Annotated in this window: 102 protein-coding genes and 1 tRNA gene (1 of these 103 running past the window's edge); 47 read left to right on the top strand and 56 right to left on the bottom strand. The window is 67.1% G+C overall.

From position 1 onward, the window contains the following. Positions 1–16 precede the first annotated feature (16 nt). The 3 genes from pyk to AC1RLU_RS25340 all read right to left on the bottom strand — a co-directional run bounded on the left by pyk (position 17) and on the right by AC1RLU_RS25340 (position 3,348). Positions 17–1,456 (bottom strand): pyruvate kinase, encoded by a 1,440-nt coding sequence (pyk, locus tag AC1RLU_RS25330; RefSeq protein ID WP_061971293.1) that lies wholly within the window; start codon positions 1,454–1,456, stop codon positions 17–19. Between the two features lie 174 nt (positions 1,457–1,630). Next, positions 1,631–2,071: a DUF1036 domain-containing protein gene (locus AC1RLU_RS25335; RefSeq protein ID WP_492798846.1), complete on the bottom strand. Its 441-nt coding sequence runs from the start codon at positions 2,069–2,071 to the stop codon at positions 1,631–1,633. Between the two features lie 2 nt (positions 2,072–2,073). Next, positions 2,074–3,348, bottom strand: a complete 1,275-nt coding sequence (locus AC1RLU_RS25340) for a glycerate kinase type-2 family protein (protein WP_492798943.1) — start codon at positions 3,346–3,348, stop codon at positions 2,074–2,076. Between the two features lie 291 nt (positions 3,349–3,639). Here AC1RLU_RS25340 and AC1RLU_RS25345 point away from each other — a divergent pair, with 291 nt between their 5' ends. Beyond that, entirely contained in the window at positions 3,640–3,882 is a 243-nt protein-coding gene (locus AC1RLU_RS25345) for a DUF2312 domain-containing protein (protein ID WP_061971296.1), read from the top strand. 124 nt (positions 3,883–4,006) lie between these two features. Here AC1RLU_RS25345 and AC1RLU_RS25350 read toward each other — a convergent pair whose 3' ends face one another. Continuing rightward, positions 4,007–4,594 (bottom strand): nitroreductase family protein, encoded by a 588-nt coding sequence (locus AC1RLU_RS25350; protein ID WP_091860367.1) that lies wholly within the window; start codon positions 4,592–4,594, stop codon positions 4,007–4,009. Between the two features lie 185 nt (positions 4,595–4,779). On the opposite strand from AC1RLU_RS25350, the gene AC1RLU_RS25355 reads away from it, so the two are divergent. Both AC1RLU_RS25355 and AC1RLU_RS25360 read left to right on the top strand, forming a co-directional pair. Beyond that, complete coding sequence (locus AC1RLU_RS25355; RefSeq protein ID WP_492798847.1) at positions 4,780–5,772, top strand: LysR family transcriptional regulator; 993 nt, start codon at positions 4,780–4,782, stop codon at positions 5,770–5,772. 78 nt (positions 5,773–5,850) lie between these two features. Further along, positions 5,851–6,459 carry a glutathione S-transferase family protein gene (locus AC1RLU_RS25360; RefSeq protein ID WP_492798848.1) on the top strand — a complete coding sequence of 203 codons (609 nt, stop codon included), beginning with the start codon at positions 5,851–5,853 and terminating at the stop codon, positions 6,457–6,459. 3 nt (positions 6,460–6,462) lie between these two features. On the opposite strand, the gene AC1RLU_RS25365 is transcribed toward AC1RLU_RS25360, so the two are convergent. From AC1RLU_RS25365 to AC1RLU_RS25375, 3 genes are all read right to left on the bottom strand, one after another. After that, positions 6,463–8,250 carry a peptidoglycan L,D-endopeptidase MepK gene (locus AC1RLU_RS25365; RefSeq protein ID WP_492798849.1) on the bottom strand — a complete coding sequence of 596 codons (1,788 nt, stop codon included), beginning with the start codon at positions 8,248–8,250 and terminating at the stop codon, positions 6,463–6,465. Between the two features lie 177 nt (positions 8,251–8,427). Continuing rightward, entirely contained in the window at positions 8,428–10,335 is a 1,908-nt protein-coding gene (locus AC1RLU_RS25370; RefSeq protein WP_113584550.1) for a L,D-transpeptidase scaffold domain-containing protein, read from the bottom strand. Positions 10,336–10,440: 105 nt separating this feature from the next. After that, complete coding sequence (locus tag AC1RLU_RS25375; RefSeq protein WP_113584549.1) at positions 10,441–11,934, bottom strand: sigma-54-dependent transcriptional regulator; 1,494 nt, start codon at positions 11,932–11,934, stop codon at positions 10,441–10,443. A 205-nt stretch (positions 11,935–12,139) separates the two neighbouring features. On the opposite strand from AC1RLU_RS25375, the gene AC1RLU_RS25380 reads away from it, so the two are divergent. After that, complete coding sequence (locus AC1RLU_RS25380; RefSeq protein ID WP_492798850.1) at positions 12,140–13,981, top strand: M3 family oligoendopeptidase; 1,842 nt, start codon at positions 12,140–12,142, stop codon at positions 13,979–13,981. Positions 13,982–14,088: 107 nt separating this feature from the next. Here the strand turns inward: AC1RLU_RS25380 and AC1RLU_RS25385 are convergent, their stop codons facing one another. Further along, positions 14,089–15,624 (bottom strand): outer membrane beta-barrel protein, encoded by a 1,536-nt coding sequence (locus AC1RLU_RS25385; protein ID WP_492798851.1) that lies wholly within the window; start codon positions 15,622–15,624, stop codon positions 14,089–14,091. Positions 15,625–15,774: 150 nt separating this feature from the next. Between AC1RLU_RS25385 and AC1RLU_RS25390 the strand changes: the two genes are divergently transcribed. The 6 genes from AC1RLU_RS25390 to AC1RLU_RS25415 all read left to right on the top strand — a co-directional run bounded on the left by AC1RLU_RS25390 (position 15,775) and on the right by AC1RLU_RS25415 (position 22,876). Further along, positions 15,775–16,749, top strand: a complete 975-nt coding sequence (locus AC1RLU_RS25390; protein ID WP_492798852.1) for a KpsF/GutQ family sugar-phosphate isomerase — start codon at positions 15,775–15,777, stop codon at positions 16,747–16,749. Between the two features lie 96 nt (positions 16,750–16,845). Continuing rightward, a complete protein-coding gene (locus AC1RLU_RS25395) occupies positions 16,846–17,265 on the top strand; it encodes a MerR family transcriptional regulator (protein WP_492798944.1) in 420 nt (139 codons plus the stop codon). Between the two features lie 306 nt (positions 17,266–17,571). Beyond that, positions 17,572–20,910 carry a helicase-related protein gene (locus tag AC1RLU_RS25400; protein ID WP_492798853.1) on the top strand — a complete coding sequence of 1,113 codons (3,339 nt, stop codon included), beginning with the start codon at positions 17,572–17,574 and terminating at the stop codon, positions 20,908–20,910. 177 nt (positions 20,911–21,087) lie between these two features. Next, a complete protein-coding gene (locus AC1RLU_RS25405) occupies positions 21,088–21,396 on the top strand; it encodes an RNA-binding S4 domain-containing protein (RefSeq protein ID WP_492798854.1) in 309 nt (102 codons plus the stop codon). Positions 21,397–21,566: 170 nt separating this feature from the next. Next, positions 21,567–21,902, top strand: a complete 336-nt coding sequence (fdxA, locus tag AC1RLU_RS25410) for a ferredoxin FdxA (RefSeq protein ID WP_061971311.1) — start codon at positions 21,567–21,569, stop codon at positions 21,900–21,902. Positions 21,903–22,279: 377 nt separating this feature from the next. Beyond that, a complete protein-coding gene (locus tag AC1RLU_RS25415) occupies positions 22,280–22,876 on the top strand; it encodes a CarD family transcriptional regulator (protein WP_061971313.1) in 597 nt (198 codons plus the stop codon). A gap of 76 nt (positions 22,877–22,952) precedes the next feature. Here the strand turns inward: AC1RLU_RS25415 and AC1RLU_RS25420 are convergent, their stop codons facing one another. From AC1RLU_RS25420 to AC1RLU_RS25430, 3 genes are all read right to left on the bottom strand, one after another. Continuing rightward, a complete protein-coding gene (locus tag AC1RLU_RS25420) occupies positions 22,953–23,822 on the bottom strand; it encodes a dienelactone hydrolase family protein (RefSeq protein ID WP_492798855.1) in 870 nt (289 codons plus the stop codon). Between the two features lie 99 nt (positions 23,823–23,921). Further along, a complete protein-coding gene (locus AC1RLU_RS25425; protein WP_492798856.1) occupies positions 23,922–25,406 on the bottom strand; it encodes a M48 family metalloprotease in 1,485 nt (494 codons plus the stop codon). Between the two features lie 4 nt (positions 25,407–25,410). Beyond that, positions 25,411–26,178 (bottom strand): hypothetical protein, encoded by a 768-nt coding sequence (locus tag AC1RLU_RS25430; RefSeq protein ID WP_492798857.1) that lies wholly within the window; start codon positions 26,176–26,178, stop codon positions 25,411–25,413. A 34-nt stretch (positions 26,179–26,212) separates the two neighbouring features. Here AC1RLU_RS25430 and AC1RLU_RS25435 point away from each other — a divergent pair. The 3 genes from AC1RLU_RS25435 (at position 26,213) to AC1RLU_RS25445 (ending at position 28,230) form a co-directional block, all read left to right on the top strand. After that, a tRNA-Arg gene (locus tag AC1RLU_RS25435) sits at positions 26,213–26,289 on the top strand. Positions 26,290–26,378: 89 nt separating this feature from the next. Then, positions 26,379–27,803: a DUF6538 domain-containing protein gene (locus tag AC1RLU_RS25440; protein WP_492798858.1), complete on the top strand. Its 1,425-nt coding sequence runs from the start codon at positions 26,379–26,381 to the stop codon at positions 27,801–27,803. Then, positions 27,760–28,230 carry a site-specific integrase gene (locus AC1RLU_RS25445; RefSeq protein WP_492798859.1) on the top strand — a complete coding sequence of 157 codons (471 nt, stop codon included), beginning with the start codon at positions 27,760–27,762 and terminating at the stop codon, positions 28,228–28,230. The genes AC1RLU_RS25440 and AC1RLU_RS25445 overlap by 44 nt, the downstream gene beginning before the upstream one ends. A gap of 27 nt (positions 28,231–28,257) precedes the next feature. Here AC1RLU_RS25445 and AC1RLU_RS25450 read toward each other — a convergent pair whose 3' ends face one another. After that, on the bottom strand, positions 28,258–28,707 hold the full coding sequence (locus AC1RLU_RS25450; RefSeq protein WP_492798860.1) for a hypothetical protein: 450 nt from the start codon (positions 28,705–28,707) through the stop codon (positions 28,258–28,260). A gap of 586 nt (positions 28,708–29,293) precedes the next feature. Between AC1RLU_RS25450 and AC1RLU_RS25455 the strand changes: the two genes are divergently transcribed. Continuing rightward, positions 29,294–29,965, top strand: coding sequence for a recombinase family protein (locus AC1RLU_RS25455; RefSeq protein WP_492798861.1), 672 nt, complete (start codon positions 29,294–29,296; stop codon positions 29,963–29,965). A 12-nt stretch (positions 29,966–29,977) separates the two neighbouring features. On the opposite strand, the gene AC1RLU_RS25460 is transcribed toward AC1RLU_RS25455, so the two are convergent. The 9 genes from AC1RLU_RS25460 to AC1RLU_RS25500 form a co-directional block, all read right to left on the bottom strand. After that, positions 29,978–30,235 carry a hypothetical protein gene (locus tag AC1RLU_RS25460; RefSeq protein ID WP_492798862.1) on the bottom strand — a complete coding sequence of 86 codons (258 nt, stop codon included), beginning with the start codon at positions 30,233–30,235 and terminating at the stop codon, positions 29,978–29,980. Between the two features lie 194 nt (positions 30,236–30,429). Beyond that, entirely contained in the window at positions 30,430–31,239 is an 810-nt protein-coding gene (locus AC1RLU_RS25465) for a transposase (protein ID WP_492798863.1), read from the bottom strand. After that, on the bottom strand, positions 31,160–31,486 hold the full coding sequence (locus AC1RLU_RS25470; RefSeq protein ID WP_492798864.1) for a hypothetical protein: 327 nt from the start codon (positions 31,484–31,486) through the stop codon (positions 31,160–31,162). The genes AC1RLU_RS25465 and AC1RLU_RS25470 overlap by 80 nt, the downstream gene beginning before the upstream one ends. Positions 31,487–31,495: 9 nt before the next feature. Further along, positions 31,496–31,744 (bottom strand): tail assembly protein, encoded by a 249-nt coding sequence (locus AC1RLU_RS25475; protein WP_492798865.1) that lies wholly within the window; start codon positions 31,742–31,744, stop codon positions 31,496–31,498. A gap of 10 nt (positions 31,745–31,754) precedes the next feature. Next, positions 31,755–32,087 (bottom strand): tail assembly protein, encoded by a 333-nt coding sequence (locus AC1RLU_RS25480; protein WP_492798866.1) that lies wholly within the window; start codon positions 32,085–32,087, stop codon positions 31,755–31,757. 41 nt (positions 32,088–32,128) lie between these two features. Beyond that, positions 32,129–32,383 carry a hypothetical protein gene (locus tag AC1RLU_RS25485; RefSeq protein ID WP_492798867.1) on the bottom strand — a complete coding sequence of 85 codons (255 nt, stop codon included), beginning with the start codon at positions 32,381–32,383 and terminating at the stop codon, positions 32,129–32,131. Between the two features lie 133 nt (positions 32,384–32,516). After that, positions 32,517–33,014 (bottom strand): hypothetical protein, encoded by a 498-nt coding sequence (locus AC1RLU_RS25490; protein ID WP_492798868.1) that lies wholly within the window; start codon positions 33,012–33,014, stop codon positions 32,517–32,519. Then, complete coding sequence (locus tag AC1RLU_RS25495) at positions 33,011–33,187, bottom strand: hypothetical protein (RefSeq protein WP_492798869.1); 177 nt, start codon at positions 33,185–33,187, stop codon at positions 33,011–33,013. The genes AC1RLU_RS25490 and AC1RLU_RS25495 overlap by 4 nt, the downstream gene beginning before the upstream one ends. 1,029 nt (positions 33,188–34,216) lie before the next feature. Beyond that, entirely contained in the window at positions 34,217–34,927 is a 711-nt protein-coding gene (locus AC1RLU_RS25500; RefSeq protein WP_492798870.1) for a FadR/GntR family transcriptional regulator, read from the bottom strand. A gap of 248 nt (positions 34,928–35,175) precedes the next feature. Here AC1RLU_RS25500 and AC1RLU_RS25505 point away from each other — a divergent pair, with 248 nt between their 5' ends. The 6 genes from AC1RLU_RS25505 (at position 35,176) to AC1RLU_RS25530 (ending at position 41,459) form a co-directional block, all read left to right on the top strand. Continuing rightward, a complete protein-coding gene (locus tag AC1RLU_RS25505) occupies positions 35,176–36,489 on the top strand; it encodes an ABC transporter substrate-binding protein (protein ID WP_492798871.1) in 1,314 nt (437 codons plus the stop codon). A gap of 50 nt (positions 36,490–36,539) precedes the next feature. Further along, a complete protein-coding gene (locus AC1RLU_RS25510; RefSeq protein ID WP_492798872.1) occupies positions 36,540–37,397 on the top strand; it encodes a carbohydrate ABC transporter permease in 858 nt (285 codons plus the stop codon). Positions 37,398–37,402: 5 nt separating this feature from the next. After that, positions 37,403–38,233 (top strand): carbohydrate ABC transporter permease, encoded by an 831-nt coding sequence (locus AC1RLU_RS25515; RefSeq protein WP_492798873.1) that lies wholly within the window; start codon positions 37,403–37,405, stop codon positions 38,231–38,233. 83 nt (positions 38,234–38,316) lie between these two features. Further along, positions 38,317–39,171, top strand: a complete 855-nt coding sequence (locus AC1RLU_RS25520; RefSeq protein ID WP_492798874.1) for a sugar phosphate isomerase/epimerase family protein — start codon at positions 38,317–38,319, stop codon at positions 39,169–39,171. A gap of 61 nt (positions 39,172–39,232) precedes the next feature. Continuing rightward, entirely contained in the window at positions 39,233–40,297 is a 1,065-nt protein-coding gene (locus AC1RLU_RS25525; RefSeq protein WP_492798875.1) for an ABC transporter ATP-binding protein, read from the top strand. Positions 40,298–40,871: 574 nt separating this feature from the next. Further along, positions 40,872–41,459, top strand: coding sequence for a hypothetical protein (locus AC1RLU_RS25530; RefSeq protein WP_113584545.1), 588 nt, complete (start codon positions 40,872–40,874; stop codon positions 41,457–41,459). Between the two features lie 36 nt (positions 41,460–41,495). Here the strand turns inward: AC1RLU_RS25530 and AC1RLU_RS25535 are convergent, their stop codons facing one another. From AC1RLU_RS25535 to proB, 9 genes are all read right to left on the bottom strand, one after another. Beyond that, positions 41,496–42,020, bottom strand: a complete 525-nt coding sequence (locus AC1RLU_RS25535) for an RNA pyrophosphohydrolase (protein ID WP_492798876.1) — start codon at positions 42,018–42,020, stop codon at positions 41,496–41,498. Next, positions 42,017–43,147, bottom strand: a complete 1,131-nt coding sequence (locus tag AC1RLU_RS25540; protein ID WP_492798877.1) for a divergent polysaccharide deacetylase family protein — start codon at positions 43,145–43,147, stop codon at positions 42,017–42,019. The genes AC1RLU_RS25535 and AC1RLU_RS25540 overlap by 4 nt, the downstream gene beginning before the upstream one ends. A gap of 183 nt (positions 43,148–43,330) precedes the next feature. Further along, complete coding sequence (locus tag AC1RLU_RS25545; RefSeq protein ID WP_492798878.1) at positions 43,331–44,692, bottom strand: S41 family peptidase; 1,362 nt, start codon at positions 44,690–44,692, stop codon at positions 43,331–43,333. After that, positions 44,692–46,047 (bottom strand): murein hydrolase activator EnvC family protein, encoded by a 1,356-nt coding sequence (locus AC1RLU_RS25550; protein WP_492798879.1) that lies wholly within the window; start codon positions 46,045–46,047, stop codon positions 44,692–44,694. The genes AC1RLU_RS25545 and AC1RLU_RS25550 overlap by 1 nt, the downstream gene beginning before the upstream one ends. Beyond that, positions 46,044–46,538 carry a 23S rRNA (pseudouridine(1915)-N(3))-methyltransferase RlmH gene (gene rlmH / locus AC1RLU_RS25555; protein WP_492798880.1) on the bottom strand — a complete coding sequence of 165 codons (495 nt, stop codon included), beginning with the start codon at positions 46,536–46,538 and terminating at the stop codon, positions 46,044–46,046. Before rlmH ends, AC1RLU_RS25550 begins: the two co-directional genes overlap by 4 nt. 12 nt (positions 46,539–46,550) lie before the next feature. After that, positions 46,551–46,961, bottom strand: coding sequence for a ribosome silencing factor (rsfS, locus tag AC1RLU_RS25560; protein WP_413813553.1), 411 nt, complete (start codon positions 46,959–46,961; stop codon positions 46,551–46,553). 70 nt (positions 46,962–47,031) lie between these two features. Further along, positions 47,032–47,655, bottom strand: a complete 624-nt coding sequence (locus AC1RLU_RS25565; protein ID WP_061971326.1) for a nicotinate-nucleotide adenylyltransferase — start codon at positions 47,653–47,655, stop codon at positions 47,032–47,034. A 15-nt stretch (positions 47,656–47,670) separates the two neighbouring features. Further along, positions 47,671–48,912, bottom strand: a complete 1,242-nt coding sequence (locus AC1RLU_RS25570; RefSeq protein ID WP_492798945.1) for a glutamate-5-semialdehyde dehydrogenase — start codon at positions 48,910–48,912, stop codon at positions 47,671–47,673. 111 nt (positions 48,913–49,023) lie between these two features. Next, a complete protein-coding gene (gene proB, locus AC1RLU_RS25575) occupies positions 49,024–50,214 on the bottom strand; it encodes a glutamate 5-kinase (protein WP_492798881.1) in 1,191 nt (396 codons plus the stop codon). A gap of 280 nt (positions 50,215–50,494) precedes the next feature. Between proB and AC1RLU_RS25580 the strand changes: the two genes are divergently transcribed. From AC1RLU_RS25580 to AC1RLU_RS25605, 6 genes are all read left to right on the top strand, one after another. After that, positions 50,495–50,869 (top strand): DUF6481 family protein, encoded by a 375-nt coding sequence (locus AC1RLU_RS25580; RefSeq protein ID WP_061971329.1) that lies wholly within the window; start codon positions 50,495–50,497, stop codon positions 50,867–50,869. 262 nt (positions 50,870–51,131) lie between these two features. Continuing rightward, positions 51,132–51,713, top strand: a complete 582-nt coding sequence (locus AC1RLU_RS25585) for a sigma-70 family RNA polymerase sigma factor (RefSeq protein ID WP_425284620.1) — start codon at positions 51,132–51,134, stop codon at positions 51,711–51,713. Positions 51,714–51,824: 111 nt separating this feature from the next. Further along, positions 51,825–52,517: an anti-sigma factor gene (locus AC1RLU_RS25590; protein ID WP_061971332.1), complete on the top strand. Its 693-nt coding sequence runs from the start codon at positions 51,825–51,827 to the stop codon at positions 52,515–52,517. A 61-nt stretch (positions 52,518–52,578) separates the two neighbouring features. Next, entirely contained in the window at positions 52,579–54,066 is a 1,488-nt protein-coding gene (locus tag AC1RLU_RS25595; protein WP_492798882.1) for a S8 family serine peptidase, read from the top strand. 47 nt (positions 54,067–54,113) lie between these two features. After that, positions 54,114–55,268, top strand: coding sequence for a glycosyltransferase (locus AC1RLU_RS25600; protein WP_492798883.1), 1,155 nt, complete (start codon positions 54,114–54,116; stop codon positions 55,266–55,268). Beyond that, positions 55,265–55,924 (top strand): class I SAM-dependent methyltransferase, encoded by a 660-nt coding sequence (locus AC1RLU_RS25605; protein WP_492798884.1) that lies wholly within the window; start codon positions 55,265–55,267, stop codon positions 55,922–55,924. The genes AC1RLU_RS25600 and AC1RLU_RS25605 overlap by 4 nt, the downstream gene beginning before the upstream one ends. 21 nt (positions 55,925–55,945) lie before the next feature. On the opposite strand, the gene AC1RLU_RS25610 is transcribed toward AC1RLU_RS25605, so the two are convergent. Continuing rightward, positions 55,946–57,463: a methyl-accepting chemotaxis protein gene (locus AC1RLU_RS25610; protein WP_492798885.1), complete on the bottom strand. Its 1,518-nt coding sequence runs from the start codon at positions 57,461–57,463 to the stop codon at positions 55,946–55,948. A gap of 195 nt (positions 57,464–57,658) precedes the next feature. After that, a complete protein-coding gene (locus tag AC1RLU_RS25615) occupies positions 57,659–58,282 on the bottom strand; it encodes an LbetaH domain-containing protein (protein WP_492798886.1) in 624 nt (207 codons plus the stop codon). On the opposite strand from AC1RLU_RS25615, the gene phnN reads away from it, so the two are divergent. Beyond that, a complete protein-coding gene (phnN, locus tag AC1RLU_RS25620) occupies positions 58,281–58,880 on the top strand; it encodes a phosphonate metabolism protein/1,5-bisphosphokinase (PRPP-forming) PhnN (RefSeq protein WP_492798887.1) in 600 nt (199 codons plus the stop codon). The two genes, AC1RLU_RS25615 and phnN, sit on opposite strands and share 2 nt — an antisense overlap. On the opposite strand, the gene AC1RLU_RS25625 is transcribed toward phnN, so the two are convergent. The 8 genes from AC1RLU_RS25625 to phnG all read right to left on the bottom strand — a co-directional run bounded on the left by AC1RLU_RS25625 (position 58,877) and on the right by phnG (position 65,484). Next, complete coding sequence (locus AC1RLU_RS25625) at positions 58,877–59,572, bottom strand: DUF1045 domain-containing protein (protein ID WP_492798888.1); 696 nt, start codon at positions 59,570–59,572, stop codon at positions 58,877–58,879. The two genes, phnN and AC1RLU_RS25625, sit on opposite strands and share 4 nt — an antisense overlap. Next, on the bottom strand, positions 59,569–60,708 hold the full coding sequence (locus tag AC1RLU_RS25630; RefSeq protein WP_492798889.1) for an alpha-D-ribose 1-methylphosphonate 5-triphosphate diphosphatase: 1,140 nt from the start codon (positions 60,706–60,708) through the stop codon (positions 59,569–59,571). The genes AC1RLU_RS25625 and AC1RLU_RS25630 overlap by 4 nt, the downstream gene beginning before the upstream one ends. A gap of 2 nt (positions 60,709–60,710) precedes the next feature. Beyond that, on the bottom strand, positions 60,711–61,406 hold the full coding sequence (phnL, locus tag AC1RLU_RS25635) for a phosphonate C-P lyase system protein PhnL (RefSeq protein ID WP_113584530.1): 696 nt from the start codon (positions 61,404–61,406) through the stop codon (positions 60,711–60,713). Positions 61,407–61,600: 194 nt separating this feature from the next. After that, positions 61,601–62,407 carry a phosphonate C-P lyase system protein PhnK gene (phnK, locus tag AC1RLU_RS25640; RefSeq protein WP_492798890.1) on the bottom strand — a complete coding sequence of 269 codons (807 nt, stop codon included), beginning with the start codon at positions 62,405–62,407 and terminating at the stop codon, positions 61,601–61,603. Then, entirely contained in the window at positions 62,404–63,327 is a 924-nt protein-coding gene (locus AC1RLU_RS25645) for an alpha-D-ribose 1-methylphosphonate 5-phosphate C-P-lyase PhnJ (protein WP_492798891.1), read from the bottom strand. Before AC1RLU_RS25645 ends, phnK begins: the two co-directional genes overlap by 4 nt. After that, positions 63,324–64,451, bottom strand: coding sequence for a carbon-phosphorus lyase complex subunit (locus AC1RLU_RS25650; protein WP_492798892.1), 1,128 nt, complete (start codon positions 64,449–64,451; stop codon positions 63,324–63,326). The genes AC1RLU_RS25645 and AC1RLU_RS25650 overlap by 4 nt, the downstream gene beginning before the upstream one ends. Continuing rightward, positions 64,451–65,053, bottom strand: coding sequence for a phosphonate C-P lyase system protein PhnH (phnH, locus tag AC1RLU_RS25655; protein ID WP_492798893.1), 603 nt, complete (start codon positions 65,051–65,053; stop codon positions 64,451–64,453). The genes AC1RLU_RS25650 and phnH overlap by 1 nt, the downstream gene beginning before the upstream one ends. Next, entirely contained in the window at positions 65,053–65,484 is a 432-nt protein-coding gene (phnG, locus tag AC1RLU_RS25660; RefSeq protein ID WP_492798894.1) for a phosphonate C-P lyase system protein PhnG, read from the bottom strand. The genes phnH and phnG overlap by 1 nt, the downstream gene beginning before the upstream one ends. Before the next feature lie 88 nt (positions 65,485–65,572). Here phnG and phnF point away from each other — a divergent pair, with 88 nt between their 5' ends. Further along, positions 65,573–66,316 carry a phosphonate metabolism transcriptional regulator PhnF gene (gene phnF / locus AC1RLU_RS25665; protein WP_492798895.1) on the top strand — a complete coding sequence of 248 codons (744 nt, stop codon included), beginning with the start codon at positions 65,573–65,575 and terminating at the stop codon, positions 66,314–66,316. A gap of 118 nt (positions 66,317–66,434) precedes the next feature. On the opposite strand, the gene phnE (AC1RLU_RS25670) is transcribed toward phnF, so the two are convergent. The 4 genes from phnE (AC1RLU_RS25670) to phnC form a co-directional block, all read right to left on the bottom strand. Beyond that, positions 66,435–67,289, bottom strand: coding sequence for a phosphonate ABC transporter, permease protein PhnE (gene phnE, locus AC1RLU_RS25670; protein ID WP_492798896.1), 855 nt, complete (start codon positions 67,287–67,289; stop codon positions 66,435–66,437). Next, positions 67,286–68,167 carry a phosphonate ABC transporter, permease protein PhnE gene (gene phnE / locus AC1RLU_RS25675; RefSeq protein WP_061971358.1) on the bottom strand — a complete coding sequence of 294 codons (882 nt, stop codon included), beginning with the start codon at positions 68,165–68,167 and terminating at the stop codon, positions 67,286–67,288. The genes phnE (AC1RLU_RS25670) and phnE (AC1RLU_RS25675) overlap by 4 nt, the downstream gene beginning before the upstream one ends. Before the next feature lie 158 nt (positions 68,168–68,325). After that, positions 68,326–69,240, bottom strand: a complete 915-nt coding sequence (gene phnD, locus AC1RLU_RS25680) for a phosphonate ABC transporter substrate-binding protein (protein WP_091860077.1) — start codon at positions 69,238–69,240, stop codon at positions 68,326–68,328. A gap of 82 nt (positions 69,241–69,322) precedes the next feature. Continuing rightward, positions 69,323–70,141 (bottom strand): phosphonate ABC transporter ATP-binding protein, encoded by an 819-nt coding sequence (gene phnC / locus AC1RLU_RS25685; RefSeq protein ID WP_492798897.1) that lies wholly within the window; start codon positions 70,139–70,141, stop codon positions 69,323–69,325. 424 nt (positions 70,142–70,565) lie between these two features. Here phnC and AC1RLU_RS25690 point away from each other — a divergent pair, with 424 nt between their 5' ends. Beyond that, the gene (locus AC1RLU_RS25690; RefSeq protein ID WP_492798898.1) at positions 70,566–71,645 is read left to right on the top strand and encodes an efflux RND transporter periplasmic adaptor subunit; all 1,080 of its coding nucleotides are present in this window, start codon (positions 70,566–70,568) and stop codon (positions 71,643–71,645) included. Between the two features lie 125 nt (positions 71,646–71,770). Further along, the gene (locus tag AC1RLU_RS25695; protein WP_492798899.1) at positions 71,771–74,857 is read left to right on the top strand and encodes an efflux RND transporter permease subunit; all 3,087 of its coding nucleotides are present in this window, start codon (positions 71,771–71,773) and stop codon (positions 74,855–74,857) included. Between the two features lie 150 nt (positions 74,858–75,007). Here AC1RLU_RS25695 and pbpC read toward each other — a convergent pair whose 3' ends face one another. Next, complete coding sequence (gene pbpC / locus AC1RLU_RS25700) at positions 75,008–77,101, bottom strand: penicillin-binding protein 1C (RefSeq protein ID WP_492798900.1); 2,094 nt, start codon at positions 77,099–77,101, stop codon at positions 75,008–75,010. A 97-nt stretch (positions 77,102–77,198) separates the two neighbouring features. After that, on the bottom strand, positions 77,199–82,457 hold the full coding sequence (locus tag AC1RLU_RS25705; RefSeq protein ID WP_492798901.1) for an alpha-2-macroglobulin family protein: 5,259 nt from the start codon (positions 82,455–82,457) through the stop codon (positions 77,199–77,201). Positions 82,458–82,689: 232 nt separating this feature from the next. Here AC1RLU_RS25705 and AC1RLU_RS25710 point away from each other — a divergent pair, with 232 nt between their 5' ends. The 4 genes from AC1RLU_RS25710 (at position 82,690) to AC1RLU_RS25725 (ending at position 87,342) form a co-directional block, all read left to right on the top strand. Further along, positions 82,690–84,123: a trypsin-like peptidase domain-containing protein gene (locus AC1RLU_RS25710; RefSeq protein ID WP_492798902.1), complete on the top strand. Its 1,434-nt coding sequence runs from the start codon at positions 82,690–82,692 to the stop codon at positions 84,121–84,123. A gap of 129 nt (positions 84,124–84,252) precedes the next feature. Further along, a complete protein-coding gene (locus tag AC1RLU_RS25715; RefSeq protein ID WP_492798903.1) occupies positions 84,253–85,248 on the top strand; it encodes a tripartite tricarboxylate transporter substrate binding protein in 996 nt (331 codons plus the stop codon). Positions 85,249–85,331: 83 nt separating this feature from the next. Beyond that, positions 85,332–85,823, top strand: coding sequence for a tripartite tricarboxylate transporter TctB family protein (locus AC1RLU_RS25720; protein WP_492798904.1), 492 nt, complete (start codon positions 85,332–85,334; stop codon positions 85,821–85,823). Between the two features lie 13 nt (positions 85,824–85,836). After that, positions 85,837–87,342 (top strand): tripartite tricarboxylate transporter permease, encoded by a 1,506-nt coding sequence (locus tag AC1RLU_RS25725; protein WP_492798905.1) that lies wholly within the window; start codon positions 85,837–85,839, stop codon positions 87,340–87,342. A 13-nt stretch (positions 87,343–87,355) separates the two neighbouring features. Here AC1RLU_RS25725 and AC1RLU_RS25730 read toward each other — a convergent pair whose 3' ends face one another. Continuing rightward, positions 87,356–88,102: an enoyl-CoA hydratase-related protein gene (locus AC1RLU_RS25730; protein WP_492798906.1), complete on the bottom strand. Its 747-nt coding sequence runs from the start codon at positions 88,100–88,102 to the stop codon at positions 87,356–87,358. A gap of 186 nt (positions 88,103–88,288) precedes the next feature. On the opposite strand from AC1RLU_RS25730, the gene AC1RLU_RS25735 reads away from it, so the two are divergent. Beyond that, complete coding sequence (locus AC1RLU_RS25735) at positions 88,289–90,361, top strand: 3-hydroxyacyl-CoA dehydrogenase NAD-binding domain-containing protein (RefSeq protein ID WP_492798907.1); 2,073 nt, start codon at positions 88,289–88,291, stop codon at positions 90,359–90,361. Positions 90,362–90,437: 76 nt separating this feature from the next. After that, positions 90,438–91,493, top strand: coding sequence for a DUF808 domain-containing protein (locus AC1RLU_RS25740; protein WP_492798908.1), 1,056 nt, complete (start codon positions 90,438–90,440; stop codon positions 91,491–91,493). A gap of 6 nt (positions 91,494–91,499) precedes the next feature. Here AC1RLU_RS25740 and AC1RLU_RS25745 read toward each other — a convergent pair whose 3' ends face one another. Together AC1RLU_RS25745 and AC1RLU_RS25750 are read right to left on the bottom strand one after the other, a co-directional pair. Then, positions 91,500–92,180 carry a nitroreductase gene (locus tag AC1RLU_RS25745; protein WP_492798909.1) on the bottom strand — a complete coding sequence of 227 codons (681 nt, stop codon included), beginning with the start codon at positions 92,178–92,180 and terminating at the stop codon, positions 91,500–91,502. A gap of 6 nt (positions 92,181–92,186) precedes the next feature. Continuing rightward, positions 92,187–93,893 (bottom strand): lysine--tRNA ligase, encoded by a 1,707-nt coding sequence (locus AC1RLU_RS25750; RefSeq protein WP_492798910.1) that lies wholly within the window; start codon positions 93,891–93,893, stop codon positions 92,187–92,189. Between the two features lie 214 nt (positions 93,894–94,107). Between AC1RLU_RS25750 and AC1RLU_RS25755 the strand changes: the two genes are divergently transcribed. After that, entirely contained in the window at positions 94,108–95,259 is a 1,152-nt protein-coding gene (locus tag AC1RLU_RS25755) for an amidohydrolase (protein ID WP_492798911.1), read from the top strand. 155 nt (positions 95,260–95,414) lie between these two features. On the opposite strand, the gene AC1RLU_RS25760 is transcribed toward AC1RLU_RS25755, so the two are convergent. The 3 genes from AC1RLU_RS25760 to uxaC all read right to left on the bottom strand — a co-directional run bounded on the left by AC1RLU_RS25760 (position 95,415) and on the right by uxaC (position 99,274). Continuing rightward, positions 95,415–96,242: a transporter substrate-binding domain-containing protein gene (locus AC1RLU_RS25760; RefSeq protein ID WP_492798912.1), complete on the bottom strand. Its 828-nt coding sequence runs from the start codon at positions 96,240–96,242 to the stop codon at positions 95,415–95,417. Positions 96,243–96,404: 162 nt separating this feature from the next. Next, entirely contained in the window at positions 96,405–97,874 is a 1,470-nt protein-coding gene (locus AC1RLU_RS25765; protein WP_492798913.1) for a mannitol dehydrogenase family protein, read from the bottom strand. Beyond that, entirely contained in the window at positions 97,871–99,274 is a 1,404-nt protein-coding gene (gene uxaC / locus AC1RLU_RS25770) for a glucuronate isomerase (RefSeq protein ID WP_492798914.1), read from the bottom strand. The genes AC1RLU_RS25765 and uxaC overlap by 4 nt, the downstream gene beginning before the upstream one ends. Before the next feature lie 177 nt (positions 99,275–99,451). On the opposite strand from uxaC, the gene AC1RLU_RS25775 reads away from it, so the two are divergent. The 3 genes from AC1RLU_RS25775 to AC1RLU_RS25785 are packed head-to-tail and all read left to right on the top strand — an operon-like array spanning position 99,452 to position 102,769. Next, positions 99,452–100,942: an ABC transporter substrate-binding protein gene (locus tag AC1RLU_RS25775; protein ID WP_492798915.1), complete on the top strand. Its 1,491-nt coding sequence runs from the start codon at positions 99,452–99,454 to the stop codon at positions 100,940–100,942. 25 nt (positions 100,943–100,967) lie between these two features. Next, a complete protein-coding gene (locus AC1RLU_RS25780) occupies positions 100,968–101,912 on the top strand; it encodes an ABC transporter permease (protein WP_492798916.1) in 945 nt (314 codons plus the stop codon). Continuing rightward, a complete protein-coding gene (locus tag AC1RLU_RS25785; RefSeq protein WP_492798917.1) occupies positions 101,909–102,769 on the top strand; it encodes an ABC transporter permease in 861 nt (286 codons plus the stop codon). Before AC1RLU_RS25780 ends, AC1RLU_RS25785 begins: the two co-directional genes overlap by 4 nt. Before the next feature lie 5 nt (positions 102,770–102,774). Here the strand turns inward: AC1RLU_RS25785 and AC1RLU_RS25790 are convergent, their stop codons facing one another. Continuing rightward, positions 102,775–103,335 carry a DUF4337 domain-containing protein gene (locus AC1RLU_RS25790; protein WP_492798918.1) on the bottom strand — a complete coding sequence of 187 codons (561 nt, stop codon included), beginning with the start codon at positions 103,333–103,335 and terminating at the stop codon, positions 102,775–102,777. Positions 103,336–103,399: 64 nt separating this feature from the next. Next, entirely contained in the window at positions 103,400–104,326 is a 927-nt protein-coding gene (locus tag AC1RLU_RS25795; RefSeq protein WP_492798919.1) for a tyrosine recombinase XerC, read from the bottom strand. Between the two features lie 59 nt (positions 104,327–104,385). Here AC1RLU_RS25795 and AC1RLU_RS25800 point away from each other — a divergent pair, with 59 nt between their 5' ends. The 6 genes from AC1RLU_RS25800 (at position 104,386) to AC1RLU_RS25825 (ending at position 112,020) form a co-directional block, all read left to right on the top strand. Then, positions 104,386–106,569 carry a primosomal protein N' gene (locus AC1RLU_RS25800; protein ID WP_492798920.1) on the top strand — a complete coding sequence of 728 codons (2,184 nt, stop codon included), beginning with the start codon at positions 104,386–104,388 and terminating at the stop codon, positions 106,567–106,569. A gap of 208 nt (positions 106,570–106,777) precedes the next feature. Beyond that, positions 106,778–107,347: a F0F1 ATP synthase subunit delta gene (locus AC1RLU_RS25805; RefSeq protein ID WP_061971394.1), complete on the top strand. Its 570-nt coding sequence runs from the start codon at positions 106,778–106,780 to the stop codon at positions 107,345–107,347. After that, positions 107,347–108,879, top strand: coding sequence for a F0F1 ATP synthase subunit alpha (gene atpA / locus AC1RLU_RS25810; protein WP_091860014.1), 1,533 nt, complete (start codon positions 107,347–107,349; stop codon positions 108,877–108,879). The genes AC1RLU_RS25805 and atpA overlap by 1 nt, the downstream gene beginning before the upstream one ends. A 163-nt stretch (positions 108,880–109,042) precedes the next feature. Continuing rightward, positions 109,043–109,912 (top strand): F0F1 ATP synthase subunit gamma, encoded by an 870-nt coding sequence (locus AC1RLU_RS25815; RefSeq protein ID WP_113584506.1) that lies wholly within the window; start codon positions 109,043–109,045, stop codon positions 109,910–109,912. A 75-nt stretch (positions 109,913–109,987) separates the two neighbouring features. Further along, entirely contained in the window at positions 109,988–111,475 is a 1,488-nt protein-coding gene (gene atpD / locus AC1RLU_RS25820; protein ID WP_061971399.1) for a F0F1 ATP synthase subunit beta, read from the top strand. Between the two features lie 131 nt (positions 111,476–111,606). Then, positions 111,607–112,020 (top strand): F0F1 ATP synthase subunit epsilon, encoded by a 414-nt coding sequence (locus tag AC1RLU_RS25825; RefSeq protein WP_061971400.1) that lies wholly within the window; start codon positions 111,607–111,609, stop codon positions 112,018–112,020. A gap of 187 nt (positions 112,021–112,207) precedes the next feature. Here AC1RLU_RS25825 and AC1RLU_RS25830 read toward each other — a convergent pair whose 3' ends face one another. Further along, positions 112,208–112,708, bottom strand: a complete 501-nt coding sequence (locus AC1RLU_RS25830; RefSeq protein ID WP_492798921.1) for an RNA pyrophosphohydrolase — start codon at positions 112,706–112,708, stop codon at positions 112,208–112,210. A gap of 46 nt (positions 112,709–112,754) precedes the next feature. Further along, on the bottom strand, positions 112,755–113,060 hold the full coding sequence (locus tag AC1RLU_RS25835; protein WP_492798922.1) for an ArsR/SmtB family transcription factor: 306 nt from the start codon (positions 113,058–113,060) through the stop codon (positions 112,755–112,757). Positions 113,061–113,153: 93 nt separating this feature from the next. On the opposite strand from AC1RLU_RS25835, the gene AC1RLU_RS25840 reads away from it, so the two are divergent. Then, positions 113,154–113,756, top strand: the 5' portion of a protein-coding gene (locus AC1RLU_RS25840; RefSeq protein WP_492798923.1) for an NADH:flavin oxidoreductase/NADH oxidase. The gene runs 498 nt beyond the window's last position; 603 of the gene's 1,101 nt are visible here — the first part of the coding sequence; its start codon is at positions 113,154–113,156; its stop codon lies beyond the right edge, outside the window.

The raw sequence follows: 113,756 nt of genomic DNA on the forward strand, positions 1-113,756 counted from the left end.
CCCCTCGGTCCCGTCCTCAAGCCTTCTCGACATGCTCCTGCGCGACGAAGGCGATGCGGACCATGTTGGTCGCGCCGGGCGTTCCGAAGGGCACGCCCGCCACCACGATGATCCGGTCGCCGAGCTTGGCGTAATGCTCGCGCACCGCGAATTTGCAGGCGCGGAAGGCCATGTCGTCGGCGTCGCTGGCATCCTTGGTGACGATCGCGTGCACGCCCCAGACCAGCGTCAGGCGCCGCGCCGTGGCGCGGTTCGGGGTCAGCGCGATCACCGTCGAGTTCGGGCGCTCGCGGGCGATGCGGAAGGCGGTCGAGCCCGATGAGGTCCAGGCGCAGATCGCCTTGAGGTTCAGGGTCTCCGCAATCTCGTGGGAGGCCTTGGCGATGGCGTCGGCGCCGGTGGCCTCAGGCTCGTTGCGCTGCGATTCGAGGATCGAGCGGTAGATCGCATCGCCCTCGACCTCCTCGGCGATGCGGTTCATCATCGTCACCGCCTCGATCGGATACTGGCCGGCGGCGCTCTCGGCCGAGAGCATGACCGCATCCGCGCCCTCGAAAACGGCGGTGGCGACGTCGGAGACCTCGGCGCGGGTCGGCACCGGGCTCGTGATCATGCTTTCCAGCATCTGGGTGGCGACCACGACGGGCTTGCCCTTGAGGCGGGCCATGCGGGTCAGGCGCTTCTGCGTGCCCGGCACCTGCTCCAGCGGCATCTCGACGCCGAGATCGCCGCGCGCGACCATGATCGCATCGGAGGCATCGATGATCTCCTCCATGCGCGCGACGGCCTGTGGCTTCTCGATCTTGGCCAGCGCCAGCGCCCGGCCGCGCACGATCTTGCGCAGGTCCGCCATATCCTCGGGCCGCTGCACGAAGGAGAGCGCGATCCAGTCGACGCCGACCTCGGCCGCGACCTCGGCATCGGCGCGGTCCTTCTCGGTCATGGCGGAGACGGCAATGGTGGTGTCGGGCAGGCTGACGCCCTTGCGCGACGAGAGGCGCCCGCCGATCAACACCTTGGTCACGGCGGCCTTATCCGAGGCCTTTTCCACGACGAGGCGCAGCTTGCCGTCGTCGAGGATCAGGTGGTGGCCGGGCTCGAGCGCGCTCAGGATCTCGGGGTGGGGGAGGTGGACGCGCTTGGCATCGCCGGGGGCGGGGTCGGAATCGAGCGTAAATCGCGCGCCCTTCGCCAGCATGACGCCGCCGTCGCCGCCGAACTGGCCGACGCGCAGCTTCGGGCCCTGCAGGTCCGCGAGGATGCCGACCGGACGGCGGAACTTGCCCTCCAGACCGCGCAGCATCGCGACCTTCTCCTGAAGCGTCTCGCGCTGGGTGTGGCTCATGTTGATCCGGAACACGTCGACGCCGGCTTCGAACAGTTTTGCGCACATCTCCTCGGTCGCGGAGGCGGGGCCAAGCGTGGCGATGATCTTGATCCGGCGTTCGCGCTTCATTGCTCTTCCCCTGCGACCGGCAAGCCCATACGCCCCCCGGCCGCACCCTTTCATCCATCATGGAGCGCGGTCTGCCCGTTGCCGGGGCCTCGCTTCCGGTTCTTGTCCGCAGGCCTGGCCAGGCCTCGCGTCGATCGTCACCTTATGCCGAGACCATGGCCCCGCGTAAGCCGGTCAGGGCCGCGGCGCGCCGCTGCCGGTATCGGTGAGCTGGATGGTCCAGCTCTTCTGCTCGCCGGTATCGACCTCGAAGAAGCCGGCGCGGTCATAGCCGCGGGCCAGGCAATCCTCGATGCCCCGGATCGTGAATTCCTTGTTGCGCACGCACATGACCGATTTGCCGGTCCATTCCCCGCCCTTGTCGTAATCGAGGGCGTGGACATAGTAGAAGCGTGCCGCCAGCGTGCCGCGCAGCAGCGTCTCGCAGCCGCGCGGGCTGATGTTCCACCAGCCCTCGGTGATCCAGCCCTGCGCATCGCGATAGCCGATCGCGACGCCGACGCGACTCGACGTGGTGTTGCACATGCGCAGATCGGCTTTCGCCGGCGCCACGCTCCCGAGGAACGCGGCCGCGCAGAAGACGAGGGGAAGGACCGTTCGAGGAGAGCCCGGCATTCTTACGGTTCGATCAGGATCACGCGGCAATCGTTGATATTGGTCAGTGTCGGTCCCGGCTGCAGCAAATCGCCGAGCGCTTCGAAGAAGCCGGTCGAATCGTTGTCGGCGAGGGATCGGGCGGGATCAAGGCCGATCTCGGCGGCGCGGGCCAAAGTCTGGGGATCGACCAGAGCGCCGGCCGGGTCGGTGGCCTCGCCGCCGCCGCCATCGGTGCCGTCGGTGTCGCCGGCGAGCGCGACGATGCCGGGTTCGCCGGCCAATGCGATCGCGAGCGCCAGCGCATATTCCTGGTTCGGGCCGCCGCGGCCGGAGCCGCGCAGGGTCACGGTGAGCTCCCCCCCGGAGAGGATGGCGCTGCGCTTGCCCTCCCGCTTCAGGCGCCGGGCGAGTTCGGCATGGGCGGCGGCGACGTCACGCGCCTCGCCTTCGAGATCGGCGCCGAGATCGTGCACTGTATAGCCGGCGGCCTCTGCCGCCGCGCGCGCTGCCGCCATTCCATCGGCCGGGCGGGCGATGATGCGGAATTCGCTGTTGGCGAAAGCGGGGTGGCCGGGCTTCGGCGTCTCGTTTGCGGGCTCGTCGAGCAGGTTGCGGGCGGCCGGCGGCAGGTCGAGCCCGTAGCGGGCGACGATGGCGCGGGCCTCAGCGGTCGTGCTGGGGTCGGCGACGGTGGGGCCGGAGGCGATTGCGGCCGGCTCGTCGCCGGGCACGTCGGAAATGGCGAGGGTGAGGACGCGCGCCGGCGCGGCGGCGAGCGCGAGCCGGCCGCCCTTGATCCGCGACAGCCGCTTACGGACGATGTTCATCTCGCCGATCGGGGCGCCGGAGCGCAGCAAAGCCTTGTTGACCGCCTGCTTCTCGGCGAGCGTTAGCCCGCCGGCCGGGGCGACCCAGTTCGCCGAGCCGCCGCCCGAGAGCAGCACGAGCACGAGGTCGGCTTCCGTGGCGGCGGTGGCGAGCGCGAGCGCGCGTTCGGCGCTGTCGATGCTGCCCTGATCGGGAACAGGGTGGCCGGCTGCGACCATCGGGATATGCCGGGTCGGCGCGGTGTAGCCGTGCCGGGCGACGGCATGGCCGGACAGGCGCTCGCGCGGGAAGCCCTGGTCGAGATAATGCGCTTCGACCAGTGCCGTCATGCTGCCGGCCGCCTTGCCGGCGGCGAGCAGGATCAGGCGCCCGGTTGCGGGGGCTGAGGGCAGGTGCTGTGGCAGGCAGCCCGAGGGGTGGGCGCGGGCGACGGCAGCATCGAAGATCGCGCGTGCGGTCGCGCGCATCGTTTCGATCGTGGTGATGGACTGCGGCACGCCCCGCGACTCCCTGCGTTTGTGCCGCTTGGCGGCGAGCCTGTTCGCTTCCTTGTAGGTCGGGCACGTGGCGGCGTCATCAGCCGTCTGGCGATGTAATCATACTTTTTGAACGGACCTCGCTGCCAACCGAACGGTCGATTGCGGCGATGCGGCATCAGGACTGTTGAGAGCGCCGGGGCGAAGGCCAGTTCAGTCTTGACGGGCAGGCCCGATCCGGGCGAACGCTGCCGGCCAATTTCGTACCGAGAAGGTTATCAGATGGACGATCCGGTTGCTGGCGACCAGCTGAAGAGCATCGTCGAGCGCATCGAGCGGCTCGAGGAAGAGAAGAAGACGATCGCCGACGACATCAAGGAGGTCTATGCCGAGGCCAAGGGCACCGGCTACGACGTCAAGGTGCTGCGCAAGGTCGTGGCGCTGCGCAAGCGCGATCTCGACGAGCGCAAGGAAGAGGAAGCGATCCTCGACCTCTACCTGCAGGCCGTTGGCGAAACCGCCTAAACGGTTTTCCACCCAGGCATGAAAAAGCCCCGCATCGGTCTCCCGATGCGGGGCTTTTCGTTGGAATGAGCGTCGGGCGACGGCGTTGGCTCGGAAGCCCTGCGCCAAGCGTTTCCAGTCTCGGTCAGGCGTGGGTGCGGAAGCGCACTTCATCATCGATGAAGGTCTTTTCCGCGAAGCCGGCCTCATTGGAGCCGAAAGGCATCTGGGCGGTGAGCTTCCAGGATGCCGGGATGTTCCATGCCTTGGCGGCCTCCGCGTCGACGAGCGGATGGTAGTGCTGCAGGCTCGCGCCGATGCCGGCATCGGCAAGCGCGGTCCAGACCGCCAACTGCGCCATGCCGGTCGAATGTTCGGACCAGATCGGGAAGTTGTGCGCGTATAGCGGGAAATTGGTCTGGAGTGTCTGCACCGGCTCCTGATCCTCGTAGAACAGCACCGTCCCGGCACCGCTCGCGAAGCTGTCGATCTTCTTGCTCGTCCCCTCGAAATCGGCGGCTGGCACGATGGCGCGAAGCGCCTCCCTGGCGATGTTCCAGAACTTGTCGCTCTCCTTGCCGAAGAGGATGACGGCGCGGGAGCTCTGCGAATTGAAGCTGGAGGGCGACAGGCGGATCGCCTCTCTGACCAAGCCATCCACCTGAGCTTCGGAAACCGGCAGCTTCTTGCCGAGAGCGTATTGCGTGCGGCGCTTCTTGAGTTTGTCGAGCATGTCTTCCTCGTCCTTGAATGCGTGTCGCCGGCAAGCCAAGGAGGCGGGTCGGCTTTTCGAACCCGGCCCCGTGCGCCTTTCGGCGAAAGCAGGGCTCGATATCTGATGGTGGAGAGGTAGCGGTTCACTTCCCGCATCAGAACCCTCATAATGGGCACCAGACTGTTGCTGACGGAGGAACGCCGATGGCGGAGCTCGACGATATCCGAAGCTTCATCGCCGTGGTCGATGCCGGCGGTTTCGGCCGGGCGGCGCAGAGCCTGGGCGTGGCGAAATCGATCGTCAGCCGGCGCGTGAGCCGGCTGGAGGAGGAGCTCGGCACGAGATTGCTCAGCCGTACGACGCGCGGGGTTGCTCCGACCGAGGCCGGACTCGAATTCAAGGCGCGCAGCGAGCGCATCCTGGCCGAGCTCGACGAGGCGCGGGAGGCGGTGGCGCAGCGGGCCGGCGGCGTCGCCGGGCGGTTGCGGCTGGCCATGCCGATGACCTTCGGCAACAGGCATGTCGCGCCGCTGCTGGGCGAGATCGCGCAGCTCTATCCGCGGCTCGAAATCGATGTGCAGGCGAGCGACCGCTATGTCGACCTGATCGGCGAGCGCTTCGATGCCGCGATCCGGATCGGCTCGCTCAAGGATTCCAGCCTGATCGCCCGGAAGATCGCGCCGGTCCACGCGACGGTCGTCGGCAGCCCGACCTATTTCGCGCGGCGCGGCCGTCCGGCGATTCCCGCCGATCTCAATGATCATGACTGCCTGCTCTATAGCGGCATGAACGACCAGGACTGGGTGTTCCGTACCGGGAAACGCTGGATCACGGTGCGCCCCCCCGGGCGCATGCGTTCCGATAGCGGCGACACGCTGCTGTCATGGGCCGTGGCGGGGCTCGGGCTGACCGTGCTGCCGACCTTCATTGCCTCGGATGCGATCCGTTCCGGCGCCGTCGAGCCGATCCTGCTGGATTATCCGATGCCGACGCGGGCGCTCTATGTCGTGCGCCCGCCCGGCGCCTATGTCCCCGGCAAGGTCCGGGTGCTGATCGACCTGCTGGTCGAGCGTTTCGGCGGCACGCCCTATTGGGACCCCTGCCAGATGGAGGCGCATCAGCGGGGCCTGAGGCTGGACGAGCCGCTGAGCGAACAGCTCACGCCAGCCGCCGCCCGCGAGCATCAAGCGGCGTGATCCAGCGCATCACGCGAATTCGCGTGGCTTTGTAGCGGGGTTTCGGCACTCTCCAGCCGTACTGAAACGGAGGTCGCGATGCTGCTCGTCGGAATGCTCGATAGCCCCTATGTCCGCCGCGCGGCGATCACGGGGACGTTGCTGGAGGTGCCGTTCGAGCATCGCTCGGTCTCGGTGTTCCGGCACATGGCGGAATTCCGGGCGATCAATCCGCTGATCAAGGCGCCGACGCTGGTGACCGATGACGGCATCGCAATCAGTGAATCCCTGCTGATCATCCAGCATTTCGAGGATGTCGCCGGCCGCTCGCTGCGCCCGCTCGAAGGCGTGGCGCGGCGGCGCGATCTGGCGCTGACCGGCATCGGCATCGTCGCCGCCGACAAGGCGGTCTCGATCGAATACGAGCGCAAGCGCCCGGAGGCACAGCGCTATGCGCCGTGGCAGGAGCGCATCGTCACGCAATTGCACGTCGCGCTCGACCTGCTCGACGCGGCGGCCAGGGAGGGCGAGCTGACGGCCGGGCCGGAATTGCTGCCGAGCGATATCGCCGCGGCCATCGCCTGGGGCTTCTGCCGCTTCGTGATCCCGGAATTCGCCCCCGAGGAGCGTTGGCCGGCCCTGGCCGAGCAGGCGCGTGCCTGCGAGGCGCTGGACGTGTTCAAGACCTGGCCGATCGACCGGGAATAGAATTCAGTTCTGGACGAAATTCGTCGGCAGCGGGCGGACGGCCGGGCCGGTGAAGGTGCCGGGCTTGGCGTCGAGCGGGTCGGCATGGCTGAAGCCCAGCGCCGCCGCCGGGCTCGGGCCGGCGATCGGAGCGCCCGACGGTCCGGCTGCGCGGGCGCGGGCTGTCGCGACATTTACCGGCTTGCCGGGCGCCCTGCCGGTGCGGGAGACCGCAGCGAACAGGGAATTCAAGCCGCCACGGTCCATGTCGGCCGCGTCCTCGGGCTCTTCCGCTTCCGGGACCGGAACGGAGCGCTGGGTCGCGGTCGCGAAGCTGACGCCGCCCTCGCGCGGGCGCACCGGTGGCAGCGAGGCGGTGACGAGGCGCCCCTCGGAGGCCTGGGCGAGGGGTGATTCGGGAGCGCCGGTGCCGCGCAGCGAAGCGATGGCTGCATCGGCCAGGGCCGTCGGTCGCATCGGCGGCAGCGGGGCGTTGATGGGCTGGCCGGCCACGACGATCTCGCTCGGGCCGGCGACCTCGCCGGGGCGGCGCGGCGGCAGGGATGCGAGCACCAGTTTCTGGTCGGGCTGCGAGGCGAAGGCGAGCGCGCCGCCGGCCGAAGGAAGGGCGGCAATCTGGACGGGAGCACCGTCATCGGCGGGCACGGGCAGGCCGCGCGGCCGCGCCAGCGGCAGTGGCGCATCGATCAGTTGCGGCCGGTTCTCCTGCGTGCGCGGCGGTGCGGCAGTGGCCACGGCCGGTTGGGGCGCGGGTTCCGGAGCGGGGGGCTGTTGCGCGGGCGCCGTCGTGATCCGCGGTGCCAGGCGTTGCGAGCGCTCGCGCGTCACCGGGTCGGCAGCCGGTGCCATGGCGACGGCGAAGCGGCCGCCATCCGCCGAATTGCCGTCGTTGTAGCCCGTATTGGCATAGGCCATGACCGTCGGCTGCTGGCGCGGCGCACCGCGCCGGCCGCGCGCTGCCGGGCGGGCATCGGCCTCTTCGTCGTCGCCGCCGAACAGCGAGGCCCAGAGGCTCTTGCGGCCCGACGCGATGACGGCGCCTTCGTCGAGATCGGCGGTGGCATAACCGGCAACGGCACCGCCGCCGGAGAGAATCTCGGCCCTGGCGAGATCGTAGCCGGCCAGCGGCTGCCCGTCGGCCGGCAGGTGCACGGTCTTCTGGTCCGGGAAGAGACGCACGAGCTGGTCGCGGGTCATGCGCGGCCAGGACCTCACCGAGCCGACATCGAGATGGACGAAGGGCGTATGTGCGTTGGGATAGAAGCCGACGCCGCCGCGCTGGAGCCGCATGCCGACCTCGCGAATGCGGGCCGTCGGCGTATCCGGCAGGTAGAAATCCAGCGCCTTGCCGAGCATGTGCTGGCTGTGCTTGGCGACGGCGCGCGAGCGGCGACGCAGCATCGCGTTGGTGCCGGGCGCGCGATAGGAAGACACGACATGGAAGGGTTGTTCGGAGCCGAGCTGGCGCTGGACTTCCCAGATCACGTCGAAGAGCCGCGGATCCATGCGGGTCGGCTCGTCGGTGCGCCAGTCGCGCAAAGCCCAGTTCAGCTTCTCCAGCGCAGCCGAATCATAGCGACCGTCACGCTTGAAGGTGACGGTCGTCTCTTCCTTCGTGTGCATGTGTTGGATCGTGATGGTGCGGGTGTCGCCATTGGCGACCGCGTTCTGCGTGCCGCGGACGCCGATGAGCGATGCGGCCAGGGCCAGGCCGAGCGCCAGCGCATGTCGCGCGGCTGGCTTCGTGCCGGACGGCGCGCATCCTGCAAGCGTGGCGGTTGTCCTGCCCAATCTGTCTGACCCGTCTCGGTGCCCCGCCGAAGCGGCGTAGTAAACGTGAACGAACAGTTGCGGAGAAGCGTTAACGACTCGTTAGCGAGCCGGCAATCGCCGCGCCAAGAATTTCCCAGGCAAGGTGGCTAAAGAGGGATCATGGCGAAATGGAGCCCGCCGCGAGCGGGCTCCCGTTCAACCGCCCTGATGCTCCAGGGCCTGCCTGACCAGCCTGTGGAAACCGTAGACATCGTCGAAGCGGTGGATCTGCCCATGATCGCCGACGACGATGGTGTTGTAGACGAGGTGGATCGGTAGCGGCTGCGGCAGGTTGATCCGACGCTCGCCCTTGCCGATCAGGCGCTTCAGGCGCTCATGCGTCCATTCCGGGCCGAGCACCTGGTCGGCCAGCGCGAACGGGTTCTCGACGCGCACGCAACCGTGGCTGAGCGCCCGCCTTTCCCCAGCGAACAGGCGGCGGTTGGGCGTGTCGTGCAGATAGACCGCGTGCTCGTTCGGGAACATGAACTTGATCCAGCCGAGCGCGTTGCGCTCGCCCGGCGGCTGGCGCACCGAAATGCCGCCGCTCTTGGTGCGGGTGACGATATAGCCCCGCTTGGCGGCATAGTTCGGATCGGCTGCGAGACCGGGCAGGAATTCCTTCTTCAGGATCGAGGGCGGCACGTACCAGGACGGGTTGACGATGACGTGGTCCATCTTGTGCGAGAAGATGGGCGTCGCCGAATCCGGCTTGCCGATGATGGCGCGGGTCTCGTGCACGACCTTGCCGGAGCGGATGACGCGCACCCGCATCTCCGGCACGTTGGCGATGATGTGGTCGGTGCCGAGATCGGGCGGCAGCCAGCGCCAGCGCTCCATCTGGGCGATGATGTCCTCCTCGCCACGCGCGCTCGCGGGCTTGCCGAGCGCGGCCAGCGTGCGCTCGCTGAGGATGCCGTTGGCCGGCAGGCCGGCCTTCTTCTGGAAATCGGCCAAGGCCAGCGCGGTGGAGCGATCGAAGACCGGCTCCTCGCTGGGCCCAAGGCCGAGACGCGCGCGCACCAGCGCCACGCGCTCGTCGCGCATGCCGAGCTTGAGCGGCGGGCCGGCGGGAATCCGGACCAGCGGCGTGTCGTCGAGATGCTCGCGCATCTCCGCGAGCTTGGCCTTGAGGCGGCGGTACTGCTCGTGGGGCGGATTGTAGGCGGCGAGCACGGCGTCGGCGTCAGCGGCGCCCGCGAGCTCCGAGAGCACCTCGGTCGCGGAGGGCAGGTAGAGCGTCGGCGTGATCAGCTTGGAGAGCTGGCGCGGGTTGAGGCGGCCGCCGCGGGCGTCGCGCGCATAGAGCACGGCCAGCGCGGAGAGGCGGATATCGGCCTCGGCGAGCCTGGCCTTGTCGCTCGCCTCGAAGACGGGGAGGGGGTAGTCGTTCGGGCGCAGGCCGTCCTCGGCGGCGCGGCCGAGCTGCGTCGCGATAAGCTTGCCGGCCTCGTTCCAGCCCTTGCTCCCGACCCAGAAGGGACGGTTCTCATTGGCCTGATAGGCGGCGACGATCTCATTGCGTTCGCGCTCGCCGAGGCGGCGCAGCGTCAGCGCATCCGGCAGGGCGGCTGCGACGGCTGCCGCAAACTCGGAACCCGGCGGCACCTCGACGACAACCTTCGGCATCTCCGGCAGCGGCACCAGCGGCTCGACGGTGCGCAGCGGGCCAGGCTGCGGGGCGGTCTCGACCGGCTCGGGGGATTTGACGACGGGGGTCAGGGCCGGATCAGCCGCCGGCATCTCGACCGCCGGGATATCGAGCGTGAGCGGCTCCTCGCTATCGAGCGGGGAGGCGGCATCCTGTCTGGCCGGATCCAGCGGCCGGTTGCCGGTCGTGACCGTACCGGTGACGATCTCGGCGTCAGCGGAAGGCGCGGTCGCGGCCTGCGCCGGGGCGGTCGATGGCGCGACGTCGGACAGCCTGAGTTCCGGCTGCTCGGGCAGCGGGATGCCGAGCGTTGCATCGGTTGCGGCAGGGGTCTCGGCGCGGAGCGGGAGGCATCCCAGGATGATGGCCAAGGCGGATGCCGAGGTCAGTTTCGCCCAATGGCGAGGACGCATGGTCGCTATCCCGATTGCTGCCGAATGACGCCAGTTCTGCGTGACTCGGTTGGTTGAGACAAGATGCGGCGGTGCAACAGACCGCCCCATTCGGTTCGTTGCAGCTCAGGCCGCGTCGGTTTCGTCGCCGTTGGATTCGCTCTCGATCAGCCCGTAATCCTTGAGCTTGCGGTAGAGCGTCGAGCGGCCGATGCCGAGCTTGCGCGACACCTCGGACATATGGCCGCGGTAATGCGCGAGCGCGAAGGTGATGATCTCCCGTTCGAGATCGTCGAGCTTGCGCATGTCGGAGCCGGCGACCATGTCGAGGGCGTTGGGGTCGCGTACCGGCATCTGGATGATGCGCGGCGGTGGCTCGCCTTGGTCGATGCGGGCCAGCGGAGCGGGGGCCGGCGGAATCCGGACCTCGTAGCCGTCCATCTGCGCGGCGATCTGCGGGAATTCGGTGATGTCGAGTTCGGGACCATCGGCCAGGACGACGGCACGGAACACGGCATTCTCGAGCTGGCGGACATTGCCTGGCCAGTCATAGCCGGTGATCAGGGCGGCCGCCTCGGCCGTGAACCCTGTGAGCTTGCGGCCTTCCTCGGCGGCGAAGCGGGCGAGGAAGCCCCGCGCCAGATCGACGATGTCCTCGCGGCGCTGGCGCAGGGGCGGCAGCGTGATCGGGAAGACGTTGAGGCGGTAATACAGGTCCTCGCGGAACTCGCCGCGCTTCACCTGATCGAGCAGGCTCTTGTTGGTCGCCGAGATCAGGCGGATGTCGACGCGCACCGATTTCTTGCCGCCGACGGGGTCGACCTCACCCTCCTGGATGGCTCGCAGTAGCTTGACCTGCGCGTCGAGCGGCAATTCGCCGACCTCGTCGAGGAAGAGCGTGCCGCCATTGGCCTCGACGAACTTGCCGAGATGACGCTCGGTCGCGCCGGTGAAGGCGCCTTTCTCGTGGCCGAACAGGATGGATTCGACGAGATTATGCGGGATCGCGCCGCAATTCACGGTGACGAAAGGCTTGCCCTTGCGGTCGCTGGAACCCTGGATCGCGCGCGCCAGCACCTCCTTGCCGACGCCCGACTCGCCCTCGATCAGGATCGGGATGTTCGATTTCGCTGCGCGCTCCGCCAGCCTGACGACGCGGGCCATGTCCGGGCTCTTGGTGGCGAGGTCGCGGAAGCCCAGCGTGTTCGAGGCGCGGCGCTTGATATGGCGCAATTCGTGTTCGAGCGCGCCGAGCTTGAGGGCATTGCGCAGCGAGACCTGCAGGCGCTCGGCGCCGACGGGCTTGACCACGAAATCGACGGCGCCGGCCCGCATCGCGGTGACCACGGTCTCGATCGAGCCGTTGGCGGTCTGGACGATGACGGGGAGCTCGCTGCCGCGCTCACGCAACGCCGCCAGCACGCCCATGCCGTCGAGGCCGGGCATGTTGAGATCGAGGACGACGGCATTGAAGCGCTCGCCTTCGGGCGCGCCGAGCAGGGTAAGTGCCGCTTCGCCGTTCTCGGCAGTCGCGACGTCATAGCCGAAGCGCTTGAGCATGGCGTCGAGCAGGCGGCGCTGGACGGGATCGTCGTCGACGATGAGGACGGTGTCGGTCATGGCACCTCGAAGGCCCGGGCAATATGAAAGAAATCTTGGGCGTCGGCGGAATCGCCTGTTTCGTTCTGGGGCATGGTCGGCCAGAAGAGTTAAGCGGGGGTTTAAGCCGGGGCCGGTCGTCGGGGTGACGAACAGCCGCCGTTGATCCCCGGGCCCGTGCCGGCCTATGGATGGGCTTGTTTCAGTGCGCGGAGGTATCGAGCGAATGGGTTTTCATGAAACCGTCCGGCGTTCCGCCACAAAGGCGGGGGCGGCGAAATCGGTCCAGGCTACCGGCGACCTGCCGGAATGGGACCTGACCCATCTCTACCCCGGAATCGAATCACAGGAATTCAAGGGCGATCTGGAGCGCGGGCTTGCCGAGGCGCAGGCGCTGGCCGGCCGCTATCGCGGCAAGCTCGGGGACCTCGCCGCCGCGCCTGACGGCAGCGAGACGCTGGCCGCAGCAGTCAAGAGCTATGAGGGCCTGAGCGACCGGCTCGGCCGGATCGGCGCCTATGCCGGCCTGGTCTATTCCGGCGATACCACCGATCCGCAGCGCGCCAAGTTCTATGGCGACACGCAGGACAAGCTCAACGCCGCGATCACCGAACTCCTGTTCTTCGAGCTGGAGCTGAATCGGATCGAGCCGGACCTGCTGGCGAAGGTCGCAGACCAGGCGCCGCTTTCGCACTGGAAGCCCTGGCTCGAAGACCTCGCCAAGGACAAGCCACACCAGCTCGACGACCGGATCGAAGCGCTGTTCCACGAGAAATCGATGACGGGGGCGGCAGCCTGGAACCGGCTCTTCGATGAGACCATTGCCTCGCTGCGCTTCACCGTCGATGGCGAGGAGCTGACGCTCGAACTCACGCTCAACAAGCTGCAGGACAGCGATGGCGAGGTCAGGCGCAAGGCCGCGGAGGCGCTGAGCACGGTGTTCCGCAAGGAGCTTCGCACCTTCGCGCTGATCACCAATACGCTCGCCAAGGACAAGGAGATCTCCGATCGTTGGCGCAAGTTCGAGGATGTCGCGGATTCCCGCCATCTCGCGAACCGGGTCGAGCGCGAAGTGGTGGATGCTCTCGTCGCTGCCGTGCGCGAGGCCTATCCGCGCCTGTCGCATCGCTACTATCGCCTGAAGGCGAAGTGGTTCGGCCGCGAGGAGCTGGATTTCTGGGACCGCAATGCGCCGCTGCCGCAGGTCGAGCAACGCACGATTCCCTGGACCGAAGCGCGCGAGACAGTGCTCTCGGCCTATGGCGCCTTCTCGCCGGAGATGGCGGCGATCGCGAAGCGCTTCTTCGACGAGCGCTGGATCGATGCGCCGCCGCGTCCCGGCAAGGCCCCCGGGGCGTTTGCTCACCCGACCGTGCCATCCGCGCATCCCTATGTGCTGCTGAACTACCAGGGCAAGCCGCGCGACGTGATGACGCTGGCGCATGAGCTGGGGCACGGCGTGCATCAGGTGCTCGCGGCGCCGAACGGGGCCCTGATGGCGCCGACGCCGCTGACGCTCGCCGAGACGGCAAGCGTGTTCGGGGAGATGCTGACCTTCCGCAAGCTGCTCGATACGACCTCCGACCCGAAGCAGCGCAAGGCGATGCTGGCGGCGAAGGTCGAGGACATGATCAACACGGTCGTGCGCCAGATCGCCTTCTATACCTTCGAGCGCAAGGTCCATGAAGCCCGCCGCGAGGGCGAATTGACGCCGGAGGCGCTCTGCGAGCTCTGGATGAGCGTGCAGGCCGAGAGCCTCGGCCCGGCGATCCGGCTGTCGAGCGGATACGAGCCCTATTGGTGCTACATCCCGCACTTCATCCATTCACCCTTCTACGTCTATGCCTATGCCTTCGGGGACTGCCTGGTGAATTCGCTCTACGGCGTCTACCAGAATGCCGCCGAGGGCTTCCAGGAGCGCTATTTCGCGCTGCTCTCGGCCGGTGGCAGCAAGCCTTATGGCGAGCTGCTGGCGCCCTTTGGGCTCGATGCGAAGGACCCGGGCTTCTGGCAGATCGGGCTCCGGATGATCGAAGGCATGATCATCGAGCTGGAAGGGATGGAGTAGACGCTTACCGTCATGGTCGGGCTTGTCCCGACCATCCACGTCTTCGCTGTCGAAGGTAGTGATCAAGACATGGATGCTCGCCACAAGGGCGAGCATGACGGTGGCTGCTAGAACTGCACCCTGAGCCCCACCAGCGAGACATTCGCGGTGTAATCCGAGCCCTGCGCTGTCGAGTTCAGGCGCTCATGGGTGAAGCTCGCGCGCACGGCGAAGGTGCGCGTCAGCTTGTATTCGAGCCGCGCGCCGACATTGGCGTAGTCCTCGCGCAGGCCCTGGCCGTCATATTCGGTACGGCTGAAATTGGTGAAGCCGGTGACGGTGAGGTTGCGGCGCAGCGCATGCGCGACTTCCAGCGTGGCGCGCCGCACGGTCGTGCCCGAGGAACCGGCGATCGTGGTGTCGCCGAGTTCGGCACCGCCGCGCAGCGTCACCGTGGTCAGCGGGGTCGGCGACCACAGCACTGCGGCATCGCCGACGAAGCCGCGCAGGTTCTTCAGGCGCGTATCGTCGTATTTGCGATCCTGATAGCCGCCCGAGACCTCGCCGGTGAGCTGCCGGCTGATCTCAAAGGTCGAGCCGATGCGTCCGGTCACGCCGTTCGAGGAGCGCATATAGCCGCTCGAATCGCTCTTCTCGTCGAATTCGCGCTGGTCGATCTCGGCCTGGACGAAGGGCTTGAAGCCGGGCGTGACCTCGTAGGCGGCGCGCAGCCGGACGCCGTACTGGGTCATGTTCCGGTCCTTCTGCGACAGCATCGCACCGTTCGACAGGCGAGCGTCCTCGTAGTCGCTGCGGTCGACCGAGCCGCGCAGCGTCAATTGCAGCCGGTTGATGTCATGCGTGACGCCGGCAGAGGCGCCATACTGGTAGATCTGCGGGCGGCCGGTCACGTTGGCGGTCAGGTCCGGCGAGCCCGGCCGCTGCGTGTCGAGCTTGAGCCGCGATTCCAGGAGGATGCGGGTGTCGCGGGTCGCATCGAGACGCAGGTCGAGATTGCCCTCGGCATCGGGACGGGAGGCGTCCTTGGCGCGGAAGAATTCGAGGTAGCCGCCGCGCAGCTGGCCCTTGAGCTCATGGACGTTCCAGTCGGACTGGATCGCCAGCTCGCCCTCGTGACGGCTATAGGCCGAGCCCTTGGTGCCCGGCGCCGATGTGCGCTGCGGATTGGTGTCGTAGCCGATCGAATTGGTGACCGAGGGACGCAAGGTGACCGAGCCGATCCGGATGCCGAGAGCGGCATAGGGGTCTTCCTCGCTCGCCGGGCGGCGCCGGGGCGGCGGGGGAGCGGGAGGCGGCGGCGGTGGCAGCACCGTGACAGCGGGCGGTGGCGCGCGGAACTGGCGCTGGGTGACGCCGCGCAGCGTCGGCGCCTGGATCGGTTGGCTGGCGCGCGGCGGCTGCTGCCCCGAAACCGCCGACCCCTGCCGCTGGACCAGCCCGGCGGGGTCGCGGACGGCTTCCGGCTCGGCGGTGGCGGGCGTCAGATCGGGCTGGGGAGCTGCCGGCTGCTGCGCGACATAAGCCGGCGTGCCGGTCCTGAGGTTGCCGCGCGGCATCTGCTGCGCCTGCGCCGCCGTATGGGCGAGCGCAAGCCCGGCCAAAGCCGTGCCGGACAGAAGCAGGGTCGTCGCGCGGCCGGACACGGGCGTCGCAGGGCTCCAGAAGACGGGGCGCGCGGATTTCGCGCATGGTTAATGGAGTTAGAACGAACAGGGTTAAGGAGCCGTCAACGGCGGCCGGACGTGTCGGCAGACGGTGGAAATGGCCAAGGCCGCTGTGCTAAAGCGCCAGCCATGACAGCCGATATCCGCGACTCCGCCCTCCGCACCATCGCCACCGAGCGCGCCGGGCTCGACGCACTCCATGACGCGCTGGCGAATGGCTTGGGCGAGCCTTTCGCCGAGGCGATCGCGATGATCCGGGGCTCGAGCGGGCGCGTGATCGTCTCCGGCATGGGCAAGTCCGGCCATGTCGGGCGCAAGCTCACGGCGACGCTGGCCTCGACCGGCACGCCCGCGCATTTCGTCCACCCGGCCGAGGCGAGCCATGGCGATCTCGGCATGGTCCAGCCCGAGGATGTCGTAATCGCGCTGTCCTGGTCCGGCGAGGCGGTAGAACTCGCCGCGCTCGTCGGTTACACGCGCCGCTTCCGCGTCGGGCTGATCGCCATCACCGCCAATGCCGAGAGCACATTGGGCAAGGAAGCGGATATCGCGCTCGTCCTGCCCAAGGCGACGGAGGCCTGTCCGAACGGGCTCGCGCCGACGACCTCGACGACGATGCAGATGGCGCTCGGCGATGCACTCGCCGTGGCGCTGCTGGAGGCGCGCGGCTTCTCGCGGCAGGATTTCTTCGTCTACCACCCCGGCGGCAAGCTTGGTGCACAGCTCAAGACCGTCGAGAGCATCATGCATCGTGGTGCCGATTTGCCGCTGATCGGTTTGGACACGCTGCTGCCCGACGTCATCGCGATGATCTCGGACAAGGGCTTCGGCTGTGCCGTGGTGATGGACCTGGACGGCAAGCTCGCCGGTGTCGTCACCGACGGCGATCTGCGTCGCAAGGCGGCGATGGGCGGTGGGGTCTCGCTCAGGGCGCGCGATATCATGACGGTGAATCCGCGCCGCGTCGGCCTCGACACGCTCGCGGTCGAGGCGCTGGAACTCGTCAACCGCAGCCGGATCACGGCGCTGATCGTGGTCGATGCCGAAGATCGTCCGGCCGGGCTCGTCCATGTCCATGACCTGCTGGCGATGGGCGTGGCTTGATCGAGCTTGCAAACGGGCTGGGCAGGGTTATCTGAAGCTATAGGAACTATAGCTTCTTGAGGTGACGCGATGACTGCTGCCGGCAAGCTCGAGCGCGTGATGCCGATCGGCGCGCTGGCCGATCGCACCGGGGTCAAGGTCGAGACCATCCGCTATTACGAGCAGGTCGGTCTGCTGCCGCCGCCTGAGCGTTCCGAGGGCAATCAGCGCCGCTATGGCCGGCGCCATGCTGAGCGCCTCGCCTTCATCAAGCATGCGCGCGATCTCGGCTTCGCGGTCGAGAACATCCGCACGCTGCTGAAGCTGTCCGACACGCCTGGCATGGCCTGCGACGAGGCGCATGCGATTTCGGTCGCCCATCTCGATGAGGTCCGCGACAAGATCGCGAAATTGCGCTCGCTGGAGAAGGAACTGGAGCGGATCGCCACGACCTGCTCGGGCGGTGTCGCGGCCTGCGACTGCGCGATCATAGAGGCCTTGGCCGATCACGGGCAGTGCAAGCACGCTCATCATTGAGGCGCGCGGGCAGATCGGAAATCTGCCTTGCCTCTCGTCTCCGGGCTGAAAAGGCTTAAATAGGATTCCTGCCGGGCGGCTTTTGCGCTGCTCAGCCACGCCATTCCGGGAGGGCGCGATGACGACATGGCCCATGCCGCCAGGGCACGGATTCCGAAAAGGGAACAAAACCCGATTCTGCCGGAGTCAGCGATTCGGCCCCGCTTCGTTCCAGACTCGTTCTTGTAAGGCCTGCCCTTAAGACCTGCATCGACCCCGTCCACGCTCCCGCCCGTATGGGCGGGCGATTTGATCGGCTCCTTCGCCTTGCTTCCTTTTCGTTCGCTGCCGCCCGCCGCCCGCGCCAATAGCGTCACGGCCGTGCTGGGCCCGACCAATACCGGCAAGACCCATCTCGCCATCGAGCGCATGGTCGCCCATCCCACCGGCATGATCGGGCTGCCGCTCCGCTTGCTCGCGCGCGAGGTCTATCAGCGCGTCGTCGACAAGGTCGGCCCCGAGGCCGTCGCGCTCGTCACCGGCGAGGAGAAGATCAAGCCGGAGCGGCCGCGCTTCTGGGTCTGCACGGTCGAGGCGATGCCGCGTGACCTTGCCGTCGATTTCGTGGCGATCGACGAGATCCAGCTCGCTTCCGACCTCGACCGCGGCCATGTCTTCACCGACCGCCTGCTCAACCGGCGAGGCCGGGCCGAGACCATGCTGATCGGCGCTGCGACGATGCGCCCGCTGATCGAGCAGCTCATGCCCGGCGTGAACGTCGTCACGCGCCCGCGCCTGTCGAACCTGACCTTCGCCGGTGATCGCAAGATCACGCGCCTGCCGCCGCGCTCGGCCATCGTCGCCTTCTCGGTCGAGGAGGTCTATGCCATCGCAGAACTGATCCGCCGGCAGAAGGGCGGGGCGGCCGTGGTGCTGGGCGCGCTTTCGCCGCGTACCCGCAACGCCCAGGTCGAGATCTACCAGTCCGGCGATGTCGATTATCTCGTCGCGACCGATGCGATCGGCATGGGGCTCAATCTCGACGTCAACCACATCGCCTTCGCCGCCGACAAGAAGTTCGACGGGCATCATTACCGCAAGCTCAACCCGGCTGAGTTCGGCCAGATCGCCGGGCGCGCCGGGCGGCATCTGCGCGACGGCTCCTTCGGCACCAGCGGGCGCTGCCCGCCTTTCGACGCGGAACTGGTCGACGCGATCGAGAATCACCGCTTCGAGCCCATCCGCCAGATGCAGTGGCGCAATTCCGATCTCGACCTGCGCTCGATCGGCGGCCTGCTCGAGACGCTCAACCTCCAGCCCTCCGAACAGGGGCTGACGCGCGCACTGATCGCAGAGGACATGTCGACGCTGGAAATCCTGGCGAAGGACCCGGATATTGTACGCTTGGCGCAGGGCCGCGCCGGCGTCGAGCGGCTCTGGGAGGTCTGCGGGCTGCCGGATTACCGCAAGATTTCGCCGATGCAGCATGCCGATCTCGCCACGACGCTGTATCTCAGGCTGATGCGCCATGGCCGGCTCGATGCCGACTGGTATGCGGCGCAACTGGCTGCGCTCGACCGGACCGATGGCGAGATCGATACGCTCTCGGCGCGGATCGCGCAGGTCCGGACCTGGACCTTCGTCGCCAATCGTCCCGACTGGTTACCTGATCCAGAGCATTGGCAGGGCATGGCGCGTCTTGTAGAGGACAAGCTGTCGGATGCTCTGCACGAGCGTCTGGCCCACCGATTTGTCGATCGGCGCACCAGTGTCCTGATGCGCCGCTTGCGGGAGAATGCGATGTTGGAGGCTGAGGTCACCGCGACGGGCGACGTGCTCGTCGAGGGCCAGCATGTGGGGATGCTGCAGGGCTTCCGCTTTACGGCGGATCCGAAGGCCGGGGGGCCAGAGGTCAAGGCCCTGAACCTGGCGGCGATGAAGGCGCTCGGCTCCGAGATCGAGGCGCGGGCGGCGCGCGTCGTGCTGGCGGGCGACGATGCCTTCCTGCTCTCGCATGACGGGCTGGTGCGCTGGACCGGCGAGCCGGTCGCGCGCCTGACGGCCGGCGAGAAGGTGCTCGAGCCACGACTGCGCCTGCTGGTGGAAGAGCATCTCACCGGCCCCGCACGCGAGCAGGTCGAAGGCCGGCTCAATCTCTGGCTGAAGAATCACGTCACCCGCCTGCTCGGCGCGGTCCAGATTCTGGAAGCGGCCGAGAACGTCACCGGCATCGCGCGAGGCATCGCCTATCAGGCGGCCGAGGCGCTGGGCGTGCTCGAACGCGCCAAGGTCGGTGACGAGATGAAGGCGCTCGACCAGGAGGGCCGCGCGGCGCTACGCCAGCTCGGCATCCGTTTCGGTGCTTTCCACATCTATATGCCGGCGCTGCTGAAGCCTGCGCCGCGTGCGCTCGCCGCCCAGCTCTGGGCGCTGAAGCATGGCGGGCCGGAGACGGCCGGGCTCGACGACATCGCGCATCTGGCGGCGTCCGGCCGTACTTCCTTCCCGGTCGACAAGGCCGTGCCGAAGGGGCTCTACCGCGCTGCCGGCTACCGCGTCTGCGGCGAGCGGGCGGTGCGCGTCGATATCCTGGAGCGCCTCGCCGACCTCATCCGTCCGGCGATCGCCTATCGCCCCGGCGTCACGCAAGGGGTGCCGCCCACCGGCGCCGCCGATCAGGACGGCTTTGTCGCCACGGGCGCGATGACTTCGCTCGTCGGCTGCGCCGGCGAGGATTTCGCCTCGATCCTGCGTTCGCTGGGCTATGTCTCGGTGAAGCGTCCGGGTCCTGCGATTACCGTGCCGCTAGCGCCGCCCCCGGCTGCGACCGAGCCGGCCCAGCCTGTCGTTGCCCCGGCGGCGGAAGCTGGTACTGAGGGCGCCGCCACGGAGGGTGAAGTCGCAACCGCGCAGACTGAGGCTGAGCCCGCTGCCAGGGCCGAAGGCCCGAGCGAGCCGGCGGCTGCGCTGAACGAGGATGCTCCGGCGGAAGGCGAGACTGTTGTCGTCGAAGCGCCCGCGATCGAGACGGCGGATACGCCGATCCTGACCGAAGCCGAGCTGGACATGGTGCGCGAGCCGGTGCCGGCCGATGCGATGGTCGCGCTGCCGGCTGCTGAGGAGGCGACGCCTGCCGAAGCTTCTGTTGGCGAAACCCCTGCTGCCGACGCCGCTCCTGCCGAGCCCGAACTGATCGAGGTCTGGCGGCCGCATCGTCACCAGGGTGGGCGCCGGCCCGAGCAGGGCAATCCGCGTGGCCGCCGCGATGGCGAGCCGCGTCGCGAGGGCGGCGAGCGTCGTGGTGGCGACCGGCCGCAGCGCGAGGGCCGCCCCGGCGGTCCGCGTCGTGACGGACGGCCTGACAACCGGCCGGCCGCAGCCGCCGGCGGCGGCGAGGGCGCACCGGCACAGCGCCAGGAGCGCCAGGGCGAGCGTCCCCGCCGCGACGACCAGCGGCAGGGCCGGCCTGAAGGCCATCGTGGTCCGCGCCCCGATTTCAAGCGTGACGGCCGCCCCGGCGGTCCGCGACGCGAGGAGCGGGGCGGTGGTGCCGAGCGTTTCCAGCAGGCGCCGCGTCCGCGTCCGGCCAATCGCGAGCCGGACCCGGATTCGCCCTTCGCCAAGCTCGCGGCCCTCAAGGCCCAGCTCGAAGGCGGCAAGAACTGAGGCAGGCTTCGGTGGAAACACGCCGTCATTTCGGACGAGCCGCGATGGCGGCGACAATCCGGAATCCATCGAAGGGCTCGGCGCTCTCCAATGGATTCCGGGTCAGGCCCGGGATGACGAGGTGGCTCCGCGTGAAGTCGCCGTCCTCGGATCACTGATCAGGGAGGCGCGGGCGGCTTGCAGGACGATCGTCAGCGCCTCGACAAATGGCTCTGGTTCGCGCGGTTCGCCCGCAACCGTCCGGCAGCCGTGCGTCTGGTGGATGACGGCCATGTCCGGATCGAAGGACGGCGCTGCGATAATCCGGCGCAGGGCATCAAGGTCGGAGCGGTGCTGACGCTTGCCCTGCCGCATGCGACCGTGGTGGTCAGGGTCCTCGGCTTTGCCGAGCGGCGCGGCTCCTTCGCGGTCGCCCAGGAACTCTATGAGCGGCTCGACGGCGGCAGCGGCGATGCGCCGCTTGCGGAGGCCGGAGGCGAGGATTAAATCCGCGCCCTGTCGGGCGGCAGGCGCCGAAAGCGGGCCGGAGGGTGAAATCTTCTCCGCGGCGCGTCCCGGATGACAAATCGTTCTGCCTAAGATCATTAAAACGACCTTGAAACCTGCGCCGGGCAAGGGTTTATGGGGCTGTTTAGAAGCGTTGGAAGGGCCGGCCCATGACCTATGTGGTCACCGAGAACTGCATCAAGTGCAAGTACATGGATTGCGTCGAGGTCTGCCCGGTCGACTGCTTCTACGAGGGCGAGAACATGCTCGTCATCCATCCCGACGAATGCATCGATTGCGGCGTCTGCGAGCCGGAATGCCCGGCCGAGGCGATCAAGCCGGATACCGAGCCGGGCCTCGAAAGCTGGCTGCAGATCAACGGAAAATTCGCGGCGAGCTGGCCGAACATCACCCAGAAGAAGGACCCGCCGGCCGACGCCAAGGAATTCGACGGCGTCGCCGGGAAGCTCGAGATGCTCTCGCCGGAACCGGGCGAAGGCGACTGATCCGGGCGGGCGTTTGCCGGCCGCGCTGCATTAACCACGACCTCGCCATGCTGCCGCAGAGGAACGCCGTCCGGCGTTTACCTTTGATTCGGCGTGTTTTTTGTGTTACAAGCTAGCCTTAGTCGAAGTCGTTCCGCATGCCCCTGCGAGGTTCCTGCAATCGGGGCGCCCCCAGAGATCACAGACGATGAAAGAGCCGGCTTTGCCGCCGGGGCTTCGATCGTCGTTCTCGGCAGGGCACAATGAAACAATCGACTAGGGAGCGTGAAGCGGTGCGTTCTTGAAGCGTCGCGTCAGGCGGAAGCCTCCTGCCAACCGGCCGGAGGCTAAATCATCACGCGCTCGCGTCGAGCGGGCCGGTCAGGAGTCGTAACGGCATGTCTACTGCGAAGAAAGCTGTTGTGCGCCATGGTTTCAAGACGGGCGAGTATGTCGTCTATCCGTCCCATGGTGTCGGTCAGATCACGGCGATCGAGGAGCAGGAAGTCGCAGGTTTCAAACTTGAGCTGTTCGTGGTGGGCTTCGCCAAGGACAAGATGACGCTGCGCGTCCCGACCGGCAAGGCCGCCAGCGTCGGCCTGCGCAAGCTCGCCGATGCCGACTGCGTCACCAAGGCGCTGACGACGCTCACCGGCCGCGCCCGCGTCAAGCGCACCATGTGGTCGCGCCGCGCGCAGGAATACGAAGCGAAGATCAATTCGGGCGATCTCGTCGCCATCGCCGAAGTGGTGCGCGACCTCTACCGGTCCGAGGCCCAGCCCGAGCAGTCCTATTCCGAGCGTCAGCTCTATGAAGCCGCCCTCGACCGCATGACCCGCGAGATCGCGGTGGTCGACGACATCACCGAGACCGAGGCGCTCAAGAAGATCGAGGGGCAGCTCGCCAAGTCGCCGCGCCGCCTCAGCAAAGCCGAGGCGGAAGCCGAGGCCGAGATGGAAGGCGACAACGACGATCTGGCGGAAGAGGCTGCCTGAGCGGTTCGTTCCCTATCGTTTCGAAAAACTCGGCGGGCGACCGCCGGGTTTTTTGTTGGGTCGAACCGGGCGTGACCTAAGCCGTCCCCGTTCCCGCCTTCAGGAAAGCGACCGTCTTCGCCCAGGCCTGTCCGGCCGTCGCTGCGTTGTAGCGTTCGGCGCTGGTGTCGTTCATGAAGGCATGGTCGACATCGGGATAGACGATGGCCTCGTACTGGATGCCGGCAGCCTTCAGCGTCTTCTCATAGTCCGGCAGCATCTGGACGAGGCGGGTGTCGCGCGAGGCCTGCTGGATCAGGAGGCGCGCCTTGATTTGCGGAACCTTGGCGAGATCCGGCGAGCGGCCGTAGAAAACGACGCCGGCCGCAAGCTCGGGGGCGGAGACCGCGAGATCGTTGACCGAACCGCCGCCCCAGCAGAAGCCGACAGCGCCGGTCTTGGCCGTAGCATCCGGCCGCGAGGCCAGGTATTTCAGCGCGGCGCGGCCCTGGGCGACGACCGTTTCGACCGAAAGCTGCGGGAAGAGCGCGCGCGCGGCGTCCGGGTCGCTGGGCGTACCGCCAAGCGGGGTCAGGAAATCGAGCCCGAGCGTGGTGAAGCCCTCCAGCGCCATGCGGCGGGTGATGTCCTCGATATGGGGATTGAGGCCGCGGTTCTCGTGGATGACGAGGACGCCGCCGCGTTTGGCCTCGGCCTTGGGCGTGACGAGATAGCCCTTCAGCGCCACGCCATCGACGGTCTGGTCGAAGCGGCTCGCGGTGATGCGGGCATCGTCCGGCGCCACCTGCTGGGCCTGGGCGTAGTTGGGCTCCAGCAGGGCGAGCGCTGCTTCCGCCGCCGCCGCGGTGCCGGCGATGGCGAGCAACCGGTTCATGAAGATGCGGCGGTCGAGCGGCTTGTGCGTGTACTCGTCGTAGAGTTCGACGATCCGGCGATCGAGCGCCATCCCTGCCTCCCTTGAACCATGGCCTTGCGCGATCATAGCGGCGAACGCGCGCGATGCGGGAGGAGCTCGCGTAGACTCGCGGCCTTGTGAAGGCGCGCGCTACTCGGCGACGACCTTGTAGCGCTGGCCGGGCGTCAGCGACGCATTGCGATCGAGCCCGTTGAGCAGCTGGAAGAGCTCGCCCGGCCGGTCCTGCTCGGGCATGCGCTCCGCCATGGCTGCGATGGTGTCGCCGGCCTCGGCCGCGACCAGGCGGATCTGCATCGGGCGGACGGCCTGAGCCTCAGCGGGCGTCATCACCCGGAAGCTCTCGACGATGCTCCGCATCTGCCGTTCCGGATCGCTGCCGCCGCGTGCCGCCAGGATGAAGCGATAGACCCGGTCGCCGATCTGCACGGCGGCGAGCCTGAAGGTCCAGTCGGTGCCCTTGCCGTGGGCGAGGATGGCCGATTGCCCGCCGATCTCGGTCTTCTCGATGCCGGTCGTCTCGACGCCCTCGATCCAGCCGGCGGCGACATAGGATTCCAGCGTCTGGCCGCTCTTCAGCGTGACGGAATCGAAGCGCAGGGCCTGCGCACCGTTGGCGCTGACGCCGATGACCATGTCCTGGGCCGCCTCCAGGCTGAAACCATCCGGCGCGCTGAAGGCGATGCGCAGCGCACTGTTGAGATAGCGCCGGCCGCGGACCACGCCGTCGCGCGGGTCGTCGCCATAGGCCAGGCCCTCGATGGCGTTCAGCCAGCGATTGGCATCGCGCTCGCCGATGCCGGGCGCGGCGATCTGGCGGGCGGCGGCGGTGACGGCGGCGACGCGCTCGGGTGTCTGCGGGTGGCTGGAGAGGATGTCGAGCCGCTTGTCGTCGGCGCTCTGGTTCTGGCCGCTGCTGCGGAAGGCGGTGTTGCGGCCGAGCGTGGCGAGGAAGCGCCCGGCGCCATAGGGGTCGTAGCCGGCGCGGGCGATGTTGCGGACGCTGATCTGGTCGGCGGTGAGTTCCTGCTGTCGCGAGAACTTCGCCAGCGAGAGCTTCGAGCCGGCGCGCACGGCTGCGTCGCGCCCCGGATCCTTCAGGACCTGCGAGACGACCTGGCTGACCAGCGCCGATTCCGCTTCCTTCTCGGCGCGCTCGACGGCGTGCTGCGCCGTGACATGCGCGATCTCATGCGCCAGCACGGAGGCGATCTCGGAGGTGTCGTTGGCGAGCGCCAGCAGGCCCCGCGTGACGTAGAGCCGGCCATTGGGCAGCGCGAAAGCGTTGACCACCGGGGAATTCAGGATGGTGATCTCGTAATGGCCGATCTGGCCCTCGCCGGCCTTTGCCAGACGCTGGACGACTTCGTCGAGGGCGGCGCGGGCACGCGGCGCGCGGTATTCGCCGCCGAAGGCCGCGAGCAGGCGCTGGTGCTCCTGGTCGGAGGCGCGCTGGACCGTACTGATGCGCGGCGCGATCTCGCCTTCGGAGGTGGAGCTCGCCGGCAGGAGAGAGCTCTGGTCGCCGAGGCAGCCGACGAGGAGCAGGCCCGGCAGCACGATGGCTGCCAGCCGCTTCGAATGTCGCGAAAGCGATGCGGGCCAGAGCTCCAGCATGTCCTCAGTCGATCAGTTCCAGTGCCGAACGGGATGCGACCTCGAGCAGGAGGCCGTCGCGCCCGGCAAGGACACCATAGGCACGCAGCCGTTTACCGCCGAGATGGCTCGCGGTCCAGCCGGCGCGCTTCAGTTCGCGCCAGAGACTGCGCGGCAGGACGATCGAGGCAGCCTGCTTCGGGCGGCGGGAGAAGTTCAGATAGGTCCGCTGGGAACGTTCGCCGACCGAGGCGATCCGGCCTTCCAGCATGACGTAACGTCCCTCCTGCGCCTTGACCGCGGCGAGATCATGGCCATCGACCGCCGTCAGCGTCGCAGGTTGCGGCCCAGATGTTACCGTTGCCTGAACGGAAGCCTTTTGCGGTGTCTCGCAGGGGGACGAACCGGGTTCGTGCAGAGGGAGGGCGGCACCTTGCCGCAGCAGCTGCTGTGCGAGGTCCAGCGTCGGTTCGCCGGGTGACGTCGGCGGGATCGTCAGCCGCGCAGGCAACCGCCCCCAGCGATCGGGCTCGCCGAGGACGGTCAGGCCGAGCGGGCGACCGAGGAAGCCGCGCAGGCCTGTATCGAAACGCGATGCTTCCTCGGGACTCTGGCGCGGCGCGAGGCCGATGAGCCGCAATCTCCGGCCATCGCCCAGCAGCGGGTCCCCGGCGGGGTCCAGACCGGACAATTGCACGGTCACGGCGGCTTCGGCGGGCGTGCAGCCGGAAGCAGCCCGCGCCGGCGGGGTGGCGAGGGTCGCGAATATGACGATGACAAGAAGGGACTTCACCCGCATCGCGATTATGCTACACGGAGTTTCGTGCGTCCCGGTAGCTCAGCAGGATAGAGCAACGGTTTCCTAAACCGTAGGTCAGGGGTTCGAATCCCTTCCGGGACGCCAGCTCTCCGCGCAAATCCTTGATTTGCTGCAACTTCCTCAGATATCAGCACTATCGACGCTTTAACCTGCAACACACGGGTGCAACACACATGCGCGGGGAACGCACGTCCGTGAAGCTATGGCGTCGTGGAAAACAGGGGATGTTCTATCTGAACATCCGCGTGCCGAAGGACATCGCCGAAGCCTATGCCCGGACTTTCGGCACGTCGAAAATCTTGAAGAGCCTCGGCACGTCGGATCGGGCCGAAGCGCTCCGTCGCCGTGATGAGAAGGTGCCGGCGATCATGGACCGCTTCACCGAACTTCGCGCTGCCGCGAAGCTGGCGCGCCGTGACCTCAGCGAACTGAGCAGGGCCGATCTGGAGCGGTTGGCGATGGGCTACTATCGCGAGGTGCTGTCTACGGCAAAGCGCCGCCCCGAAGACCCGGACGAGCGAGCTCAGCGGTTGGAAGAGCTGCAAGACACACTCGCCTCCTTCCGCAATCAGGATGAGCAGGGGCGCGATAGCGTCCGCGAGAGAGCCGACCTGATCCTCAAAAGCGAGGGCTGGGCAACCGTGCGCGCGTCTCGCACGGAGCTTGATGCGACCCGCGTTCCTGACGCCTCACTTGATGCGACGGCGGAGAGCGAAAGAGCCTACATGGTCTCCGTGAACCGGGCGCTGCCGCAGTATTTCGAGCTGCAAGAGCTTGTGCGGCGGGCCGCCATTGAGGGCAGTCGGTTCGCGCTATCGGAGCTAACCGGGAGGCCGTTCGAACCTCGCGACCCACTATTTAACCCGGATGTTGCAATCCCCGACAACGAGACCGCACGCGGGCCGCTGCTGTCCGACGCTCTGGCCGCGTGGAAGGAAGGCAGTGGCGTCGTTGGCGGCCGAAAGCCGCGCCCGCAGACAGTCATAGAGGCCGAGATGGCGGTCCGTCACTTCACGCAGCTCAACGGCGATATGCGGATTGGCGAGATCGGCAAGAAGCTCGTTCAAGACTACGCCGCTGCGATCTCCATGATCCCGGTGAAGTTGACCTCCGAGCTGCAAAAGCTGCCCCTACCGGACCTGCTCAAGCGCGATCTGTCCAAACTCCGGCGCCGATCTGCGTCCACCGTCAACAAGTCGCTGCAAATGCTGTCAGCCATGGTAGAGCAGGCGCGCAGGAAGAGCGATCTGGATGAGGCATCGCATTGGCCGAACCATTTCAAAGCCGAGCGGATCGAGAGTGACGCAGCGGCCGAGGACGACAGGCTTCCCTTCAGCGCTGCCGATCTCAAGAGCATCTTCGTTGCAGGACCGGTCCACGGACAAGGCAAGCGACCGAAGGGCGGTCGTGGAGAAGCAGCCTATTGGCTGCCCCTGCTCGCTCTGTTCACCGGAGCGCGTCTTGCTGAGCTAGGGCAGCTTCGCGCCTGCGACGTGCAAACCGACGATGGCGGCATCCCCTTTCATCAGCATCGGCACGTCCGGTGGGCGCAAGGTGAAGACGAAGACCAGCATCCGCAAGGTGCCCGTCCACCTTGAGCTTCGGCTCATGGGCTTCCTGACCTACGTCGAGCGGCGGCGCGCTGCTGACGGCCAAGAGGCTTCGCTATGGCCGTTGCTGGGCTCCGCTGAGCGCCGGGCGCTGACGGCAGCATGGTCGCAATGGTGGGGCAACTATCAGGGCCGGAGGCCCATCGGCATCACAGACGAGCGCAAAGTCTTCCATTCCTTCCGACACCTCTTCAAGGACATGTGCCGCAATGCCGGCTTGTCAGAGGACGTGCACGACGCTCTTACGGGGCATGCGGCCGGGAAGAGCGTGGGGCGCGCCTATGGTTCCGGTCATTCCGTCGGCCGTCTGTTTGCTGAGATTAGCAAGATCGAGGTGCCGGCAGACCTGTCGCACCTCCACACGACGCGGATACGTCGAGCACCTCCCGGCTGGGTGCCGCGCCGCCGTCATTAGGGCATCTCCGTCAAAGGTCGCGCTGTCTCAAGGCTTGCTACGCAACTCATCGCCCGCTGGCCAGTATCCCTGATCTTCGACGTGGGTGAAGAGATCAGACTGTCGCCAGAGGATGGTGCCCAGATTTTTGATCCTGTCACGGCCAGCTAGAGGAATGCCCCTGGCCTCAATCGCTTCCGCCAACTCGGATCGCGTCATTGGGCGGCCTGCTTCGCGAATGATGTCCCGTGCCAGCAACGCGAGTTCACGCGGGGATTTCGTGTTGCGCTGTCGGGTGCGCTTCACTGTTTCAAGCTCCGGCGGGAGATCAATCGCGCGCAACTGCTTCTTGAGTTCAATCAACTCTTGGAGCCGGCGTATGCGCTCGTTGACCGCACGCAAGCCGATTTCAAGCCTGTTTTTGATATTGAGAGCCTGCTCAAGGTCTTGTTCATCCGTGTCGGGCATCGCCGAAAATTCCTGCGCTTGCGCATTCATAGTCGCCTCCACGTTATCACCGACAACTCCGCGCTCATCGCGGAATTAGAATTTATGGTTAATGAGTCCTTGAAGGAGTTGCAAGATGAGGACTCATCGGCTATCTGAGTCACGACGCAGAAAACCCCGCCTTGAGGGGGCGGGGCTGCAAAGGACTTCTGTCGATGGGCCGTCGGTCCTTCGAGTGGAAGCTCGGGAACGCTCGCGGCCTTTATGCTTGGAGGGGTCCTTGCATTTAAGTCGATTGCGGACTCGGGTCAACCGCCAGCGGAAAGGATTTTCCATGGCACCCCGAACGTCTGCTCCGGCAGACAAGCCTAAAGCCTACATTTACCGGCCGTACATCACCTTGCCAAACGGCACGGTGATCTGGGCCAAAACTTACGGCAAGCGGGCTTTCCGCATCCCCGTAGGTGACGACTCCGACTAAGTTGGATTGCTAGAGACCTGCCCGGCGCCTGCGTCGGGCAGTTTCGTTTCCGGCAAGGCCGCCTTCCAAACGGCCTCCCAAATTTCCTTGCGTGACAAGACTAAATGCTCGTATAGATATGTCACACGGCGTCGGAGACGCCTCTAGGGACACCTCATGAAGATCGCGGTCGGGTATCTCCGGGTCAGCACTCAGGCGCAGGGGCGCTCGGGTCTGGGCATGGATGCGCAACGCGAAGCGATTGAGCGCTTCGCTGCTGCGGAGGGGATCGAGGTGACGGTGTGGTTCACTGAGATCGAGACCGCCAAGGGCTCTGATGCGCTGGACCGCCGGCCGGAGCTGGCTAAGGCTCTCGCCACAGCACGACGCATGAAGGCGCCCGTTATTGTCGCGAAGCTGGACCGCCTGTCCCGCGATGTTGCGTTCGTGGCCGGGCTGATGGCTCAGCGTGTCCCGTTCATCGTGACTGAGTTGGGCGCCGACGCGGACCCTTTCATGCTCCACATCTATGCCGCGCTGGCTGAGAAGGAGCGCGCGCTGATCGCGGCCCGGACAAAGGCGGCTCTACAGGCCAAGAAGGCCGCCGGGGCGATGCTCGGCAATCGGACCAATCTGGCTGCGGCGCAACGGCTGGGCGCGGACGCCAATGCGCAGGCAGCCGAGGCCTTCGCCGCGAACGTCCTGCCCATCGTTCGGTCGGTCGAGGCCGCCGGCATCACCTCGCTTCGCGGGATTGCCGAGGCCCTGAATGCTCGCGGCGTCCAAACGCCTCGCGGTGGTCAGTGGCATGCGAAGACGGTCGGTCGGTTGATCGGCCGCGCGGCCTGACCGGCTGCACCATCAGGGGTTAACGCGGCGGTATCCGCGAGCGGCCATGCAGCCAGTGGCGACGTTGTGCACGTCGACCATCGTGCTGTTGCCGGCCGAGCTGAGATAGGCCTTTGAGCCCTCGCCTTTGCAGATCGCCCTGTCCTGCTCGAACTGGGCACTTGCGTCCGGGTCGGTGCGGACGGAGCGACCGTCGATGCGCTCGAAAGCGAGCTGCTGCTGGCAGCCGGCGAGAACAATGGTGGCGGCGATGATGATGATGCGGAACATGAAAAAGCCTCCCCAGCACCTTCCGTTGAGCACATAGGAAAAACGGCCGCTACGTAACCTTTAGCCCGGTCCACAGGAGAGCTGTCCGTCACGCGTGCATGTCACTTGTCACTGTCACTCTGAGCAGCGAAAGCGCGTCACGCAACGTTGCGGCCGGGCAGTGCGGGATCAGGCAACGGTGATCGGCGCAGCCATCACGTCTCGTCGGCGATAGCTTCCAGAGCTGCTACAGGATCGTCGGCAGCGAGAGCCCCGAAGAGTTGCCTTGCCATGCCGATTAGGTCATCGGGCGAGTGACCTTCGCTTCGCTGGTGTTCCTCATGGGTCTTGATGCCGAAGTGATCGAAGGCCCCCAGCTTGTCCATCCAATCCATTTGCAGGCGCTCTTCGGCCAGCCTGATCTTCGCTAGGTCGATCTGGGTGCGCACATCGTTTCGTGCCTCTGCCTGCTCTTGAAGGCGGGCGAAGTTCCGGGCGCGGGCTTGGCGTGCGATGTCGCGTTGGGCGACCAGCTTATCCACGGTCTGGGCGCGGACCCGCTCTACTGCATGTCGTTCGGCGCGGGCTATGATCTCACGGGCCGTGCTGGGGTGGATATTCAGGCGCCGGGCGATCTCGGCGTAGGTGTAGCCATCGTCGAGCATCAGCATGACGGTCCGCAGGCGGCTCTCGTCATCGGTCTGGGGGCGCGTGCGGTGTCGGACGGTTGGGGCGTTCTGGGGCGCGGCTTCCGGTGGAGGTGTGCAACCCGGTGCAACGGGTGTCCCGGCCGGTGCGTCCGTCATGTGCATGCGGTTATGCCGGCTCAGCGAGTTCCGGTTCAGGGCCGGGAACTCGGCCTCGATGGCGCGAAGGCTGGTCCCGGCCTTGAGACGGGCTTCCACCGCCAGCCGTTGCGGCGACCTGCACACGATACACATGGCATCAGGCGGCGCGGCGGCGCTTCGCAACGGTGTAGGAGAGGGCGACGCGATACTCCCCATCGGGAACGTCCGTCTTCTCATGCGTCAGGAGTGTCCCGTAGATCGTCCCGTCTGTGCGCTCGGCGAGTTTTTTGAGCTTCATGGTCTCGGCCACGGCCTCATTCAACGGGCAACGCAGAGTGACCATCATGACGATGATGTGGGTGACAGCCCCGCCCTTGTCGACGAACTCGACCACCGCACCCTTGTTGCGGAGCTGGTCAGCGACAGGGCCGAGGGCGTCGTGGAGTTTGGCCACGAAGGCGGCCGGGTTGGGATCGAAGAGCATGATGGCCTCTCAAACAGGGATGTCGTCGGTGGTCATGCCGGCCGAGATGACGGTCGAGCCGACCATGGTGCGGCCGTAGATCAGCGGGACGCACCCGCCTTGTTCGACGGTGTTGACTGCGCCGTTGAAGACGAACGACGGCTGCCGTTCCGGCGAGGTGTTCTCCTGCTTCTTCTGCTTGGGCGTCAGGAGCTGCGAGGCGCCGGAGAGAGCCATGGCCACACCGAACATCGCGACGGTGTTCGCGTTGAAGCCCATGATTGTGAGGCTACCCGCGCTGCCCATGAAGCCGGCGGGAATGAGAGCAGGCGCGATCCACCATGCGACGGCAGCGAGGAGCACTCCGGCGATCAGCTTGCCGATGCCGCCGCGCTTGGCGCCCCACGACAGGGACGATGTGGATGTCGCGCTTGCCGACGTTGAACTCGATCTGCTCCGGGCCGAGCTGGATACCGTTATCGAGAGCCTTGCCGGCGACGACGCGGAAGGTGCCGGCCACGATGTAGTCGCGGAAGCCTTCGATCTGTGCGCCCAGCGCCTGCGCGACCTCTTTTAGGCTGCCGACATTGAGCATGAACTCGGGGCCGAATTTCTCGGCCATCTCGCCGTGGAGAACGACACGTTTCAGCATGGCGGTGGTTCCTAGCGGGAGCGCTGCATCAGCGCGTTGGCCCAGCCGATGGCGAGCCAGAGCGGCCAGAGCAGGATGAAAGCCCCGAGGAAGGCGCGCGACAGCCAGTAGCCGCGAGCGAGCCCCGCTTGCAGCTCGCAATGGGCGTGCTCCTTCGGGTTCACGGCGGCATCGGCTTGGACGATGAGGCGCCAGTGAGCACGGCCGCCTTCGATCCAGACGAAGAGGGCGAGGAAGAGCATCGAGACGGTGAGCAGGTCGGGCACAGCAGGGCCTATCGGTTGAGAGAGAACGGGGGCCGAGCCCGTGAGATACTCGGCCCCCGAGGGGCGCCCGGTGAACCCGCCAAGGTCCGGGCGCTTACGGCGGGGCAGCAGAGGGGGAGCCCCGTCGAACTAGTCAGAGCTTGCAGCGCCAGTAGCTGCCGGCGCGGGGCTCGATGAAGCCGAGCTGGGCGGCCTCGCGGAGGATTTCCTCGGCCCGCATCGCCGTGACGCCGATGGCCTTGCCGATATCGCTGTAGAAGCACTGCGCCGGGTTGCCACCAACCGCCTTGCACGCGCGGGAGATGATCGCGACAGCCTCCAGCATGTGCAGGTCTGTCACTCCCTCGGTGGCGAGCTTCTGAACGGAGGCCGGGAGGCGATCCATGCGGGCGTCGCGCTCGTCGCGCTGGACGATATCGGCCTTGAAGGCGGTGCTGCCGTAGAGGTCGAGCACCGAACCGCCCATGTTCGACGACGGTGCTGCTGGGTCGGCCTTCGCGCTGAAATCGAGACCAGCGCCGTTGTGTCCGGCCGGCCCCCCGAACAACTCAAAGGCGGCGGCGGCGCGACGACGGGCGGAGCGGTCCGCCTCGGTCTCGCGGCGGGTGAGGTTCGGGCCAAGATGGATCACGACCGGTCCTCCGGCTTGGCGGCCGACAGGGCCTGCGCCACCAAAGTGGCGATGACGCTGGAACGGCTGGGACGACCGACGCTCTTGGCGCGGCGGCGGGCATAGACGGCCCGGTCGACGCGAGCGAGCACGTCGGCGGGCAGAAGGACGGAAACCTGCTCGGCTCCGGGCATGGGACGCTCCCTTGAGGGTGGCTAGATGGCTCACCGTAACACCGACCGCATGCCCTGCCAACCCACTGAAATCGTTGACAAAGACAGTGTATCACCCTTCCGGGTGTGGGTTTCCGTCCGGGCGGTTTTCCGGGCGAAGCCGAGTTTGAAGCGGGTTGCAAACTGGCTCGTCTCAAGTCGGCGGATCGGGTCGCGAAAGCCGGCATCGGTCCGGCGGCGATAGCCAGCCGGAATGATCCGCTAGGTTGGTCCTCTAGCTGTTCCTCTAAGAGGGGTGTCGGATTTCCGACACCCAGACTGCCGGGTTTCCGACAGGCAGCCTGCCGGATTTCCGACACCTCCTGCGGATGTTCCGGCTCGGCTCAGGTCGGATCGGTCGGGTCCGAACCCGGACCTCGGGTTTTTCGAGGAGGGTTCCGGGATCGAGAGGGTTTTCCCGGAAGGCATCACCTCGGCGGCGTCAGCCGACCGGGATGATCTTCTAACCTGATCCTCTAGGTGTTCCTCTAAGAGGGGTGCAGGAAATCCTTCACCCTGACTGTCGGAAATCCTGCACTCAGACTGCCGGAAATCCTTCGCCCCATCCGGGCGGCGGCACGAGCGCGACCACGCGGGCGTATGACGATCATGCGCGCATCTAAGCAGGGATGCCGGTGCGGTCTGGGATGTGTGCAACCGGTTGCACTATGAGCGCTAAAAAGAGTGGTAGGTGCAACACGCAGGTGTTACACACGGAGCCGTGTTGTAGGCTAAAAGCGCCGATTTTACTGACTTTTGGGGCCATTGAGTGCCGTCCCTTCCGGGACGCCATATTTCTACCATTAGGAATAAAACCGCGAACGTTTAGCGGGTACTGAAGCTCCTGCGCCGAACGCCTCGCGATTGGCGATGAGGATTGCGCCTACCAGCCGGCGGTTGACCCACTCCTCGAAAGCCGTCTCCTGCCGCTAAAATTCTATTCCCGGAATCCCCGCAAGCTGACAGACAACGATTCCTGCGGTTCCGGTCGGTACCTCCGACAACACAGGCTCAGCCTTCGAAAACCCTCTTCCGGGCGGACTCGAGGTGACGACGCATGGCCGCCGATGCAGCACTTACGTCGCTGACCGCAATGGCGTCATAGATGACCTGATGCTCGGCATACATGAGTTGCAATGCATCGCGCGGGCGGGTGAGCGACAGCTTGCGGGTCAGCTCCATCCCAACCGTCATGTGGCTGCGCATTGAAACCAGCGTGTCTACGAAGAAGCGGTTATGGGAGGCTGTGGCGATCGCCAGGTGAAAATCGAGGTCGGCGTCGACGCCCTGCGCGACGTCGCTGATATTCTCCGTGGCGCGCAGGTGCGCGAGCAGATCGCTCAGCTCGGCCTCCGTTCGTCGCAAGGCTGCAAGTCCGCAGGCTGCCTCCTCGACGAACATGCGAAACTCGTAACACCGCTGGATATCGCCAATGCTCATCACAGGAGCGAAGCGCCGGATGGCCTGATCTGCGCTGACCAGAATGAAGCTGCCGGCTCCTTGGCGGGACTGGATCAGACCGTCATCGCGCAAACGGGCGAGCGCCTCTCGCACCACCGTCCGGGAAACCTTGAAGAGGTCGGACAGCTCTGTTTCGGTCGGCAGCCTTTGGCCCTTCGCGTAATCGCCGGCGGCGATGCGATCAAAAATATGGTCGTAGATCTTTGACGCCGTGCGGCGTGAGGTTGTGATGCTGCCTGTAGGAATTGGGCTCGAAGACATGGGGCGCTCTCGTAGTTTTTCAGCGCCTCCAGCAGGCGGCGTGACGATGCCTTCCACCAACCGGGCATACAACTGAGCCGCGTTAGCGTCAAATACCCCCTTATTTCAAAGCTCTGCATGTCAGAGAATCAAGCCTTTTCATAATTTGTCCAACAACATTTATGGTTGTTGACAATATGAATTGGCCTCGCCAATGTCCGGCCCCAACGCCGGCCATCGAGAGCCGAGACGACCAGGAGGATGCCGACGTGTGGGGCAGTGTTAGGAAATTTGCGAAATATGCGGTTCTGGGCGCTTCGCTCGGGATCGTCGGCTCGACGCTCCAGGCGCGGGCGCAGGACATCCGCTTGACCTATCAAAGCTGGCATCTGGCTGAAGAGCCTTGGGCGACTTCGCTCAAGCAGGCCTTCACCGAATTCGAGAAGCTCAACCCCGGCATCAAGGTCATCCCGCAGGCGGTCTCGCTCGGCCAGCGCGACGTCACCTTGACGACCGCCATCCGCGCAGGCCGCGGCCCGGACATCTTCCAGCTCGATGCCAACCCGATCAGCCAGTACATCAAGGAAGGCTGGGTCAAGGACATCACGCCGTTCCTCGAGAAAGAGGGGGGCGCGAAGGCGGCAATGGCGGATTTCTATCCGACGATCCGCGCTGCGGTCGAGAATGACGGCAAGGTCTACGGCATTCCCAAGAACACCGCCGCGATGGTTCTCGTCTACAACAAGAAACTGTACGAAGCGGCGGGCGTCGCGCAGCCTCCGGCCGATTGGGAGGCTTTCCGTACGGCGTCAGTGGCGCTGACACGGGCCAGCAAGCCGGGCGGCGTCGTCGACCAGTGGGGCACCACCCTGGTTCTGCAGCCGGCCGGGTTCGACCTGCGCGTCTCGGTCATGCTGCGCGGCTTCGGCGCCGACTTCCTGACACCTGACAACAAGCACTCGGCCCTGAACACCCCGCAGGCCAAGGAAGCCTTCAACTACATCATCGACCTCATCCAGAAGGACAAGGTCATGCCTCCGGGCGTGTCGCAGGTCGATGCGAACGGCGCGCGCCAGTTCATGGCGCAAAGCAAGGTCGGCATGATCTTCGAGACGATGTGGGCGCTGCCGATTCTCCATGCGATAAACCCGGCTTTCGGGGCCTGGGACAATCTCGCCATGGCGCCGATCCCGGTGCGCAAGGGGGCCAATCCGCAGACGCGCTCGACGCTCTATCTGGACGGGCTGTTCATGAACCCGAACACGCCTAATGCCGAGGCGGCCTGGAAGCTGCTCAAGTTCATGACGGATCGCGAGCGGATGGAGAAATGGTTCGTCGACAACAACATGCTCTCGGCCCGGCAGTCGGTGAACGACAATTTCAAGCCGATCCAGGACAGCAAGTTCGCGCAGGTCGTGAAGACCGAGATCGAGCACGCCAGCTTCATGCCGCTGATCCCGCAATGGCCGGAAATCCTGACCGCCTTCCGCCAGAACCTGCAGGCTGCCGTCGCACAGACGAAGACGCCCGATGCGGCACTGGCAGACGCCCATAACCAGATCGAAGCGATCCTCGCCCGCTGAGGCGGGCGCATCGGCTGCCTCGACAACCCTACAAAGTACGGACCAGGATTATGACCGACCAACGTGTTGGCCTTCTCTTCGCGTTGCCCGCCATCATCCTGCTTGTCGGCATTCTCGGTTTTCCGGCAGTCGCAGCCATCCTCCAGAGCTTCAACCTGCTCTGGGGGACTGGCGATGGCCTGAAGCTCGCAAACTACACCTCGCTGCTCGCTGACGTTCAGTTCCTTCAGGCCTTCCGCAACACGGTCCTGTTCGTCAGCTCGACCGTCACGATCCATCTCGTGCTCGGCCTCGGCGTCGCCATGCTGCTGAACGCCGATGTCCGCGGCAAATGGCTGTTCCGCGTCACGGCGATCCTGCCCTGGACGGTTCCGGACGTGATCAGCGGCATCCTGTGGCGGTTCATGTTCGATCCGCTGGCCGGCTTCGTGAACTCCCTGTTTGCGACACTCGGGCTGATCCGGGAGCCGATCGACTGGCTGGGTGATCCCAATCTCGGTTTTGCCGCGGTGGTCTTCGCGGAGGGCTGGCGCGGCTACCCCTTCATCATGTTGATCCTCCTGGCGGGCCTCCAGTCGATTCCGCAGCATCAATACGAGGCGGCGCAACTGGACGGTGCCTCCACCTGGCAGAGCTTCCTCCACGTTACGGTGCCCAACCTCAAGCCGATGCTGTTCGTCGCCGCCGTGCTCGACCTGATCTGGCAGGCGCGCCTCTTCGGTCTCGTGTTCGGGATGACTGGCGGCGGGCCAGGCAATGCCACGGAGGTGATGCCGCTGCTGATCTACCGGAATTATTTCGAGTTCTTCAATTCCAGCTACGCGGCCTCGATGGCGGTGGTTCTGGCGGCGGTCATGCTCGTCTTCGCCGTGCCCTATGTCCGCTCCAGCCTGAAGAAGGAGCAGTGATCGCCATGCGCGGTTCCGCCCAATCCTCGCTCTTCGTCTGGGTCGCGCTGCTCGTCGTCGCGCTGTTCAACCTGTTCCCGTTCTACTGGATGGTGACGTCATCCTTCAAAACCTCGCTGGAAGTGGTCTCCTACCCGGCGACCCTGAGTCCGCGGGAATGGACCACCGAGGCCTACCGCAACATCTGGCTGCAGGAAGGCTTCGTCACCTATTTCAAGAACAGCCTGATCGTATCGCTGAGCACGGCCTTCCTGTCCTCCTTCGTCGGGTTGCTCGCCGGCTACGGCTTCTCACGCTTCCAGTTCAGGGGGCGGATGACCTGGATGTCCCTGTTCCTGGGAAGCCAGATGCTGCCGGGGGTGCTTCTGGTCGGCGCCTATTTCAAGATGCTGACCTTCACCGGGCTCTATGATTCCCTCTTCGGCCTGATCCTGGCGCAAACGACGATCACCTTGCCGTTCAGCGTGTGGATGCTGAAAGGTTACATCGACACGGTGCCGGCCGAGATCGACAATGCCGCCATGATCGACGGCGCCGGCCGTCTCCAGATCCTGATCCGGATCATCGCCCCCAACATCATTCCCGGGTTCGTCGCCACCGCGACCTTCGCGTTCCTGCTGGCATGGGGTGACCTGCTCTGGGCTCTCTGCCTGATCGAGGACCAGGGCAAGCAGACGATGACCCTCGGCATCACCCGCCTGATCGGCCAATTCCGAGTGCAGTGGTCGGAGATCATGGCTGCAACGGTGATCGGCAGCGTCATCCCCGCCACGCTCTACCTCTTCCTGCAGAAATACCTAGTGCAGGGCTTCACCGGCAGCGCGGTCAAGGACTGACCGCGCCCTTCGTCCGTGCCCTCCCCATTCGCTATTCCCGAAGCGGAACACGCCCCGCCTTCGGCCCCAAAAGGCATTCCCGCATGAACCCGCTTTCGATCCACTCCTACACCTTCATCCCGACCTGGACGACGGCGCTCGGGGAAAAGGCAGCGCTGATGGCCGCCGCCGCCGGCTACAACCGCCTCGTGATCCCGCTGCGCGACCACACCGTGATCGAGCCGCCTGCGATCATCTCCCTTCTCGAAAAACAGGGCCTCGAGCCCGTGACCACGGCCAATCAGCGCCCTGAAGCCGACATCTCCAGCACCGACCGCGAGATCTGGCGCGCGGGCCTCGAACGGCACCGCACCTCGCTTCGCCTGGCGCGGGATATCGGTGCCAAGCATATGGGCGGAATTCTCTACAGCGTCTTCGGCAAGGCCCAACATGCGCCGTCGGAGGAGAACACCAAGGCTGTCGCCGAAGCGCTCGCCCTCCTCGCCGACGATGCGGCCACCATGGGCCTGCGCCTCGCCCTGGAGATCGTCAACCGCTACGAAAGCAATCTCATCAACACCGTGGCCCAGGGCGTCGACATGATGCGGCGCGTCGGTGCCAAGAACCTGTATCTCCATCTCGACACCTTCCACATGAATATCGAGGAGGAGGACCCGCTCGCCGCACTGGAGCAGGCCCTGCCCTATCTCGCCTATTTCGAGATCGACCAGAACAACCGCGGCCCGCTCGACAGGGGCAGCATCGATTTCGCCCCGATGCTGGCCCGGCTGCGCACCGCCGGCTATCGCGACATGATCGGCGTCGAGGCCTTCTCCAGCGCCATCTCGGGGCCGGAGGTGGCGGCAGGCGTCGGCGCGTGGCGCAACCTGTTCGACGATGGCGCCGCAGTCGCCCGCTCGGGCATCGACGTTCTGCGCCGCGCCGGTTTCGCGGCCTGACCTCGCTTCGCCGTCCGGCACCGGCGGCTCGATCGAGTCCTTGAAAAAATCGGGGTATATCTTGGCATCTGTTCAGATCGCAAGCCTGCGCAAGGCCTACGGCAAGACGTCCATTCTCCATGGCGTCGACATCGACGTCGAAGATGGCGAATTCGTCGTCCTCGTCGGGCCTTCAGGCTGCGGGAAGTCGACGCTGCTGCGCATGATCGCGGGGCTGGAATCCGTGACCGGCGGCGATATCCGGATCAGCGACCGGAACGTCAACGCGGTTCCTCCCAAGGAGCGCGACATCGCCATGGTGTTCCAGAACTATGCGCTCTATCCGCATATGAAAGTCCGCGACAATATGAGCTTCGCGCTGAAGCTGCGCCGGGCGCCGGCAACCGAGATCGAGGAGCGCGTCAGCCGGGCGGCCGAGATTCTTGGCCTCGAGCCGCTTCTGGATCGGTATCCGCGCCAGCTCTCGGGCGGCCAGCGCCAGCGCGTCGCCATGGGCCGCGCCATCGTGCGCGATCCGAAGGTCTTCCTGTTCGACGAGCCGCTTTCGAATCTCGACGCCAAGCTGCGCGTGCGCATGCGCACCGAGATCAAGGAACTGCATCAACGCCTCAAGACCACGATGCTCTATGTGACCCATGATCAGATCGAAGCGATGACCATGGCCGACAAGATCGTGGTGATGCATGACGGCATCGTCGAGCAGATCGGCGCACCGCTCGATCTCTACGATCGGCCTGCGAACAAGTTCGTCGCGGGCTTCCTGGGGTCTCCGGCGATGAATTTCCTGACAGGGCGCATCATCCAGGGCGGAACGGCGGTCGAGACCGAAGATGGCATCAACTTGCCGCTCGGGCGGCCGATGCCGGACTCTGAGAACCGGCAGGTTGTCTATGGCATACGGCCGGAGCACCTCAGCCTCGGGAGCGGCGCGCAGCTGAAAATTCGCGTCAACGTCGTTGAGCCCACCGGACCCGAAACCCAGATTTTCGGCACGCTCGGCAAGCAATCAATCGTGGGCCTGTTCCGGGACCGAATTACGCCGGCAGCGGGGTCCGAGCTGGAGTTGACCGTTGATCCCGGCCAGGTTCACCTGTTCGCGCCAGAAACAGGGCAGCGGCTGAACTGAGAATTGCTCCGAACCCGCGCTTCGCGGCTCTTGCTCTGCCGGGTATCGAGGCACCTAGTTTGGCCTTGTACCAGGCCGCGTTCCTTAAAAATCTCCGGGCACAGGATGGTCGAATCCCGACCGATGTCGGACGAGCTTCTGGTCGAGATCGAGGCAGTCGCCAGACCCAATCCAATGCACGTAGCGGCTTCGCTCGACATAAGCCACTAGACTGCCTGATCGTGCTGCTCAGCCGCTCCAGATGCTCTGACAACCCGAAAGGCGATCGCTGTTCAATGAGTTAGCCCGCCGACCGCGCCGATGCCCGAGTGAATCACGAAGCTGCCCAGCACGAGAGGTTTTGCAGGTGTCCAGCCAGCTCCGGGCGCGGCGTTGCTGGCTCAGAAAGACAAATTAAATCGGTGTTCCAAATATATAGCTGGTTGCCGTTTTATCTTGAATGGGACGCCATTTCGCCTTTGGCGCGGCGATCACTGCGCGGCGCTTTGCGATGGTTCCGGATCGGCGCCGTTCTCGTGATTTATCCGGAATGACGGTGCTTCCGCCCCAAAGCTCCATGCTCTAAGCACGGATCATGGAGACCGTCTCGCCCCACGAACTCTTCACCCATATCCGCATCGTCCTGGGCATGGTCATCGGCCTGGGCATCACGCGGATGCTGGCCGGTCTTGCCGGCTTCATCCAGCATCCCGGCCGCTATCGCGTCTCGCTGCTCCACATGCTCTGGGTCGGCTCGATCCTGCTCGAGCTCGTGCTGTTCTGGTGGTGGGAGTTCGGGCTGTCGCGCATCCCGGCCTGGAGCTTCGGCGTCTATCTCTTCCTGGTCGGCTATGCCGTCGTGCTCTACCTGATCTCGGCGCTGCTGTTCCCGGACAATATCGCGGAGTATGCGGGCTACGAGGACTTCTTCATCCGGCGCCGGCGCTGGTTCTTCGGTCTCCTGGCTGCCGCCTTCCTGCTCGATGTCGTCGATACCCTGATCAAGGGCACCGAGCACTGGAGCCAGTTGAGCGGCGATTATCTCGTGCAGGTCCCGATCGGGCTGGCGCTGTGCCTGATCGCCTATGTCTCGGCGCGGCGCGGGGTGCATCTTGCGCTCGCCAGCGTGCACATTCTCTACCAGATCTACTGGATCGGGCGCGTCGTCTATACGATGGGCTGAAGCCGGCCGAGCGACGATTCAATCGGGCCGACGTACTCAGCTCTTCCTGCCGGCGTCTTCTGCGAAGGGGGCGAAGTGTTTCGCGACCTGCCGGTAGACCTCCCGCTTGAAGGGAATGATCAGTTCCGGCGTCTCGTCGAGCCTCGCCCAGCGCCAGGCATCGAACTCGGCCTTGTGGCCGCCGGCCGGCGTGAGAACGTCGATCTCGTCCTCGGGGCCGACAAGGCGGAAGGCGAACCACTTCTGCGCCTGGCCGCGCCAGCGGCCTTTCCAGGCCTCCTTGCCGATATCGACGGGCAGGTCGTAGGCGAGCCAGCCCGGCGCCTCGGCGAGAAGCTCAACCGAGGTGACGCTGGTTTCCTCGGCGAGCTCGCGCCGCGCAGCCTCCAGCGGCGTCTCGCCTGCGTCGATGCCGCCCTGCGGCATCTGCCAGGCATGGCCCGGCGCGACATGCTCGCGCTTGGTCTTGTCGGCGCGGCGGCCGACGAAGACGAGGCCCTCGGCGTTGAACAGGGCTAAGCCCACGCAGGGGCGATAGCCCTCGGGGGACGTGTCGGTCATCGTAGCGATCCGGTGGTTCTGGGCGATACGGGGGGCTTGGCCGTACGGAAACCGCGGGCGGCGCTCACGGGAACGATCACGAGCTTCTTGGCGTCCAGCGACTGGGCCCAGCGGTTGATCCGTTCGATCGAGACCGGCAGGGCACTTGCGGCGGCGACAACGATGCCCTGCTCGCGCGCGAGAGACTCCAAAGCGGCCAGTTCCTTGTCGATGGCATCGGCGCGGGTGACACCGTCGATGACCCGATCGATCTTCAGGGCGGGGATGCGGGCGCGGTCGGCCGAGCCGGCGAGCAGGCTGCGCGGGGACGAACCGTCATCGACGACCATCAGGCCGCGGCCGGCGAGCTCGCGCAGGATCGGGGAGAGAACGCTCTCATCGGCAGTGAAGCGGCCGCCGAGGAAATTGACGATGCCGACATAGCCGGTGAAGCGACCGAGTGCCCAATGCAGCTTGTCGATATTGTCGGGCGCCTTCGGGCCGGTCAGCAGCGTATGCGGGCCAGGGTCGTTGTCGGGATAGTCGAAGGGCTCCATCGGCAATTGCAGGAAGACCTCGTGGCCTTCGCCGCGGGCGCGCTGGACGGTGCGTTCGAGCTCGGTGCCATAAGGCGCGAAGGCGAGCGAAACCGGCGGGGGCAGCTTCGCGATCGCGTCGGCGGTGCCGCTCTGGCTGATGCCGAGCCCGCCAACGAGCAGCGCGATCCGGCCAGCCGGCTTCGGCTCCGGCTCGAGGCCGAGCGGGCGGGCATAGATCCTGGCCGGGGTCGCGCCGTCGGGGCCGAGCTTCGGCAGCAGGCCGTAGCGCGAGCGCTCGACCAGGCGGCTGTCGGGGGCCGTCGCGAGCTTGATGGTGCGGGCCTCGCTGGGAATGGTGATGATGATGGCGTCCGGCGCATCCTCGCCTGCACGCGTCACGGTCACACCCGCGCTGTTCTCAAGCTGGGCGGCGCTGGCCGGTCCACGCGACGTGGACGCATCGGCGGTGGCAGGCACGGAGGAGACGGGGGCGACGCGCTTTTCGATCGAGGCCACGGCCATCGGCTCGCCGCCATCGGGATCGCGACGCAGCGCCACTGTCAGCAAGAGCCCCAATACGGCCACGCCGACGCAACCGGCAGCCGCCATCGCGAGCCAGCGTCTCCAGGGCCTGCCAGAGGCCGCCGGGCGATCCCTGCCGAGCGGTCGATTGAGCTCCGTCAGCGGCGTTCCGGCCGTGAAAGGCCGTCCTCGAGGTTGCGACGCGGACCCGAATCACCGGTCCGCGCGCTAGTCTTGGCGCCTAAGGAGCCCGGCGTCGAGCCCGCAGGCTCAGTTCGGCTGCTTGGGGGCCTCGGGAGTGGCGGGTGCGGCCGGGGCGGCCGGCTTCTCCGCGGGGGCAGCAACATCCTTCTTGACGCCGCGCAACTGGTTCAGCGCGGCGATGAGCTGGGTGTCCTTGGTCGCGTCGGTCGGCACATAGGAGCTCGAGCCGGACTGCTCCTCGCCCTCGCCGGCCTTGAGATGGCCCTTCAGCGAAGCTTCGCCCTTGTTATCGACGAGCTTGTCCTTGATCTCCTGCGGGATGTCCTGCTGGACCTCGATATCCGGCGTGATGCCCTTGGCCTGGATCGAGTTGCCCGACGGCGTGTAGTAGCGTGCCGTGGTCAGGCGCAGGCCGCCATTGGAGCCGAGCGGGATCACGGTCTGGACCGAGCCCTTGCCGAAGGAACGCGTGCCCATCACGGTCGCGCGCTTGTGGTCCTGCAGGGCGCCGGCGACGATCTCGGCCGCCGAGGCCGAGGAGCCGTTGATCAGCACCACGACCGGCTTGCCCTTGGTCAGGTCGCCCGACTTGGCGTTGAAGACCTGGGTCTCCTCGGCATTGCGGCCGCGGGTCGAGACGATCTTGCCGCGATCGAGGAAGGCGTCGGAAACCAGCACGGACTGGTCGAGGCGTCCGCCGCGATTGTTGCGGAGGTCGATGACATAGCCCTTCAGCTTGTCGGCGCCGATATCGCTCGTGGTCTTCTCGATCGCCTTGCGCAGGCCGTCATAGGTCTGCTCGGAGAAGGTGCCGATGCGGATATAGCCGATATCGCCCTCGACGCGTTCCTCGACGGCCGGGACGACGATGGTCGAGCGGGTCAGGGTGAATTCGAGCGGCTCGGTCTTGCCGGGGCGGTCGATCTTGAGCGTGACCTGGGTGTTGATCAGCCCGCGCATCTTCTCGACGGCCTGGGTCAGGGACAGGCCCTTCACCTCGGCGCCGTCGATCTGCTTGATAATGTCGTTGGCGAGGATGCCGGCCTTGGAGGCGGGCGTGTCCTTGATCGGCTTGGCGACCTTGAGGACGCCGTCCTCCATCGTCACCTCGATGCCCAGGCCACCGAACTGGCCGCGCATGTCGGTATCCATGTCGCGGAAGGACTTGGAGTCGAGATAGGAGGAATGCGGGTCGAGCGAGGAGACCATGCCGTTGATCGCGGCCTCGATCAGCTTCTGCTCGTCGGGCTTGTCGACATAGTCGGTGCGGATCTTCTCGAAGATGTCACCGAAAAGGTTGAGGCTGCGATAGACCTCGGCCGAGGCCGCGACCGCGCTGGTCGAGGAGAGCAGCCTGGTCTGTGTGGCCAGTCCGGTCAGACCTGCGCCCATGATGGCGCCGGCGAGAACGAGGGAAACCTTGCGCATCATCCGCGAACCTTTTCGCCTTGCGATTTCGTCCACCACGGTGTCGGGTCGATCGAAACGCCGTCTTTCCTGAATTCGATATACAGAACCGGCTGCCCGGTTCCCACTCCTACCGTCGTCGCGGCAGCTTCCGACGTTTCGCCCATCGCCGCAACCGGCTCCCCTGCCAGCACGAACTGATTGAGCGCGACATCGATCCGCTGCATGCCGGCTAGCAGGATGTAGTATCCTCCGCCAGCGTTCAGGATCAAGAGTTGCCCGAACGAGCGAAACGGCCCCGCATAAACCACCCAACCGTCAGAAGGCGCCGAAACTAGGGCGCCCGGCCGGGTCTCCAGCGAAATCCCGCGAATCGTGCCGCCGGCGCCGTCGGCATCGCCAAAACCACGCAATCGTGATCCCGCCACCGGCAGGGAAAGCAGGCCCCGGGCTTCGGCGAAGGCGATCTTCGGGGCAAGCCGCGCTGGGTCCTTGAAGGCCAGCGCCGTCATGCGTTCGCGCTGGTCGCGCGTTTCCTGCTCGATCGCCTGGCGGGCGGCGTCGGCCGCCTTGTTGGCAACGGAGATCTCCTTCTCGATCCTCTCGACGAAATCCCGCATCGAGCGGGCCTGCCCGGCCAGCTCCCTGCCGAGCGCGGCTTGCTGCTCGACATCCTTGGCGGCGCTGGCCTCGCGCTCGCGCCTCGCCTCGATCAGGGCGGCGAGGCGCTGCCGCTCGGCCGCGATCTGCTCCATTTCCGTGCCGATGTGGCCCTTTTCGGTGGCGATGCCCTGGCGCAGCCGCACGAGTTCGGCGAGATCGGTGCCGAGAATTTCGATCTCCTGCCTGAGATCGGGCACGACGGCGCCGAGCAGCATCGAGGCGCGTACGGCTTCGAGAATGTCCTCGGGGCGCACCAGCACGGCCGGGGGCGGGCGCCGGCCGATGCGTTGCAGCGCGGCCAGAACCTCGGCGATCAGGTTGCGCCGGCCGTCGAGCGAGCGGCGAATCGCAGTCTCGCTGGATTGCAGGAGGCTGAGCCGCGTCTCCAGCGCGCCGAGCCGCTCCTCGCCGGCCTGCGTCCTGGCGGTGGTTTCGAGGAGAGCCTTGTTGAGAGCGGCACGATCGGCGCGGATGCCCGCCATTTCCTTCTCGAGGGCGGCGCGGGCGTCGGCGTTTCCGGCGAGACGCTGCTCGATCGCCTTGAGCTCGCTCTCGCGCGCCTGCTTCTCGACGAGCTTCTGCATCGCCTCGCGCTGGAGGGCTTCCGGATCCGGCTGGGGCGTCTGGGCAAGGGCGGAAGCACCGAACGCGGCTACCAGCAGGGCGGTGAGGCCCAGGCAGCGCAGTCCGGAGCGAATCAGCGGCGCGGTCATACGCGATGATAGGGGTGGCCGGAGATGATCGTCATTGCCCTATAGAGCTGCTCGAGCACCAGCGCGCGGACGATCTGGTGCGGAATCGTCAAGGCGCCGAAAGCGAGCGTTATATCGGCCCTGTCGCGGATCTCCTCGCTCAGGCCGTCGGCGCCGCCGATGATCAGGCTGGCATGGCCGGTTCCGGAATCGCGGGCGGTGGCGAGGCGGGTGGCGAAGGCTTCGCTGCCAAGCTGGCGGCCGCGCTCGTCAAGGGCGATGATCAGGCCAGGCTGCGCCTTGGCCGAGGAAAATTGCGCGAGAATGGCTTGCGCCTCCTCGCGCTTGCGCTCGTCGGGGCGGCGGCCGCGGCCCTCTGCGATCTCGACGATGTCGGGACCGCTGAGGCCGATGCTGCGGCCGAGCGCGAGGCCGCGCTCACGATAGCGCTCGCAGAGTTCGCGTTCCGGCCCGTCCTTGAGCCGGCCGACGGCGATGACCGCGAGCCGCATCCGAAAACAGCTTCAGCTGTCGAGGCGTTCGTTCGGCCGGTCGGTGCCCCACATCTTTTCGAGATTGTAGAACTGGCGCACTTCGGGTCGGAAGACGTGGATAATGATGTCGCCGGTATCGATCAGCACCCAGTCGCAAGCCGGCATGCCCTCGACGTTCGGCGTGGGCAATCCGGAGGCCTTGAGGGCTTCGATGAGCGCGTCCGAGATGGCCGCGACGTGGCGGTTGACGTTGCCCGAGGCGATGATCATCGCGTCGGCCAGCGAGGTCTTGCCAACGAGGTCGATCACCGTGATGTCCTCGGCCTTCATGTCCTCGAGGACACGCTGGGCGAGGGCGATGCTGTCGGCAGAGGGATTGTCCGCGACGGCAGCCTGGGGAAGCGGCTTCGGCTCGGCTTCACCAAGGGTTTGACGGGTCAGTGACGTATCCTCTCGATCCAGATGCGCGCTTGGCGCGATGCAGCCAAAATAAGCCGGGAGGTCCCGGAATTCAATCGCGACCAGCCTGTCTGCGTAGCATGGTCGAGGATAACATCGAGCGCTTCCCGTGCAGAAAGACCCAGGCTGGAGGCTTCATGCGCGGCAGGGCCGCCGCCCGGCTTTCGGGCAGGCGCCAGCGCGAGAGCCAGTTCGCGGCAGGCGAGGCCATGGCGCTGTGGGTCGAGCCCGGCCGGTCGATGATCGCGATCGGCATCATCCGGGCGATGGCACGCCATTCGTTCCAGCGGTGGAAACCGGCGAGGTTGTCCGAGCCCATGACCCAGACGAAATTGACGCCCGGACAGCGCCGCTTCAGCGCGCGCAGCGTGTCGGCGGTGTAACGGGTGCGCAGCATCGCCTCGACGCCGGTGACGTCGATGCGGGCATGGCCGGCGATGCTTTCAGCCTGGCGGATGCGTTCGGCGAGCGAGGGCAGCTTCGCATTGTCCTTCAGCGGATTGCCGGGCGTGACCAGCCACCAGACGCGGTCGAGCTGGAGCCGGCGCAAGGCGGTCAGGCTCGCGAGCCGATGCCCGTCATGAGCCGGGTTGAAACTGCCGCCGAACAGGCCGACGCGCAGGCCGGGCGCAAAGGGGGGCAGCCGGGACGGCAGGCGCGTCAGCTCGCTCGTCATGCGTCCTGCTTCGCCTCAGGGCCGGATCTGGCCCGCGCCGTGGACGCGGTACTTGAAGGAGCAGAGTTGTTCGACCCCGACGGGGCCGCGTGCATGCATGCGGCCGGTGGCGATGCCGATTTCGGCGCCGAAGCCGAATTCGCCGCCATCGGCGAACTGGGTCGAGGCGTTGTGGATGACGATGGCGGAATCGACCTCGGCGAGAAAGCGGGCGGCGGCGGCCGCGTCATCGGTGACGATCGCATCGGTATGGTGCGAGCCGTAGCGCTCGATATGGTCGATCGCGGCATCGATGCCGTGGACGGTCTTCACGGCGATGATCCGGTCGAGATATTCGGTCGCCCAGTCTTCTTCGGTGGCGGCCGTCACACGGGCATCGGCCGTCCTGGCGGCCTCATCGCCACGTACGGCACAGCCGGCTTCGAGCAGAGCGCCGACGAGCGGGACGAGGTGGGTCGCCGCACAGGCTTCGTCGATCAGCAGCGTCTCGGCCGCGCCGCAGACGCCGGTGCGGCGCAATTTGGCGTTGAGCAGGATCTCGCGGGCCATGGCGAGGTCGGCTTTCGCATCGACATAGACATGGCAGTTGCCGTCGAGATGGGCGAAGACCGGCACGCGCGCCTCGCTCTGGACGCGGGCGACGAGGCTCTTGCCGCCACGCGGCACGACGACGTCGATATTGCCGTTCAGCCCCGAGAGGATTTCGCCGACAGCGGCACGGTCGCGCGTCGGCACGAGCTGGATCGCGTCGCCGGGCAGGCCGGCGGCTTCGAGGCCCTCGCGCATCGCTGCGGCGATCTCGGTCGAGGAGCGGAAGGAGTCGGAGCCGGCGCGCAGGATTGCGGCATTGCCGCTCTTCAGGCAGAGCGCGCCGGCATCGGCCGTGACGTTGGGGCGGCTCTCGAAGATCACGGCGATGACGCCGAGCGGGGTTGCGACGCGTTCGAAGCGCAAACCGTTCGGCCGCGTCCACTCCGCCAGCACCCGCCCGAGCGGATCGGGCAGGGTGGCGACTTCGGCGACCGCATCGGCGATCGCGGCAAGCCGCGTCTCATCGAGGGCGAGGCGATCCATGAAGGAGGCGCTCAAGGAGGCGGCCTTGCCGTCGGCGAGGTCCTGGGCGTTGGCGGCGAGGATGCGGGAGGTGCGAGCCCGCAAAGCGTCCGCCATCGCGAGGAGCGCGGCGTTGCGCTGTCCGGCCGGGCTCAGCGCGACCTTGCGCGCGGCGGCGCGGGCGCGCCGGCCGAGATCCTGCATGACGCGGCCGACATCAGCGGCCTCGTTCGTCGCGATGATGCGCAATGCGCTGTCGCCGGTCATCTCGTTCAGTCCAAAATCCGGCTGGCAAATGCCAGTCCCGAAGAAAGTTTAACCCAGCCCGAGCGCCATGTCGTCCCGGTGGATCATTTCGGCGCGGCCGGGGTGGCCGAGCACGGTCTCGATGTCGCGCGAGGCCTTGCCGAGGACCAGCGCCGCCTCGCCGGCATCATAGGAGACAAGGCCGCGTCCGAGCAGTTGCCCCTCGGGGTCGCGGATCAGCACGGCGTCGCCGCGCGCGAACTCGCCCTCGATGCGGGTGACGCCGACCGGCAGCAGGCTCGCGCCGCCGCGCAGCGCGCGGGCCGCGCCGGCGTCGAGATGCAGCGTGCCGCGCGGTTCCAGCGAGCCGGCGATCCAGGTCTTGCGGGCGGTGGCGGGCGTCGAAGCCGTGAGGAACCAGGTGCAGCGGCCGCCACTGGCGACGCTCGCAAGCGGGTTCTTGGCCCGCCCGTCGGCGATCAGCATATGGGTGCCGCCGGCTGCCGCGATCTTGCCGGCCTCGATCTTGGTGCGCATGCCGCCGCGCGACAACTCGGACGCCGCGCCCCCGGCCATGGCGTCGATCTCGGGCGTGATGCGCTCGACCACGGGGATATGCTGGGCGCCGGGGTCCTTCGCGGGCGGCGCCGTATAGAGCCCGTCGATATCGGAGAAGAGCACCAGCAGGTCGGCGCCGGCCATGGTCGCGACCCGCGCCGCGAGCCTGTCATTGTCGCCGTAGCGGATCTCGGTGGTGGCGACCGTGTCGTTCTCGTTGATGACGGGGATGGCGCGCAGGTCGAGCAGGCGGCCGAGCGTCGCGCGCGCGTTGAGATAGCGGCGGCGCTGCTCGGTATCCGCCAGCGTCAGCAGCACCTGGCCGGCGGTCAGGCCATGGGCGCCGAGCGCCTCGGCCCAGTTGCGGGCGAGCGCGATCTGGCCGACGGCCGCGGCGGCCTGGCTTTCCTCCAGCCTCAAGGGTCCGGAGGGCAGGCCGAGCACGGTGCGCCCGAGCGCGATCGCGCCGGAGGAGACGACGAGCACGTCGGCGCCGCGCTGGTGCAACTCGGCAAGGTCCTCCGCCAGCGCGGCGAGCCAGGCATGGCGCAGTCGACCGCGATCGCGGTCGACCAGCAGGCTGGAGCCGACCTTGACGACGATGCGGCGGAAATCGGAGAGCAGGGGCGTCTTCACGGGGAGCACGGCGTTGTTGCGGCAGTCGCCCTGCCTGTTGGCGAAAATGCCTCGCTTGTAAAGCATAGAGGTGTTTTCCGGTCGCGATGCGGCGCGCAAAAGGGCTCTCTGCATTGACAGGCACGGACTGGCCGCCCATATGCATGGGCCGGCCCGCCCGTCTGATCGGGTGCCGATCCTGCCATTCTCATGCGTTTTTGGCGTGCGGTAAGCAGGGCCTGCCGCCCGATAAGCGTTGGAAGCGGGGCTGCCGCGCGTCGATTTCGATACCAATCCGGCCGGATCTGGATTATCTCGCCCGCGCGGGCCGAGCAAACGCCCGTAACAACCCGAGAGAAGATCACCCTTGAAGAACCCGAACGACCGCAGCTTCACCGACCGCCAGTCCAATTCCGCCAATGCCAAGAAGGCGCTGCTTGAGCGTTTCAAGGCCCGGCCGAAGGCCGACGACCCGGTGATGGTGCAGCGACGCGAGGAGCGGGAAGCCATCGCCCAGGCCCGCGCCGAGCGCGAAGCCGAGAAGGCGAAGATCCGGGCCGAGAACGAGCGCCTGGAAGCGATCGAACGTGCGCGCATCGAAGAAGAGAAGCGCCAGGAAGAGATCGCCCGCGAGGTTGCCCGCAAGGCGGAGCAGGCCAAGCGCGACGCCGAGCGTCCGCGCAAGGTGCTGCTGGAAGCCGTGCAGTACATGCAGATGCGGACGGCCGGCAAGCGCCGCTGACGCCTTTTCGGCTCGGTCGACATCGGCCGGGCGACAGGAATTCGCGCATCTCTAGAGAATGCGATTTGGGGCGCCGCGAGCGCCCCTTTTCATATCCGCTTAACTGCGATGGAAGCGCCTGCCCCAGGCAATGGCTGCTTTTCGGCCAAAAAACTCTTATCCGTTTCGCATCGACCTATCGGCAAATCCGCTTGCGCAGATTAATGTGCGCGCCGGGTTGAACCTTTTTCCTGCTCGCCGCGACAACCGGATGCGAGCCGGGATGCCTGGCCTTCGAGGGGCAATGCATACGGAATCGGACGAGGATCTCGTCAAACGGATCGCCTCTGGTGACCGGCTCGCGATGAAGGTGCTGTTTTCGCGGCATCAGGTGCGGGTCTACCGTTTCGTGCTGCGGCTCGTCCGCGACGAGACGCTTGCCGAGGATGTGATCAGTGACGTGTTCATGGATCTGTGGCGACAGGCGGACCGGTTCGAGGCTCGCGCCTCGGTCTCGACCTGGCTGCTCGCCATTGCCCGGAACAAGGCCTGGTCGCTCCTGCGCAAGCGCCGCGATGCCGAGCTGGACGAGGATTATGCCGAAAGCATCGAGGACGAGGCCGACGGCCCCGAGATCGTGCTGCAGAAGCAGGATAAGGGTCTCGCCATTCGCGCCTGCCTCGGACGTCTTTCGGCCGAGCACCGCGAGGTCATCGACCTCGTCTATTACCATGAGACTTCTGTCGAAGAGGTCGCACGGATCGTCGGAATCCCCGAGAATACCGTCAAGACCCGCCTCTTCCACGCCCGCAAGAAGCTGGGCGAGTTGCTCAAAGCTGCCGGTATCGACCGCGGCTGGCCGTAAGAATTTGGTGCTTTTTACTGCCGCATTTTCTTCACGCGAACCGGTATCCACTTCGCTTGAAAATGCTTCTGTTTTTATGAGGCGCGGCCCGGCCGCCCGAGGAGTGGCGTGATGAACGACAGCATCGCCAGCGATCCGAAGCGCCGCGAGCTCGAGGAGCTGCTGCCCTTCTATGCCAATGGCCGGATCTCCGACGCCGACAAGCGCCGCGTCGAGACTGCGCTCGCCGTCGATGCCGAGCTTGCCGCCCGGCTCGATCTGATCCGCGACGACATGGCCGAGACGGTCCTGCTCAACGAGGGCCTCGGCGCTCCCTCCCACAACGCGCTCGAAAAGCTGATGGCCGGGATCGAGGCGGAAGCCCGCCCGGTGCCGCTGCTGGCACGTGCCAAGGACAACAGCCGCGGTTTCCTGGGCTGGCTCGGCGGACTTCTGGCCGGGCAGCCGCCGCGTCGTCTGGCCTATGTCAGCGCCGCCGCAATCGCGTTGATCGCGCTACAGGGCGTCGCGATCACCGGGCTTGCGCTGCACAAGGGCGGCTCCGGCTTCGAGACCGCTTCGGCGCCGGGTGCGCGGCCGTCGGAGAGCTATGTGCTGCTGAGCTTCTCGCCCGAGGCGCGGGCCGGCGAGATCGCCTCCTTCTTCAAGCGCTTCGACGCCTCGGTGGTCGATGGCCCGCGCGCCAACGGCTTCTTCAAGGTGCGCGTCGGCGATGCCTCCCTCTCCTCCGCCCAGCTCGATGCCATCGCGGCGCGGATGAAGGGCGAGAGTGCCATCGTCAGCTTCGTCGCACCGGCGCCGTGAACCGGCTGGCGCGGTTGCTGGGCGCCATGGCATGATGTCGTCGTCGCAGGAGGGTGAGGCCATGCAGCTGTCCCCGTTCGCCCGTCGGAAATCATCGCTTCGGTGCCTCGCCGGCGCCGGCCTTGTCGCATGCGTGCTCGCACTCGTGCCGGGACCGGCTTTCGCGCAGCCCGCGGGTGGGACCGGTGACGGCAAGGATAAGCGCGTCGCGCCGACGACGAGCCCGCAGCAGCCATCCGCCGGCGGAACCAACCGCTCGATGCGCGTGCCGCCCGGCTCCTGGCTGCAGCCGCGAGCCCAGCGCAGCATCGTTCCGGCGATGGATGAGACCCGCTTCGTCCCCGACGAGGTGCTGTTCGAGCTTGCGCCCAATGTCGAGGCGGAGGCGGTGTTGCGCCGCTATGGCGCGACGCTGATCGCCAGCCAGCGCTTCGAGCTCGCAGGCGTCACCATCATCCGCGCCAGGATCGAGGCTGGACGCGATCTGCGCGCCGTGCTCACTGCGATGGCGGAGGACACCAGCATCGCCGGGGCGCAGCCGAACTTCCTCTTCGAATTGCAGCAGGACTCCCAGTCCCGTGCCGGCGCGCCAGCGGGAGCAACCACCGCCTCATCGGAAGCGACCACCGCACCGCCGCCGCCGAGCCTGCGCCTGGCCGATCCCGCGACGGCGGCGCGCGGCAGCGCCGCGGTGCGGCGCATCCTGCCGCCGCAATACATCGTCGAGAAGCTGCGCCTCGGCGAGGTGCGCAAGCTGGCGCAGGGACGCGGCATCCGCGTCGGCCTGATCGACTCCGGCGTAGATATGGAGCATCCTGAGATCAGGGGCTCGGTCCTCGGCTATCTCGACGCGATCGACGGGCTGGCGACGCCGCATGCGCACGGCACCTCGATGGCGACGGCCATCGTCGCGCATGGCGAATTGCAGGGTATCGCTCCTGCGGCCCGCCTCATCGTCGCCCGCGCCTTCGGCGGGCCGCAGGCGACCTCAGCCAACGGCAAGTCGTTCCAGATCCTGACCGCGCTCGAATGGGTCGTCCAGCAACGCGCCAAGGTGGTCAATCTCAGCTTCGCCGGCCCGCAGGACCGCCTGCTCTCCAAGGCGCTGGCCGGCGCGAAGGAGCGCGGTGTCATCACGATCGCCGCCGCCGGCAATGGCGGAGCCCGCGCTGCCCCGCTCTATCCCGGTGCCGACCCGAGCGTGATCGCGGTGACGGCGACCGATGCCGAGGACAAGGTCTTCAGCGACGCCAATCGCGGCAGTTATGTCGCGATCGCCGCGCCGGGCGTCGACGTGCTGACGGCCGAGCCCGGCGGACGCTACGCCTTCACCTCGGGCACGTCGATCGCCGCCGCCCATGTCACCGCGCTGGTCGCGCTCCTGCTCGAAAAGCAGCCGGAGCTCGATACCGACAGCGCCCGCCGGGTGCTCGCCGAAAGCGCGACCGATCTCGGCTCGCGCGGGCGCGACCCGACCTTCGGCGCCGGGCGGATCGACCCGCCGACGGCGCTCGCCCGCGTGTTGCCGGTCGCGACGGCGCGGCCCTGACCGGCATGCACTCTTGACCTTCGCCGCCGCATCGGCCTGATGGCGCGATGCCGCGCCCGAAACTCCTCTTTGTCGCCACCGAGGACTGGTTCTTCGCCTCGCATTTCCTGCCGATGGCCCGGGCCGCGCGCGAGCTCGGCTTCGACGTCGCGGTGATCGCGCGCGAACGCAACCACCGGCGCGTGATCGAGGCGACCGGCGCCCGGTTGATCGGGCTGGAGGCGGAGCGACGCAGCCTCGACCCGCGGGCGTTGTTCAAGCAGATCGGCGCGCTGAAGCGCCTGATTGCGACGGAACAACCCGATATCCTGCACTGCATCGCGCTCAAACCGATCGCGCTCGCCGGGCTCGCCGGCAAGCTGGCGGGTGTCGAGCGGCGGGTCTATGCGCTGACCGGGCTCGGCTTTCTCGGCGCCAGGCAGGGGGCGCTGGCGGCGGTGGCGCGCTTCGTGGCGATCACCTGGCTGCGCGGCGCCATCGACGGGCCGCAGGTCCGCTTCCTGTTCGAGAATCCCGATGATCCCGTCACGCTCGGTCTCGATCCTCAGGACGCGGCAAAGGTCGCGATTGTCGGCGGGGCCGGTGTCGATCCGCTGATCCTGATGCCTTCGCCGATGCCGCCGACGCCGCCGCTCAAGGTCGCGCTGGTCGCGCGCATGCTCTGGTCCAAGGGCGTCGATCTCGCGGTCGAGGCGGTGAGGCTCGCGCGGGCCGAGGGGGCGAAGGTCGCGCTCACCATCCATGGCGCGCCCGATCCGTCCAACCCGAAGGCCATTCCCGAGGCGACATTGAAGGAATGGGCCGCGCGGCCGGGCATCGCCTGGGGCGGGCCGACGCGCGATATCGAGGGTGTCTGGAAGGCGCATCATCTCTGCATCCTACCCTCGCGAGGCGGCGAGGGCCTGCCGCGCACGATCCTGGAAGCTGCGGCCTGCGGCCGGGCGATCCTGACGACGGATGTTCCGGGCTGCCGCAGCTTCGTCCGCGACGGGCAGGACGGGATGGTGGTTCCAGCCGACGATGCGGCGGCGCTGGCGAGGGCGCTCGTGGTCCTCGCTCGTGCTCCCGGCCTTGTCGAGCGCATGGGAGATAGTGCGCGAGCCCGCCTGCTCGACGGCCATACCGAGCGCGACGTGATGAACGGCGTGAAAGCGCTCTATCTGAGCTTGCTTGGCGGCTCCACGCCCGAGGTCGCTGTATGAGCGGCGAAGCTGCGCTCGATCGCGAAGCCTTCATCCGCGCTCATACCCGGTTGCTTCCGGTGCCGCATGCGCCGGAGATTTCATTGCATGTCGCCGAGGAAGCGACGGAACTCTGGCAGAAGACGGAGGACGAGCTCGCCGTGATCGGCCTGCCGCCGCCGTTCTGGGCTTTTGCCTGGGCGGGCGGGCAGGCTCTCGCACGCTATCTGCTAGATCATGGCGAGATCGTCACGGGTCGTCGGATGCTGGATTTCGCCTCCGGCTCCGGGCTTGTGGCGATCGCAGCGGCGAAGGCAGGAGCGGCGCCGGTCGAGGCCTGCGACATCGACGGTTTCGCCGCGGCGGCGATCGGCATCAACGCGGCTGCCAATGGCGTCGCGTTGACAGCGCGCTGCGAGGACCTGATCGGCCGCGACGAGGGCTGGGAGGTCATCTGCGCCGGGGACGTCTGCTACGAGCGTGCGATGGCCGAGCGCGTGATCGACTGGCTGTCGGGGCTGTCGGCGCGTGGGGCTACGGTGCTGATTGGCGATCCCGGTCGCAGCTATCTGCCGCGCGGCAAGCTGGAGGCGGTCGCGACCTATGAAGTGCCGGTGACGCGCGCGCTGGAGGATGCCGAGATCAAGCGCAGCTCGGTCTGGCGGCTCGCCGGGTAAGGCGCGCCGCCAGCCGGGAGCCTAGGCCGCGCGCCGCCTCACCGCGCCGACGCCGCTAACCGCGCTTCCCTGCTCGGTGCGGAAGGCCGCGACCAGCCGGTTGAGCTGGTCGATCTGGTCGAGCAGGACCCGTGCCGAAGCAGCGCTCTCCTCGGCCAGCGCGGCGTTCTGCTGGGTGATTTCGTCCATGTGGCTGACGGTCTGGCTCATCTCGTCGATGCCGTTGGCCTGCTCGCCGGATGCCGAGGCGATCTCCTCGACCGTGCTGGAGACCTTGGCGGAGGCTGCGACGATGCGGTCGAGCGTCTCGCCGGCCTGGCGGACGAGCTTGACGCCCTCGGCCACTTCCGCGTCCGAGGACGAGATCAGCCCGGTGATGTCCTTGGCGGCGCCGGCCGAGCGCTGGGCCAGGGCCCGGACTTCGGCTGCGACCACGGCGAAACCCCGCCCGGCATCGCCGGCGCGGGCCGCCTCGACGGCGGCATTCAGGGCGAGCAGGTTGGTCTGGAAGGCGATGCCGTCGATCACGTCGGTGATCTCCGAGATGCGCTTCGAAGCGCCCTCGATCCGTGCCATCGCCTCGACCGCGTCGCGGACGATGTCGCCGCCGGTGCGTGCGACATTGGCGGCTTCGTCCGCCAGCGAAACGGATTCGCGCGAAGCCTGGGTCGAGGTCTTGACGGAAGCCGCGAGCTGCTCGGTCGTCGCCGCGCTCTCCTCCAGCGCCGAGGCCTGCTGCTCGGTACGCATCGACAGGTCCTGGGCGCCGGCGCTGATCTCCTGCGAGGAGGAGGAGATCGCGGCCGAGGTTGCCTTGATCGTACCGACCATCTCCTGCAGGCGCGCCATGGCGCCGTTGAAATGGTCGCGGATCTCGGAATATTCGGCCGGGATCTCGGCGCTCATGCGATAGGTCAGGTCACCATCGGCGAGGGCTGCCATGCTCTGGCTGACGCAGGCGATGGCCTGGTCGCGCTCGGCCGCCTTGGCCTGCTCGATGGCGCGGGCCTCGGCCTCGGCCTTCAGGCGGGCTTCCTCCGAGGCTTCCAGATAGACGGTGATCGCATAATCCATGTCGAGCATGGCCGCCTTGACGATGGCGCCGATCTCGGCCGAGCGTTCGGTGACGCCGGGCATGCGCCTGCCCAGTGCGTTCTTCGGCCAGCGCGCCTCCAGCACGCCTGCGAGCAGCTTTTCGAGAATCAGCGCGTAGCCGCCGATATACCAGCGCGGCTCCAGGCCGATGCGGGCATGGATCTTCCCGACCTGGGTGACGGCGCCGATATAGTGCTCGTCGAAGGTGCCGGTCGCGATGCCGCTCCAGTGCTTGCCCTGGCGTTGCTTGGCGCTTTCGATGTGCTGTTCGTTGCTGAAGAAAGCCTTGGTCTCGGGAAAGGCGCGCAATTGCGCATAAAAGGCGTCGAGAGCGCCCGGAATCGATGCGTCCAGAGCGTCGCCGACGTCGCGAATGCGCGCCTGCGCGTCCGGGCCGAGCTGCATGAAGGCGAGCCGCTTGCCGAGATGATCCATTGCCGACATCAGGAGGTCCCCAGCCTCAGGCGGAAACCGCTTCCGCCGGAGCCCGACCATGGGCCATCAGGGTTAACAACCTATGAGGGCATGTCTTGATCTGGGTCAATTTCCACAAGGCCGAGCCGTATTATCCCGGCCTGGAGTTGAAGCTGGCGCGCTGAGAATTCGAAAATCCAGCAATAACAACCGGATAAATGCCGCTCAGCCCGCTTCGTGACGCTCCAGGAAGTCCTCCGCCGAGAGATTGCGGAAATCGTCGAGGGCGGCACGCAGCCGGGTGTGTTCCCAGTCCCACCAGGCGAGGTTCTGCAATCTATCCGCGACATCCTCAGTGAAGCGTCGCCGCACCGGCCGGGCCGGATTGCCGGCGACGATGGTGTAGGGCGCGACGTCCTTGGTGACGACGGCCCCGCCCGCGACTACCGCGCCGGTGCCGATCGAGCGGCCGGCGAGCACGATCGCGCCATGGCCGATCCAGACATCGTGGCCGATCGTCACGGCATGCGACCGGCGCCAGTCGAAGAAGGCTTCGTCATCCGCGGCATCGTCGAAATAGGCGGCGGCGCGATAGGTGAAATGCGACTGGCTGGCGCGATGCATCGGATGATTGCCGGGATTGATCCGGGTCATCGCCGCGATCGAGCAGAATTTGCCGATTGTCGTGTAAATGACATTCGCGTCGTTCACGACATAGGAGTAGTCCCCCATCGTCGACTCGGCGAAGATGGTGCGCGCGCCGATGGCGGTGTAGCGGCCGAGCGTCGCCTGCCTCACCTGGGCGGTCGGGTCGATCAGCGGTTCGAGTCCCAGCTTTTTCGCGGCCATGTCCTCATCCTCTTCCGATATCTCGATCCCCGCCGCGCAGACGGGCGTGCTCGTTCTCGTGGTCGGTCCCTCCGGGGCTGGGAAGGACACGCTGATGGATGCGGCGCGGGCGGGCCTCGCCGGCGATCCCGACTATCGCTTCGCGCGGCGCTTGATCACGCGGCCGGCCATGGCCGGCGCCGAGGATCACGATTCTTGCGACGAAGCTGGGTTCCGCACGATCGAGGCCAATGGTGGCCTCGCGCTGAGCTGGCAGGCTCATGGTTTGAGCTACGGCATTCCGGCGTTGGAATTGTCGGGCATCGGCGCGGGTGCCGTGGTTATCGTCAATGTCTCGCGGCGCGCCATCGCGGCGGCGGAGCGATTGGCTCAGCGCGTCGTGGTGCTCAACATCACCGCGCCGGTCGCGGTGCTGGCGCAGCGTCTGGCGGCGCGCGGGCGCGAGAGCGAGGCCGATATCGCCGCCCGCCTGAAGCGCGAGGCGCCCCTGACAGCGGAACGCGCCGAGATCGTCACGATCCTGAACGATCGCAGCATCGCCGAGGCTGCGGAGGAACTGCTGGCTGTCCTGCGCGCACTCGGCCGGCACGACGCCTAGCCGAACGAATAGGAATCGAGCAGGCGGAAGCGGCCGGTGCGGTCGTCCTGCCTGAACAGCGCGAAGCGATCGATCCTGACCGGGCCGGCCGGAAGCGCTGCAGCATAGGCGGTTTCAAGCGCCTGCTTCACCGGCGTTGCTTGGTCGCCCGGCAAGGAACCGGTCAGCGTCATGTGGAAGCGGAAGGCGTCGCCGACATAGGGGTAGCCATAGGCTTCGAGATAGGCGTGCTGAGCGGGGGTGAGTGGGCTCCTGAGGCGCCGCGCCTTGTCCGTTTCGGAAAGCGGCGCGCGGAAAAGCTCGAAGGCCTGCACGGTCGAGAAGGCGAAGCGCTGCAGGGCTTCGCTCGGCTCGGACGGCGTCAGCGCCACGAAGGAGCCGAGCGCCGTGACGCTGAGCCCCGCCAGCCCCACGGCATCGAGCCCCGCGGCATGATTGCGGGCGAAGGCGCGCAACTGCTCCTCGCTGCGGCCATCGGCAAGCTCGAAGGGCGCTTTCAGCGTGGCGTGGAAACCGTAGCGCCGCGGCTCCTCGGTGAAGGCCGGCCATAGCGCCGGATCGCATCCGGGCGGAACGGCGAAGGGCAGGTCCTCGCCGGTCAGCGCATCATAGCCGAGCGTCGCGCTGCCGAAGCGCCAGAGGGCGCTGTCGGCTGCGGGGGCGTAATAGACGGCGTAGCGCGGCTTGCTCAAAATGCGCGCTCGCCCTGCGACCAGACCGCAGCCAGCACCGGCGTCGCGCCGAGCACCTTGAAGCGCACGAGATCGGCCCGCAGCCCGGTCTTGAGATGGCCGCGATCACGGAGGCCGAGGATATCGGCGACCTTCCAGGTCACCATACCCATCGCTTCGGGCAGCGCGATGCCATGGTCGGCATTCAGCTTGACCACCGCCTGCAGCAGGCTCGCCGGCACGTAATCCGAGGAAAGACCGTCGAGCAGGCCCTTCTCGGCGAGCTCTGAGACCGAGACGCCGCCGGAATGCGAGCCGCCGCGCACGACGTTCGGCGCGCCGGCAACCGTGGCGAGGCCGGCCTGCTTGGCGGCGGCGGCGGCCTCCACCGTGGTCGGGAATTCCGAGATCACCGCGCCGGAGGCGACGCCCTCCTCGACATGCTCGGGAATCGTGTCGTCATGGGTCGCGAGCGGGATGCCGCGCGCGCGGAAGATGTCGACCACGGCCTGCCAGTTCCTGGCGACATTGGCGGCGCCTTCGCGCTGGCGGACCTCGACGTCGGCCTCGAATTCCGCGACCGTCTTGCCGTTGCCGACGGCATAGGTCTTGAGGTGCTGGAGATCGCGCCACTGGCGCTGCCCGGGCGTGTGATCCATCAGCGAGACGAGCTGAACCAGTTCGTCGTCCTGATAGGGGGCGATGTCTTCAAGCAGGCCCGGACTCGTCAGCTCGCAGCGCATGTGGATGCGGTGGTCGATGCGGAAGACGTTCTCGCTCTTGCCATAGGCCAGCGACTTCATCACGTCGGCGAAGATGTCCTTGCGGTAGTCCTTGGCCGAGAAGGGCGTGCCAGCGCAGACCGCGTCATAGACCGTGGTGACGCCGGCGGCGGCCATCTGCGCGTCATGGACCAGAGCCGCCGCAAGCCCGTTCGGCCAGAAGACCTTCGGGCGCGGCATGAAGTGCTTTTCCATGTTGTCGGTGTGCATCTCGACGAGGCCGGGCGCGAGATAGTCGCCGCCGACATCGATCGCGCCGGGCAGGGAGGACTTGCCCTGGTCGACGGCGGTGATGCCGGTCTGGTCGAAGGCGATCGTGCCGGTGACGACCTCGTTCTCGAGAATGAGTTTGGCGTTGGTGAGAACGGTCTGCATCGTCAGGCCTTCCGGAAAGCGGTGATATCGAGATAGCGCGTCGCGACGCGTTCGCGAACCGCCTCGTCATGGAAAATCCCGACGATGGCGGAGCCGGCGGCGCGCGCCTCGGCGATGAGTTCGACGACGACGTCGCGGTTGGCGGCGTCGAGCGAGGCGGTCGGCTCGTCGATCAGCATGATCGCCGAGGGGTCGACGAAGGAGCGGGCGATGTTGACGCGCTGCTGCTCGCCACCGGAGAAGGTGGCGGGCGCGAGGTTCCAGAGCCGCTCCGGCAGGTTGAGCCGGGCGAGCATGGCCTTGGCGCGCTCTGTCGCGGTCTCCGCCGTGGCGCCGCGCGCCAGCAGCGGGTCGCGGACGATATCGAGCGTGGAGACGCGCGGGATGACGCGCAGGAACTGCGAGACGAAGCCGAGCGTCCGGCGGCGGATGTCGAGCACGGTGCGCGGAACTGCGGCGACGATGTCGACGGGCCGGCCGGCATGGGTGATGCGGATCGCGCCTGAAGTCGGCCTGTAATTGCCATAGAGGATGCGCAGCAGGCTCGACTTGCCGGCACCCGAGGCGCCCGCCAGCACCAGCGCCTCGCCGGCCTCGACATGGAAATTGACGTTGTCGAAAACGGGCAGCCGCGCTCCGCCCTGGTTGTGCAGGGTGAAGGTCTTGGCGACGTTCTCGACCTGAATCATCGTGGTCATGGGGTCAGTGCCTTGTGCCGGCGAGGTGACGAGGGTGTGACGCATTCTCCGTTGTCATTCCGGGGCGCGCCGCAGGCGCGAACCCGGAAACCACGACTGGGCGAGCGAACTTGATCGCCACTGGCAAAGGCCTCACCTGGTCGTGGGTTCCGGGTTCTTCGCTGCGCGAAGCCCCGGAATGACAAAGGGATAGGTCACACACTCAGCACCGCCGAGGTGAGAAGCTGCGTGTAGGCGTGGTGCGGATCGTCGAGGACCTGATCGGTCAGGCCCTGCTCGACGACGCGGCCGTCCTTCATCACCATCAGGCGATCGGTCAGGAGACGCGCCACCGCGAGGTCGTGGGTGACGATGATCGCGGCCAACCCGAGATCGCGCACCAGCACGCGCAGCAGGTCGAGCAGGCGGGCCTGTACGGAGACGTCGAGGCCGCCGGTCGGCTCGTCCATGAAGACGAGGCGGGGTTCCGAGACCAGCACGCGGGCGATCTGCAGGCGCTGCTGCATGCCGCCGGAGAACTGGCGCGGCCGGTCGTCGATACGGGTGCCGGCGATCTCGACGCGCTGCAACCAGTCGAGCGCGCGCTCGCGGATCTGGCCGTAATGCCGGTCGCCGCGATCCATCAGCCGCTCGCCGACATTGCCGCCGGCGGTGACATCCATGCGCAACCCGTCGCGCGGGTTCTGGTGGACGATGCCCCAGGCCGTGCGCATCAGGCGGCGGCGCTCCTGCTCGGAGACCGAGTAGATGTCGAGCGGTGCGGGCCCGCCCCGGAACAGCACCTCGCCCTCGTCGGGCTTGTCGATGCCGGCGAGGCAGCGCAGCAGGGTCGACTTGCCCGAGCCGGATTCGCCGACGATGCCGAGCACTTCGCCTGGCCAGAGATCGAAGGAGACATCGGCGCAGCCGATGCGCTCGCCATAGAAGCGGCTGACGCCGTCGACGGAAAGCAGGGGGGCGGTTTCGAGCGCGAGCTCGGCCGCTGCGACATGAAGCGTCATGGGGTGGTCTCCTCGACCAGGCCGCTCGCGGCTGCATCGCCCAGCATGGTGCCGCGATGGCCTTCAGCCCGGCGAGTCTCGCAATAATGGCTGTCGGAACAGACGAACATGCGTCCGCCCTGGTCGTCGATCACGACCTCGTCGAGATAGCTGTCGCCCGCTCCGCAGAGCCCGCAGGGCTGCGTCCAACTCTGGACGCGGAAGGGATGATCCTCAAAATCGAGGCTGCGCACGCTGGTATAGGGCGGCAGCGCGTAGATGCGCTTCTCGCGGCCGGCACCGAACAATTGCAGCGACGGCGACATGTGCATCTTCGGATTGTCGAATTTCGGAATCGGCGAGGGCGCCATCACGTAGCGGTCGTTGACCATGACGGGATAGTCATAGGTCTTGGTGATCTCGCCATAGCGGGCGATGTCCTCGTAGAGCTTGACCTGCATCAGCCCGTATTCGGCCCAGGCGTGCATCTTGCGCGTCTCGGCCTCGCGCGGCTCCAGACGGCGCAGCGGCTCGGGCGTCGGCACCTGATAGACCATGACCTGGCCGGGCTTCAGCGGCGCCTCCGGGATGCGGTGGCGGGTCTGGATGATCGTCGCCTCTTCCGTCGCCTCGCAGGTGCGGGCGTCGGCGGTGCGCTCGAAGAACTTGCGGATCGAGACGGCGTTGGTTGTGTCGTCGGCGCCCTGGTCGATCACCTTGAGCGTGTCAGTCGGGCCGATGATCGCGGCGGTGATCTGGATGCCGCCGGTGCCCCAGCCACGGGCCAAGGGCATCTCGCGGGAGCCGAACGGCACCTGATAACCGGGCACCGCGACCGCCTTGAGCAGGGCGCGGCGGATCATGCGCTTGGTCTGCTCGTCGAGATAGGCGTAATTGTAAGCCGGCTTCGTATCGTCTGCCGGTATCTGATGGATGGTCATTCCGCAGCCTCCGGCAGCGTATCAGGCTCTTTGGCGCCCTGCTCTTGAGCAAGCCGCTCCTCACGCTCCCGGCGGATGCGGCGGATCAGCTCAAGCTCGCCCTGGAAATCGACATAGTGCGGCAGCTTGAGATGCTCGACGAAGCCGGCCGCCTCGACATTGTCGGCATGGTAGAGAACGAACTCGTCCTGCTGCGCCGGGTAGTCGGTCGCCTCGCCGAAATCGCGGGCCTTGAGCGCGCGGTCGACCAACGACATCGACATCGCCTTGCGTTCGCTATGGCCGAAGACGAGGCCGTAGCCGCGGGTGAATTGCGGCGGGACCTCTTTGGAGCCCTGGAACTGGTTGACCATCTGGCATTCGGTCAGGGTGATGTCGCCGAGATCGACCGCGAAGCCGAGCTCCTCCGGCACGAACTCAACTGCGACCTCGCCGACGCGGACCTCGCCGACGAAGGGATGCGTGCCGCCGAAGCCACGCTGCACGGAATAGCCGAGGCCGAGCAGGAAGCCCTCGTCGCCGCGCGCCATCGATTGCAGGCGCACGTCGCGGTCGGCCGGGAAGGAGACGGGATCGCGCGTCAGGTCGAAGGGGCGCGGATCGCCTTCCGGTGGTTCTTCCGCCTCCATCAGGCCTTCGGCGCCCAGGATGTCGGGTACGCGCGGCATGGTGGCGTCGAGCGGGGTCGAGGCCGAGCGGGGCGCGGCCTCGCCGCCTTCGTCCATCAAGGCGAAGTCGAACAGGCGGTGGGTGTAGTCATAGGTCGGTCCGAGCACCTGCCCGCCGGGCAAATCCTTGTAGGTCGCGGAGACGCGGCGGCGGATCGCCATCGCGGCCGTGTCGAGCGGTTCGGAGGAGCCGAAGCGCGGCAGCGTGGTGCGATAGGCGCGCATCAGGAAGGCGGCCTCGATGACGTCGCCCTGAGACTGCTTCAGCGCGAGCGCGGCGAGGTCCTGATCGTAGAGCGAGCCCTCGTTCATCACGCGGGCGCAGGCCAGCGCCTGCTGCTCGCGGATCTGGGCAACCGAGATTTCAGGCACGGCCGGATCGCCGCGGCGCGCTTCGGCGACGAGATCATGCGTGGCGAGGATGGCGGCCTCTCCGCCTTTGACTGCGACATACATCAGCGAGCCTCCTCGATTTGCGTCGAGCGCGGCAGGCCGATCAGGCCTTCGTCATGCGCGAGCAGGACATCGATGCCGAGCGGGTAGAGTGCGCCGTTCTCGCGCAGCTCATCGGTGAAGCCGGGGCGCAGGCCCTGCGGTGTGACCGTGCGTGTACCAGCAATGCCAGGACCGGCGAGCGTGAGGGCAGAGCCTCCTTCGAGGCCTGAGACCTGCATGATCACGGTGGTCGAGCGATCCGGGAACTGATCAGTGCCGAGATTGAAGGCTGAGAGCCTGGGCTCATCGGCTGCGCCGTCGATGACCGCGAAGGCGGCCTCCGCCGGGTCGTCGACGAGCGCGGCACCGCAATGGAAGCGCAGCCAGGCGCCGGCCGGGCCATTGCGCAGACCTTCGGGCAGCCAGACCGGAGTTTCGTAATCGGCGAGCGTCAGCAGGGCGGTGGCCGTCGCGGTCGCCAGGCCTTCCGGCGGTGCGATCTCGCCGGCAGTTTGCTGTAATGTTCCGGGTTCGGAGAGGGCGGCGAGCAGGGCGCGGAAGGCGGCCTGCGACTGGAAGACCGGATCGGAGAAGCCCGGAGCGATCATGGTTTCGGTCGGCATCACGAGCCCCTGACCAGCGTGAAGAAATCGACCTTGGTCGCCGCCGCCTTTCTCGAAGCGAGGTCGCGGGCTGCCGCTTGCTGTGCGGCGAGGGTCGCGATGCCCTGATGCAGGCCGCTGCCTTCGGCCTCGTCCTGGAGGCGGGCATCGAGCAGGGCGGCGAGCCGCGCCTTCCGGCCGTCGCGGCCGAGCGCATATGAGAAGCCCATCCGGCCGTTGGAGAGGCGCACGACGCAGCGCGTCACGGTGGCTTCGCCGAGATTGAAGCGGCGGCCGGCGCCGCCGGCGCGGCCCTCGACCATCACGGTGCCAGTCTCCGGCGCCTTCAACAGGTCGTGGTCCGGCGGATCGCCGAGCAGGGTTTCGATCTCGCTGCGGGAGGCGCGCGCCAGCGTCGCCATCCAGCTTTGCCTCGGGGTTTTCTGCGTCATCGGCGCGGGCTCGCTGGTCAGTTCTGAATGTCTAGACTATGCTAGGGGAGTTGATGGTAAAGGTCTATACTTTTCGGATGAAACTTTGATGACGGATGCGGCACTGGCGGAGCGCGACGGGGGAACGGCTTGGCGGCGCATCGCCGACGAACTGGCGGATGCGATCGGGCGCGGCGAGTACAAGCTCGGCGACACGCTGCCGGCCTCGGTCGCGCTGGCGGAGCGCTACGGCGTGCATCGTCATACGGTGCGGCAGGCCTTCCGCCATCTCGCCGATCAGGGACTGGTGACGGTCTCCCGCGGGCGCGGCACGCAGGTGACGGCGCCGCGCTTGCCCTATCCGATCGGGCGGCGCGTCAGCATGCGCAGCAATATGGGCAAGCTCGGCATCACCGGTACGAGCCGCATGCTCTCGGCCGAGGTGGTCGTCGGCGAGGCGGCTGCCTGCACCGCGCTCAAGCTCAAGACCGGGACGCCGCTCTGGTGCGTGCAGGGTGTCAGCATGGCGGATGGCGTGCCGATGGGGACGGGCATGCATTGGCTCTCGGTTGAGCGCTTCCCGGATTTCGATAGGGCCTATCGCGATGCGGCGGGCTCGATCACGGCGGCCTTCAAGATTTACGGCATCACGGATTATGTGCGCCTGTCGACGCGATTGACGGCGCGCCTGGCCGACGAGCACGAGGCGGAACTGCTGGAGATCGCGCCCGAGGCTGCCGTGATGATCTCGACGGCGGTCGATGCGCTGCCGGACCTGACGCCGGTGCATCTGGTCTCCAGCGTCTTCGCCGCCGAGCGCGTGGAGATGGTGATCGAGCCGTTCGGGGATTGAGGGGCACCGTCATGCTCGTGCTTGATCCGAGCATCTCAGGACGGAAAGGCGCGCCCTCCTGCACGAGATTCCCGGGTCTTCGCTTCGCTGCGCCCGAGAATGACGGCTGGCCCCGCCTTCAGCTCGCCCGCTTGCCGATGATCGCGAAGCGCAGCTTCCCGGACAGGAAGTCGATGGCGGAGACCGCGGCGAGGACCAGCAGGATCAGGAAGGAGACCTGCTGCCATTCCAGCGTGCGGATCGTCTCGGCGAGATAGAGGCCGATGCCGCCGGCGCCGACGATGCCGATGATGGTCGAGGAGCGGGTGTTCGACTCGATGTAGTAGAGCACCTGGCTCGCGATTACCGGCAGCACCTGCGGCAAGAGGCCAAAGCGGATTTCGTGGGCCTTGCCGCCTCCGACCGAGGCGACGCCGTCGACCGCCCGGCGGTCGGCCGCCTCGATCGCTTCGGAATAGAGCTTGCCGAAGGCGCCGAGATCGCTGGTCATGATCGCGAGCATGCCGGCGAACGGGCCGAGGCCCACGACATTCACCCAGATCAGCGCCCAGATCAGGGCGTCGACGCCGCGCACCGTGTCGAGCGAGCGGCGGGCCAGGAAATGCACGATCCGGTTTGCGACGACGTTGCGCGCGGCGATGAAGCCGAGCGGCAGCGCCAGCATGGCGGCAAGCACGGTACCAAGGAAGGCGATGGCGATGGTCTCGAACAGCGCCTTCACGAAGATGATGGCGCGCGCCCAGGAGCCGGGATCGGGCGGCAGCATCAGTACGACGAAGGTGCCGAGATTGCCCAGGCCTCCGATGAGCTTCCAGAGCGAAGTCTCAAGCGTGGTCAGTCCGTAGAGGAAGAGGCCGGCGAGGACGACGATGGTGCCGATCGTTGCGAGCTTGGTCTTGAGCGAGCCGCGGATCGCGGCCTCATGGCGGCGCAGGATGTCGGCGCGCTCGGCCGTCGAGAGGGCGAGGCTCATCGGCCGTGCTCCAGGCTGAGGAGGGCGTGGCGCAGCCGCTCGGTGCCGTAGTCGATCAGCATCACCGCGACGATGATCAGCAGCAGGATGGCGCTGACATCGGTGAAGTAGAACTTGCGGATGGCTTCGATCAGGTCCTGGCCGATGCCGCCGGCACCGACGAAGCCCATGATCGAGGCGCCGCGGACATTGATCTCGAAGCGCAGCAGCGCATAGCTCGCGAAATTGGAGAGCACCTGCGGCACCACCGCAAAGCGCACGACCTGCCACCAGCTGCCGCCCGCGGCGGTGATGCCGTCGACCGGTTTCAGGTCGATGTTCTCGACCACTTCGGAGAAGAGCTTGCCGAGTGCACCCATGGTGTGGATGGCGATGGCGAGCACGCCGGGCAGCGGGCCGAGGCCGAAGGCGATGACGAAGATCAGCGCGAAGACGATCTCCGGAACGGTGCGGCAGAATTCGAGATAGCGGCGCACGGCGAAGCGCAGCCAGGTGGCGCGGCCGAGATTGGCGGCGGCGGCGAAGCAGAACAGGAAGGCGCCGGCGACACCGAGGATCGTGCCGACATAGGCGATGAGCACGGTCTGCCAGAGCAGCTTCAGCCAGCCCTTCAGGCCCCAATACCACTCGGAGAGGTCGGCACTCAGACTGTTCAACCGAAGCGTCGGCAGCGTCTCGTAGATGTATTTCGGAAAGCGGCCGATATTCTCGAAGAACCTGGCGAGATCGACCTCGGCGCCGCGTGCCGAGAGCAGCACGCAGGCGATGAAGACGGCGATGCCGATCAGGGCCTGCCGGCGCTTGGCCGAGGCGGCCTGCCGATAGGCCTCGGCATGGGCCCGGATAGCCGGGTCGTTGCGGTCGATCGCGAGGGTCATGAAATCTTGCGTCCGTTGCCGGAGAGGGCGCTAGGCAGCGCCGCTGCCATCATGCTCGCCCCTGTGGCGAGCATCCACGTCTTGAGCGCTGCGGAAGGCAGGGAAGACGTGGATGGTCGGGACACGCCCGACCATGACGGCGAGAGCAGGCGTGCTGCTTACGACGACTTCTTCTTGCGGAGGTCGTCGACGAACTTGTTGAGCTCGATGATCGGGTCATAGGCCTCGTTGCCGACGGCGACGAGCGGGCCCTGCTTGCCTTCATAGATCTTGTCGAAGGCGGCCTTGTCCTTGGTGGCGAGGTTCAGCACCGCGTCGCGGATCTTGGCCTTGAGCTCTTCCGGCAGGTCGGTGAGATAGGCCATCGGCGAGTTCACGATCTGCTCGGACTTGTAGATGATCCGGAAATCGTCGGCCTTGGCCATGTTCTTGCGGGCCATGCGCTGCAGGTTGGATTCCTGCTCGTCGTTCCACCAGTTGGCGGCGATGTCGACGGTGCCCTGCTGGAGCGCGATGATCGCGTTCTCGTGGCTGCCGGTATAGACGACCTTCGAGAAGAAGGTTTCCGGCTCGATCTTCATGCCGTTGAGCACGAAGCGCGGCACGTTGTTGCCGGAGGTCGAGTTCGGGTCGACGAGGCCGAGATTCTTGCCCTTGAGGTCCTCGACCTTCTGATAGGGCGAGTCCTTCTTCACGTAGAAGACCGAGTGGTAGCCCTTGGTGCCGTCGAGATTGGTCTCGATGGCGAAGGCGTCGGTCCTGGCGCCGGTCATGCGGGCGCGGGCGAAGGAGGCCGGGCCGTAGGAGGCGATGTGGATATTGCCGGCGCGCTGACCTTCGATGATCGCGGCGTAGTCGTTGGCAATGCGCAAGGTGACCTTGGTGCCGAGTTCCTTGGCGAGATACTGCACGAAGGGGGTGTAGCGCTCGGTAACGCCGGAGGCGTTCTCGGAGGGGATGATCGCGAAGACGAGCTCGGGATACTTCGCCTTCCAGTCCTGTGCGAAAGCCGGGCTGGCGGCGAGCGCGAGGCCGGCGGCGGCGAGCTTGAGGGTATGACGACGGGTCAGCATCGATGTGCTCCTGGTTGTAGTCGTAGTCGGGATGGTCTTCTCGCGGCGACGGCCTTCAGGCCGGTCCGGCGATCTCTGGAAATCAGGCGATCTTCTGGCGGACGCGCTTCGCCTCGGAGACGGCGATGGCATCGAGCGCATCCAGCGCCTCGGCGCCGGCATCCTTGGCCTCGATGCCGTAGAGCTCGGCGGCGACCTCGCGGGTCAGCGCCTGCGGCACGTCGTCGAACACGACCTTGCCGGCGGACATGCCGATCAGGCGGTCACAGTATTTCGCGGCGATGTCGAGGTCGTGCAGGTTGCACATCACGGTGATGCCGTCCTCGCGATTGATGCGGAACAGCGCGTCCATGACGACCTGGGTGTTGCGCGGGTCGAGCGAGGCGATCGGCTCGTCGGCCAGGATGATGCGCGGCTCCTGAACGAGCGCGCGGGCGATGGCGACGCGCTGCTGCTGGCCGCCCGAAAGCGTCTCGGCGCGCTGCGCCAGCAAATGACCCATATCGAGACGCTCGAGTGCCGCGATGGCGCGGATCTTGTCGTCCTCGGAGAAGCTCTTGACCAGCGTCAGCGCTGCGGAGCGGTGGTTCAGCCGGCCGAGCAGGACATTGGTCAGCACGTCCAGGCGGCCGACGAGGTTGAACTGCTGGAAGATCATCGCCGTGTCGCGGCGCCAGCGCCGCAGCGAGGCGCCCTTCAGGCCGGTGACGTCCTGCTCTTCGCAGACGATCTTGCCGGAGGTCGGCTCGGTCAGGCGGTTCAGCATACGCAGCAATGTCGACTTGCCGGCGCCGGAGGGGCCGATCACGCCGACCATCTCTCCCTTCGGGACGGTCAGGGTCACGGTGTCGACCGCGTTCCTGTCGCCAAAGCGCTTGGTCAGGCCTTCGATGCGCAGCATGGAAAGGTTCTCGGGCACGATACGGGCATGAGCGCATTCCCGCCCGGCCGGGGCCAGAGGGTCAGGCGTCTCGATTGCTGCGAGCCCTATCGGCTGCGAATGACAGGCACATGACGGCCTGGGAAGGCCCCGAAAGGAGCATTTTGCCACCTCAGGAGCCGGTCAACGTTTCGTGAGGTCTCCAGAATGCGCTTGGACGATTCCCGGCTTACCGGCAGGATAGAAGCGGATGTTTGTGTGCGGCGGAGATGCCCGTGACGGTGGGCCTCTTATCGGCAAGCATCTTGCATTGATGCTGTGAGGCCGGATCGATACGGCATCGGCGCAAAAGCCTATGTTTTTGTGCCGCTGTGGCGCGCCGGCATCTTAGCAACGCCTTTCGTTCCATTTAAGACCAATGGGCGGCAACGGAGCCTCCAGCCTGATGAAGCGGTTCGTCCTTCTTGTTCTCGTCGCTGCCGTTGCGGGCGGTGGATACTATGCTTACCGCAACCAGCGCGCCGGCACGCAGCAGGCCCAGGCCAGTGCGGTCTCGGGGCCGCGTGCCGTGCCGGTCGAAGTGGCCAATATCGAGGTCATGACCGTCAGCGAGGAGGTCGAGGCGCTCGGCACGCTCGCCGCCGACGAATCCGTGGTGATCGCGCCCGAGATCGCCGGCCGCGTCATCGCGCTCGGCTTCAAGGAAGGGGAGCGCGTCAAGACAGGCCAGGATCTCGTCAAGCTCGACACCGCGATCCTCGATGCCGAACTCAAGCAGGCGCAAGCCGATCTGAGCCTCGCCCGGGATACCCATGAGCGGCTGCGGGCGCTGGTGCAGCGCGGCTCGGGCACGCAGGTCGCGCTCGACGAAGCCGGCGCGAAGCTCGCCTCGAGCGAGGCACGCATCCAGCTCGCCAAGGCCAAGCTGGCGCAGTCGACCATCGTGGCGCCGTTCAGCGGCGTCGTCGGCCTGCGCTCGGTCGGCGTCGGCGATTACGTCTCTGTCGGCAAGCCCTTGATCACGCTGACCAGCATCGATCCGATCAAAATCGATTTCCGCGTGCCCGAGATCTATCTCAGCCGCCTCAAGGTGGGCCTGCCCGTGCAGATGGGCGTCGACGCGGTTCCGGACCGGAAATTCCAGGGGCAGATCTATGCGATCGACCCGGTGGTCGACGTCAACGGCCGGGCGATCCGCCTGCGCGCCAACATCCCGAATGCCGATCTCGCGCTGAAGCCCGGCCTCTTCGCCCGCCTCGCCATCACCGTCGACCAGCGCCAGAACGCGATCGTCGTGCCGGAGATGGCGGTCGTGCCGGATGCCGTCGGCAAGATCGTCTACGTCGTCGACAAGGGCAAGGCGAAGCGCATCGCCGTCGAATTGGGCAAGCGCCTGCCGGGCAAGGTGGAGATCGTCAACGGGCTGACGCCCGGCATGCAGATCATCACCGCCGGCCAGATGCGGCTGCGCGACGGCGCCGCCATCGCGATCAAGGACAAGGTTGTCCAGACGAGCCAGCTCTAGAGCATTTCCGCGCTTCCCGCGAAATGCTCCATCTCTTTGTTTTGTCGCATATTCGTTGACGCGGACCTTCGTTTCTTCACGCAAACTGGCCTCCGCCTCACCCGGAAATGCTCTAGGACCGACGCATGAGCCTCTTCGAACTCTTCGTCCGCCGGCCCGTTCTCTCGACGGTGCTGAGCCTGTTGGTGATCCTGATCGGCATCGTGTCCTATGGCCGGCTGACGATCCGCGAATACCCGAATATCGACGAGCCTGTCGTCTCGGTCCGCACCGATTATCGCGGCGCCTCGGCCGAGATCATCGAGACGCAGGTCACGCAGATCCTGGAGAATTCGATCGCCGGCATCGAAGGCATCGAGATCATCTCCTCGACCAGCCGCCAGGAGCGCAGCTTCATCCAGGTGCGCTTCCGGCCGGATGTCGATCCCGACGTCGCGGCGTCCGACGTGCGCGACCGCGTCAGCCGCGTGCGCAGCCGCATCCCGGACGAGATCGACGAGCCGGTCATCGCCAAGGTCGAGGCCGATGCGCAGCCGATCCTTTATCTCTCGCTGACCAGCTCGCGGCACGGGCCGCTCGAACTCACCGATTTCGCCGACCGTTTCATCTCGGACCGCGTCCAGAACGTGACCGGCGTGGCGGAGGTGCGCATTCTCGGCCAGCGCCAATATGCGATGCGCATCTGGCTCGACCGCGCCCGCATGTCGGCCTACGACATCTCCGTCCAGCAGATCGAGGCGGCCGTCCGGGCGCAGAACATCGAGATTCCCTCGGGGCGGATTGAGAGCAGCGACCGCGAATTCACGGTGCTCTCGCAGACCAGCATGACCACGCCGGCGGAATTCCGCGAGATCGTGGTCAAGGATGCCAACGGTTTCTCCGTCAAGCTGAAGGATGTCGCCAAGGTCGAGCTGGGCGCGCGCGAGGAGCGCAACGCCGCCTGGTTCAAGGGCACGCCGTCGGTAACGATCGGTATCGTCAAGCAGGCGACGGCCAACCCGCTCGACGTCTCGGCCGGCATCGAGGAGGCACTGCCGGGCATCATCGAGGACCTGCCGCAGGGCATGTCGATCGGCAAGTCCTACGACACCTCGGTCTTCATCGACCGCTCGATCAAGGCGGTCTACCAGACGATCGTCGAGGCGATCGTGCTGGTGGTTCTGATCATCTTCATCTTCCTGCGCTCGGTCCGCGCGACCCTGATTCCACTGGTGACGATCCCGGTCTCGCTGATCGGTTCCTTCGCGCTGATGTATGCGCTCGGCTTCACCGTGAACACGCTGACGCTGCTCTCGATGGTGCTCGCCATCGGCCTCGTCGTCGACGACGCCATCGTGGTGCTGGAGAATGTGCACCGCCATATCGAGGACGGCATGAAGCCGACCCCGGCGGCGATCCGCGGCATCAACGAGATCGCCTTCGCCGTGGTGGCGATGACGCTGACGCTGGTCGCGGTCTATGCGCCGATGGCCTTCTCGACAGGGCGCACCGGCAAGCTCTTCATCGAGTTCGCGCTGACGCTGGCCGGCGCGGTGCTGGTCTCCGGCTTCGTCGCGCTGACGCTGACGCCGATGATGTGCGCCAAGCTGCTGCGCCACCACGAGAACCACAACTGGCTCTACAACCTGCTGGAACGCGGCTTCGAGGGGCTGTCGCGCGGCTACAAGGCCTCGCTGCGCGCGGCCCTGTCGGTGCGCCCGCTCGTCGTGCTGCTGGCGGTCGGCGTCGCCGGCGGCGGCTATTTCTTCTTCACCCATCTGCGCTCGGAACTGGCGCCGGTCGAGGATCGCGGCACGATCACCGCCGTCGGCGTGGCGCCGGAGGGCGCGACGCTGTCCTTCACCGCAGACTACGCCCGGCAGGTCGAGGATTACTTCAAGAACATCCAGGAGGTCGAAACCTATCTCGTCATCGTCGGCTTCCCCGACGTGACGCGCGCGATCGGCTTCGCCCGCCTCAAGCCCTGGGAAGAGCGCGAGCGCAAGCAGCAGGATCTCGTCGCCGAGATCAACAAGGGGCTGTCGCAGATCCCGGGCATCCGCCTGTTCGCCACCAACCCGGCCTCGCTCGGGCAGGGCAACGCCAACAGCAAGCCGGTCGAGTTCGTGCTGCGCTCGTCGGAGCCCTATACGCAGATCAAGTCCTATGTCGACCAGCTGATGGCCGAGGTCGGCGATTCGCCGGTTCTGACCAATCTCGATACCAACCTCATCCTCGACAAGCCGCAGATCAAGGTCACGATCGACCGGCAGCGCGCCGCCGATCTCGGTGTCGGTGTCGACATCATCGGGCGCACCATGGAGACGCTGCTGGGCGGCCGGCAGGTGACGCGCTTCAACATGAACAGCAAGCAGTATGATGTCGTGCTGCAGGTCGAGGGCGCCGAGCGCAACACGCCGCAGGCGTTGCAGTCGATCTACCTGCTGGGCCGCGGCGGCGCGGTGGTGCAGCTGTCGAGCCTGGTCAAGATCGAGGAGAACGTCGCGCCGAAGGAACTCGTCCGTTTCAACCAGCTGCGCTCGGCGACGGTCACCGCGATCCCGGCACCGGGATATTCGCTCGGCGATGCGCTCAAGGTGCTGGAGGACGGCGCGGCGCGCGTTCTGCCGTCCTCGGTGCAGGTCGACTATTCCGGCCAGAGCCGTGAATTCAAGCAGTCGGGCGCCAGCATCTTCATCGTCTTCCTGCTGGCGCTGGGCTTCATCTATCTGGTGCTGGCGGCGCAGTTCGAGAGCTTTGTCGACCCGATCGTGATCATGGTCTCGGTGCCGCTCTCGCTCACCGGCGCGCTTGCGGCGCTCTACTACACGGGCGGGACGATGAACGTTTACAGCCAGATCGGCCTGATCACGCTGGTCGGCCTGATCACCAAGCACGGCATCCTGATCCTGGAATTCACCAATCAGCTCCGGGAAGAGGGCAAGGAGATGATCGACGCCCTCGTCGAGGCGGCGGAACTGCGCCTGCGGCCGATCCTGATGACCACGGGCGCGATGGTGCTCGGCGCCGTGCCGCTCGCCATCGCCCATGGCGCCGGTGCGGAAAGCCGCTCGCAGATCGGCTGGGTCATCGTCGGCGGCATGACCTTCGGCACGTTGCTGACGCTCTTCGTGGTGCCGGTCGCCTATAGCTACCTCGCCCGCAAGGTGCATGGCTCGCGCCACGCCCCGCATGAGGAAGGGCATGGAGCGCATCCGGCTCCGGCGGAGTAAGGGGTCATCCCGTGCGCGCTGCGGCACGTAAGTGCTGCGGCGAGGACACGGGACCGTCCTCAGGAAATGGCACCTTCTCATCAGGCGGTCCCGCCATCTGCGCAGCAGCACTACGTGCCGCAGCGCGTGCAGGGTGACGCTGCGGGAGCGCTACTGCAGCCTCACCGAGACGCTCTCGCTCGCTCCGGTCGCATCGATCACCGAAATCCGCATGAAGCCCTTGCCCGGCGGCTGCCATTGCGTCTCGCGGCGGCGCTGCGGCTCGGTCACCGGCGTGCCGTCGACCAGCCAGGTGTAGGGCGGCGAGCCGCCGGCGGCCTTGAGGTTGAGCCGGCCATTGCCGTCGAGCGCGGCGGCGGAAAGATCGATGCGGGCGCCGTCCGGCGGGAAGGCGAGCTTCAGCGTCGGCGTCATCATCGCGGTCACGGTCTTGGGCACGTCCTGCCGGAGATGCCGGAGCGGCGGCGGCAGATGGCTTGTGCTGGCGACGATCGCGTCAGCCGGCTGCGGGAAGGGGCGCGGGTCGATGCCGAGCCGGGCGAAGGCGTCGAACAGGATCGGTGCCGCCACTGCCCGCCCGACGAGGCCGGGCACGGCGCCGTTATCGGCACGGCCGACCCAGACGCCGATCGTATGCTTGCGGTCGAAGCCGACGGCCCAGGCGTCGCGATAGCCATAGGAGGTGCCGGTCTTGTAGGCGATGCGGCCGGGCACGGCATTGAGCGGTGGCGGCGCCCCGAGCAAGGTATCGGCGACATACCAGGCGGCGACGGGTTCGACGAGGCGCGGGGCCGGGCCTGACGGTGTCGCCTGCTGCCGGAACCGCAGCGGCAGCATCTCGCCGCCGCGGGCCAGCCCGACATAGGCGCGGGTCAGATCCTGAAGTGTTATGCCGACGCCACCAAGGCCGACCGCAAGGCCGGGCGCGGCGCTGTCCCTGGGCATGGCGATACTGATGCCGGCATCGCGCAGGCGCGACAGGAAGCGCTGTGGGCCGACTGCCGAGAGCAGCTCGACCGCAGGCACGTTGAGCGAGAACTGCAGGGCCTTGCGGGCGCTGACCATGCCCTGGAAGGTCATGTCGAAATTCTCGGGGATATAGATGCCGTAGCGGGCCGGCCGGTCCTCCAGCATCGTCTCGGGATGGGCGATGCCGCTATCGAAGGCGAGCGCATAGATAAAGGGCTTCAGCGCCGAACCGGGCGAACGCAGCGCCCGCGTCAGGTCGAGCGAGCCGGCGCGCTCCGCCGCGAAATAATCGACGCCGCCGACCGAGGCGCGGATCTCGCCGGTCTCGTTGTCGACGGCGAGGATCGCAATCGACACCTGGGGATTGAGGCCCAGGCTGCGCTCGCGGGCGAGCCCTTCGAGCGCGGTCTGCAAGCGCGCATCGAGCGAGAGCTTCTGGACGCGCTCCGCCGGCGCTTCCGCCACCGCCTGCTCGGCGACATGGGGGCTCAGATTCGGGAAAGGGCGCCGTGCCGTCGGGATCGGCTCGTTGCGGGCGGCGGCGACCTCGTCTGATGTGGCCAGGCCCGCCTGTTCGACCCGTTCCAGCACACGCTCGCGCGCCTTGCGGGCGGCCTCGACGTACCGGTCCGGCCGGCGCGTCTCGGGGGATTGCGGGAGGGCGACAAGCAGGGCGGCCTCGGCGGTTGAGAGCCGCTTCGGCTCCTTGCCGAACCAGGCGAAGCTCGCGGCGCGCACGCCTTCGAGATTGCCGCCGAAGGGGGCGAGCGTCAGGTAGAGATCGAGAATGCGGGCCTTGTCGAAGCGCCGTTCCAGTTCGATAGCGCGCACGGCCTGCCGGAGCTTGGCGGCGAGCGTGCGCTCCTTGCGCGGCTCGAGCAGGCGGGCGACCTGCATGGTCAGCGTCGAGCCGCCGGAGACGACGCGGCCATTCATCAGCATCTGGCCGGCAGCGCGGAGCATGCTCAACGGGTCGATGCCGTGATGGCTGTCGAAGCGCTTGTCCTCGAAGGCCTTGAGCATGGCGAGATAGCGCGGATCGACATCGTCGCCGGTGACAGGGAGTTTCCAGCGGCCGTCGGCGGTAAGGAAGGGACGCAGCAGCCTGCCCTCGCGATCGAGCACCACGGTCGAGCGATCGGCCGCGGCGGAAAGATCGAGCGGGGGGAGGGAGCGGGCGTAGAGGATGAGAGCTGCGGTTGCGGCGATGGCCGAGATCGCCAGAACGCTGGCCGCGATCTTAAGGTTGCGAAAACGGCCGGAGCGCGCCGTCATGCTCGGGCTTGACCCGAGCATCTCCTGATCGAGATTCTCGGGTCTGCGCTGCGCTTCGCCCGAGAATGACGGCCCTGTTTGCCCGTTTTCGCTCATCTTACCGTGCCGAGGTGATCTCCACCGCGCCGAAGCCGGTGCGGCCGAAGCGGTCCGGCCGGTACATGTCCTCGATCACGGCGGCAGGCGAGACGTAGCGGCCGGGCGAGACCGCCCGGGCAATATAGGCGACGGTGTAGGAGAGCTTGTCGTTCTTCGAGCCCGAGCGCTCGAAGGCGGCGACATAGCGGTCGTCGCGCGACTCGGTATGAACCGGCGAAACCTCCTGCTTCAGCCAGTCGAGCCCGGCGACCGAGGCGCCCTCCGTCAGGTTGGCGTTCTCGATCTCCAAGCCGGCCGGGACCGGATCGACCAGCAGCAGGCGGCCATAGCGCGGTGTGGCCTCCGTCACCGTCAGCGCCACGACATAGCGCTCGTTCTGGCGCAGACGGGCGGGATCGGCCTTCTCGCCCTTCATCGTGTAGATCACGCGCTCCAGGCCGAAGCCCTGGTTCAGGGCCGGCTCCGGTGCGGTCGGGATGCCCGCTACGGTGATGACCGCCTGGGCGTTGCCGGCGCCGGGATTGGCGATGGTCAGCGACTTTGCCTCCAGCGCCTCGGCCGAAAGCGTGCGATAGAGGGCGCCCTTGCGCGCCGTGCCGTCGACCGTCAGCGTCATGCCCTCGGCGTCCTTGGCCATGGCCTGCGCCGCCAGCACCATCCACATCTGCTCCTGCGTCGAGGTGTAGCTGTAGCGGGCGTTGTTGCGGGTGGCGTCGAGGATCGAGACGGCGCGGCTGATGTCGGCGCGTTCGCCATTGGCTTCCGCGATCAGGGCGAGCACGCCGGCGCCATCACGCAGGCGCGAGCCGTAATCCGGCCGTGAGAGCCCGTCATCGCTCGCCTGCTGGAGGAGGCCGAGCGCGCTGCCGAAGGCTGCACGGCCGCGGCCGCGATCGCCCAGCGCCGAGAGCGCGGCGCCGATCTGGGCGCGGGCGAGCGGCGTCGCGAAATCGCCGAGCTTGTTGTCGGCGAGATAGCGCAGGTCGCCCATCACCGGCCGGCCGTTGCGGGCGAGCACATAGAGCGCATAGGCGATGCCGGCGGCTTCCTCCTTGTTGATCTCGCCGGTGTTGACGACCTGGTTGCGTAGGCGGTCGAGCGCGAGGTTGAAGGCGATCTGCGGCACCGCGAACTGCTTCTCGCGGGCTCGCGTCAGGAAGTCAGCGACGAAGGCGTCGAGCCAGAGATCCTCGCCGCCGACGCCCCAGAGGCCGAAGGAGCCGTTGCCGCCCTGCCGGGCCAGCACACGCTCGATCGCGTTGACGACGCGCTCGTCGGCCTTGTCGTCCAAAGCGAGCTGTTCCATCGAAGCGAGCTGGTTGACCGCCAGCAGCGGCAAAGCGCGCGAGACGGTCTGCTCGGTGCAGCCATAGGGGTAGCGGTCGAGCGCCTTGAGCAGGGCAGGCACATCGAGCGAGCCGAAGGGCGAGACCGTCACAGAGACCTGCCCGGAATTCGGCACGAGATCGGCCAAGAGGTCCGACGAGACGGTGATCGCCCCGCCATTGCCCGGGATGGCGCGGACGATGCGGCGCGCGATCGTCGCGGCCGAGGGCTGCACGCGCACGGCGAGGTTCTGCACTGTACTGAGCCCGTTCGGGCCGGAGACGCGGACATCGAACTCGGCGCGGCCGAGGCCGGCAGCGGTGACCGGAATCGTCATCTGCGTCTTGGCGCCGGCGCCGAGCTGCATCGTGCGGCGGGTGGCGTCGGCGGCGACCAGCACGGGGCCCTTGACGTCGAGATCGACGGTATAGGCGCCGGCCGGCCCCTCGACATTGTCGACCTGAAGGTGGAAGCGCGACTGGTCGCCGATGGCGAGGAAGCGCGGCAGCGTCGCCTGGGCGACGATCTGGTCGCGTACGATCACGTCGGCGCTGGCCTGGCCGGTGCGCCCGGCCGACCAGGCGACGCCCATGACGCGGACCGAGCCGTTGAAGGCCGGGAGGTCGAAATCGACCTTGGCCGTGCCGTCGGCCCCGACCTTCACCACGCCGGAATAGCGGGCGAGCGGCTCCTGCGTCGGCTTCTCGCCGTCCATCTGGGGCGCGGCGTCGCCGCCAGTGCGGATCGCGCCGCGGGTGCCCTGCATGCCGTCGATCAGCAGCCCGTAGAGGTCGCGCAATTCGTGCCCGAGCTGGCGCTGGCCGAAGAAGAACCGGCTCGGGTCCGGGCTCTCGTAGCGGGTGAGGTTGAGGATGCCGATATCGACGGCGGCGAGCGTGACATAGGCCTCCTCGCCGGCCTGCATGCCGGTGACCTTGACGGGCAGCGACAGCGTCGTGAGCGGACGCACCAGCTTCGGCGCGCCGAGATCGAGCGCAAGCGTGCGCGTCTCCTTGCCGATCTGGAACCAGGACAGGCCAATGGCGCGGCCGGGCAGGCGCTTGGCGGTGGCGTCCATCGGGCGATGGGCGAGCACGACGAGATAGGCGCTGGCACCCCATTCGGCCTTCACCGGAATGCTGGCCGAGGTGCCGCCCTCGGTGATGTCGATGGTGCGGATATCCGCGACCTTGTCGGTGACGACGGCGAGCGTCGCCTTGCCGGCGAAGCGCGGCGAGAGGCGGACCTGTAGGCTCTCGCCATCGGCGTAAGAAGCCTTGTCCAAGGCGACATCGAGCACATCCGGCGTGTCGGCGGTCTTGTCGCTCTCATAGCCGACGCTGAAGGAGACCGAGGTCTCGGCCGCCTCATTGCCGTCCGACGTCACGTCGAGCCGGTAATTGCCCCATTCGACGGGCGCGGCGATCTTGGCTCCGGCCGCTTCCACTACGGCGATCTCGCCATCGGCGACGCGGCGGGTGGTCTTCACACCCTCGTAGTTCCAGCGGCCGTCCTGGAAGAACCACTGGTAGTTGCGGCGGACCTTGGACAGCACCCATTTCACGCCGGGCCGGGCGAGGCGCTTGCCGTCGCCGGTCGCCATGATGACGTCGAAGGTCGCGGTCTGGCCGCTGCCGAGATCGCCGTCCTTGAACAGCTTCTTCACGCCGATGGCCGCGCCCTTGGGCACGATCGGCAGGGTGACGGAGCGCGCGATGGCGCGCCCGCCGGGCTCGCCGACGCGCACGGTCATCTCGACCTCGAGCGGGCGGTTGGTGTCGGGCTGCTGGACCGGGTTGGAGATCACCGCCTTGCCGGCGGCGTCGGTCGTGGCGCTCTCCTCGAACTCGCTCTGGACCGGCTCGAATTCCTCGTCGGTGAGGCCGACCTGATAGTCCTTGAAGCCGGGAATGGCGCTGGCCTCGGCGGCGCGGATCGTCATCGCGCCGGTGACGTCGAGCTCGGAGCCCGGCGCGCCGTAGAGATAGCGGGCGGTGACATCGAGCTCTGCCGGCTCGCCGGCCTGAAGCAGCGGTGTCTTCGGTGCAAGTGTCAGCTCCAGCCGCTCGGGCACGTAATCCTCGACGAGGAAGGAGGTCTCGCCGATCGCCTGGCCCTTCGGATCGGAATAGGCGAGGACGCGCCAGGTGCCGGTCGCGGCGCCCGAGACGAGCTGGATCGAGTGGGCGCGGCCGCCCGCGCCCTGATCCTCGACCTGCCGGCGGCGGTATTCGACGCCATCCGGGCGCTTGACGACGATGGTCAGGGGCAGGCCGGTGACCGCGGCGCCCTTGGCGTCACGCAGCAGCGACGTCAGGTAGACGGTCTCGCCGGAGCGATAGACGCCGCGTTCGGTGTAGAGGAAGGCGTCGAGCCCGGTGGGCGCGACGCGGCCCTTCACGCCGCGATCGGAGAGGTCGAAGGCGGTCTGCTTGAGGTCGAGGAAACCGTAATCCTCGGCGAGCGAGGCGGTGACGAGGCCCGGCGCATTGCCGCCCTGGCCCTTGCCCAATCCGGCATCGAAGCGGGCATAGCCGTTGCCGTCGGTCTTCGCTGTGCCGAGCACCTCGTTGTTGCGGGCGATCAGGTTCAAGGTCGCATTGGCGATCGGCTTGGCGTCGGCCAGCGAGCGGGCGAGCACATGCACGCCGTCGGGGCCGGTGAAGGAGGTCAGGCCGAGATCGGAGACGACGAACCACTGCGTCGCCCGCGTCGAGCCGTCGTCGTAGTCGCCGTCATCGCCGGAGGACTGCGTCTGGGAGGGGCCGCCCGAGGGCTTGGCGAACATCACATAGACGCCGGGCTTGAGGCTGCCGACCGCTTCCGTCACCGGGAAGGCGGTGATCACGTCCTGATTGAGCTCGGACTTCACATCCATCGTGCCGGTCCAGACGCTCTGGCCCTTGTCGCTGGAAATCTGCCTGGCGGAATAGGAGCCGAGCTGGCCGAGAAAGTCCTCGGAATGGACCGAATTGATCAGGTTGCGGTCGCCGATCCGCATGACCTCGAGGTCGAGCTTGCCTGAGTTGACCGAGACGACCGGAATGCCCTGCTGGCCGGTGCGCGGCAGCACGTAATTCTTGCCGGTGAAGCGCACGGAGGGCGTGCGGTCGCGGACATAGATCTCGTAATCGGCCGATTTCAGCAGGGTCTCGTCGGGCAGGGCGGAGGGTACGCCCTGGCGGATGACGACGGCATAGCGCTCGCCATGCCTGAGGCCGTCGACGCAGATCTGGCGGCCCTCGGCGCTGACGGCGAAATCGCCCTTGCCGCCCGAAATCGCGACATAGGGCGCGAAATCGACGCGGCCGCGCGCCAGAGCTTCCGAGAACTCGAAACAGGCGCGCGGGCTCGCGGCATCGGAATCGGTCTTGTTGGAAATCAGGCGGAAGCCGCGCTTTTCGCGCAGGCTCTCATAGGAACTCTGCAGCGCGGCATTGGCGGCAAGGTCGAGGCTGAGCCGATAGGCTGTCAGCGCCGGGCGCCACAACTGGTTCTTCTCGAAGGTGCCGGCGAGCACGCCGAGCGAAGCCGCCTCGTCATTGCGGGTGGTCGAGCGCTGATAGGCGAGATAGGCGGACGCAATGGCGCGCTCACGCAGTTCCCAGCGTTCGCGATAATCGCGCGGCTCGATGGCGTTGGCGGCGCGCGCCATCAGGCGCCAGCCGGCGGCATTGGCGGAATCGGCAACGATCGCGGCATTCGCCTGGGGCAGGGCGGCGCGAGCATCGCCGCGGCCGAGCGCGATCTCGCCGGCACGGATAGCGTCCGCGGCGGAGCGATTGCCGGTCGCGACCTCGCGCTTCAATCGTTCTTCCAGGCGCTGCCCGTCGGCCAGCAGGTCGTTGCGGACATAGGCCTTCTGGGCGAAGGCGGGAACCGCAGCCAAGGTGAGCGAGAGGGCGAGCGCGAGACGGGAAAGCAGGGTCATCGTCGGTCCTCTTCGTCGATCGGCCCGGCCAGAATCGCCGGACATGGCTTCAGGCCGATGACGGTGTGACGGGGCCGGCAGGCTACCACCGTGCCGCGCGCGTTCAAGTCATGCGAATGCAGGTCGTGTGGAGGCGGGCGCTGCCGCTACGGGAATCGCTTCGCCATGGTTGCGGCGCGGCGCGTTCTGACGCTCAATGCAGCCGCTTCGCCCGCCTTCGAGGACGAGATCCATGCCGCCCGCCCCTTTCCTCCACCCGCGAATCACATTGGCCCGCAGCGCCGTCCTGGCGTTGGCGCTGCTGTCGGCGCCGCTTGCCCATGCGCAGGCTCCCGCTCCGTCGCCGCAGATGGCGGCGGCGCAGGCAGGCTTCGAGGCGCTGCCCGAAGCGGAGCGCAAGGCGATCCAGAACGACCTGATCTGGGCCGGCCAGTTCAACGGTGCCGTCTCCGGCTCCTATGGCCCGCTGACCTTTCGCGCGATCAATGCCTTCAAGGGGCGGGGCGGCCCGGCCGACGGGCTGCTGGCGCCGACGGAGCGGGCGGCGCTCGCCCGGGCGGCGCAGACGGCGCGCGATGCGGCCGGATTCAAGGTGCTCGCCGACGACAAGACCGGCGTGCAGATCGGCATTCCCCAGAAGCTGCTGCCGAAGCGGGACGTGACGCCCTCGGGCGGCAGCCGCTGGCAGAGCACCGACGAGAAGGTCACGCTCGACACCTCCGCCTCGCCACCGGGCGAGGATCTCGCGGCGCTGTTCGAGAAGGCGATCGCGGTCAATCCGAACAGCCCGCGCAAGATCACCTACAAGCTGCTGCGGCCGGATTTCTTCGTCGTCACCGGCGAGACCTCCGGCGGGCGGTTCTATCGCCGGCTTTCGGCCGGGCCACAGGGCCTGCGCGGCTTCTCGATCGGCTATGACAAGGCGCTGGCGCCGACCGTCGACAAGCTGGTCATCGCGATCGCCGCGAGCTTCGAGCCCTTCCCGACCGGGGTGGTTCCAGCCCAGCCCTCGGCCGTCGCCGGCGCGACCACGAGCCCGTCCTCTGGGCTGTCGTCGCTTTTGGCGCCGGCTGCCCGCAGCAATGAGCGCTACGGCGTCGCGCTGGCGCTCAACGAGCGCGTCGCCTTGAGTGCGGCGGCGGCGGTCGATACTTGCCGGACCCTGCGTGTCGGCAATCGCAACGCAAAGCTGCGTCTCAAGGACGATGCAACCGGGCTTGCTCTGCTTGATCTGGAGGGCACGGGCGCCGCGAAGCCCCCTAGCCTGCGCAGCGAGGCGGTGGGCGTCTCCGAGGCGCTGGTGCTGGTCGCCTTCGGCAGCGATAGCGGCAAGCGCGCCGCTGTCGCATTGCCCGGACAGAGCGCGCAGGCCGGTGGCAAGCCGATGCTCAGGGCGCCGCTCCAGCCCGGACAGGCGGGCGCGCCGGCCTTCGACCGGCAGGGGCGGCTGGTCGGGATCGTCACCGACAATCCCTCCGACAAGATCCTGATCGCCGGCGTCGCGCCGCAGCGCAGCTACGGGTTCGCCGACGAGGCAGCCATCCAGGCGATGCTCGGCAAGGCCGGCGTGTCGTTGCCAGCGGCGGCGGCCGGTGCGGAACTCAGCACGGGGGCGGTGGTCGAGCGGGTTTCCGGCGCTGTCCAGCCCATCACCTGCGGACTGTAGCCTCGGCCAAAATGAGAGGTTGTCACTGGCCGTGCGATCGGCTCAGATGACGCCTGTCGGATCAAGGGAGCCCCGTCACGGACGAGGAGCGCCCGGGCACTAAATCGATTTAACGGGAGGAACTGGGGAATGACCGATTTCATCGACAGACGAACTGTGCTCAAGGGCGCGGCCGCAGCCGGCGCGGCGAGCCTGATCGCGGCGCCGGCCATCGCGCAGGCGAATTATCCCTCGCGGCCGATCACCATGGTCTGCCCGTGGGGCGCCGGCGGCGGCACGGACGCCACCGCGCGCATCGTCGCGCAGCTCCTGGAAAAGGACCTCGGCCAGCCGGTCAACGTCGTGAACCGCACGGGCGGTTCCGGCGTGGTCGGCCATTCGGCGATCGCGACGGCGGCGCCCGACGGCTACAATATCGGCATGCTGACGGTCGAGATCGCGATGATGCACCATCAGGGCCTGACCGAGCTGACATCGACGAGCTACACCGCGCTCGGGCTGATGAACGAGGACCCGCCGGGCGTGCAGGTCTCTACCTCTGGTCCCTACAAGGACATCAAGGGGCTGGCAGACGCGATCAAGGCGGCGCCTCCCGGCAAGCTCAAGGCGTCGGGCACCGGACAGGGCGGAATCTGGCATCTCGCCCTGATCGGCTGGCTCGTCGCCATGGGCCTGAAGCCGGATCATGTCGCCTGGGTGCCGTCGAACGGCGCTGCGCCCGGCATGCAGGACCTGGCGGCCGGCGGCATCGACATCGTCACCTGCTCGGTGCCGGAAGCCCGCGCGATGATCGACGCCGGCAAGGCGAAGTCGCTGGCGATCATGGCAAGCGAGCGCAACCCGCAGTTCAAGGACGTGCCGACCCTGAACGAGACGCTCGGCATCAACTACTCGATCGGTGCCTGGCGCGGCATCGGCGCGCCGAAGGGCCTGCCGCCCGAGATTGCGGCGAAGCTCACGGCGGCGCTGAAGAAGGCCTTCGATTCGAAGGACTACAAGGACTTCATGAACGCGCGCGGCTTCGGCATGAAGTTCGCGGACGGGCCGGGATTTGCCTCCTTCATGGCCGCAAGCGACGCCTCCATGGCCTCCGCCATGAAGGCGGCAGGCCTCGCCAAGGGCTGAGCGGCACGGAACTCGTAACGCCGGGAGCAAAAGCTCCCGGCGTTTTCGTCTCATCACTTTCGATCGTTCGAGGAGGTTGCCCCTTGCAACTATCCGACCGTATTTCCGGCTCCGCCATCGCTGCGCTGGGGGCCGTCGCGTTCTTCTATGGCTCGAAACTGCCGCCCGTGCCCGGCCAGCAGGTCGGCCCCTCGGCCTTTCCGATGGTGGTAGGCGCCGGCCTCGCCCTCTGCGGCGGGCTGATCGTCTTCGGGATCGGCCGCCATTTTGAGGAGGTAGCCGAGGCTGACGTGGTCAGCCACGCGACGCCCGAGGAACTCGTGCCGGTGCCGGCCTGGCGCAACTGGCTGGCATTGCTGCCGCCCGCATTGCTCGCCTTCTACGCGCTGGTCTCGGAGACGCTGGGCTTCCTGCCGACGACGATGATCATGGTGCTGCTCGCCAGCCTCGCCTTCGGCGCCAGGCCGAAGCTCGCGGTGCCGCTGGCGATCATCGCGCCCTTCATGATCAACCTGATCTTCCTGAAGCTGCTGCGCGTGCCGCTGCCCGGCGGCATCCTGCCCTTCCCCTGGTGAGCGAGGCCTGACGATGGACACCGTCATCAAGGCCTTCGGGCTGGTCTTCCAATTCGACGTGATGATCGCGATCGTTGCGTCCGCCTTCTACGGGCTGACGGTCGGCGCGCTGCCCGGCCTCTCGGCGACGATGGCGACGGCGCTGCTCGTGCCCGTCACCTTCTATCTGTCACCGATCGCGGCGATCGCGACGATCATCACCGCCTCGGCCATGGCGATCTTCTCCGGCGACATTCCGGGCTGCCTGCTGCGCATTCCCGGGACGCCGGCCTCGGCCGCCTATACCGACGAGGCCTATGCGATGACGCGCAAGGGCCAGGCGGAGACGGCGCTCGGCATCTGCCTGTGGTTCTCGGCGCTGGGCGGCATCGCCGGCACGCTCTCGCTGATGCTGATCGCGCCGCTGCTGGCCGAGATGGCGCTGTCGTTCTCGACCTACGAGAACTTCTGGCTCGCCATGCTCGGCCTGATGTGTTCGACGCTGGTCGCCCGCTCCTCGCCGATCAAGGCGATCGCAGCGATGCTGCTCGGCCTGCTGATCACCTGCATCGGCATCGACAATCCCGGCGGCGTGCCGCGCTTCACCTTCGGCTCGACCGATCTGCTGGGGGGCATCGAGGTCATCCCGGCGCTGGTCGGCGTCTTCGCGCTGGCCGAGGTGATGCGTTCGCTGACCGAGCGCGACCCGCCGAAGATCGAGAACCGCAAGCTCGGCTCGATCCTGAAAGGACAATGGAAGCTCACCAAGGAATATCCCAAGCAGCAGACGCGCGGGAACATCGTCGGCATCATCATCGGCGTGCTGCCGGGCGCCGGGGCCGACATGGCGGCCTGGGTCAGCTATGCCATGGCCAAGCGCTTCTCGAAGACGCCGGAAAAGTTCGGTACAGGCCATCCCGAAGGGCTGATCGAGGCCGGCGCCTCCAACAACGCCTCGCTCGCCTCGGGCTGGGTGCCGGCGCTGCTCTTCGGCATTCCCGGCGACACGATCACCGCGATCGCCATCGGCGTGCTCTACATGAAGGGGCTGAACCCCGGGCCCTCGCTGTTCACCACGCAGGCCGAGAGCATGTACGCGCTCTACATCATCTTCATCCTCGGCAACATCATCATGATCCCCTTCGGCATCATCATGATCCGGCTGGCGAGCAAGGTGGTCGGGGCGCCGCGCTCGGCGGTGATGCCGGTGATCATGATCTTCTGCGCGGTCGGCGCCTTCGCCACGGCGGGCAACAACCTGTTCGCTGTCTGGTGCGTCGCCTTCTTCGGGGTGTTCGGCTTTGTGATGGAGAAGAACGGCTATCCCGTCGCGGCGATGGTGCTCGGCATCGTCATGGGCACGATGGTGGAGCAGAATTTCGTGACCTCTCTGATCAAGTCGGACGGCTCCGTGCTGCCCTTCTTCGACCGGCCGGTCTCGTCCGTGCTGGCAGCGATGACCTTCGCGGCGCTGCTCTGGCCGGTCTTCGCCTGGACGCGCGACTGGCTGAAGGGGCGCAGGCGGGTGGTGGCGGCCTGAGGGCCGCCACATCTCACTTCTTCAAAAACGCCATGAAGGCGGCCATCGCCTCCGGCGACTTCAGGCGCTCGCCGAAATGGCGGGCTTCGGTCGCGATGGTCTCGGCGACGGCCTGGGCCGAACCGCGCTTCAACAGCATCTTGGTCAGGGCCAGCGATTCCGGCGGTAGCGCCGCCAACGCCTTGGCCTTGGCGAGGCCTGCCTCCAGTGCCGTGCCGTCCTCGGTAACGGTATTGACGAGGCCGGCCGCGGCCGCGGTCTCGGCATTGAAGGCTTCGCCCAGCATCAGCAGTTCGGCCGCTTTCTTCGAGCCCGCGACCAGCGGCAACAGGTAGCTCGACCCACCTTCGGGGCAGAGGCCCAGCGTCACGAAAGGTAGCCGGAAGGTCGCCGAGCGCGCCGCGAAGGCGAGGTCGCAATGCAACAGCATCGTCGTGCCGATGCCGACAGCGAAGCCCTCGACCGCCGCGACGATCGGCTTCCGGGCGGTCGAGATCGCCTCGAGGAAGTCGATCGCAACGCGCGGGCCTTCGCCGGCCGCCGCCGCCATGGCGAAATCCTTGATGTCGTTGCCGCTGGTGAAGGTGCCGCCGGCACCTGTCAGCAGGACCGCGCGGATTGCGGCATCGGCTTCGGCGGCGTCGATCGCCGCGATCAAGCCGGCATAGCTCGCGCGGTCGAGCGCGTTCTTGCGGTCCGGCCGGTTCATCGTGACCTGCAGCACGCCGGCCGCGACGGTTTCACTCAGGACTTCGCTCATCGGTCCGCTCCTCTTCTCCTGCCCGGATGACACGGGCTTTCGCCAGGGGTCAAGCGAGGCTGGATGCGCCTTTCGTCGTCGGCTGGCGCTTGACATCGCGCGGTCCGGATTCTCCCTTGCCCGCCCAGACGCCTTCGCTGCCTTGGCTTGCGAGTCGGGCGCGGGACGGGAAGTGCGGAGACGTCGATGACGAAGGTTCAGCTTGAGGTTCGCGGCCGGGTCGCGGTCGTCACCATCGACAATCCGCCGGTCAATGCGCTGGGTGCGGCCGTGCGCGAAGGGTTGGCGAACGCCGTCAAGGCGGCCAATGCCGATGCCGCTGTCGCCGCGATCGTGATTGCCTCCGCCGGCAAGGCTTTCATTGCCGGCGCCGATATCAGCGAGTTCGGCAAGCCGCCGGCTCCGCCCAGCCTGCCGGAGGTGCTCGACGCGATCGAGGGCTCGGCGAAGCCGGTCGTCGCGGCGATCCAGGGCGTCGCGCTGGGCGGTGGGCTTGAAGTCGCGCTAGCGTGCCACGGTCGCGTCGCGTTGCCAGGCGCGAAGCTTGGCCTGCCCGAGATCAAGCTCGGGATCATCCCTGGTGCCGGCGGCACGCAGCGCCTGCCGCGCCTGATCGGGGCGGCCAAGGCCTTCCCGATGATGCTCTCCGGCGAGCCGGTCTCGGCCGGCAAGGCACTCGAATACGGTCTGCTCGATGAAGTTGTCTCCAGCGATGTCGTCACGGCGGCGATCCGGCTGGCCGAGGCGCTGGCGGCAGAGGGACGCCGTCCGGTGACGAGCGCGGCAACCGGCGAATTGACGGAAGCAGATCGCGAGGCCTTCGAGGCCCTGGCCAGGGAGGCCTTGAAGAAGGCGGATGGCATGCCGAACGTGCCGGCACTGGTCGAGGCCGTGCGCGCGAGCTTCGCGCTGTCTTTTACGGAGGGCGCAGCCGTCGAGCGCAAGCTCTTCCTGCCGCTTGTCGCCGACGAACGCTCCAAGGCGCTGCGCCATGTCTTCTTCGCCGAGCGCGAGGTCGCGAAGGTGCCGGGCATCGGGCCGGAGGTGAAGCCGCGCGAGATCGCCAGCGCCGCGGTGATCGGTGCCGGCACGATGGGCGGTGGCATCGCGATGTGCTTCGCCAATGCCGGCATCCCCGTGACCCTGATCGAGACGGCCAAGGCCGCGCTCGACAATGGCGTCAACCGCATCGGCGCGATCTATGACATCTCGGTTTCGCGGGGGTCGCTGACGCCGGAAGCCAAGGCCGGGCGCATGGCTTTGATCAAGCCGGCGGTGGGGCTCGCGGCTGCGGCGGGGGCGGATATCGTGGTCGAGGCGGCCTTCGAGGAAATGGGCGTCAAGCAGCAGATCTTCGGCGAGCTCGACAAGGTCGCCAAGCCCGGTGCCATCCTCGCCAGCAACACCTCCTATCTCGACGTGCCCACCATCGCGGCGGCGACGAAGCGTCCGCAGGACGTGATCGGCATGCATTTCTTCAGCCCGGCCAATGTCATGAAGCTGCTGGAGATCGTCCGGCCGAAGGGCGCGGCCGATGATGCGATCGCGACGGCGGTCGCGCTCGGGCGCAAGCTCGCCAAGGTGCCGGTCGTGGTCGGCAACGGCTTCGGCTTCGTCGGCAACCGCATGCTGGAGCGGCGCACCCGCGCGGCCGAGCGGCTGCTGATCGCCGGCGCTTTGCCGCATGAGGTCGATGCGGCGCTGGTCGGCTTCGGCTTCAAGATGGGGCCCTTCGCGATGGCCGATCTCGCCGGCAACGATATCGGCTGGCGCTCGCGCAAGGCGCGCGGGCTGAAGGCCGCCGTGGCCGATGCGATCTGCGAGGCCGGCTGGTTCGGCCAGAAGACCGGGCGCGGCTATTACATCTATCCGCAGGGCGCGCGTGCCGGGCAGCGTTGCCCCGAGGTCGAGGCGCTGATCGCCCGCATCTCGGCCGAGCAGGGCGTGACGCGGCGTTCTTTCACGCAAGAGGAGATCCTGGCGCGCCTGCTCGATCCGATGGTGAACGAGGGCGCGCGCATCCTGGAAGAGGGCATCGCGGCGCGGCCGGGCGACATCGATATCGTCTGGATCAACGGCTATAACTGGCCGGCCTGGCGCGGCGGGCCGATGTTCTGGGCCGACAGCGTCGGGCTCGACCTCATCGTCAAGCGGCTGGAGGCGCAAGCCGCAGAGATCGGCGACAAGGCGCTGGAGCCGGCGCCGCTGCTCCGGCGGCTTGCGGCCGAGGGCAAGGGGTTTGCCAGCCTGAAGGGGTGACGCGGCGCGCCGTCATTGCGATGAGCGAAAACCGCTCTATCCTCGCCTGATCCGATAACCTTCCGAGGAGAGCCGCTTGGCTTCGGGGCTGTTTGCGCTGCTGGACGACGTTGCCGGCATCGCCAAGATCGCGGCGTCCTCGGTCGACGATGTCGTGGCGCAGGCCGGCAAGGCCGGTGCAAAGGCCGCGGGCGTCGTCATCGACGATGCAGCGGTGACGCCGCGCTATGCCGTCGGTTTCGCGGCGGCGCGAGAATTGCCGATCATCTGGCGGATCGCGCTGGGCTCGCTGCGCAACAAGCTTCTCATCCTGCTGCCGGGCGCGCTCATCCTTGCGCTGATCGCGCCCTGGGCGATCACGCCGCTCCTGATGGCGGGTGGCGTCTTCCTCTGCTTCGAGGGCGCCGAGAAGCTGTTGGAACTGGTCATGCCGCGTGGCGCCCATGGCGAGGGCAAGGCCGGTGAGGCGATAGGCGATCCAGCAGCGCTGGAGCAGCAGAAGATCGCCGGCGCTGTGAAGACCGATTTCATCCTCTCCGCGGAGATCATGGCGATCACGCTCGCCGGTGTCTCGGATCAATCCTTCTGGATGAAGGCCGCGGTGCTCGCCATCGTCGGCATCGGCATCACGGTTGCAGTCTATGGCGTCGTCGCGCTGATCGTGAAGGCCGACGATGTCGGCATGGCGCTCGCTGCCAACCAGCGGCCGGCGACGAGCCTGCTGGGCCTGCGCCGGCCGGGGCCGGGCGAGGCGGGCGGGCTCGATCGCGCGCTGTCCTGGCTGACGCGGCCGCTGGGGCGCGGGCTCGTCGTCGCCATGCCGCATTTCCTGAACCTGCTCGGCGTGGTCGGCACCGCTGCGATGCTCTGGGTCGGCGGCGGCATCATCATCCACGGGCTGGAGGAATATGGCCTCAGCGGCCTCGGCCATGGCATCCATGATCTCGCGGTCGCTGCGGGGCGAACCTTGCCGGCAGCACTGGCTGGGGCCGGGGAGTGGCTCGCCGGGGCTGCACTCGCGGCCGTATTCGGTGTGATCGTCGGCGGCCTCACCATCGCCGCCATGCACTGGCTGGTTGGGCCGCTCGTCAGGCTGTTCCGGAAGGATGCGGCGGCGCAGTCCGGCGCCTGATGCCGCTCAATCCAGCCAGGTGGTGAAGCTCTCGACCGGCTCGCGCTCGGGCACGAGGCGGTTGGCCGGCGCACCGGGATCGGCCTTGCCGATGGCGATGCCGCAGACCACGACCTCGTTCTCGGGAATGGCGAGTTCGCGCCGGACGATCGGGTGGAACTGCGCGAAGATCGCCTGCGGGCAGGAATCGAGGCCATGGCCCTGCGCGGCGACCAGCAGGGTCTGGATGAACATGCCGAGATCGAGCCAGGAGCCGATCTCGAGATCGCGGTCGATCGTCAGCATCAGTGCGACCGGCGCATCAAAGAAGCGCAGGTTCGCCGCGGTCTGCCGCTTCATGCCCTCGGTATCGCCCTTCACGACGCCGAGCAGGCCATAGAGGTCCCAGCCGACCTTGCGGCGGCGGGCGAGATAGGGCTCGCGGAACTGCGCGGGATAGTAGCGGTATTCCTCGACGCCGGGGCGCCCGCCGGCATCGAGCGCGGCGAGCAGTGCAGCTTCGAGACGCCCCCGGGATTGCGGGCCGATCACCCGGAGCTTCCAGGGCTGCATGTTGGTGCCGGAGGGTGCCTGCGCCGCCAGATCGATCAGGCGGCGCACAAGAGCGGGCTCGACCGGGTCGGGCAGGAAGGCGCGAACCGCGCGGCGGGCGCGGATCGCGCGTTCGACGGCGTCGATCCCAGTCATCGCTCGCTAGCCCTTTCGCGCTGCCAGGAAGGCGGCGTGCTCCTTCACCAGATCGCCGGCCAGCGCCTTGGCGATCAGGGCGCGGGTGTTGGGCAGGCCGTAGATCGCCGCAAAGGAGCCGAAGCGCGGGCCCTGATCCTCGCCGAACATCACCTGGTAGATCGCTTTCCACCAGTCGCCGGACACGCCCGGCCGTTCCGGCGTCGCGTTCTTGGCGGTGAGGTTCTGGTAGCGCGGGATGGCGCGGGCGACGTCGAGCGCCGTGTCCTGTACCATTTCGGGCGTCGGATCGGCTGGCAGCGCGGCCAAGGCGGCGTCGAGCTTGGCGAAGGCGTCGCGCTCGACCTCGTCGGCCGGGCGGTAGCTCTTCGCCGGCTTCACGAAGTCGCGGAAATAGGCGATCGCGTAGCCGACCAGCGCGTCGAGGCGCGGATGCGTCTCAGGCGACATCCCCGGCGCATAGCGCTGGAGGAAGCCCCAGAGCACGGCCTTGTCCTCGGAATTGGCGACGGCGACGAGGTTCATCAGCAGGCCGAAGGTGACCTGCGTGCGGACCGTGTTATCGCCTTCGCCCGAGGCGATGACCTCCGGCGCCGGCGGGTTGCCGGCGTGGATGTGCCAGACCGGGTTGCCGAGGCGGTTCTTCCAGTCCTGCTTCTCGTATCCGCCGAGGAACTGTAGGTATTCGTCGACCGCGCGCGGGATCACGTCGAAATGGAGCTTCTTGGCTTCGCGCGGGCGCTGGAACATGTAAAGCGCCAGGCTCTCCGGCGGGCCATAGGTCAGCCAGTCCTCGATTGTCAGGCCGTTGCCCTTCGACTTCGAGATCTTCTGGCCCTGCTCGTCGAGGAAGAGCTCGTAGTTGAAGCCTTCCGGCGGGGTGCCGTCGAGCGCGCGGGCGATCTGCGAGGAGACCTTGACCGAGTCGATCAGATCCTTGCCCGCCATCTCGTAATCGACGCCGAGCGCGACCCAGCGCATTGCCCAATCGGGCTTCCATTGCAGCTTCACATGGCCGCCGGTGACCGGCGAGACGAAGTGCTCCTTCGTCTGCGGATCGGTCCAGGCGATGGTGCCGGCCTCGACATCGACCTCGTCGATCGGCACCTGCATGACGATGCGCGTCTTCGGATGGATCGGCAGGAAGGGCGAATAGGTCGCGGCCCGCTCCTCGCGCAAGGTCGGCAGCATGATCTTCATCACCGCGTCGTAGCGGGCGAGCATCTTGAGCAGCGTCGCGTCGAACTCGCCGGCACGGTAGGCATCGGTCGAGGATTTGAACTCGTAGTCGAAGCCGAAGCTGTCGAGGAAGGCGCAGAGCCGCGCATTGTTGTGGCGGCCGAACGAGTCATGCGTGCCGAACGGGTCCGGCACCTCGGTCAATGGCTTGCCGAGATTGGCGGCGAGCAGCTCCTTGTTCGGCACGTTGTCCGGCACCTTGCGCAGGCCGTCCATGTCGTCGGAGAAGGCGATGAGGCGCGTGGGAATCGTGTTGCCGGTCAGCACCTGGAAGGCGTGGCGGACCATCGAGGTGCGCGCGACCTCGCCGAAGGTGCCGATATGCGGCAGGCCCGAGGGGCCGTAGCCGGTTTCGAAGATCACCGATTTCTTCCCGGATTTCTCGATGCGGGCCACGAGCTTGCGCGCCTCCTCGAACGGCCAGGCGGCCGAACGCTGGGCGGCGTCAACGAGGGCTGCGTCGAAGGCGGGCATGAGGGGCGGTGTCCTCTCCTGAGTGAAAAGAGATATCGCTTATGCGAAGAAGGGCTTTCGCAGATTGCGAAGGCCGCCGTCAATGCGAGAAGACGGCTGAGATGCGGCAAACGAGGGTGCGGCCCCCGCGCAAAGCGCCTTGCCGGCTTGGCATGACCGTATAGGGTCTGCCTCGTCTTTTTCCAGTTAGACGATGCCTTGAAAGGATGCCGCCTTGGACCGCGACCTGCTCGACAAGCTGACCGCCTGGCGACGACATCTCCACGCCCATCCCGAGCTCGGGCGCCACGAGAAGATGACCAGCGCCTTCGTGCAGGAAAAGCTGACCGAACTCGGCGTGCCCTTCGTCGCCAATGTCGGCGGTTACGGCGTGGTTGCGACGTTGACGCGCGGATCGTCCGAGCGCACGGTGGGCCTGCGCGCCGACATGGATGCGCTGCCGATTCAGGAGGTCAACGATCTCCCCTACAAGTCCAACACGCCGAATGTGATGCATGCCTGCGGCCATGACGGCCACACCACCTCATTGCTCGGCGCAGCGGCGCTGCTCAAGGCGGATGAAGGCTGGAGCGGGACGGTGCAGTTCGTCTTCCAGCCGGCGGAAGAGGGCACTGGTGGCGCGCTCGCGATGCTGGATGACGGCGTGCTGGAGCGCTTCCCGATGGAGCGCGTCTTCGGACTGCATAACTGGCCGGGGCTTGAAGCTGGCACTGTCGCCGTGCATCGCGGGCCGGTGATGTCCGAGGCCGGGCGCTTCAAGATCACGCTGACCGGCAAGGCCGGCCACGCGGCCCTGCCCGAACAGACTCATGATCCGATCGTGGCGATGGGGCATCTCATCGTGGCGTTGCAGACGATCGTCTCGCGCAATGTCGACCCGATGGAATCGGCTGTCGTCTCGATTGGCCAGGTTCATGGCGGGCTCGCCTCCAACCAGATTCCGACCAATGTCTTCATCGAGGGCACCTTCCGCACCTTCGTGCCGGCGGTGCGCGATCGTTTGCTGGCGCGCCTCAAGGGTATTGCCGAGAACATCGCAGCGACCTTCGAGATGACGGCGGCGGTCGAATTCAACTATGGCGTCGCCACGATCAACACGCTTGCGGAAGAGGATATGGCCGCCGCTGCCGGCGAGGCCGCGGGGCTCCCCGTCCGGCGCGACATGAAGGCCAGCACGACCGGCGAGGATTTCGCCTATTTCCTGGAGAAGCGCCCGGGTTGCTACATCTGGATGGGCAATGGCCCCGTGGTGAACGGCGGCGCCTTGCACAATGATCGCTACAACTTCAACGACGCGATCCTGCCTGCGGCGTCCGGCTGGTATGCTGCGGTGGCGAAGCAGGCGCTGGCCAGCAACGCGCCCTGAGAGCGAGCCACCTTGTCATTCCGGGGCTTCGCATAGCGAAGAACCCGGAAACCACGACCGGGTGAGCGGCCTGGAACCGGACAAAGATTTCACCCAGTCGTGGGTTCCGGGTTCGCGCCTGCGGCGCGCCCCGGAATGACAAGGGTATGGTTCGATCAATACGGACTGACCGGAAAGAAGCGCAGATAGAGACGGGCGTAAGTCCCGTCGTCCCAGAGGCCCTGCAGCGCGTAGTCGATGGCGCGCTTCAGGACGGGATCGTCCTTGCGCAGCAGGAAGGCGACGCCCTCGCCGAAATAGCGGCTTTCCAGATAGGGCCCGCCCGAGAAGGCGAACTCGCCGCCGCTGCCGGCGAGCGCCAGCGACAAGGCCACGCCGTCGCCGAAGACATATTCCGCCTCGCCGCTGCGCAGCGCTGCCACCGCAGCGTTGAGGTCGGTGCTTTCGCGGCGCTGCACGAAGGGCATGAGCCGCTCGAGAAAGGCTTGATGGGCCGTGCCGGAGACAATCGCGACGCGCCGCCCCTGCAGGGCCGCACCGTCGAGTGCTGCCCGGGCGCTGCCGCGCGTGGTGACGAAGCGGGCGGGCGCGCGGAAATAGAGGTGGCTCGCAGCGAAGCGCTCGCGCAAGGCCGGCGTCAGGTTCATCGCGGCGGCGAGTACGTCACCCCGGCCCTCGGCGAGCGAGTCCGTGAGGGTATCGAAGCGGCGCGGCTGGATCGTGCAGGTCCAGCCCAGTTTCTCGCAGACGGCACGGGCGAGCTCGACCGAGAAGCCGGTCAGCGCCCCGTCCGGCCCGGCGAAATGGAAGGGCGGATAGTCGTCATCGGCGAGGAAGCGCACGACGCGCGGCGGGCCGGGCTCGGGCCGGTCGAGCCGGATGCGCGGATCCCAGAGATTGGGGATGGCGATGCGCGGCGGCTCCTGCGCCAGGGCCGTGGCGACGGTGAGGAGCGAGATCGCAAGGGTGAGCGCGCGAGGCATCGGGCGCATCTGGCGCTGGATGCCGGCGCGGATCAAGGGGGCGGGAGGCCGTCATGCTCGGCCTTGACCCGAGCATCTCGTCCCGGATGAGGCTCCCGGAACCTTCTTGTCACGAGATTCTCGGGTCGAAGCTGGGCTTCGCCCGAGAATGACGCTGAGGGCTTAGCCCAAGCTCGCTGCCGTCGCCTTCGCGCCTTTGTCGAGGAGCGAGGCGAGGTGCGCGGTGACCGGCTTAGTGAAGCGCTCGTTGCCCGGCAGGTCGGTTCCGAAGATCGCCTCGATGCCGGTGAGCGCCTCGACCAGCGCTTTCGGATCACGCCCGGCAGTTTCCGTGTGGCGCTTGAGCTCCGCAACAAGCGGATCGCGCACGTCGATGGCGCCGCCCTTTTCGTCGGTGCCGGTGACGTAGCGCATCCAGGCGGCGACGCCGAGCGCGAGATGTTCAATTCCGGCGCCGGCCTTCAGCCGCTCGCGGATCGTGCCGAGCAGGCGCTGTGGCAGCTTCTGCGAGCCGTCCATGGCGATCTGCCAGGTCCGGTGGCGGATCGCCGGGTTCTGGAAGCGGACAAGCAGGGCCTTGGCGTAGTCCGCGAGCACGACGCCCTGCGGCGCCGGCACGGTCGGGATGATCTCGGCCCAGAGGCTTTCGAGGAAGCGAGCGAGAACGGGGTCGCTGCTGGCTTCGGCCACCGTCTCATGGCCGGCGAGATAGCCGAGATAGGCGAGCGAGGAATGCGCGCCGTTGAGCATCCTGAGCTTCATGAACTCGAAGGGCGCGACCTCGGAGACCATCTGCGCGCCCACCTCATGCCAGTCCGGGCGGCCAGCGGCGAAGACATCCTCGATCGCCCATTGCCGGAAGGGCTCGCCGATGACGGGGGCGGCGTCCTCGGCGCCAATCAGCCTGGCGACTTCGGCGAGGTCGGCCTCGGTCGTCGCCGGCACGATGCGGTCGACCATCGTCGCGGGGAAGGCGCCGTTGGCCTCGACCCAGGCAGCGAGCTTGTCGTCGGTGAGCGCTGCGAAGTCGCGGACGAGGCCGCGCAGGACATGGCCGTTGGAGGGAAGATTGTCGCAGCATAGCGCGGTGAACGGGCCAAGCCCCGCATCGCGGCGCGCCTTAAGCCCGGCGACGAGGATGCCGACGGCCGAGCGCGGCGCTTGGCGGTTGGCGAGGTCGTGGACGATGTTGGGATGATCGGCCTTGAGCTTGCCGGTCGCCGGGTCGTGGCAATAGCCCTTCTCGGTGACGGTGAGCGAGACGATGCGGGTCTCGGGCGCAGCCAGCTTTGCGATGAGGGCCGAAGGGCTTTCGGGCGCGACGAGCACATCGAGCACCGAGCCGATGACGCGCAATTCCGGCCCGGCCGGGGCGAGCTTGAGCAGCGTATAAAGCCCGTCCTGCGGCTTCAGCCGGTCGCGCTGGTCGGGGCGCTGGAGGCTGGCGCCGACGATGCCCCAGGCGCCGAAGCGCTTCTCCAGCGCGTCCTCGGTATATTCGGCGAGGTGGCCGCGGGCGAAGGCGCCGAGGCCGAGATGGACGATGCCGGGCTTGAGGGCCGAGCGGTCATAGGACGGGCGGCGGACCGAAGCCGGCAGGCCGGCGAGAGCGGAAGCGGAGAGGCGGGTCACAGCTTGTAGGCCTCCTTGGCGAGGCGATAGGCGAGGTCATGGGCGACCTCAGCCGCCTCGTCCTCTTCGAGCCGGTGCTCGGCGACGAGCTTGGCGAGATAGGCGCAGTCGACGCGGCGCGCGACGTCGTGCCGGGCGGGGATCGAGAGATAGGCGCGGGTGTCGTCGTTGAAGCCGACGGTGTTGTAGAATCCGGCCGTCTCGGTGGTGAGTTCGCGGAAGCGCAGCATCGCTTCCGGCGCGTCCAGGAACCACCAGCCCGGTCCGAGCCGCAGCGCCGGATAATGCCCGGCGAGCGGGGCGAGTTCGCGCGAATAGGCGGTCTCGTCTAGCGTGAAGGCGATGACCGTGAGATTGGGCTCGTTGCCGACGGCGTCGAGCAGCGGCTTCAGTGCCTCGACATAGTTGGTCTGCGTCGGAATGTCGGAGCCCATGTCGCGGCCGAAATGCTCGAACAGGGCCGCGTTGTGGTTGCGGTGCGAGCCGGGATGGATCTGGAGCACGAGCCCGTCGTCGAGGCTCATCTTCGCCATCTCGGTCAGCATCTGACCGCGGAAGAGATCGGCATCCTTGGCCGAGACCTTGCCCTTCAGGATCTTGGCGTAGAGCTTCTCGGCATCCGCGTCCGAGAGATTGGCCGTGCGGGCGGTGGCGTGGCCGTGGTCGGAGGAGGTGGCGCCGCGCTCCTTGAAATAGGCGCGCCGCTTGCGATGGGCGGCGAGATAGCCGGTCCAGGTGCCGATATCCTCACCGGTCAATTCGCCGAGCCTGTCGAGATTATCCGAAAAGCCTTCGAATTCCGGATCAACGACGCTGTCGGGCCGGTAGGCGGTGACGACCTTGCCGCCCCAGCCGGATTCGCGGACCATGTCGTGCCAGCGGAGATCGTCGAGCGCGCCTTCGGTCGTGCTGATCGCCTCGATATTGAAGCGCTCGAACAAGGCGCGCGGGCGCAGCTCCGGCTCTTCCAGCTTCGCGGCGATCCTGTCGTAGATCTTGTCGGCATTCTCCGGCGTCAGGCGCTCGTTGATGCCGAAGACGGTCGAGGCTGCGTGCTCGAACCAGAGCCGCGTCGGCGTGCCCCGGAACAGGTGCCAGTGATCGGCGAAGAGCTGCCAGATCTTGCGCGGATCGGTCTCGACCTCGCCACCGTCCTTTCTGTTGATGCCAAGCTGTTCGAGGCGCACGCCCTGCGAGTAGAGCATGCGGAAGATATAATGATCCGGCTTGACGAAGAGGGTCGCCGGATCGGGAAAGGCATTATCCTCGGCATACCAGCGCGGATCGGTATGGCCATGCGGCGAGATGATCGGCAGGTCGCGGACCGTGGCGAAGAGCCGGCGCGCGATGCCGCGGGTTACCGGATCGGCGGGAAAGAGGCGATCGTCGTGCAGCAGCATGGGCATCTCCATCGGTCGCCCCGATCTCTAGAACCGGCGGCAGCGGGGGTCAATCGCCTGGTATACTAGTGCGCCAGATGACGGCCCCTACCTGTCGGGGATTGCTTCGGAACCAGACTTGCGCTTCCCGTATGTCCCGCGCCATCCTCGCGCCGCAACGGTACCGGAGCGATGGATATGACGACGCGGCGTGAACTCCTGGCAGGGGCGGGACTGGCAGCGCTGGCGGCGCAGCTTCCCGTCGTCGCGCTGGCGCAGGCAAAGGACAGCGTGACCATCGCCCAGACGCTGGAGCCGCCGACACTGGATCCGACATCCGGTGCCGCGCAGGCGATCCGCGAGGTGACGCTGCAGAACATCTTTGAAGGGCTAGTCAAGATCGACCGGACCGGCAAGCTCCAGCCCTGCCTCGCCGAGAGCTGGCAGATCGCCGACGACAACGTCACCTATCGCTTCAAGCTGCGGCAGGGCGCGAAGTTCCACGACGATACGCCCTTCACCGCCGAGCAGGTGAAGTTCTCGTTCGAGCGCGCGGTGGCACCGGATTCCACCAACGCCCAGCGCCAGCTCTTCACGCCCATCGCCGAGATCACCACGCCGGACCCGGCGACCGTGGTGATCAAGCTGAAGCAACCGACCGCGAATTTCCTCTTCGGCCTGGCCTGGGGCGATGCGGTGATCGTGGCGCCGGCCACGGCCGCCAACAACAAGACCAATCCGGTCGGCACCGGCCCGTTCAAATTCGTGCGCTGGAACCGCGGCGACCGGCTCGAACTCGCCCGCAACGATGGCTATTGGGGCGAGAAGCCGGCGCTGGCCAAGGCGATTTTCCGCTTCATGTCGGACCCGCAGGCGCAGGTCGCGGCGCTCCGGGCCGGCGATGTCGACGCCCATACCAATCTCTCGGCGCCGGAGGCCGTGCCGCAGCTCAAGGCCGATGCCAAGCTCAAGGTCACGATCGGCGGCACCGAGGGCGAGACGGTGCTCGCCACCAATAACGCCAAGCCGCCCTTCGACAATCTCAAGGTGAGACAGGCGATCGCTCATGCGCTCGACCGCAAGACCATCGCGCTCGGCGTCTACGGCTTCGACGTCAACCTGATCGGCAGCCATTTCTCGCCGCTGCACCCGGCCTATGTCGACCTGACCGGCACATACCCTTACGACCCCGCCAAGGCCAAGGCTCTGCTCAAGGAGGCCGGCTTCCCGAATGGCTTCAGCTGCACGCTGAAGCTGCCGCCGCCATCCTATGCCCGTCGTTCCGGCGAGATCGTCGCGGCGCTGCTTTCGCAGATCGGGATCAACGCGGCGATCGAGCCGCTCGAATTCCCGCAATGGCTGGAGCGCGTCTTCCGCAACAAGGATTACGATCTCAGCATCATCGCCCATACCGAGCCGCTCGACATCGATATCTATGCGCGGGACGACTACTACTTCCAGTACAAGGACCCGGACTTCAAGGCGCTGATCGCCAAGATCGCCGTGACCCTGCCGGAGGCCGAGCGCAACGAGCTCTACAAGCAGGCGCAGCGCAAGCTGGCTCAGGACGCGGTCAACGGCTTCCTGTTCATCCTGCCCAAGATCACCGTGGCGAACGCCGCGCTGGAGGGGATGTGGACCGACTGGCCGCTGCCGGTGACGCCGCTGGCGGAATTGCGCTGGCGGTGAGTCTGCCGGCAGGCGGCAGGGCGTCATGATCGGCTATATCCTGCGCCGGCTCGTCGCGCTGGTGCTGACCCTGCTCGCGGCAGCGCTGGTGATCTTCGTCGTGCTCGAAATCCTGCCAGGCGATCCGGCAGCGGTGACGCTCGGCCTCAATGCCGCGCCCGAGGCGCTGACCGCGCTTCGGGCCGAGATGGGGCTCGACAAGCCGGCGGCGCTGCGCTTCTTCATCTGGCTCGGCGGGCTCGTCACCGGCGATCTCGGGCAGAGCTATACCTATCGCGTGCCAGTGCTGCAGCTCATCACCGAGCGCATGGCGGTGACCTTACCGCTTGCGCTGATGGCGATCGCACTGGCCACCGCGATCGGCATTCCGCTCGGCATGCTCGCGGCCTCGCGCCATGGCCGGCTGGCCGATGCAGGCGTCATGGCCTTCGCGCAGGCCGGGCTCGCCATCCCGAATTTCTGGTTCGGCCTGCTGCTGGTCCTCGTCTTCGCGGTCGGGCTCGGCTGGCTGCCGGCCGGCGGCTTTCCGGGCTGGCAAGCGGGGATAGGCGTCTCGCTGAAGGCGCTCTTGATGCCGGCGCTGGCGCTGGCCCTGCCGCAGGCCGCGATCATCGCGCGGGTGACGCGCTCCTCGATGCTCGATACGCTGCAGGAGGATTTCGTTCGCACCGCCCGCGCCAAGGGGTTGAGCGAGGGCACGACGATGCGCCGGCATGCGCTGCGCAACGCGCTGATCCCGGTCGTCACCATCCTCGGCCTTCAGTTCTCCGTGCTGATCGCAGGCGCCATCATCATCGAGAACGTCTTCGCCCTGCCGGGGCTGGGGCGGCTCGTCTTCCAGGCCATCGCCCAGCACGATCTCATCGTGGTCAAGGACCTCGTCATGCTCTTCGCGGGTCTGGCGATCGTGATCAATTTCGCGGTCGAACTGCTCTACGGGCTGATCGACCCGCGCCTGAGGCAATCATGAGCGCGGTTCAGGACAAGGCGCCGGGCGGCAAGCGGCACTGGTGGCTCGCACCCTCCTTCGTGATCGGCGCTGTGCTGGCCATGCTCGTCGTCGCGGCGGCTCTCGTTTCCTATGTCTGGACGCCCTATCAGCCGACGCAGATGATGATCCTGAACCGGCTGAAGGGCCCGTCGGCCGTGAACTGGTTCGGCACCGACCAGTTCGGCCGTGATGTCTTCTCGATGATCATGGTCGGTGCGCGCAATTCGCTCGCGGTCGGGCTCGGCGCGGTCGGCATCGGCATGGTCGTCGGGACGGCGCTGGGGCTCGCGGCCTCGGTCCGGCGCGACGGCATTCTCGACCATGCGATCATGCGCACGGCCGATTTCACCCATGCCTTCCCGGCCGTGCTGACCGCGATCATGATGACCGCGATCGCAGGGCCGGGCATGCTCAACGCGGTCGTCGCCATCGCCGTGCTGAACCTGCCCTATTTTGCCCGGCTCGCGCGCGGCGCGGCCCTGCAGGTCTGGGCGCAGGACTTCATCCAGGCGGCGCGGGCGGCTGGGCTCAATAACCGGCAGATCACGCTACGCCATGTCCTGCCCAATATCGCCGGCATCCTGGTGGTGCAGGCGACGATCCAGTTTGCGCTCGCGGTGCTGGCCGAGGCCGGCCTGTCCTATCTCGGGCTCGGCATGCAACCGCCGAACCCGTCCTGGGGGCGGATGCTCAACGAGGCGCAGACCTTCATGGCGGCGCAGCCCTGGCTTGCGATCTTCCCGGGTGCCGCGATTGCGCTGACCGTGCTCGGCTTCAACCTGCTCGGCGATGGCCTGCGCGACGCGGTCGATCCACGCCTGCGGCGCAGCCGGTAACGTTCTCAGAACAGCGCGGTCGGAGCGAACTGGGCCAGCGCCATCAGCGCGATGCCGGTGAGGCCGAGCAGGCCACCGGTCGCGGCGAGGAGGCCGACGCCGGTGATGATCGCGGCGGACGAGATGACGATCGCGATCTGGATCAGGCCTGACGCGATGTCGAACTTGTCGTCGCGGGCGGCGGCGATGTCGCGCTGCGCCTCGGCCGCCTTGGCACGGGCGGCGAGCTCCTTGCGGCCCTCCTGGGTCTCGGGTTCGGAATCGTAGCGCGCGACGGTCTGCTTCCAGCTCTCGATGCGCTTCGTCAGGCGCTGCCGGGCGGCCTCGTCGGTGACGCCGGCAAGCTCGACCTCCAGCGCCTCGGTCGCGGTGCGCACGGTGGTGCCGCGGATCGTCTTGGCCTGGAAGAAGGCCCAGAGATTGGAGGCCTCGATATTCTTGGCGACGGCCTCCTGCTCGGCATTCTTGCCGCCGATCTCGGAGAAGGCGAGCGTCAGCGCGAGCAGCGCGATCAGAAGGGCGATGCGCTTGTTGCCGCCCTCGGGCGTTTCGACGGAACCGGACACGAATCACCTCGCAGGCCACCACTGGCGGGCGGTGTTTAAGGCTTTCCGTTTGGGCAGCAAGATGTCAGCGGCTGGCCCGTGGATGGGCGGCGTCATAGGCGGCCATCAGGCGGGCCGAATCGATGCGGGTGTAGATCTGCGTCGTCGAGAGCGAGGCGTGACCGAGCAGTTCCTGGATGGCGCGGAGATCGCCGCCCCGGCCGAGCAGATGCGTCGCGAAGGAGTGCCGCAGGGAGTGTGGCGTGGCCGAGGAGGGCAGGCCGAGCGCGCCGCGCAAGCCCTCGACTGCGAGCTGGATGATGCGCGGCGAAAGCGGGCCGCCCTTGGCACCGACGAAGAGCGGCCCTTCCGGCGGCAGCCGCCAGGGACAGAGCTTCAGGTACTCCGCGATCGCCGCGATCACGACGGGCAGCACCGGTACCATCCGCGTCTTGCTGCCCTTGCCGATGACGGTCAGCGTATCGCCGGCCTGCTGTGGGGCCTGGGTGCGGGCGAGCGAGAGCGCCTCCGAGATGCGCAACCCGCTGCCATAGAGCAGGCCGAGCACGGCGGCGTCGCGGGCGAGGATCCACTGTTCGCGCTCTTCGCCGGCGCGGGTATCGGCCTGGGTGACGGCGCGGGCGGCCGAGGGCTCGAGCGGGCGCGGCAGCGACTTGCCGAGGCGCGGGCCGCGCGTCGCCGCGAAGGCGGCGGCGGTGAGCTTGCCGTTCCGCTCGCCGAAGCGGGCGAAGGAGCGCAAGGCCGCGAGCTGACGCATCAGGGTGCGGTTGCCGACGCCGTCGCGCCGGCGCTGGCCGAGGAAGGCGCGCAGGTCGACGGGCTTGAGCGCGGCGATGTCGGAAAGCGAGGGCGCGCCGTCGAGATGCTCGGTGAGGAAAGCATGGAACTGGCCGAGGTCGCGGGCATAGGCCTCCAGCGTCTTCGGCGAAAGGCGCCGCTCGGCCGAGAGGTGCGAAAGCCAGTCACGCCGGAAGGAGTCGAAATCGGTCATCGCGGCAGCATGACGCTCCTGCCTTAACAGCAGCCGAATCGGTGTTAGACACTGGCGCGATGGATGAGACGGCGGACATGATCGAAGGCGGCACGGTCGACGTGCTGATCCCGCTCGGGCTCGACCAGGCCTATAGCTATGCCGTGCCGGCCGGGCTCGTACTGAAGCCCGGCGATGTCGTGCAGGTGCCGCTTGGCCCACGCGAGACGGTCGGCGTCGTCTGGGATGTCGGTTCCGGGCGCGGCGGCAATCTCAAGAAGGTCACCGGCAAATACGATATGCCGCCGCTCGACCCGGCGCTGCGCAAGCTCGTCGACTGGGTGGCCTGGTACACGCTGGCGCCGAAGGGGTCCGTGCTGGCCCTGGCCCTGCGCCGGCAGCCTGACGATACGCCGGAACGGCCGAAGCTTGGTGTCCGACTTGCCGGAGCGCCGCCCGGCCGCATGACCCCTGCGCGGGCGCGGGCCATCGCAGCGGCCGAGGGTGGTCTGCTGATTGCGAAGTCGGCGCTGGCGGAAGCGGCTTCAGTCAGCGCGGCGGTGATCGATTCCCTCGTCGATGCCGGCACCTTCATCGTCGAGCCCCTGCCGCGAGAAGCGATCGCGGCCTTGCCCGATCCCGACCATGCCGCACCGGAACTCTCGGAAGGGCAGGCGGAGGTGGCGCAGGCGCTGGTCAAGTCGGTGCAGGCGAAGGTCTTCGGTGTCTCGTTGCTCGAAGGGGTCACCGGCTCCGGCAAGACCGAGGTCTATTTCGAGGCGGTGGCGGAGGCGATCCGGCTCGGCCGCCAGAGCCTGATCCTGATGCCGGAGATTGCGCTGACGGCGCAGTTCATCGACCGCTTCGAGGCCCGCTTCGGTGTCAGGCCCGGCCTGTGGCACTCGGCGGTGACGGGCCGCAAGCGCGAGCGCCTGCAGGCGGCGATCGCATCGGGCGAAGCCAAGGTCGTGGCCGGTGCGCGCTCGGCGCTTTTCCTGCCCTATAGCGATCTCGGCCTCATCGTCGTCGATGAGGAGCATGAGAGCGCCTACAAGCAGGAGGACGGCGTCTCCTATCATGCGCGCGACATGGCGGTGGTGCGGGGCCGGATCGAGAATGCGCCGGTTGTGCTCGCTTCCGCGACGCCCTCGCTGGAGACCCGCGTCAATGCCGAGCGCGGGCGCTACGCCCATCTCAGGCTGCCCGAGCGTTTCGGCGGGCGCGAATTGCCTGTTCTCGGCCTCGTCGACCTGCGCCGCGACAAGCCGGAGCGGGGGCGCTGGCTGTCGGGGGCGCTGGTCAAGGCGGTCGAGGCCAATCTGGAGGCCAAGGAGCAATCCCTGCTCTTCCTGAACCGGCGCGGCTATGCGCCGCTGACGCTGTGCAGGGATTGCGGCCACCGCTTCCAGTGCCCGAACTGCTCGGCCTGGCTGGTCGACCATCGTTTTCGGCGGGCGCTGGTCTGCCATCATTGCGGCCATGTCGAGCGCCGGCCGCATGAATGCCCGGCCTGCCACAAGCCCGAGAGCCTCGTCGCCTGCGGGCCGGGCGTCGAGCGGCTGGCCGAGGAGGTCGCGACGCTTTTTCCACAGGCGCGTTCGATCGTACTCTCCAGCGATTTTCCGGGCGGGACCGAGCGGCTGAAGACGGAGCTGATGGCTGTGGCGGAAGGCGAATTCGACATCGTCATCGGCACCCAGCTCGTCGCCAAGGGCCATAATTTCCCGGGAATGACGCTGGTCGGTGTGATCGACGCCGATCTCGGCCTCACATCCGGCGATCCACGCGCGGCGGAGCGAACCTTCCAGGCCTTGCGACAGGTCACCGGGCGCGCAGGGCGGGGCGAGAAACCCGGCCGCGCCCTGCTTCAGACGCATGACCCGGAGCATCCTGTGCTCAAGGCGCTGATCTCGGGCGATCCGGAGCGGTTTTATGCCGCAGAGGAGGCATCGCGGGAGGCGGCGGGCCTGCCGCCTTTCGGGCGATTGGCGGCGCTGATCGTCTCCGCCAACAACCAGGCCGAGGCCGAAAGCCATGCGCGGGCGCTGGCGCGCTGCGCCGAGGCCAATGACGGAATCATGGTGCTGGGGCCGGCGGAAGCGCCTTTGGCAGTGCTGCGCGGGCGCCATCGCATGCGCCTGATCGTCAAGACGGCGCGCGAGATCAACCTGCAGGATTACCTGCGCGCCTGGCTGAAACGGGCGCCCCGGCCCAAGGGCTCGGTCCGGGTCGCGGTGGACGTCGACCCGCAAAGCTTCCTTTGAAGAGCTGAAAGGCGCGGCAAAATCGCCGCTTGTGACGGCCAATCAGCGATTGCGCGGCCCGGAACCGCATGCTAGTGCACCGCCACATTTCGGTCGCGAAGTCGTCTTGCCGACTTCGGGCCTATGATACTCGCAGTGTCGGGAGCATACACTCCACCTTCGTCAGGAAGGTCGCCGGTGTGGTCCCTTGAAACGAGAGACGGGAAGCGTGGCTGAAGGCGGATCGCAGGGGACATTGGTGTCGGGCGTAGCTCAACGCTATGCCACCGCTCTGTTCGAGTTGGCTCAGGAGGCAGGCGCGATCGACGCCGTCGCGGCCGCTCTGGATAGCTTCAACGGTCTGCTCGCCGAGAGCGAGGACCTCCGTCGCCTGATCGAGAGCCCGGCCTTCACCGCCGAGGAGCAGGTCGCGGCGATCAAGGCCGTGCTCGAGAAGGCCGGCATCACCGGCATCGCCGCCAATTTCATCGGCCTCGTCGCCAGCAAGCGCCGCCTCTTCGCGCTGCCGGGCATGATCGCCGGCTACAAGCGTCTGGTCGCCGAGGCCAAGGGCATCGTCTCCGCCGAGGTGACGGTCGCCGAGCAGCCCACGGCCAAGCGCGTCGACGAGATCCGCGCGGCGCTGAAGGGCGTCGCCGGCAAGGATGTCGACGTCTCGATCAAGATCGACCCGGCCCTGATCGGCGGGCTCATCGTCAAGATGGGCTCCCGCATGGTCGACGCCTCGCTGAAAACCAAGCTCAATTCAATTCGTCTTGCCATGAAAGAGGTCGGCTGATGGACATCCGCCCCGCTGAAATCTCCGCCATCCTGAAGGCTCAGATCTCGAATTTCGGCTCGGAAGCTTCGGTCACCGAAGTCGGCCAGGTTCTCTCCGTCGGCGACGGCATCGCCCGCGTCTACGGCCTCGACAAGGTCCAGGCCGGTGAGATGGTCGAGTTCGAGTCCGGCGTGCGCGGCATGGCGCTCAACCTCGAGAGCGACAATGTCGGCGTCGTGATCTTCGGTTCCGACCGCGAGATCAAGGAAGGCCAGACCGTCAAGCGCACCGGCGCCATCGTCGACGTTCCCGTCGGCAAGGAGCTGCTCGGCCGCGTCGTCGACGCTCTCGGCAACCCGATCGACGGCAAGGGCCCGATCAAGTCCAAGACCCGCGCCCGCGTCGACGTCAAGGCGCCCGGCATCATCCCGCGCAAGTCGGTGCATGAGCCGATGGCGACCGGCCTCAAGGCGGTCGACGCCCTGATCCCGATCGGCCGTGGCCAGCGCGAGCTGATCATCGGCGACCGCCAGACCGGCAAGACCGCCCTGGCGCTCGACACGATCCTGAACCAGAAGCCCCTCAACGTCGAAGGCGCTCCGGAGAGCCAGAAGCTCTACTGCGTCTACGTCGCCGTCGGCCAGAAGCGCTCGACCGTCGCCCAGCTCGTGAAGGTGCTCGAGGAGCGCGGCGCGATGGAGTATTCCATCGTCGTGGCGGCCACCGCCTCGGACGCCGCCCCGATGCAGTTCCTGGCGCCCTTCGCCGGCTGCGCCATGGGCGAGTTCTTCCGCGACAACGGCATGCATGCCGTCATTATCTATGACGACCTCTCCAAGCAGGCCGTCGCCTACCGCCAGATGTCGCTGCTGCTGCGCCGCCCGCCGGGCCGCGAGGCCTATCCGGGCGACGTGTTCTATCTCCACTCCCGCCTGCTCGAGCGCGCGGCGAAGATGGGTGAGGCCGCCGGCCTCGGCTCGCTGACGGCGCTGCCGGTCATCGAGACCCAGGCGAACGACGTCTCGGCCTATATCCCGACCAACGTGATCTCGATCACCGACGGCCAGATCTTCCTGGAGACGGACCTGTTCTACCAGGGCATCCGCCCGGCCGTGAACGTCGGTCTCTCGGTGTCGCGCGTCGGTTCGTCGGCGCAGACCAAGGCGACCAAGAAGGTCGCCGGCAAGATCAAGGGCGAGCTCGCCCAGTATCGCGAGATGGCCGCCTTCGCCCAGTTCGGCTCGGACCTCGACGCGGTCACGCAGCGCCTGCTCAACCGCGGCGCCCGCCTGACCGAGCTCCTGAAGCAGCCGCAGTTCTCGCCGCTGAAGATGGAAGAGCAGGTCGTCGTGATCTATGCCGGCGTGAACGGCTATCTCGACGCGCTTCCGGTCAACAAGGTCCGCGCCTTCGAGGACGGCCTGCTCTCGCTGGTCCGCGGCAAGCATGCCGACATGCTCAACGAGATCGGCACGTCGAAGGACCTGTCGGACGCCAACGCCGCCAAGCTCAAGGACATCGTGACGGGGTTCGCGAAGTCCTTCGCCTGAGGACGGGCTTCCCGTCATGGTCGGCCTCGTGCCGGCCATTCACGCCTTGCGGCCGATCGAGCAAGGCGGGCGGGAGTGAGGACATGGATGCTCGGGACAAGCCCGGGCATGACGGAATGAGACGTAGATGGTCAGTTCGACCATGACGGGGTGAGAGCGCCACATGCCTTCTTTGAAGGACCTTAGAAACCGCATCGCTTCGGTGAAGTCGACGCAGAAGATCACCAAGGCCATGCAGATGGTCGCGGCTGCCAAGCTGCGCCGCGCGCAGTCGGCCGCCGAGGCTGCGCGCCCCTATGCCGAGCGCATGGAGACGGTGCTGTCGAATCTCGCGTCCGGCGTCTCCGGTTCGAGCGCGCCGCGCCTGATCGCCGGCACGGGCTCCGACAAGGTGCATCTGCTGCTGGTTCTGACCGCCGAGCGCGGCCTGTGCGGCGCCTTCAACTCCTCGATCGCGCGTCTCGCTCGCGACAAGGCGCTGGCGCTGAAGGCCGAGGGCAAGACGGTCAAGATCATCTGCGTCGGCAAGAAGGGCTACGACATCCTGCGCCGCCAGTTCGCGGCCGAGATCATCGAGTTCATCGACCTGCGCGAGTTCAAGCAGGTCGGCTTCGCCAATGCGGAGGCGATCGCCCAGAACGTGCTGGCGCGTTTCGGCAATGGCGAATTCGACGTCGCGACGCTGTTCTTCTCGCGCTTCCGCTCGGTGATCGCCCAGATCCCGACGGCGCAGCGCATCATCCCGGCCGAGATCCCGGAAGGGACGAAGCAGACCGACGCGGTCTACGATTACGAGCCGGACGAGGGCGAGATCCTCGAGGCGCTGCTGCCGCGCAACCTCACCGTCCAGATCCTGCGCGGGCTGCTCGAGAACGCCGCCTCCGAACAGGGCGCGCGCATGTCGGCGATGGATTCCGCCACGCGCAACGCCGGCGAGATGATCAAGAAGCAGACGCAGATCTACAACCGCTCGCGCCAGGCGATGATCACCAAGGAACTGATCGAGATCATCTCCGGCGCGGAAGCGCTATAACCGCCTAATCTTTCGTCGGCGGAGCGATCCGCCGACAGCCGCAACATCCGAATGCGCTAGTCCCGAGGTTCCACCATGGCCAAAGCCGCTACCAAGACCACCAAGACGAAGACCGCCGAGAAGCCCGCCAATACCGGCACCGGCCGCGTTACCCAGGTCATCGGCGCGGTCGTCGACGTGCAGTTCGACGGCGCCCTGCCGGAGATCCTGAACGCGCTCGAGACCGACAACCTCGGCAACCGCCTAGTCCTCGAGGTCGCCCAGCATCTCGGCGAGAACACCGTCCGTACCATCGCGATGGACGCCACCGAAGGTCTGGTCCGCGGCCAGTCCGTCACCGACACCGGCGCGCCGATCGCGGTTCCGGTCGGCGACGAGACGCTCGGCCGCATCATGAACGTCATCGGCGAGCCGGTCGACGAGGCCGGCCCGATCCTGACCACGGCCCGCCGCGGCATCCACCAGCCGGCCCCGAGCTATGCCGAGCAGGCGACGGACGCCCAGATCCTCGTCACCGGCATCAAGGTCGTCGACCTGCTGGCGCCCTACGCCAAGGGCGGCAAGGTCGGCCTGTTCGGCGGCGCCGGCGTCGGCAAGACCGTGCTGATCATGGAGCTGATCAACAACGTCGCGAAGGCCCATGGCGGCTACTCCGTGTTCGCCGGGGTCGGCGAGCGCACCCGTGAGGGCAACGATCTCTATCACGAGATGATCGAGTCCAACGTCAACAAGAACCCCAAGGAGAACAACGGTTCGACAGCTGGCTCCAAGTGCGCTCTCGTTTACGGCCAGATGAACGAGCCCCCGGGCGCCCGCATGCGCGTCGCTCTCGCCGGCCTGACCATCGCCGAGGACTTCCGCGACAAGGGCCAGGACGTGCTGTTCTTCGTCGACAACATCTTCCGCTTCACGCAGGCCGGTTCGGAAGTGTCCGCGCTGCTCGGCCGCATTCCCTCGGCGGTGGGCTATCAGCCGACGCTCGCCACCGACATGGGCAACCTGCAGGAGCGCATCACCACCACCAACAAGGGCTCGATCACCTCGGTGCAGGCGATCTACGTCCCGGCCGACGACTTGACCGACCCTGCGCCCGCGACCTCGTTCGCCCACCTGGACGCCCGTACCGTGCTGTCGCGTTCGATCGCGGAAAAGGGCATCTACCCGGCGGTCGACCCGCTCGACTCGACCTCGCGCATGCTCTCGGCCGACATCGTCGGCGAGGAGCACTACGCTGTCGCGACCGCTGTCCAGCAGACGCTGCAGCGCTACAAGTCGCTGCAGGACATCATCGCGATCCTGGGCATGGACGAGCTCTCCGAAGACGACAAGATGACGGTGGCGCGCGCCCGCAAGATCGAGCGCTTCATGTCGCAGCCCTTCTTCGTCGCGGAGGTCTTCACCGGCTCGCCCGGCAAGCTCGTTCCGCTCGAGGACACCATCAAGGGCTTCAAGGGCCTGATCGAGGGCAAGTACGACCACCTGCCGGAAGCGGCCTTCTACATGGTCGGCTCGATCGAGGAAGCCGTCGAAAAGGCACAGCGCCTGGCCGCCGAGGCCGCGTAAGCCTCTCGCGACCGGCGTTTCCGGGCGGCTGCTGCTGCCCGGAACCATGCCGGGCATAGGTTGTTGACAGATCTGGCAAGCCCCGGGCCCGGTATCCGCGGCCGGGGTGAGGTCGGAGGAAAAGACAGGCGATGGCCACCTTCAAGTTCGAACTCGTCTCGCCAGAGCGCATCCTGTTCTCGGGTGAGGTCGTCAGTGTCATCGTCCCGTCGACCGAGGGCGAGATGACCGTGCTTGCCGGGCACGCGCCGCTGGTGGCGACGCTCAAGGCCGGCATCGTCTTCGTCCAGACGACGGACCAGAACGGCAAGGAATTCTTCGTCAATGGCGGCCTCGCCGAGGTCAACCAGGAAACGATGACCATCCTGGCCGAGCAGGGCAAGTTCCTCGAGGATGTCGATAGCGCCGTGCTCGACGCCGAGATCCTGACCGCCGAGACCCGCCTTGCCGGTTCGCACAACGACGATGAGAAGAAGCGCCTGCGGGAGGCGCTGGTGCAGTTGCGCGAATTCAAGCACGTCTTCGAGCAGCGCAAGGCGGCGTGATCCGCTCTTCAGTTCTGGAATTCGGAAGGGCCGCGCAAGCGGCCCTTTTTCGTTGGCGAAATGCTCGCGGTCCTGCTGGGGCTTGACCGGAGCACTCCGGGCGACGAGGCGCTCTATTTTGCCTGAGATTCTCGGGTCTGCGTTTCGCTCCGCCCGAGAATGGACGCGCATTCTACGCGGAGGCGTCCTAGGCTCCAGCCGCCGCGAAGCCCGCAAACGCCTGCGCCACCTTCTCGTAGACCGGCCGCTTGAACGGCACGACCAGTCCGGGCATCTCGGCGAGCGGGCGCCAGCGCCATTCGCTGAATTCCGGCGGCTCGTCGCCATTGGGCTTGCCGATGTCGAACGTGCTCTCGCTGCCGGTGAAGCGGAAGGCGACCCAGCGCTGGCGCTGGCCGCGGAAGGCCACGAGCTTGTGCCAGGGGCCGCCATAGGGCGGGAAGTCGTAGCTCCACCACTCCTCGGTCACCGCGAGCAGCTCGGCCTGCGTGACGCCGGTCTCCTCCTCTAGCTCGCGACGGGCAGCGGCGACGATGTCCTCGTCGGGATCGATGCCGCCCTGCGGCATCTGCCAGTCGAAGCCGGGCAGGACGATCTCGGGGCCGGCGCTGTGCGAGCGGCCGGCGAAGACGAGGCCCTGCGCATTGAACAGGGCGATGCCGACATTGGGACGGTAGGGGAGGTTCATGGCGCGAGCATAGGGCGAGGCCAGGCGAAGCGAAACCGGTTGCGGATCAACCACCCGGCTTGGGCACGACGCAAGCGAGCAGGCCGGGGAAGCGCTGCTCGATATCGTCGCGACGCAGGGCGTTCATCCGGCTCACGCCCTTGTTGCGGGTGCGGATCAGGCCGGCCTCGCGCAGGACGCGGAAATGATGCGAGACGCTGGATTTAGGCCGGTCGCCCTCCAGAGCCTGGCAGCTCTGCTCACCTTCCACTGCCAGCCGGCGCACGACTTCGAGCCGAAACGGATCGCTCAAGGCATGGAAGACGTCTTCGAGCGCGATCTCTTCGGAGGCGGGCAGGCGGGCGTGTCGCATGGCCGGCAGCCTATCACAGGGTTTTGAACTTGCCAAAGTTCGAAAAATATCGAACTATCGAAACATAGAAACCCACCTGCGTGGAGCCGCATCATGCCTGGCCTGTTCGATCCCTTCAGCCTGAAGGACGTCACCCTCCGCAACCGCATCATCGCCTCGCCGATGTGCCAGTACATGGCTGAGGACGGCGTCGCCAACGAATGGCACCGGGCGCATCTCGCCGGGCTGGCACGTGGTGGTACCGGCCTCGTGGTGATCGAGGCGACCGGCGTCTCGCCGGAAGGCCGGATCACGCCTGGCTGCCTCGGCCTGTGGAATGACGGGCAGGCGGAGGCGCTGGCGCCGATCGTCGCGGAGATGCGCAAGACCGGTGCGGTCGCCGGCATCCAGATCGGCCATGCCGGGCGCAAGGCCAGCGCCAACCTGCCCTGGGAAGGCGACGACCATATCCCGGCCAATGACGCGCGCGGCTGGGAGACGATCGCGCCCTCGGCGGTCGCACAGGGCGGCGGGCTGCCACGTGTGCCCCGCGCGATGACCACGGCCGATATCGAGCGCGTACGCAGCGATTTCGTCGCCGCAGCCGAGCGGGCCCGCGACATCGGCATCCAGTGGCTGAAGCTGCATTTCGCCCATGGCTATCTCGCGCAGAGCTTCCTCTCGACCCATGCCAACAAGCGCGAGGACGCCTATGGC

The organism is Allobosea sp. GW822-FHT05A11, from assembly GCF_058800455.1.

Coding starts and splice junctions, on each gene's coding strand:
- pyk (WP_061971293.1), bottom strand. CDS start 1,456: ATGAAGCGCGAACGCCGGATCAAGATCATCGCCACGCTTGGCCCCGCC.
- AC1RLU_RS25335 (WP_492798846.1), bottom strand. CDS start 2,071: ATGCCGGGCTCTCCTCGAACGGTCCTTCCCCTCGTCTTCTGCGCGGCC.
- AC1RLU_RS25340 (WP_492798943.1), bottom strand. CDS start 3,348: ATGCGCGCGACCGCACGCGCGATCTTCGATGCTGCCGTCGCCCGCGCC.
- AC1RLU_RS25345 (WP_061971296.1), top strand. CDS start 3,640: ATGGACGATCCGGTTGCTGGCGACCAGCTGAAGAGCATCGTCGAGCGC.
- AC1RLU_RS25350 (WP_091860367.1), bottom strand. CDS start 4,594: ATGCTCGACAAACTCAAGAAGCGCCGCACGCAATACGCTCTCGGCAAG.
- AC1RLU_RS25355 (WP_492798847.1), top strand. CDS start 4,780: ATGGCGGAGCTCGACGATATCCGAAGCTTCATCGCCGTGGTCGATGCC.
- AC1RLU_RS25360 (WP_492798848.1), top strand. CDS start 5,851: ATGCTGCTCGTCGGAATGCTCGATAGCCCCTATGTCCGCCGCGCGGCG.
- AC1RLU_RS25370 (WP_113584550.1), bottom strand. CDS start 10,335: ATGCGTCCTCGCCATTGGGCGAAACTGACCTCGGCATCCGCCTTGGCC.
- AC1RLU_RS25375 (WP_113584549.1), bottom strand. CDS start 11,934: ATGACCGACACCGTCCTCATCGTCGACGACGATCCCGTCCAGCGCCGC.
- AC1RLU_RS25380 (WP_492798850.1), top strand. CDS start 12,140: ATGGGTTTTCATGAAACCGTCCGGCGTTCCGCCACAAAGGCGGGGGCG.
- AC1RLU_RS25390 (WP_492798852.1), top strand. CDS start 15,775: ATGACAGCCGATATCCGCGACTCCGCCCTCCGCACCATCGCCACCGAG.
- fdxA (WP_061971311.1), top strand. CDS start 21,567: ATGACCTATGTGGTCACCGAGAACTGCATCAAGTGCAAGTACATGGAT.
- AC1RLU_RS25415 (WP_061971313.1), top strand. CDS start 22,280: ATGTCTACTGCGAAGAAAGCTGTTGTGCGCCATGGTTTCAAGACGGGC.
- AC1RLU_RS25420 (WP_492798855.1), bottom strand. CDS start 23,822: ATGGCGCTCGATCGCCGGATCGTCGAACTCTACGACGAGTACACGCAC.
- AC1RLU_RS25425 (WP_492798856.1), bottom strand. CDS start 25,406: ATGCTGGAGCTCTGGCCCGCATCGCTTTCGCGACATTCGAAGCGGCTG.
- AC1RLU_RS25440 (WP_492798858.1), top strand. CDS start 26,379: ATGCGCGGGGAACGCACGTCCGTGAAGCTATGGCGTCGTGGAAAACAG.
- AC1RLU_RS25450 (WP_492798860.1), bottom strand. CDS start 28,707: ATGAATGCGCAAGCGCAGGAATTTTCGGCGATGCCCGACACGGATGAA.
- AC1RLU_RS25455 (WP_492798861.1), top strand. CDS start 29,294: ATGAAGATCGCGGTCGGGTATCTCCGGGTCAGCACTCAGGCGCAGGGG.
- AC1RLU_RS25460 (WP_492798862.1), bottom strand. CDS start 30,235: ATGTTCCGCATCATCATCATCGCCGCCACCATTGTTCTCGCCGGCTGC.
- AC1RLU_RS25465 (WP_492798863.1), bottom strand. CDS start 31,239: ATGAGAAGACGGACGTTCCCGATGGGGAGTATCGCGTCGCCCTCTCCT.
- AC1RLU_RS25470 (WP_492798864.1), bottom strand. CDS start 31,486: ATGCTCTTCGATCCCAACCCGGCCGCCTTCGTGGCCAAACTCCACGAC.
- AC1RLU_RS25475 (WP_492798865.1), bottom strand. CDS start 31,744: ATGGGCTTCAACGCGAACACCGTCGCGATGTTCGGTGTGGCCATGGCT.
- AC1RLU_RS25480 (WP_492798866.1), bottom strand. CDS start 32,087: ATGGCCGAGAAATTCGGCCCCGAGTTCATGCTCAATGTCGGCAGCCTA.
- AC1RLU_RS25495 (WP_492798869.1), bottom strand. CDS start 33,187: ATGCCCGGAGCCGAGCAGGTTTCCGTCCTTCTGCCCGCCGACGTGCTC.
- AC1RLU_RS25500 (WP_492798870.1), bottom strand. CDS start 34,927: ATGTCTTCGAGCCCAATTCCTACAGGCAGCATCACAACCTCACGCCGC.
- AC1RLU_RS25510 (WP_492798872.1), top strand. CDS start 36,540: ATGACCGACCAACGTGTTGGCCTTCTCTTCGCGTTGCCCGCCATCATC.
- AC1RLU_RS25515 (WP_492798873.1), top strand. CDS start 37,403: ATGCGCGGTTCCGCCCAATCCTCGCTCTTCGTCTGGGTCGCGCTGCTC.
- AC1RLU_RS25520 (WP_492798874.1), top strand. CDS start 38,317: ATGAACCCGCTTTCGATCCACTCCTACACCTTCATCCCGACCTGGACG.
- AC1RLU_RS25530 (WP_113584545.1), top strand. CDS start 40,872: ATGGAGACCGTCTCGCCCCACGAACTCTTCACCCATATCCGCATCGTC.
- AC1RLU_RS25535 (WP_492798876.1), bottom strand. CDS start 42,020: ATGACCGACACGTCCCCCGAGGGCTATCGCCCCTGCGTGGGCTTAGCC.
- AC1RLU_RS25540 (WP_492798877.1), bottom strand. CDS start 43,147: ATGGCGGCTGCCGGTTGCGTCGGCGTGGCCGTATTGGGGCTCTTGCTG.
- AC1RLU_RS25545 (WP_492798878.1), bottom strand. CDS start 44,692: ATGCGCAAGGTTTCCCTCGTTCTCGCCGGCGCCATCATGGGCGCAGGT.
- AC1RLU_RS25550 (WP_492798879.1), bottom strand. CDS start 46,047: ATGACCGCGCCGCTGATTCGCTCCGGACTGCGCTGCCTGGGCCTCACC.
- rlmH (WP_492798880.1), bottom strand. CDS start 46,538: ATGCGGCTCGCGGTCATCGCCGTCGGCCGGCTCAAGGACGGGCCGGAA.
- AC1RLU_RS25565 (WP_061971326.1), bottom strand. CDS start 47,655: ATGACGAGCGAGCTGACGCGCCTGCCGTCCCGGCTGCCCCCCTTTGCG.
- AC1RLU_RS25570 (WP_492798945.1), bottom strand. CDS start 48,912: ATGCAGGATCTCGGCCGGCGCGCCCGCGCCGCCGCGCGCAAGGTCGCG.
- proB (WP_492798881.1), bottom strand. CDS start 50,214: ATGCTTTACAAGCGAGGCATTTTCGCCAACAGGCAGGGCGACTGCCGC.
- AC1RLU_RS25585 (WP_425284620.1), top strand. CDS start 51,132: ATGCCTGGCCTTCGAGGGGCAATGCATACGGAATCGGACGAGGATCTC.
- AC1RLU_RS25590 (WP_061971332.1), top strand. CDS start 51,825: ATGAACGACAGCATCGCCAGCGATCCGAAGCGCCGCGAGCTCGAGGAG.
- AC1RLU_RS25595 (WP_492798882.1), top strand. CDS start 52,579: ATGCAGCTGTCCCCGTTCGCCCGTCGGAAATCATCGCTTCGGTGCCTC.
- AC1RLU_RS25600 (WP_492798883.1), top strand. CDS start 54,114: ATGCCGCGCCCGAAACTCCTCTTTGTCGCCACCGAGGACTGGTTCTTC.
- AC1RLU_RS25605 (WP_492798884.1), top strand. CDS start 55,265: ATGAGCGGCGAAGCTGCGCTCGATCGCGAAGCCTTCATCCGCGCTCAT.
- AC1RLU_RS25610 (WP_492798885.1), bottom strand. CDS start 57,463: ATGTCGGCAATGGATCATCTCGGCAAGCGGCTCGCCTTCATGCAGCTC.
- phnN (WP_492798887.1), top strand. CDS start 58,281: ATGTCCTCATCCTCTTCCGATATCTCGATCCCCGCCGCGCAGACGGGC.
- AC1RLU_RS25615 (WP_492798886.1), bottom strand. CDS start 58,282: ATGGCCGCGAAAAAGCTGGGACTCGAACCGCTGATCGACCCGACCGCC.
- AC1RLU_RS25630 (WP_492798889.1), bottom strand. CDS start 60,708: ATGCAGACCGTTCTCACCAACGCCAAACTCATTCTCGAGAACGAGGTC.
- phnL (WP_113584530.1), bottom strand. CDS start 61,406: ATGACCACGATGATTCAGGTCGAGAACGTCGCCAAGACCTTCACCCTG.
- phnK (WP_492798890.1), bottom strand. CDS start 62,407: ATGACGCTTCATGTCGCAGCGGCCGAGCTCGCGCTCGAAACCGCCCCC.
- AC1RLU_RS25645 (WP_492798891.1), bottom strand. CDS start 63,327: ATGACCATCCATCAGATACCGGCAGACGATACGAAGCCGGCTTACAAT.
- AC1RLU_RS25650 (WP_492798892.1), bottom strand. CDS start 64,451: ATGTATGTCGCAGTCAAAGGCGGAGAGGCCGCCATCCTCGCCACGCAT.
- phnH (WP_492798893.1), bottom strand. CDS start 65,053: ATGCCGACCGAAACCATGATCGCTCCGGGCTTCTCCGATCCGGTCTTC.
- phnG (WP_492798894.1), bottom strand. CDS start 65,484: ATGACGCAGAAAACCCCGAGGCAAAGCTGGATGGCGACGCTGGCGCGC.
- phnF (WP_492798895.1), top strand. CDS start 65,573: ATGACGGATGCGGCACTGGCGGAGCGCGACGGGGGAACGGCTTGGCGG.
- phnE (WP_492798896.1), bottom strand. CDS start 67,289: ATGAGCCTCGCCCTCTCGACGGCCGAGCGCGCCGACATCCTGCGCCGC.
- phnE (WP_061971358.1), bottom strand. CDS start 68,167: ATGACCCTCGCGATCGACCGCAACGACCCGGCTATCCGGGCCCATGCC.
- phnD (WP_091860077.1), bottom strand. CDS start 69,240: ATGCTGACCCGTCGTCATACCCTCAAGCTCGCCGCCGCCGGCCTCGCG.
- phnC (WP_492798897.1), bottom strand. CDS start 70,141: ATGCTGCGCATCGAAGGCCTGACCAAGCGCTTTGGCGACAGGAACGCG.
- AC1RLU_RS25690 (WP_492798898.1), top strand. CDS start 70,566: ATGAAGCGGTTCGTCCTTCTTGTTCTCGTCGCTGCCGTTGCGGGCGGT.
- AC1RLU_RS25695 (WP_492798899.1), top strand. CDS start 71,771: ATGAGCCTCTTCGAACTCTTCGTCCGCCGGCCCGTTCTCTCGACGGTG.
- pbpC (WP_492798900.1), bottom strand. CDS start 77,101: ATGACGGCGCGCTCCGGCCGTTTTCGCAACCTTAAGATCGCGGCCAGC.
- AC1RLU_RS25705 (WP_492798901.1), bottom strand. CDS start 82,457: ATGACCCTGCTTTCCCGTCTCGCGCTCGCCCTCTCGCTCACCTTGGCT.
- AC1RLU_RS25710 (WP_492798902.1), top strand. CDS start 82,690: ATGCCGCCCGCCCCTTTCCTCCACCCGCGAATCACATTGGCCCGCAGC.
- AC1RLU_RS25715 (WP_492798903.1), top strand. CDS start 84,253: ATGACCGATTTCATCGACAGACGAACTGTGCTCAAGGGCGCGGCCGCA.
- AC1RLU_RS25725 (WP_492798905.1), top strand. CDS start 85,837: ATGGACACCGTCATCAAGGCCTTCGGGCTGGTCTTCCAATTCGACGTG.
- AC1RLU_RS25730 (WP_492798906.1), bottom strand. CDS start 88,102: ATGAGCGAAGTCCTGAGTGAAACCGTCGCGGCCGGCGTGCTGCAGGTC.
- AC1RLU_RS25735 (WP_492798907.1), top strand. CDS start 88,289: ATGACGAAGGTTCAGCTTGAGGTTCGCGGCCGGGTCGCGGTCGTCACC.
- AC1RLU_RS25745 (WP_492798909.1), bottom strand. CDS start 92,180: ATGACTGGGATCGACGCCGTCGAACGCGCGATCCGCGCCCGCCGCGCG.
- AC1RLU_RS25750 (WP_492798910.1), bottom strand. CDS start 93,893: ATGCCCGCCTTCGACGCAGCCCTCGTTGACGCCGCCCAGCGTTCGGCC.
- AC1RLU_RS25760 (WP_492798912.1), bottom strand. CDS start 96,242: ATGCCTCGCGCGCTCACCCTTGCGATCTCGCTCCTCACCGTCGCCACG.
- uxaC (WP_492798914.1), bottom strand. CDS start 99,274: ATGCTGCTGCACGACGATCGCCTCTTTCCCGCCGATCCGGTAACCCGC.
- AC1RLU_RS25775 (WP_492798915.1), top strand. CDS start 99,452: ATGACGACGCGGCGTGAACTCCTGGCAGGGGCGGGACTGGCAGCGCTG.
- AC1RLU_RS25780 (WP_492798916.1), top strand. CDS start 100,968: ATGATCGGCTATATCCTGCGCCGGCTCGTCGCGCTGGTGCTGACCCTG.
- AC1RLU_RS25785 (WP_492798917.1), top strand. CDS start 101,909: ATGAGCGCGGTTCAGGACAAGGCGCCGGGCGGCAAGCGGCACTGGTGG.
- AC1RLU_RS25795 (WP_492798919.1), bottom strand. CDS start 104,326: ATGACCGATTTCGACTCCTTCCGGCGTGACTGGCTTTCGCACCTCTCG.
- AC1RLU_RS25800 (WP_492798920.1), top strand. CDS start 104,386: ATGGATGAGACGGCGGACATGATCGAAGGCGGCACGGTCGACGTGCTG.
- atpA (WP_091860014.1), top strand. CDS start 107,347: ATGGACATCCGCCCCGCTGAAATCTCCGCCATCCTGAAGGCTCAGATC.
- AC1RLU_RS25815 (WP_113584506.1), top strand. CDS start 109,043: ATGCCTTCTTTGAAGGACCTTAGAAACCGCATCGCTTCGGTGAAGTCG.
- atpD (WP_061971399.1), top strand. CDS start 109,988: ATGGCCAAAGCCGCTACCAAGACCACCAAGACGAAGACCGCCGAGAAG.
- AC1RLU_RS25825 (WP_061971400.1), top strand. CDS start 111,607: ATGGCCACCTTCAAGTTCGAACTCGTCTCGCCAGAGCGCATCCTGTTC.
- AC1RLU_RS25830 (WP_492798921.1), bottom strand. CDS start 112,708: ATGAACCTCCCCTACCGTCCCAATGTCGGCATCGCCCTGTTCAATGCG.
- AC1RLU_RS25835 (WP_492798922.1), bottom strand. CDS start 113,060: ATGCGACACGCCCGCCTGCCCGCCTCCGAAGAGATCGCGCTCGAAGAC.